Annotated in this window: 107 protein-coding genes and 1 pseudogene (2 of these 108 cut by a window edge); 40 read left to right on the forward strand and 68 right to left on the reverse strand. The window is 67.8% G+C overall.

The features are described 5' to 3' along the window. Both ACZ5M6_RS01665 and ACZ5M6_RS01670 read right to left on the reverse strand, forming a co-directional pair. Window positions 1-296: the 5' portion of a type IV secretory system conjugative DNA transfer family protein gene (locus ACZ5M6_RS01665; RefSeq protein ID WP_082382754.1), read on the reverse strand. 1,582 nt of this gene lie to the left of the window's left edge; 296 of the gene's 1,878 nt are visible here — the first part of the coding sequence; it begins with the start codon at window positions 294-296; the stop codon falls past the left edge of the window. Window positions 297-489: 193 nt separating this feature from the next. Continuing rightward, window positions 490-894, reverse strand: a complete 405-nt coding sequence (locus tag ACZ5M6_RS01670) for a thermonuclease family protein (protein ID WP_035306061.1) — start codon at window positions 892-894, stop codon at window positions 490-492. 101 nt (window positions 895-995) lie between these two features. On the opposite strand from ACZ5M6_RS01670, the gene radC reads away from it, so the two are divergent. Genes radC through ACZ5M6_RS01690 form a run of 4 tightly spaced genes read left to right on the forward strand, consistent with a single transcriptional unit; the run spans window position 996 to window position 9,110 of the window. Further along, window positions 996-1,676 (forward strand): RadC family protein, encoded by a 681-nt coding sequence (gene radC / locus ACZ5M6_RS01675; RefSeq protein WP_081836096.1) that lies wholly within the window; start codon window positions 996-998, stop codon window positions 1,674-1,676. Further along, on the forward strand, window positions 1,673-2,584 hold the full coding sequence (locus ACZ5M6_RS01680; RefSeq protein WP_054764208.1) for a toprim domain-containing protein: 912 nt from the start codon (window positions 1,673-1,675) through the stop codon (window positions 2,582-2,584). Before radC ends, ACZ5M6_RS01680 begins: the two co-directional genes overlap by 4 nt. Window positions 2,585-2,622: 38 nt before the next feature. Further along, entirely contained in the window at window positions 2,623-4,833 is a 2,211-nt protein-coding gene (locus tag ACZ5M6_RS01685; protein WP_464159423.1) for a ParB/RepB/Spo0J family partition protein, read from the forward strand. Continuing rightward, a complete protein-coding gene (locus ACZ5M6_RS01690) occupies window positions 4,830-9,110 on the forward strand; it encodes a strawberry notch-like NTP hydrolase domain-containing protein (protein WP_035307822.1) in 4,281 nt (1,426 codons plus the stop codon). Before ACZ5M6_RS01685 ends, ACZ5M6_RS01690 begins: the two co-directional genes overlap by 4 nt. A gap of 170 nt (window positions 9,111-9,280) precedes the next feature. On the opposite strand, the gene ACZ5M6_RS01695 is transcribed toward ACZ5M6_RS01690, so the two are convergent. From ACZ5M6_RS01695 to ACZ5M6_RS01745, 11 genes are all read right to left on the reverse strand, one after another. Beyond that, a complete protein-coding gene (locus ACZ5M6_RS01695) occupies window positions 9,281-9,586 on the reverse strand; it encodes a hypothetical protein (RefSeq protein WP_035307824.1) in 306 nt (101 codons plus the stop codon). A 115-nt stretch (window positions 9,587-9,701) separates the two neighbouring features. Continuing rightward, window positions 9,702-10,139, reverse strand: a complete 438-nt coding sequence (gene copM / locus ACZ5M6_RS01700) for a CopM family metallochaperone (protein ID WP_035307825.1) — start codon at window positions 10,137-10,139, stop codon at window positions 9,702-9,704. Between the two features lie 30 nt (window positions 10,140-10,169). After that, window positions 10,170-12,731 carry a heavy metal translocating P-type ATPase gene (locus ACZ5M6_RS01705; RefSeq protein ID WP_035307827.1) on the reverse strand — a complete coding sequence of 854 codons (2,562 nt, stop codon included), beginning with the start codon at window positions 12,729-12,731 and terminating at the stop codon, window positions 10,170-10,172. A gap of 11 nt (window positions 12,732-12,742) precedes the next feature. Then, the gene (locus ACZ5M6_RS01710) at window positions 12,743-12,874 is read right to left on the reverse strand and encodes a hypothetical protein (protein ID WP_255347087.1); all 132 of its coding nucleotides are present in this window, start codon (window positions 12,872-12,874) and stop codon (window positions 12,743-12,745) included. Between the two features lie 7 nt (window positions 12,875-12,881). Next, window positions 12,882-13,481: a methyltransferase family protein gene (locus ACZ5M6_RS01715; protein ID WP_224764254.1), complete on the reverse strand. Its 600-nt coding sequence runs from the start codon at window positions 13,479-13,481 to the stop codon at window positions 12,882-12,884. Window positions 13,482-13,489: 8 nt separating this feature from the next. After that, entirely contained in the window at window positions 13,490-14,095 is a 606-nt protein-coding gene (locus tag ACZ5M6_RS01720) for a cation efflux transmembrane domain-containing protein (RefSeq protein ID WP_035307831.1), read from the reverse strand. Next, a complete protein-coding gene (locus ACZ5M6_RS01725; protein ID WP_464159428.1) occupies window positions 14,092-17,316 on the reverse strand; it encodes an efflux RND transporter permease subunit in 3,225 nt (1,074 codons plus the stop codon). Before ACZ5M6_RS01725 ends, ACZ5M6_RS01720 begins: the two co-directional genes overlap by 4 nt. Before the next feature lie 8 nt (window positions 17,317-17,324). Further along, window positions 17,325-18,527: an efflux RND transporter periplasmic adaptor subunit gene (locus ACZ5M6_RS01730; RefSeq protein ID WP_035307835.1), complete on the reverse strand. Its 1,203-nt coding sequence runs from the start codon at window positions 18,525-18,527 to the stop codon at window positions 17,325-17,327. Next, complete coding sequence (locus ACZ5M6_RS01735) at window positions 18,527-19,780, reverse strand: TolC family protein (RefSeq protein ID WP_035307836.1); 1,254 nt, start codon at window positions 19,778-19,780, stop codon at window positions 18,527-18,529. Before ACZ5M6_RS01735 ends, ACZ5M6_RS01730 begins: the two co-directional genes overlap by 1 nt. A 56-nt stretch (window positions 19,781-19,836) precedes the next feature. Next, on the reverse strand, window positions 19,837-20,193 hold the full coding sequence (locus tag ACZ5M6_RS01740) for a hypothetical protein (RefSeq protein ID WP_197019742.1): 357 nt from the start codon (window positions 20,191-20,193) through the stop codon (window positions 19,837-19,839). A gap of 28 nt (window positions 20,194-20,221) precedes the next feature. Further along, window positions 20,222-20,890 carry a cation efflux transmembrane domain-containing protein gene (locus ACZ5M6_RS01745; RefSeq protein ID WP_054764212.1) on the reverse strand — a complete coding sequence of 223 codons (669 nt, stop codon included), beginning with the start codon at window positions 20,888-20,890 and terminating at the stop codon, window positions 20,222-20,224. A 53-nt stretch (window positions 20,891-20,943) separates the two neighbouring features. On the opposite strand from ACZ5M6_RS01745, the gene ACZ5M6_RS01750 reads away from it, so the two are divergent. Continuing rightward, on the forward strand, window positions 20,944-21,390 hold the full coding sequence (locus tag ACZ5M6_RS01750) for a MerR family transcriptional regulator (protein ID WP_035307839.1): 447 nt from the start codon (window positions 20,944-20,946) through the stop codon (window positions 21,388-21,390). Here the strand turns inward: ACZ5M6_RS01750 and ACZ5M6_RS01755 are convergent. Next, entirely contained in the window at window positions 21,287-21,706 is a 420-nt protein-coding gene (locus tag ACZ5M6_RS01755) for an NRDE family protein (RefSeq protein WP_368664386.1), read from the reverse strand. The genes ACZ5M6_RS01750 and ACZ5M6_RS01755 overlap by 104 nt on opposite strands. A gap of 15 nt (window positions 21,707-21,721) precedes the next feature. Here ACZ5M6_RS01755 and ACZ5M6_RS01760 point away from each other — a divergent pair, with 15 nt between their 5' ends. From ACZ5M6_RS01760 to ACZ5M6_RS01780, 5 genes are all read left to right on the forward strand, one after another. Further along, the gene (locus tag ACZ5M6_RS01760) at window positions 21,722-22,087 is read left to right on the forward strand and encodes a single-stranded DNA-binding protein (protein WP_035307841.1); all 366 of its coding nucleotides are present in this window, start codon (window positions 21,722-21,724) and stop codon (window positions 22,085-22,087) included. Between the two features lie 37 nt (window positions 22,088-22,124). Then, window positions 22,125-22,550: a single-stranded DNA-binding protein gene (locus ACZ5M6_RS01765; RefSeq protein WP_035307844.1), complete on the forward strand. Its 426-nt coding sequence runs from the start codon at window positions 22,125-22,127 to the stop codon at window positions 22,548-22,550. A gap of 125 nt (window positions 22,551-22,675) precedes the next feature. Then, on the forward strand, window positions 22,676-23,083 hold the full coding sequence (locus ACZ5M6_RS01770; RefSeq protein WP_066555132.1) for a GcrA family cell cycle regulator: 408 nt from the start codon (window positions 22,676-22,678) through the stop codon (window positions 23,081-23,083). Window positions 23,084-23,395: 312 nt separating this feature from the next. Continuing rightward, window positions 23,396-24,334 (forward strand): DUF2493 domain-containing protein, encoded by a 939-nt coding sequence (locus ACZ5M6_RS01775; protein ID WP_035307847.1) that lies wholly within the window; start codon window positions 23,396-23,398, stop codon window positions 24,332-24,334. 379 nt (window positions 24,335-24,713) lie between these two features. Then, entirely contained in the window at window positions 24,714-25,892 is a 1,179-nt protein-coding gene (locus tag ACZ5M6_RS01780) for a DUF3363 domain-containing protein (protein ID WP_224764257.1), read from the forward strand. Window positions 25,893-25,905: 13 nt separating this feature from the next. Here ACZ5M6_RS01780 and ACZ5M6_RS01785 read toward each other — a convergent pair whose 3' ends face one another. After that, window positions 25,906-26,484, reverse strand: coding sequence for an SOS response-associated peptidase family protein (locus ACZ5M6_RS01785; RefSeq protein WP_035307852.1), 579 nt, complete (start codon window positions 26,482-26,484; stop codon window positions 25,906-25,908). A gap of 198 nt (window positions 26,485-26,682) precedes the next feature. Here ACZ5M6_RS01785 and ACZ5M6_RS01790 point away from each other — a divergent pair, with 198 nt between their 5' ends. Together ACZ5M6_RS01790 and ACZ5M6_RS01795 are read left to right on the forward strand one after the other, a co-directional pair. Next, on the forward strand, window positions 26,683-27,441 hold the full coding sequence (locus tag ACZ5M6_RS01790; RefSeq protein WP_035307855.1) for an ImuA family protein: 759 nt from the start codon (window positions 26,683-26,685) through the stop codon (window positions 27,439-27,441). Further along, window positions 27,356-28,876, forward strand: coding sequence for a Y-family DNA polymerase (locus ACZ5M6_RS01795; RefSeq protein WP_054764214.1), 1,521 nt, complete (start codon window positions 27,356-27,358; stop codon window positions 28,874-28,876). Before ACZ5M6_RS01790 ends, ACZ5M6_RS01795 begins: the two co-directional genes overlap by 86 nt. Window positions 28,877-28,888: 12 nt before the next feature. Here ACZ5M6_RS01795 and ACZ5M6_RS01800 read toward each other — a convergent pair whose 3' ends face one another. Genes ACZ5M6_RS01800 through ACZ5M6_RS01810 form a run of 3 tightly spaced genes read right to left on the reverse strand, consistent with a single transcriptional unit; the run spans window position 28,889 to window position 32,615 of the window. After that, window positions 28,889-30,946, reverse strand: coding sequence for a DUF3732 domain-containing protein (locus ACZ5M6_RS01800; protein ID WP_035307860.1), 2,058 nt, complete (start codon window positions 30,944-30,946; stop codon window positions 28,889-28,891). Between the two features lie 3 nt (window positions 30,947-30,949). Then, complete coding sequence (locus tag ACZ5M6_RS01805) at window positions 30,950-31,444, reverse strand: three component ABC system middle component (RefSeq protein WP_035307862.1); 495 nt, start codon at window positions 31,442-31,444, stop codon at window positions 30,950-30,952. Further along, complete coding sequence (locus ACZ5M6_RS01810) at window positions 31,434-32,615, reverse strand: ABC-three component system protein (RefSeq protein WP_035307863.1); 1,182 nt, start codon at window positions 32,613-32,615, stop codon at window positions 31,434-31,436. The genes ACZ5M6_RS01805 and ACZ5M6_RS01810 overlap by 11 nt, the downstream gene beginning before the upstream one ends. Before the next feature lie 185 nt (window positions 32,616-32,800). Here ACZ5M6_RS01810 and ACZ5M6_RS01815 point away from each other — a divergent pair, with 185 nt between their 5' ends. The 3 genes from ACZ5M6_RS01815 (at window position 32,801) to ACZ5M6_RS01825 (ending at window position 37,724) form a co-directional block, all read left to right on the forward strand. Then, window positions 32,801-33,430: a hypothetical protein gene (locus ACZ5M6_RS01815; protein ID WP_035307865.1), complete on the forward strand. Its 630-nt coding sequence runs from the start codon at window positions 32,801-32,803 to the stop codon at window positions 33,428-33,430. Window positions 33,431-33,498: 68 nt separating this feature from the next. Continuing rightward, entirely contained in the window at window positions 33,499-36,735 is a 3,237-nt protein-coding gene (locus tag ACZ5M6_RS01820) for an error-prone DNA polymerase (RefSeq protein ID WP_054764215.1), read from the forward strand. Window positions 36,736-36,818: 83 nt separating this feature from the next. Beyond that, window positions 36,819-37,724 carry a PD-(D/E)XK nuclease domain-containing protein gene (locus ACZ5M6_RS01825; protein WP_052005029.1) on the forward strand — a complete coding sequence of 302 codons (906 nt, stop codon included), beginning with the start codon at window positions 36,819-36,821 and terminating at the stop codon, window positions 37,722-37,724. Between the two features lie 18 nt (window positions 37,725-37,742). On the opposite strand, the gene ACZ5M6_RS01830 is transcribed toward ACZ5M6_RS01825, so the two are convergent. The 6 genes from ACZ5M6_RS01830 to ACZ5M6_RS01855 all read right to left on the reverse strand — a co-directional run bounded on the left by ACZ5M6_RS01830 (window position 37,743) and on the right by ACZ5M6_RS01855 (window position 42,557). Further along, window positions 37,743-37,964, reverse strand: coding sequence for a hypothetical protein (locus ACZ5M6_RS01830; RefSeq protein ID WP_035308709.1), 222 nt, complete (start codon window positions 37,962-37,964; stop codon window positions 37,743-37,745). A 98-nt stretch (window positions 37,965-38,062) separates the two neighbouring features. Continuing rightward, complete coding sequence (locus ACZ5M6_RS01835; RefSeq protein WP_054764216.1) at window positions 38,063-38,449, reverse strand: hypothetical protein; 387 nt, start codon at window positions 38,447-38,449, stop codon at window positions 38,063-38,065. Between the two features lie 701 nt (window positions 38,450-39,150). Continuing rightward, the gene (locus ACZ5M6_RS01840; protein ID WP_035308713.1) at window positions 39,151-40,386 is read right to left on the reverse strand and encodes a tyrosine-type recombinase/integrase; all 1,236 of its coding nucleotides are present in this window, start codon (window positions 40,384-40,386) and stop codon (window positions 39,151-39,153) included. A 175-nt stretch (window positions 40,387-40,561) separates the two neighbouring features. After that, on the reverse strand, window positions 40,562-41,122 hold the full coding sequence (locus ACZ5M6_RS01845) for an HNH endonuclease (protein ID WP_054764217.1): 561 nt from the start codon (window positions 41,120-41,122) through the stop codon (window positions 40,562-40,564). Between the two features lie 131 nt (window positions 41,123-41,253). Then, window positions 41,254-41,904, reverse strand: a complete 651-nt coding sequence (locus ACZ5M6_RS01850; RefSeq protein ID WP_054764218.1) for a trimeric intracellular cation channel family protein — start codon at window positions 41,902-41,904, stop codon at window positions 41,254-41,256. Beyond that, window positions 41,901-42,557, reverse strand: coding sequence for a DNA-3-methyladenine glycosylase family protein (locus ACZ5M6_RS01855; protein WP_464159439.1), 657 nt, complete (start codon window positions 42,555-42,557; stop codon window positions 41,901-41,903). The genes ACZ5M6_RS01850 and ACZ5M6_RS01855 overlap by 4 nt, the downstream gene beginning before the upstream one ends. Before the next feature lie 141 nt (window positions 42,558-42,698). On the opposite strand from ACZ5M6_RS01855, the gene gluQRS reads away from it, so the two are divergent. Then, a complete protein-coding gene (gene gluQRS, locus ACZ5M6_RS01860; RefSeq protein WP_464159441.1) occupies window positions 42,699-43,559 on the forward strand; it encodes a tRNA glutamyl-Q(34) synthetase GluQRS in 861 nt (286 codons plus the stop codon). On the opposite strand, the gene ACZ5M6_RS01865 is transcribed toward gluQRS, so the two are convergent. From ACZ5M6_RS01865 to ACZ5M6_RS01875, 3 genes are all read right to left on the reverse strand, one after another. Continuing rightward, window positions 43,543-44,364, reverse strand: a complete 822-nt coding sequence (locus ACZ5M6_RS01865) for a TIGR02186 family protein (RefSeq protein WP_464159443.1) — start codon at window positions 44,362-44,364, stop codon at window positions 43,543-43,545. The genes gluQRS and ACZ5M6_RS01865 overlap by 17 nt on opposite strands. Then, entirely contained in the window at window positions 44,364-45,287 is a 924-nt protein-coding gene (locus ACZ5M6_RS01870; protein WP_054764221.1) for a sulfite exporter TauE/SafE family protein, read from the reverse strand. The genes ACZ5M6_RS01865 and ACZ5M6_RS01870 overlap by 1 nt, the downstream gene beginning before the upstream one ends. Window positions 45,288-45,402: 115 nt before the next feature. Beyond that, window positions 45,403-48,300, reverse strand: a complete 2,898-nt coding sequence (locus tag ACZ5M6_RS01875; RefSeq protein ID WP_464159445.1) for an SEL1-like repeat protein — start codon at window positions 48,298-48,300, stop codon at window positions 45,403-45,405. A gap of 214 nt (window positions 48,301-48,514) precedes the next feature. On the opposite strand from ACZ5M6_RS01875, the gene ACZ5M6_RS01880 reads away from it, so the two are divergent. Then, window positions 48,515-48,727, forward strand: coding sequence for a hypothetical protein (locus ACZ5M6_RS01880; protein WP_152949135.1), 213 nt, complete (start codon window positions 48,515-48,517; stop codon window positions 48,725-48,727). A 70-nt stretch (window positions 48,728-48,797) separates the two neighbouring features. Continuing rightward, window positions 48,798-49,298 (forward strand): pyridoxamine 5'-phosphate oxidase family protein, encoded by a 501-nt coding sequence (locus ACZ5M6_RS01885; protein ID WP_182714623.1) that lies wholly within the window; start codon window positions 48,798-48,800, stop codon window positions 49,296-49,298. A 43-nt stretch (window positions 49,299-49,341) separates the two neighbouring features. Here ACZ5M6_RS01885 and argF read toward each other — a convergent pair whose 3' ends face one another. From argF to ACZ5M6_RS01910, 5 genes are all read right to left on the reverse strand, one after another. Beyond that, a complete protein-coding gene (gene argF / locus ACZ5M6_RS01890; protein ID WP_464159448.1) occupies window positions 49,342-50,256 on the reverse strand; it encodes an ornithine carbamoyltransferase in 915 nt (304 codons plus the stop codon). 85 nt (window positions 50,257-50,341) lie between these two features. Further along, entirely contained in the window at window positions 50,342-50,749 is a 408-nt protein-coding gene (locus ACZ5M6_RS01895; protein WP_182714625.1) for a GxxExxY protein, read from the reverse strand. A gap of 27 nt (window positions 50,750-50,776) precedes the next feature. Next, complete coding sequence (locus tag ACZ5M6_RS01900) at window positions 50,777-51,970, reverse strand: acetylornithine transaminase (protein WP_464159450.1); 1,194 nt, start codon at window positions 51,968-51,970, stop codon at window positions 50,777-50,779. Between the two features lie 121 nt (window positions 51,971-52,091). Then, a complete protein-coding gene (locus ACZ5M6_RS01905) occupies window positions 52,092-52,985 on the reverse strand; it encodes a M28 family metallopeptidase (RefSeq protein WP_464159452.1) in 894 nt (297 codons plus the stop codon). Between the two features lie 38 nt (window positions 52,986-53,023). Then, window positions 53,024-53,857, reverse strand: coding sequence for an ABC transporter permease (locus ACZ5M6_RS01910; RefSeq protein WP_183216655.1), 834 nt, complete (start codon window positions 53,855-53,857; stop codon window positions 53,024-53,026). Between the two features lie 310 nt (window positions 53,858-54,167). Between ACZ5M6_RS01910 and gcrA the strand changes: the two genes are divergently transcribed. Beyond that, the gene (gene gcrA / locus ACZ5M6_RS01915) at window positions 54,168-54,704 is read left to right on the forward strand and encodes a cell cycle sigma 70 cofactor GcrA (protein WP_054764228.1); all 537 of its coding nucleotides are present in this window, start codon (window positions 54,168-54,170) and stop codon (window positions 54,702-54,704) included. Window positions 54,705-54,889: 185 nt separating this feature from the next. Here gcrA and ACZ5M6_RS01920 read toward each other — a convergent pair whose 3' ends face one another. Both ACZ5M6_RS01920 and apaG read right to left on the reverse strand, forming a co-directional pair. After that, window positions 54,890-55,270 (reverse strand): hypothetical protein, encoded by a 381-nt coding sequence (locus tag ACZ5M6_RS01920; RefSeq protein ID WP_464159455.1) that lies wholly within the window; start codon window positions 55,268-55,270, stop codon window positions 54,890-54,892. Between the two features lie 84 nt (window positions 55,271-55,354). Next, entirely contained in the window at window positions 55,355-55,762 is a 408-nt protein-coding gene (gene apaG, locus ACZ5M6_RS01925; protein ID WP_464159457.1) for a Co2+/Mg2+ efflux protein ApaG, read from the reverse strand. An 81-nt stretch (window positions 55,763-55,843) separates the two neighbouring features. Here apaG and ACZ5M6_RS01930 point away from each other — a divergent pair, with 81 nt between their 5' ends. Further along, the gene (locus ACZ5M6_RS01930; protein WP_464159460.1) at window positions 55,844-56,869 is read left to right on the forward strand and encodes a 2'-deoxycytidine 5'-triphosphate deaminase; all 1,026 of its coding nucleotides are present in this window, start codon (window positions 55,844-55,846) and stop codon (window positions 56,867-56,869) included. An 80-nt stretch (window positions 56,870-56,949) separates the two neighbouring features. Here the strand turns inward: ACZ5M6_RS01930 and ACZ5M6_RS01935 are convergent, their stop codons facing one another. Both ACZ5M6_RS01935 and ACZ5M6_RS01940 read right to left on the reverse strand, forming a co-directional pair. Beyond that, window positions 56,950-58,242: an MFS transporter gene (locus ACZ5M6_RS01935; RefSeq protein ID WP_442320090.1), complete on the reverse strand. Its 1,293-nt coding sequence runs from the start codon at window positions 58,240-58,242 to the stop codon at window positions 56,950-56,952. Continuing rightward, window positions 58,239-58,715, reverse strand: coding sequence for a cupin domain-containing protein (locus ACZ5M6_RS01940; protein ID WP_348684691.1), 477 nt, complete (start codon window positions 58,713-58,715; stop codon window positions 58,239-58,241). Before ACZ5M6_RS01940 ends, ACZ5M6_RS01935 begins: the two co-directional genes overlap by 4 nt. A 42-nt stretch (window positions 58,716-58,757) precedes the next feature. Between ACZ5M6_RS01940 and dapE the strand changes: the two genes are divergently transcribed. The 3 genes from dapE (at window position 58,758) to ACZ5M6_RS01955 (ending at window position 60,968) form a co-directional block, all read left to right on the forward strand. Continuing rightward, window positions 58,758-59,945, forward strand: a complete 1,188-nt coding sequence (dapE, locus tag ACZ5M6_RS01945) for a succinyl-diaminopimelate desuccinylase (RefSeq protein WP_464159463.1) — start codon at window positions 58,758-58,760, stop codon at window positions 59,943-59,945. Between the two features lie 196 nt (window positions 59,946-60,141). Next, window positions 60,142-60,495 carry a hypothetical protein gene (locus tag ACZ5M6_RS01950; RefSeq protein ID WP_152949145.1) on the forward strand — a complete coding sequence of 118 codons (354 nt, stop codon included), beginning with the start codon at window positions 60,142-60,144 and terminating at the stop codon, window positions 60,493-60,495. Window positions 60,496-60,536: 41 nt separating this feature from the next. After that, entirely contained in the window at window positions 60,537-60,968 is a 432-nt protein-coding gene (locus ACZ5M6_RS01955; protein WP_464159465.1) for an SRPBCC domain-containing protein, read from the forward strand. A 4-nt stretch (window positions 60,969-60,972) separates the two neighbouring features. On the opposite strand, the gene ACZ5M6_RS01960 is transcribed toward ACZ5M6_RS01955, so the two are convergent. The 9 genes from ACZ5M6_RS01960 to ACZ5M6_RS02000 form a co-directional block, all read right to left on the reverse strand. After that, the gene (locus ACZ5M6_RS01960) at window positions 60,973-61,953 is read right to left on the reverse strand and encodes a type II secretion system F family protein (RefSeq protein WP_054764235.1); all 981 of its coding nucleotides are present in this window, start codon (window positions 61,951-61,953) and stop codon (window positions 60,973-60,975) included. A gap of 9 nt (window positions 61,954-61,962) precedes the next feature. Then, window positions 61,963-62,943, reverse strand: coding sequence for a type II secretion system F family protein (locus ACZ5M6_RS01965; RefSeq protein ID WP_054764236.1), 981 nt, complete (start codon window positions 62,941-62,943; stop codon window positions 61,963-61,965). A 4-nt stretch (window positions 62,944-62,947) separates the two neighbouring features. Further along, on the reverse strand, window positions 62,948-64,405 hold the full coding sequence (locus ACZ5M6_RS01970; RefSeq protein ID WP_464160090.1) for a CpaF family protein: 1,458 nt from the start codon (window positions 64,403-64,405) through the stop codon (window positions 62,948-62,950). Between the two features lie 192 nt (window positions 64,406-64,597). Next, entirely contained in the window at window positions 64,598-66,160 is a 1,563-nt protein-coding gene (locus ACZ5M6_RS01975; RefSeq protein WP_464159468.1) for an AAA family ATPase, read from the reverse strand. 5 nt (window positions 66,161-66,165) lie between these two features. Next, window positions 66,166-66,849: a CpaD family pilus assembly protein gene (locus tag ACZ5M6_RS01980; protein ID WP_201463367.1), complete on the reverse strand. Its 684-nt coding sequence runs from the start codon at window positions 66,847-66,849 to the stop codon at window positions 66,166-66,168. A gap of 4 nt (window positions 66,850-66,853) precedes the next feature. Next, on the reverse strand, window positions 66,854-68,512 hold the full coding sequence (locus ACZ5M6_RS01985; RefSeq protein WP_464159471.1) for a type II and III secretion system protein family protein: 1,659 nt from the start codon (window positions 68,510-68,512) through the stop codon (window positions 66,854-66,856). Further along, window positions 68,509-69,486: a Flp pilus assembly protein CpaB gene (cpaB, locus tag ACZ5M6_RS01990; protein ID WP_224762254.1), complete on the reverse strand. Its 978-nt coding sequence runs from the start codon at window positions 69,484-69,486 to the stop codon at window positions 68,509-68,511. Before cpaB ends, ACZ5M6_RS01985 begins: the two co-directional genes overlap by 4 nt. 76 nt (window positions 69,487-69,562) lie before the next feature. Next, window positions 69,563-70,084, reverse strand: a complete 522-nt coding sequence (locus ACZ5M6_RS01995) for an A24 family peptidase (protein WP_054764240.1) — start codon at window positions 70,082-70,084, stop codon at window positions 69,563-69,565. A 106-nt stretch (window positions 70,085-70,190) separates the two neighbouring features. Then, entirely contained in the window at window positions 70,191-70,367 is a 177-nt protein-coding gene (locus ACZ5M6_RS02000) for a Flp family type IVb pilin (protein WP_054764241.1), read from the reverse strand. Window positions 70,368-70,607: 240 nt separating this feature from the next. Between ACZ5M6_RS02000 and ACZ5M6_RS02005 the strand changes: the two genes are divergently transcribed. Genes ACZ5M6_RS02005 through ACZ5M6_RS02015 form a run of 3 tightly spaced genes read left to right on the forward strand, consistent with a single transcriptional unit; the run spans window position 70,608 to window position 72,109 of the window. Next, on the forward strand, window positions 70,608-71,021 hold the full coding sequence (locus ACZ5M6_RS02005; protein WP_054766768.1) for a pilus assembly protein N-terminal domain-containing protein: 414 nt from the start codon (window positions 70,608-70,610) through the stop codon (window positions 71,019-71,021). 3 nt (window positions 71,022-71,024) lie between these two features. Then, window positions 71,025-71,555 (forward strand): TadE/TadG family type IV pilus assembly protein, encoded by a 531-nt coding sequence (locus ACZ5M6_RS02010; protein WP_336968104.1) that lies wholly within the window; start codon window positions 71,025-71,027, stop codon window positions 71,553-71,555. After that, window positions 71,555-72,109 (forward strand): TadE/TadG family type IV pilus assembly protein, encoded by a 555-nt coding sequence (locus ACZ5M6_RS02015; RefSeq protein ID WP_054764243.1) that lies wholly within the window; start codon window positions 71,555-71,557, stop codon window positions 72,107-72,109. The genes ACZ5M6_RS02010 and ACZ5M6_RS02015 overlap by 1 nt, the downstream gene beginning before the upstream one ends. Here the strand turns inward: ACZ5M6_RS02015 and ACZ5M6_RS02020 are convergent. The 5 genes from ACZ5M6_RS02020 to ACZ5M6_RS02040 all read right to left on the reverse strand — a co-directional run bounded on the left by ACZ5M6_RS02020 (window position 72,061) and on the right by ACZ5M6_RS02040 (window position 76,965). Further along, window positions 72,061-73,407 carry an anthranilate synthase component I family protein gene (locus ACZ5M6_RS02020; protein WP_182713895.1) on the reverse strand — a complete coding sequence of 449 codons (1,347 nt, stop codon included), beginning with the start codon at window positions 73,405-73,407 and terminating at the stop codon, window positions 72,061-72,063. The genes ACZ5M6_RS02015 and ACZ5M6_RS02020 overlap by 49 nt on opposite strands. Continuing rightward, window positions 73,404-74,195: a tyrosine-protein phosphatase gene (locus ACZ5M6_RS02025; RefSeq protein ID WP_464159476.1), complete on the reverse strand. Its 792-nt coding sequence runs from the start codon at window positions 74,193-74,195 to the stop codon at window positions 73,404-73,406. Before ACZ5M6_RS02025 ends, ACZ5M6_RS02020 begins: the two co-directional genes overlap by 4 nt. A gap of 144 nt (window positions 74,196-74,339) precedes the next feature. Further along, a complete protein-coding gene (locus ACZ5M6_RS02030; RefSeq protein ID WP_054764246.1) occupies window positions 74,340-74,642 on the reverse strand; it encodes a winged helix-turn-helix domain-containing protein in 303 nt (100 codons plus the stop codon). Further along, window positions 74,642-75,265 carry a hypothetical protein gene (locus ACZ5M6_RS02035; protein ID WP_191554684.1) on the reverse strand — a complete coding sequence of 208 codons (624 nt, stop codon included), beginning with the start codon at window positions 75,263-75,265 and terminating at the stop codon, window positions 74,642-74,644. Before ACZ5M6_RS02035 ends, ACZ5M6_RS02030 begins: the two co-directional genes overlap by 1 nt. 254 nt (window positions 75,266-75,519) lie before the next feature. Further along, a complete protein-coding gene (locus tag ACZ5M6_RS02040; RefSeq protein WP_183216631.1) occupies window positions 75,520-76,965 on the reverse strand; it encodes an AMP nucleosidase in 1,446 nt (481 codons plus the stop codon). A gap of 128 nt (window positions 76,966-77,093) precedes the next feature. Here ACZ5M6_RS02040 and ACZ5M6_RS02045 point away from each other — a divergent pair, with 128 nt between their 5' ends. Continuing rightward, a complete protein-coding gene (locus ACZ5M6_RS02045) occupies window positions 77,094-78,338 on the forward strand; it encodes a multidrug effflux MFS transporter (RefSeq protein WP_191554686.1) in 1,245 nt (414 codons plus the stop codon). A gap of 84 nt (window positions 78,339-78,422) precedes the next feature. Continuing rightward, entirely contained in the window at window positions 78,423-80,375 is a 1,953-nt protein-coding gene (locus ACZ5M6_RS02050) for a M1 family metallopeptidase (RefSeq protein ID WP_464159479.1), read from the forward strand. Window positions 80,376-80,554: 179 nt separating this feature from the next. Here the strand turns inward: ACZ5M6_RS02050 and ACZ5M6_RS02055 are convergent, their stop codons facing one another. Continuing rightward, complete coding sequence (locus ACZ5M6_RS02055; RefSeq protein WP_464159481.1) at window positions 80,555-80,986, reverse strand: DUF488 domain-containing protein; 432 nt, start codon at window positions 80,984-80,986, stop codon at window positions 80,555-80,557. 449 nt (window positions 80,987-81,435) lie between these two features. Between ACZ5M6_RS02055 and ACZ5M6_RS02060 the strand changes: the two genes are divergently transcribed. The 3 genes and pseudogenes from ACZ5M6_RS02060 (at window position 81,436) to ACZ5M6_RS02070 (ending at window position 84,736) form a co-directional block, all read left to right on the forward strand. Then, window positions 81,436-82,413 carry a complex I NDUFA9 subunit family protein gene (locus ACZ5M6_RS02060; protein WP_054764251.1) on the forward strand — a complete coding sequence of 326 codons (978 nt, stop codon included), beginning with the start codon at window positions 81,436-81,438 and terminating at the stop codon, window positions 82,411-82,413. Window positions 82,414-82,498: 85 nt separating this feature from the next. Beyond that, window positions 82,499-84,370: pseudogene (recQ, locus tag ACZ5M6_RS02065) on the forward strand (DNA helicase RecQ); the annotation flags it as partial. A 69-nt stretch (window positions 84,371-84,439) separates the two neighbouring features. Continuing rightward, window positions 84,440-84,736 (forward strand): endonuclease domain-containing protein, encoded by a 297-nt coding sequence (locus ACZ5M6_RS02070; RefSeq protein WP_197273363.1) that lies wholly within the window; start codon window positions 84,440-84,442, stop codon window positions 84,734-84,736. A 164-nt stretch (window positions 84,737-84,900) separates the two neighbouring features. On the opposite strand, the gene ACZ5M6_RS02075 is transcribed toward ACZ5M6_RS02070, so the two are convergent. The 3 genes from ACZ5M6_RS02075 to mutM form a co-directional block, all read right to left on the reverse strand. Then, window positions 84,901-85,821, reverse strand: a complete 921-nt coding sequence (locus ACZ5M6_RS02075; RefSeq protein ID WP_464159484.1) for an alpha/beta fold hydrolase — start codon at window positions 85,819-85,821, stop codon at window positions 84,901-84,903. A 53-nt stretch (window positions 85,822-85,874) separates the two neighbouring features. After that, window positions 85,875-86,660, reverse strand: coding sequence for an enoyl-CoA hydratase (locus ACZ5M6_RS02080; protein ID WP_054764253.1), 786 nt, complete (start codon window positions 86,658-86,660; stop codon window positions 85,875-85,877). Window positions 86,661-86,727: 67 nt separating this feature from the next. Continuing rightward, window positions 86,728-87,591 carry a bifunctional DNA-formamidopyrimidine glycosylase/DNA-(apurinic or apyrimidinic site) lyase gene (mutM, locus tag ACZ5M6_RS02085; protein ID WP_054764254.1) on the reverse strand — a complete coding sequence of 288 codons (864 nt, stop codon included), beginning with the start codon at window positions 87,589-87,591 and terminating at the stop codon, window positions 86,728-86,730. Between the two features lie 198 nt (window positions 87,592-87,789). Here mutM and ACZ5M6_RS02090 point away from each other — a divergent pair, with 198 nt between their 5' ends. Both ACZ5M6_RS02090 and ACZ5M6_RS02095 read left to right on the forward strand, forming a co-directional pair. Then, the gene (locus ACZ5M6_RS02090; protein WP_231681376.1) at window positions 87,790-88,524 is read left to right on the forward strand and encodes a phosphatase PAP2 family protein; all 735 of its coding nucleotides are present in this window, start codon (window positions 87,790-87,792) and stop codon (window positions 88,522-88,524) included. A 78-nt stretch (window positions 88,525-88,602) separates the two neighbouring features. Continuing rightward, window positions 88,603-90,663: an OPT family oligopeptide transporter gene (locus ACZ5M6_RS02095; RefSeq protein WP_464159487.1), complete on the forward strand. Its 2,061-nt coding sequence runs from the start codon at window positions 88,603-88,605 to the stop codon at window positions 90,661-90,663. Window positions 90,664-90,670: 7 nt separating this feature from the next. Here ACZ5M6_RS02095 and ACZ5M6_RS02100 read toward each other — a convergent pair whose 3' ends face one another. After that, complete coding sequence (locus ACZ5M6_RS02100; protein ID WP_464159489.1) at window positions 90,671-91,207, reverse strand: AAA family ATPase; 537 nt, start codon at window positions 91,205-91,207, stop codon at window positions 90,671-90,673. Next, complete coding sequence (gene ubiG / locus ACZ5M6_RS02105) at window positions 91,204-92,022, reverse strand: bifunctional 2-polyprenyl-6-hydroxyphenol methylase/3-demethylubiquinol 3-O-methyltransferase UbiG (RefSeq protein WP_464159491.1); 819 nt, start codon at window positions 92,020-92,022, stop codon at window positions 91,204-91,206. Before ubiG ends, ACZ5M6_RS02100 begins: the two co-directional genes overlap by 4 nt. 56 nt (window positions 92,023-92,078) lie before the next feature. Between ubiG and ACZ5M6_RS02110 the strand changes: the two genes are divergently transcribed. The 6 genes from ACZ5M6_RS02110 (at window position 92,079) to ACZ5M6_RS02135 (ending at window position 99,275) form a co-directional block, all read left to right on the forward strand. Then, complete coding sequence (locus ACZ5M6_RS02110) at window positions 92,079-93,353, forward strand: aspartate kinase (protein WP_464159493.1); 1,275 nt, start codon at window positions 92,079-92,081, stop codon at window positions 93,351-93,353. 61 nt (window positions 93,354-93,414) lie between these two features. Beyond that, window positions 93,415-95,673, forward strand: a complete 2,259-nt coding sequence (ptsP, locus tag ACZ5M6_RS02115) for a phosphoenolpyruvate--protein phosphotransferase (RefSeq protein WP_464159495.1) — start codon at window positions 93,415-93,417, stop codon at window positions 95,671-95,673. A gap of 184 nt (window positions 95,674-95,857) precedes the next feature. Further along, window positions 95,858-96,973 (forward strand): helix-turn-helix domain-containing protein, encoded by a 1,116-nt coding sequence (locus tag ACZ5M6_RS02120; RefSeq protein ID WP_409612842.1) that lies wholly within the window; start codon window positions 95,858-95,860, stop codon window positions 96,971-96,973. A gap of 49 nt (window positions 96,974-97,022) precedes the next feature. Next, the gene (gene ispG, locus ACZ5M6_RS02125; RefSeq protein ID WP_464159498.1) at window positions 97,023-98,168 is read left to right on the forward strand and encodes a flavodoxin-dependent (E)-4-hydroxy-3-methylbut-2-enyl-diphosphate synthase; all 1,146 of its coding nucleotides are present in this window, start codon (window positions 97,023-97,025) and stop codon (window positions 98,166-98,168) included. A 118-nt stretch (window positions 98,169-98,286) separates the two neighbouring features. Further along, on the forward strand, window positions 98,287-98,745 hold the full coding sequence (locus tag ACZ5M6_RS02130) for a PEGA domain-containing protein (RefSeq protein ID WP_287394887.1): 459 nt from the start codon (window positions 98,287-98,289) through the stop codon (window positions 98,743-98,745). After that, window positions 98,742-99,275, forward strand: coding sequence for a hypothetical protein (locus ACZ5M6_RS02135; protein WP_152949162.1), 534 nt, complete (start codon window positions 98,742-98,744; stop codon window positions 99,273-99,275). Before ACZ5M6_RS02130 ends, ACZ5M6_RS02135 begins: the two co-directional genes overlap by 4 nt. A gap of 43 nt (window positions 99,276-99,318) precedes the next feature. On the opposite strand, the gene ACZ5M6_RS02140 is transcribed toward ACZ5M6_RS02135, so the two are convergent. From ACZ5M6_RS02140 to ACZ5M6_RS02150, 3 genes are read right to left on the reverse strand one after another with little or no spacing between them, the layout of a single operon-like run. Then, window positions 99,319-100,095 (reverse strand): sulfite exporter TauE/SafE family protein, encoded by a 777-nt coding sequence (locus ACZ5M6_RS02140; RefSeq protein ID WP_054764261.1) that lies wholly within the window; start codon window positions 100,093-100,095, stop codon window positions 99,319-99,321. Window positions 100,096-100,110: 15 nt separating this feature from the next. Continuing rightward, complete coding sequence (locus ACZ5M6_RS02145) at window positions 100,111-100,566, reverse strand: RrF2 family transcriptional regulator (protein ID WP_054764262.1); 456 nt, start codon at window positions 100,564-100,566, stop codon at window positions 100,111-100,113. A gap of 45 nt (window positions 100,567-100,611) precedes the next feature. Further along, a complete protein-coding gene (locus ACZ5M6_RS02150) occupies window positions 100,612-101,289 on the reverse strand; it encodes a response regulator (RefSeq protein ID WP_191554698.1) in 678 nt (225 codons plus the stop codon). Between the two features lie 187 nt (window positions 101,290-101,476). On the opposite strand from ACZ5M6_RS02150, the gene prfA reads away from it, so the two are divergent. Then, a complete protein-coding gene (prfA, locus tag ACZ5M6_RS02155; protein WP_054764264.1) occupies window positions 101,477-102,544 on the forward strand; it encodes a peptide chain release factor 1 in 1,068 nt (355 codons plus the stop codon). 148 nt (window positions 102,545-102,692) lie between these two features. Here prfA and ACZ5M6_RS02160 read toward each other — a convergent pair whose 3' ends face one another. The 9 genes from ACZ5M6_RS02160 to ACZ5M6_RS02200 all read right to left on the reverse strand — a co-directional run. Further along, a complete protein-coding gene (locus ACZ5M6_RS02160; RefSeq protein ID WP_464159501.1) occupies window positions 102,693-103,061 on the reverse strand; it encodes a hypothetical protein in 369 nt (122 codons plus the stop codon). Window positions 103,062-103,262: 201 nt separating this feature from the next. Then, the gene (gene odhB, locus ACZ5M6_RS02165) at window positions 103,263-104,771 is read right to left on the reverse strand and encodes a 2-oxoglutarate dehydrogenase complex dihydrolipoyllysine-residue succinyltransferase (RefSeq protein ID WP_464159502.1); all 1,509 of its coding nucleotides are present in this window, start codon (window positions 104,769-104,771) and stop codon (window positions 103,263-103,265) included. 39 nt (window positions 104,772-104,810) lie between these two features. Further along, window positions 104,811-107,822 carry a 2-oxoglutarate dehydrogenase E1 component gene (locus ACZ5M6_RS02170; RefSeq protein ID WP_464159504.1) on the reverse strand — a complete coding sequence of 1,004 codons (3,012 nt, stop codon included), beginning with the start codon at window positions 107,820-107,822 and terminating at the stop codon, window positions 104,811-104,813. Between the two features lie 222 nt (window positions 107,823-108,044). Next, the gene (gene sucD / locus ACZ5M6_RS02175; protein ID WP_054764268.1) at window positions 108,045-108,947 is read right to left on the reverse strand and encodes a succinate--CoA ligase subunit alpha; all 903 of its coding nucleotides are present in this window, start codon (window positions 108,945-108,947) and stop codon (window positions 108,045-108,047) included. 18 nt (window positions 108,948-108,965) lie between these two features. Further along, window positions 108,966-109,388 carry a PIN domain-containing protein gene (locus tag ACZ5M6_RS02180; RefSeq protein WP_182713871.1) on the reverse strand — a complete coding sequence of 141 codons (423 nt, stop codon included), beginning with the start codon at window positions 109,386-109,388 and terminating at the stop codon, window positions 108,966-108,968. Beyond that, window positions 109,372-109,629 (reverse strand): ribbon-helix-helix protein, CopG family, encoded by a 258-nt coding sequence (locus ACZ5M6_RS02185; RefSeq protein WP_054764270.1) that lies wholly within the window; start codon window positions 109,627-109,629, stop codon window positions 109,372-109,374. The genes ACZ5M6_RS02180 and ACZ5M6_RS02185 overlap by 17 nt, the downstream gene beginning before the upstream one ends. 72 nt (window positions 109,630-109,701) lie before the next feature. Next, window positions 109,702-110,586, reverse strand: a complete 885-nt coding sequence (locus ACZ5M6_RS02190; RefSeq protein ID WP_182713870.1) for a hypothetical protein — start codon at window positions 110,584-110,586, stop codon at window positions 109,702-109,704. Window positions 110,587-110,703: 117 nt separating this feature from the next. Beyond that, window positions 110,704-111,894, reverse strand: coding sequence for an ADP-forming succinate--CoA ligase subunit beta (sucC, locus tag ACZ5M6_RS02195; RefSeq protein ID WP_054764271.1), 1,191 nt, complete (start codon window positions 111,892-111,894; stop codon window positions 110,704-110,706). An 87-nt stretch (window positions 111,895-111,981) separates the two neighbouring features. Beyond that, window positions 111,982-111,992: the 3' end of a spinster family MFS transporter gene (locus tag ACZ5M6_RS02200; protein ID WP_183216587.1), read on the reverse strand. The gene runs 1,504 nt beyond the window's last position; 11 of the gene's 1,515 nt are visible here — the last part of the coding sequence; the start codon falls outside the window, past its right edge; its stop codon occupies window positions 111,982-111,984.

Raw genomic sequence — 111,992 nt, forward strand, 5'->3', positions numbered from 1 at the left:
CCCCACCCGCGCGTTCGCTTCACGGCGCCGCCGTCGAACAGAAGCAGGCCCCCGGCGCCCGCGGCCATCACGAGCATGAAGACCGAGAGCGGCAGGGCGAAGGCGTCCCCCTCCGCCGCCCCGAACCTCTGGCGCCAGACGAGGATCATCCAGGGCCAGTAGACGCCTGTCTCGTCCAGCCGGAGCGCCGGCCCCAGCGTCACATGATAGCGATAAAGCCAGGCGAAGGTCTGGGTGGACGCCTGAAGCGCGACTAGTAGTGCGGCGACAAGACCGGCGAGGCGTGCTGGCGGCATGACGACCATCCGTTCGAAGACCATCGAGACTTCGAGGGAGAGGGCCGTTTGAGGCGACTTTCTGGCCGCAAATCCGGTCCTCGGGCGCCGTCGACGCCGATATAGAGGCGTGTCACGCGGGTGAGCCGTTTTGCCCGATCCGGCCGGACCGCAATATATTCTCGCTGTCGGCTCGTCTCCGAGCCGTGACGGGTCAGTTGCCGCCTTCGCGCACCCCGGCGGCCCTCAGGAGGTCGCCGACACGACGACCGTCGAGCCGGCAGGTCGCGATCACCCGATCATAGACGATCACCCGGCCGCTACGTCCTCGCGTCGCCACGCATTCGAGGCGTCGGCCCATCACCAGACGGCGCAACTGGTCCCGGGCGGCGCGTCCGCCCGGTGCGTTGAGCTCCGGGGCATTGAAGTCCGCGAGCCTCACCTCGATCCAGGTGGAGGGGTTCGTGCTGTCGCCGACGCAGAGCCCGTCGCCATCGCCGACATAGCGGGTTTGCCCCGAGAAAACCTGTCCGGCGCGATCTGGCAGTCGCCCCTCGCACGGATCGGCATGGGCGATCGCGGGCGCGGCGAGGAGCGGGAGGATGAGCCACCATTTCATCGGATCAACCTGGGCCGATCCGGTCGGATCGAAAAGCGCGATCGGGAAGAAAGGAAGGGCGGCCGGGAATGCTCCGCTTGGGAGCCTTGCTGGAGACCGCCATGCGCCCGCTTCCTGACCTCGAACCCGCGATCGCCGCGGCTGGGCGTTCGCCCGACACGAGTTCCCTCGCCAACCTCGACGACCGCGCCCTCCTCGCGCTTCTGCTGGGCCGCAGCATGCGACAGACATCAATGCCCGCCGTGGACGCCCTGTTCGACCGGTTCGGCGACATCGCCGCCATTGCTTCCGCCGATGTGCCGGAACTGGCGCGCGCCAGCGGACTGGGACCAGCGGCTCTCACCGACCTGAAACTGCTTCGTGTGCTCAGCGAACGGCTGGTCCGCGCCGAGGCTTCGAGACGGCCCGTCATCACCAGCTGGACGGCCTTGCTCGCCTATGTTCGGGTCGCATTGGCCGAGGAACCCCGCGAGCAGTTCCGGGCCCTGTTCCTCGACAAGCGCAACCGGCTCCTGAGCGACGAACTGGTCGCCCAGGGCACGATCGACCATGCCCCCGTCTATCCGCGCGAGGTCGTGCGGCGGGCGCTGGAGGGGTCGGCCGCGTCCATCATCCTCGTGCACAATCACCCTTCGGGCGATCCCGAGCCGTCCCGCGCCGACATCGAGATGACGCGGAAGATCGTCGACGCCGCCAAGGTCTTCGACATCCAGGTTCACGATCATCTGGTCGTCGGGAGGGACGGTACGGCCAGCCTGCGCACCCTCGGGCACTTCCGGTGAGCCTGCGCCAGATCGTGGCGATCCTCGGCGGAGACCTCTACCAGAACGGCTTGCGCGCCAATGTGCCGGCGCCCGGCCATGGGAAGGCGGACCGTTCCGTCTCGCTCCTGCTCGATGGCGGCCGTGTCGTCATCCACACCTTCGGCGCGGCCGATTGGCGGGAGGTGCGCGACGACCTGCGGCGTCGCGGACTGGTCGATCACGGCGGTCGGCTCATGGGTGTCGCGGACACGCCGGACAGGCCCGTGATCGACCACCCCCGACGGCGGGCGGTCGCGGGTGCGCTCTGGCAGGATGGGGTAAGGCCCGCCCGGACCGGCGTGGTCGCACGTCACCTCGCCGTGCGCGGCGTCGCTTGGCGGGAAGACCTCGACGACCTGCTCGAACATCCCCGCGCGCCCCTCTCGGTCTACCGGCCGGGGCGGCGCGTCGGACGCGCGATGATGACCGGGATCCGGTCGCCCTCGGGGGATCTCACGGCCGTCGAGCTCACCTATCTCGCGACCAACGGGCAGGTCGCATCGGGTCTGAGCGTTCCCCGCAAGACCGTGGGCCAAGTCCCGCCGGGATCGGCCGTACGGCTGCGTCCCGCGGCGGCGCGGATGCTGGTGGCCGAAGGCGTCGTCACCACCCTGTCCGCCATGGTCCGCTTCGACCTGCCGGGCTGGGCGCTCATGTCAGCCGGAAACCTCTCGCGGTGGCATGCACCCCACCATGTTTCGACGGTTCTAATCGCCGGAGACCGGGGCGAAGCCGGGGAGATCGCCGCGATGCGGCTGGCCAGGCGGCTCGAGCGCGATGGCGTGGAAGCGATCGTCGCCTTTCCCCCAGCCCCGTTCGGCGACTGGAACGAGGCCGCTCGAGACCATCAGAAAGCGGGAAAGGAAGAGCGCGGACGGGCGCCGTAAAGGCGGGGATGGACCTCGCCTACGGCAGGAGAGCCCTCATGTCCCGTTCCACCGCCGTCGCCGTCGTCGCCACCCCCTTCCAGGTCGCGTCGACCCGTAACCGCCCGCTGGTCCATCTCCGTGATCTCGACATCGCCCCGGAGAACCTTCGCTTCGGCGAGCCCTCCGACGATGACATTCCGCTGCTTGCCGAGACTCTGTTCGCCGCCGGTCAGCTGCAGCCCCTGACCGTCCGGCCCGGTCGAAAGAAGGAAGCCGCCAACATGGCGCTCGACGGCAGGCGGCGCTTGCTGGCGCTTCGTCTTCTGGTCGAACAGGGACGTATCGACGACAGCTTCCTCGTCGATGTCTTCGTCGAGACGGATCCCGCCCGCCAGGCCGCGGCCGTCCTGCTCACCAACACGGCCGTGCCGGTCCATGTCGCCGACATCATCGCGGCGATCGGCCGGATGCTGAAACGCAAGCTCGGCGTGCCCACGATCGCCAAGGCGCTGGGATACGCGGAAATCGACATCAAACGTCTCGCGGCCCTTGCCGCCCTGCCGGATGTCGCGCTGCAGGCGCTGCGGCTCGGCCGGCTGAACCTGCGCCAGGCGCGCCTGCTCGCCAGGCTCTCCGACCCCGACGAGCAGGCGGAGCTGGCCCGGATGACCCTCGACGGTCACGGTTTCCAGGATTGGCGCGTGACCGAAAAGCTCGACGAGGCTCGCGTCACCGCGCGCGACCCTCGCTGCGCCCTCATCGGCCCGGAGCGATACGCCGAGGCCGGCGGCCGCTCCGAGACCGATCTGTTCGGCGAGCTGCCGCCGGTGCTGCTGGACCCGGCCATTCTCACGGAGGCCTGGACCCGACGTGCACGGGAGATCGCCCTGATCTACGAGGCCGAGGGCCTGGCGGTCCACGTCACGGCGGGCCCCGAACCGGACCTGCCGGACGATCTGGAAGCCGCCGGTTACGTCTACGGCGGCATGCTTCCGGCCACGGAGATGGCGGCCTACCGCGACAAGCGAGACGCCTTCAACGCCGCCGTCGAAGGGGTCGAGGCGGTCCTGACGGAGACGACCGACGCCGAGGCGGTGGACGCCGCGCTCGACGTCATGATCCGCGACCGCCTGGCCATGGATCAGGCGGGATGGAGCGGCCGGGCAGCCACGACCCTGGTCCTGCGTCCTGCACTACGCACCGGGATCGAAGTCCGGTGCTTCACGCCCGTGGAACCGGAAGTCGAGGACGAGACCGACGATGAGGCGCCCGCCTCCGCGGGGGGCATCGCTGCCGCTCCCGTCTACCGGCCGCCCGAGGTCGATACGCCGGAACCCGAGACCGAGGGCGTCAACCACGCCCTTCACGCCGTGCGCACCGACGTGGCCACCCGCGGTCTGATCCGCGCCCTCGCCGACGATCCCGGCGTCGCCTTCACGGCGCTGATCGCCCGCCTGTTCAATCAGCTGGCCGTCAGGACCTCCGGCCAGAGGTCCGAGTCCGCCCTCGCCCTGACCGCGTCCGCCTTCAAGCCGACCGGCGGTCGCGTCATCGAGGCGTTGGACGGCGAGGTCCGCCAGAGGCTCGACGATCGACGCGCCGCGTGGGAGGCGTCGGGCCAGACGGTGATCGCCTGGGTGCATGGTCTCGCCCATGGCGACAAGATGGGTTTGCTGGCCGAGCTCACCGCCCTCTCCCTGGATGTTCGGGAGGAGCGGACCACACTGATCCGCAAGTCGGCCCGGGCCGAAGCCGCTGAACTCGCCGAGCTTTGCGGCGCGGACATCAGTCTGCACTGGACCCCGGACGCCGAGTTCCTGAAGCCGCATTCCAAAACCCTGCTGCTGAAGATGCTGGAAGAGATGGACCGGGCCGATGTGAGAGCGGCCCTGCTGAAGAAGGCCGATCTGATCCCCTGGGTCGAGGAGAATGCGGCCGAGAAGGGATGGGCGCCGGCCAGCCTGTCCTGGACCACACCGCCCGACGTCGACGAGGTCGCGGCGTCGGACGCTGACGGTCCGGAGAGCGATACGGCGGAAGAGAGCGAAGGCGAGCTGACGACGGCGTCGGCGCCTTCGAGGTCACCGCTGAAGGCGAGGCGGCGCTCGACGACGCCGCCTGATCCAGGCGTGAAGACGACGAGGCCCGTCGCGACATCGTCGCGGCGGGCCTTCGTCATGGAAGGCGGGAGGAAGGGCGGCTGGGCGCGAGCCTGGAGGACCGGAGGGATGAGCCCGCCGCTCCAGGCGACGGAGCCCTTCCCATGACCGCCGCGCAGACACCGCCTCAGACCGCCAGCCTCTCGCTCTTCAGCGCACCACGCCCGTGCGACCGCGCCGCCAACCTCATGGCCGCAGCCCGGGTGCTCGCCACCCACCTGGCCCGGTCCCGCCCGCTGCACCGCAAACTGGTCTCCAGCGTCATGACCACCGGCTTCGGCGGGTCGGACGCCGAGGGCTTGTGGAACTGGCGGGACGCCTATGAGGCCATCGAGGCGGCGACCGTTTTGCAGATCCGCCGGCTGGCGCCCCAGGTGTCGCGGCTCGAGGACGCGCCGGCCGCCATCGCCGTCCTTCTGGCGACGGTCGGCGCCCTGGGTCTGACCCACAGCCGACGCAGCGAAGATCAGATCGCGCTGGACCAGTTCTCCACGCCGCCGGAACTGGCGGCGCTCGTGGTGCTGGCCGGTCAGGTTCGCCCGGGTGACCAAGTGCTGGAGCCTTCGGCGGGCACCGGGCTGATCGCTATCGTGGCCGAGGCCTGCGGCGGAGTTCTGACGCTGAACGAACTGGCCGAGGGTCGCGCCGTCCTGCTCGACGGCCTCTTCGTTTCGGCGACGCGGTCACGTCTTGATGGACGACGCGTCCAGAACCTGTTGCCGGGCGCGGGCGGGTTCGACGTCGCGGTCTGCAATCCGCCCTTCACCGATCTGGAGGCGCATCTGACCGGGGCCTTCTCGGCCCTGGCCGATGGCGGGCGCCTGGCCGCCGTCGTGCCGATCACCGCCCTCATCGACGAGGGTCTGATGCGTCGGTTGAGCGCCAGGGGGCGTGTCGTCGCCCGGATCGGCTTTCCGCCACGCGCCTTCTCCAGGCACGGCACCAGCGTGGAGACCGGGTTGCTGGTTCTGGACCGGCTCGAGGGCGGCGCCGCGGTCGCTGCGCTCGCGAACGGTGAAGATCTCGCCGCCTGTGCCGCCCTGGCCTCGGCTGTGCCCGAGCGCGTCAAGGCGAGGCCGAGGGTTCGCCTCGAACTCGGGGCGCAGACCTTGCTGGCGCCCCGGGACCGGTCACTCGCCCTGCCGTCCGGGCGTCTCGGCTTCCTCGCGGGAGCGTCCCCCATCACCTATCAGACCCTCGCCTGGACGGGCGAGGGCCGCGATGTCGGCCTCTACCAGGCGCACCGGCTGGCGCGGATCGCCCTGACGGCGCAGACGCCCCACCCGTCAGCCCTGGTCGAGTCCGGTCCGATGGCCTCGGTCGCCCCGCCCGCCCCGTCATACCGGCCGGTCCTTCCGGCGGCGGTGCGTCTCGACGGCCGGATCTCCGACGCCCAGCTGGAGACGGTCATCTACGCCGGCGAGGCTCACGCCGGCATGCTGCCCGCCTGGTGGACGCCGGGAGAGTCGGCTCGTCAGCTCAGGTTGTCGCGGGAGGAGGATGAGGGTTCCGTCCAGCTCCGGCGCGGCTTCTTCCTTGGCGACGGCACCGGCTGCGGCAAGGGCCGGGAGATCGCCGCCGTCATCGCCGACAACATGGCCCAGGGGCGGACCAAGGCCCTGTGGTTGTCGAAGAACGACTCCCTGCTGGACGACGCCCGGCGCGATTGGGCCGCCATCGGCGGCGGGGCCCACGACATCGTGCCGCTCAACAGCTGGAAGTTGGGAGATGGCGTGCGGCTGGATCGCGGGATTGTCTTCACCACCTACGCCACCCTGCGTCAGCCTGCGCGCGGCCAGAAGATGTCGCGGCTCGACCAGATCGTCGCCTGGCTGGGCGAGGATTTCGACGGGGTCATCGCCTTCGACGAGGCCCACGCCATGGCCAACGCCGCGGGGGGCGGCAAGGGGGCGCGGGGAACGAAGAAGGCCTCCCTGCAGGGGATGGCCGGCCTGGCGCTTCAGAACCGGCTGCCGAACGCCCGGGTGCTCTATGTCTCGGCGACCGGCGCCACCACCGCGGAGAATCTGGCTTACGCGGCCCGTCTGGGTCTTTGGGGCGGGCCGGAGGCGCCCTTCGTCACCCGCGACGACTTCCTCGACGCCATGGACAAGGGCGGGGTCGCCGCCATGGAGCTCGTCGCGCGCGAGCTCAAGGCGCTCGGCCTCTATGTGGCGCGGTCGTTGTCGTTCGAGGGCGTCGAGTACGAGCCGCTCTTCCACGCCCTGACCGAGGACGACATCAGCATCTGGGACGCCTGGGCCGACGCCTTCCAGCTGATCCACGCCAATCTGGGCGAGGCGCTGAAAGCGACCGGCTTCAATGATGAGGAAGGCAAGGCCAAGAGCGGCCTGGCCGCCTCAGCCGTCCATTCCGCGTTTGAAGGCGCCAAGCTGCGCTTCTTCGGCCACCTCCTCGCGGGATTGAAGGCGCCGACGCTTGCGGCGTCGATCCGGGCGGACCTGACCGAAGGGCGTTCCGCCGTGATCCAGATCGTTTCGACGAACGAGGCGGTGATGGAGCGAAGACTGGCGTCCATCCCGCCGGAGGAATGGAACAACCTCTCCATTGACCTGACGCCGCGCGAATATGTCCTCGACTATCTGCGCGAGGCTTTCCCGGTGAATCTCATGGAGGCGATCGAGGGTGACGACGGCTCGGTGACGCTGGTCCCGGTCATGGTCGACGGCCGGCCCGCCGTGAGCCAGGAGGCGTTGCGCCGGCGCGAAGACCTGATCGAGAAGATGGCGCTCCTGCCCGCCGTGCCCGGCGTTCTGGACGCCCTTCTGGACACCTTCGGAACAGAGGCGGTCGCAGAGATCACGGGACGGTCGCGTCGCGTCGTCGCGCGCGACGGACGCCGGCTCGTCGAGCGCCGCGGCGCCTCGGCCGCGCGGTCGGAGACCGACGCCTTCATGTCCGGCCGCAAGCGTATCCTGGTCTTCTCGGACGCAGGCGGCACAGGACGCAGCTACCACTCCGACCTCTCGGCGCCGAACCAGCAGCGCCGCTCGCACTACCTGGTCGAACCGGGCTGGCGGGCGGATGCCGCCATCCAGGGTCTGGGGCGCAGTCATCGCACCCATCAGGCCTGTCCGCCGCTGTTCCGCCCGGTCACCACCGACATCCACGGCGAGAAGCGGTTCACCTCGACCATCGCTCGACGGCTGGATTCGCTGGGAGCCCTGACGCGCGGCGAACGCCGAACGGCCGGGGCCGGTCTGTTCCGGGCCGAGGACAATCTGGAAAGCCCGTGGGCGCGACGCGCCTTGCTCGTCTTCTATGGCGCGCTCGGCTTTGGCGAGCTGTCGTCCATGACGCTGGAGGACTTCGAGACCAGGACCGGCCTGAAGCTGCGCGACGCCGACGGGGGGCTCAAGCTCTCCGACGACCTGCCGCCGATCCACACCTTCCTGAACCGGCTGCTGGCGTTGCGCATCGCCGACCAGAACGCCCTGTTCGCCGACTTCGACGGCATCCTTTCAGGCATTCTCGAAAGGGCCGCCGCCTCGGCCGACCTGGACCGCGGGCTGGAGGACATCGAGGCTGAGGAGTTGGCCGTGGTGGAGGAGGAGACCATCCGGACCGACGTCTCGACCGGGGCGGAAACCGCACTCGTCACCTTCGAACTCAAGGTGCGGCGTGAACTCGTCAGCTCGGACGCGGCGTTGGCAGGCGCTGAAGGCTCGGCCTTCCGCCTGGTCGTCAACGACCGTTCCGGCCGCGCCGCCCTGGCCGAGTTCGGGTTGACCACCACGACCGATGACGACCGGCTTGTTCCGGCGGTGCGCCTCTTGCGGCCTGACCAGCATCAGGTCACGCCGGAGAAGACGTTCGAGGAGTCGGCCTGGGCCCAGACCGATGAGGCGGCGTGGCGGGCGGTCTGGGACGCCGAAGTCGCCGCGACCGATCCGTGGCGGACGCGCCGCCTGACCCTGGCGACCGGCCTTCTGTTGCCAATCTGGGGAAGGCTGCCGTCCAAGGGCTGTTCGGTTCGCCGCGTACGCGCGCCGGACGGTCGGCGTTGGCTGGGCCGCGTGCTGGACGAGGTTCAGGCCGCCAGCCTGAAGACGGCGCTGGGCCTGACCGAGGTCGGCGACGCCTGGGCCGATGGCGGGCGCACCGCTGCGGCCGTACTCGACCGCAATGTCCAGCTCGCCCTTTCGGGCGGCCTGTGGCTCAAGCGATCGCGGGTCATGGACCGCTGGCGGCTGGAAGTGGTCGGGGGCCGCACCGACCGTGACGCCCTGGTCTCGCTCGGCTGCTTCGTCGAGATCATCGCCTATGCCCCACGGGTCTTCGTTCCGGTGGACCGGCCCGATGTCGTGGAGGGGGTGCTGCGCCGCCATCCGGTCCAGTCGATCCTGGAGGGTGCCGCAGCCTAGCGAAACAGCGACTTACGCTTGCCGGCTCACTGCGGGTCGCCGGGCGCGATACCGACAAGTCCGGCGACTGGAATCAACAGCGGCAGCGCGCCGACGATTACCAAATGGGAAGAGCGACACCGTCCCGCGAAACCCAGACCGGCTGCGGCCTGGCGGTCTGCGCTGCAGTCTCAAGGCCGTGCCGCTTCGGCCACTCCGGGGTGATCGTGATGACGCGGACCGAACTGCAACTGATCTCGCGTCAGAACAAGAAGGCCGAACCCCAAGAGACATACAGTCGCCATGGCGGCGGTCATGACCCGTCCAGCCTGCCCCTTCCGCCCGAGACGATAGGTCATGATCGCCAGGAGCGACATGAGAACGCCGAAGGACACGAACACCGGGATGCGGTAGGTCGCCGCCAGCGGTACGGCGAGACAGACGACGATCGCGCCGGCGACGAGGCTCGCGCCAATCGCGATCAGTGTGTCCTGCACCGGCCGGAACGGCTCTGGCCTCCCGTATAGCTTGGACCGGCCGCGCCCCTTGTAGCGCCCTGGACGCCATCGAGGAGCCTTGCTCCGGATCGGGGATCGCTTGCCCCCCATGGCTTCAGCCCTGCGCGTCCGCCGGGCGAGCCGCGCGGTTGGCCAGCCACACCCGCATACGGACAATTTCAGCTTCCTGAGTCCGAATGATCTCCTCCGCGAGGCCCTTGACCTCGGGATCCGAACCTTGGTCGAGCGCAATCCTTGCCATGGCGACCGCCCCCTCGTGGTGGGCGATCATCCCGCGCATGAAGTCGACATCGGCGTCGCCGCTGTAGTCGATGTTCATAGCGGCGTGCATCCGCTCGTTCGCCTCCTTGTAGGAACGGGTGGCGGGATTATCCGAGGCGGCATCGCCGTGCCCGGCATGCTGGTCGATCGGGCGTGCATCGACTGCCGTCGGCTCCGGCGCCGGGCGACCCTGCCGCGAGAGCATCCCGAAGCCGAAGACCGAGATCAGGAGAAAGGCGGCGATGACGCCAACCCAGCCGAGACGTTTCATTGGACTATCCTTTGCTTTCCTGAAGGCGGGTCATTCGACGCCGCGCGGACCGCGCCACGCCAGAAGGCGAAGCGCGTTGAAGACGACCAGCAGGGTGGAACCCTCGTGGAGGGCGACGGCAGGGCCGATGCCGAGACCGAGGATCGTCGCCGGGACGAGGAACGCCACGACCCCGAGGCTGACGAACAGGTTCTGGCGGATGATGCGGCGGGTTTGACGGCTGAGACCCACGGTGAAGGGCAACTTCGACAAATCATCCGCCATCAAGGCTACGTCGGCGGTCTCCAGGGCGACGTCCGATCCCGCCGCACCCATGGCGACGCCGACCGTCGCGGTGGCCATCGCCGGAGCATCGTTGACGCCATCGCCGACCATGGCGACCTTGGTCTCCGCCCGGAGTTTCTTGATGGCGTCGACCTTGTCCTCCGGCATCAGGTCGCCCCACGCCTCGGTCAGCCCGACCTGACCGGCCACCGCCTGGGCCGCCTTCTGGTGGTCGCCCGAGATCATGATCATGCGGCGAATGCCGAGCGCGCGGAGCGCGGTAAGGGTCTCGCGCGCCTTGGCCCGAGGCGTGTCGAGAAGGCCGATGACCCCGAGATCCTTTGTCCCGCGGCGAACCACCATGAGCGTCCGTCCCTGGTTTCGAAGGCCCGCGACGGCGATCTCGGTGTCCGGTGCGAGCGGAGCGATGGCGTCCGAACCGAACATCTCCGGTTTGCCGATCCAAACATCCTGGTCGTCCAGGCGTGCCGTGACGCCCTTGCCAGTCAGGCTACGCAAATCCGTTGCGGTTCGAACGGGGGCGGCGACCAACCGCTGGCTTCCGTCGCGGACGATCGCTTCCGCCAAGGGGTGATCGCTGAGCCGTTCGACCGCGACAGCAATCTCCAGGAGCTCGCTCTCTGTCGTCTGGCCGAACGGAACGACATCGGTGATCCGCGGCCGCCCCTCGGTCAGCGTCCCGGTCTTGTCAAACGCGATGGCGTCGAGCGCTCCCAGGTTTTCGAGCGGCGCGCCACCCTTGACGAGAACCCCGGCGCGGGCCGCCCGGGCGACCCCGGACAACACCGCGCTCGGCGTGGCGATCGCGAGAGCGCACGGACTGGCGGCCACCAGCACGGCCATCGCCCGATAGAAGCTGTCGCGGAACGGCTCGTCGACGACAACCCATGCAAACAGGAGGACGAAGGCCAGACCGAGCACGAGGGGCACGAAGACGCGCTCGAAGCGATCGGTGAAGCGCTGGGTCGGCGACTTTTGGGTCTCGGCCTCACTCACCATCCGGACGACCTTGGCCAAGGTGGTGTCGTTGGATCGACGCGTCGTTTCGATCTCGATGGCGCCGCCGCCGTTAATGGTGCCGGCGAAGACCACCGACGCCGCCGAGACATTCGCCGGCTTGGCGCGGGCCTCCTCGGGGTTCAGGACAGGCTGCTTGTCCACCGGAATGCTCTCCCCTGTCACGGGAGCCTGGTTCACGCTGGATGTTCCCTTCACGACGAAGCCGTCGGCCGGGAGACGCTCGTTCGGCCGGACGACGACGAGGTCGCCGACTTCCAGCTCTTCGACCGGAAGTTCGACGACGGCCTCTCCTCGCCGCACATGAGCGGTGCGCGGGGCCAAGGCGGCCAGAGCCTCGATCGCCTTCTTGGCGCGACCCATCGCGAAGTGTTCGAGGGCGTGCCCGAGGCTGAACAGGAACAGTAGCAGCGCCCCTTCCGCCCAGGCTCCGAGCGCCGCGGCGCCGGCTGCGGCCACCAGCATCAGGGTGTCGATCTCGAAACGCTTGCGCCGCAGATTCCCGACAGCCTCGCCGACCGTGAACCAGCCGCCCAAGGCATAGGCGATCAGGAAAAGGCCGAAGGGCAGCCATCCCGGCACGCCCGGAATGAATTTCTCGATCAGCCAACCAATCGTGAGCGCGACACCGCTGCCGACCGCGAAAATGAGCTCCGTGTTGGGTCCGAGGAAGCCGCCATGACCATGGTCGTGCCCGTCGCCTTCGGAATGTCCGTGGTCATGGCCATCGCCATCGAAGTGGCCATGGCCGTGACCGTCATCGGGCGTATGACTGGCCTCGTCATCGGATGGCGCAGTCGGCTGCGCATCAGGGCGCTTTGCAGTGGCTGAAGCAGCGTCCTCCGTCGCTCCGACCAGTGCGAGGCCGTGGCTCGCAAGGCGATCGACAAGCGTCTCACGGTTCGTGATCTGCCGGTCGAACTCCAGGCGCAGAGCGCCAGCCGGATCCAGCACCGCCTCGATCACGCCGGCTTCTTCGCCGAGCGCGGCCGCGAGCGTGCGGGCGTGCCGGGCGTGGCGGACACCCTCCACTCGCCCGACGAGATGCCCGAAACGCTCACTGACCTCGGCTCCGGCCTGACGCGCACGGCGACGGACCTGAGCCAGCGACAGCTGGTCGGGGTCGTAATGGATGCAAAGCTCTGGGCCTCCCTCGCCTTCGGCGACATGCGCCTCAGAGACGCCGGGTTCGGCCCGCAACAGCGCGATCAGCCGTCCAACGCAGCCGTCCTGCACATCGGGCGCATGAGGCAGGAGGACGGGAATGTTGAGGCGGAGGGTCTTGGGCATGATCGGGCTCCTCAGGAGACATCACGGGTAGGGATCGAGCGGTCAGGCACGAACATCCCGGCGCGCTGGGCGACGGCTCCAGCGACGAAGGCGGCGATCGCCAAAGCCGCACTCAGGAGGATGACCAGTCGCTTGCGGTTCATCTCGACCTCACGGTAGGGCGATGAGAGCGTCGAGCCAGCCGAGGTTCTGGAGGTGCTCCAGTCCCTCGAACACGGGCAACGCCAGAAGGAAGACAAGGCCGTCGCGGACAGTCCGGAGGAAGAAGGCCGGCCGGACGGACAGTTCCGCCTCATCACGCCAGAGGCGCAGGTTCGGAACGAAGCGGGGGGTGCGCACGACGTAGCTGCGGTAGGTGTCGCCGAAGGCCGACGTCAGGAAGCTTTCCTCTCGGCTCGCGACGATGCGGAACACGATCCAGCAGGCGACGGCGAAGGTGGCGCCGACGGTCAGGCTGCCCGTCTGTGCGCCGATCCCGAATGCGCCGATGAAGCTGAAAACATAAAGCGGGTTTCGACACAGCGAATAAGGCCCGCTGGTGACGATCTCCTGCTTCTTTCGGCCGCCGATGTAGAGCGAGCACCAGGCGCGCCCCAAGACGCAAACCATGATGGCGATCAGCCCGAGATGTTCGACGGGATGCTCGAGCTGTGGCTGGGCCTTCACGAGAGCGGTCCAGGCCAGCAGGGCGAACAACCCGGCGGCGATGAAGAGTTTGCGCCAGCGCTGGACGGAGGCGATGTCGATCAACGGCGGGCTCATGTCACCGAGCTCTCCGCGTCGCGTCGCGCAAGGCGCGCATCGCGTAGAATGTCGAAGCCGCCCTTGGCGGCTATGGCGGCGACCAGCACCCCCACCAGCAGGTCGGGCCACGACTGGTCCAACCACATCACCAGGCCGCCTGCGACGAGGATGCCGCCGTTCGAGGCGAAATCGTTCAGGCTGAATGTCTCGGCCGCCTTCATGTTGACGTCGCTGCTCTGCTGACGACGGATCAACAGCAGGCAGATCAGATTGATAACCGCCGCTACGACAGCGAGCACCATCATGGTCGGTCCGACCGGCTCGGTTCCCGTCAGCGTCCGGCGCAGGGCGTCGAGCAGGACGAGGACCGAGAAGATCAGCAGCATCACGCCGGAGACCTGAGCCGCCCGCGTCTTCCAGATCAGCGCGCGCCCGACGGCGAGGAAGCTGATCAGATAGACGGCCGCGTCGGAGCCGTTGTCGACGGCGTTCGCGAGCAGAGCGCTGGAGTCGGCGGCGAGGCCGCCGACTCCCAGGCCCACGAACAGCAGAGCGTTCAGGAACAGCACCACCAGGAGGGTGCGGCGCTGGACCTGCTCTGTTTCGTGGGCCCCGCTCATTCCTCGATCCCTTCCGCCTTCCGGTGTTTCACGGCCTTGGCCGCGAAGGTCGGAAGGACAAGGAGCGTCAGCGCGGTGGCCGTGAGCAGGCCTCCGATGACCACGGTGGCCAGCGGCTTCTGCACTTCGGCGCCGGCGCCGTGAGCGAATGCCATCGGGATAAACCCGAGGATGGCGACGAGAGCCGTCGTCAGGACGGCGCGAAGCCGGCTTGTCGCGCCTTCGATGGCGGCAAGACGCGGCGCCGCTCCGCCCGTGAGACGCTCCCGAATGGCCTGCATCAGCACGAGACCGTTCAAGGTCGCGACGCCGGACACGGCGATGAAGCCGACCGCTGCGGAAACCGAGAACGGCATCCCCCTGAGGACAAGCGCCAGGGCGCCGCCGACCAGAGCCAACGGAACGCACGCGAACACCAGGCCCGCCTCGGCGAAGGATCCCAGAGCCATGAAAAGCAAGACCCCGATCAGGATGAAGACGATCGGAATGACCAGCCCCAGACGCTGTTCGGCCCGCTTCAGGTTCTCGAACTGGCCACCCCAGGTCAGGGAGTAGCCGGTCGGAAGATCGACGTCGGCCTCCACCTTGGCCTGGGCCTCGGTGACGAAGCCGCCCAGGTCGCGCCCGCGAACGTTGGCCTGCACCACCATCCGCCGGCTGCCGTCATTGCGGCTGATCTGGTTCTGTCCTTCCGCGACCTGAATCCGGGCGACGGAGGAGAGCGGCACGGTCACGCCTGTGGCGGTCGTTACCGGCAGAGCCGCAAGGGCCGCCGGATCATTCCGTGCATCATCCGCGAGACGGACGACGACGCTGAAGCGACGATCGCCTTCGAAGATTTGCCCGGCCTCGGCGCCGCCGACCGCGGCCGAAACCGCCTCGGAGACATCGGCGGCCGACAAGCCGTAGTTGGCGGCCGCGAAACGATCCACGCTGACGGTCAGGGTGGGCAGCCCGGACGCCTGTTCGACGCGAACGTCGGCAGATCCGGGCGTTGCGCGCAGGGCGGCGGCGACCCGGTCCGCAGTGGCCTGCAGCTGGGTGAAGTCGTCGCCATAGACCATCACGGCGAGGTCGGTCCGAACCCCCGAGATCAGCTCGTTGAAGCGCAGCTCGATGGGCTGGCTGAACTCGAAGCTGTTGCCGAGTTGTCCGGCGGCGAGCTCTTCGAACCGTTCGATCAGCTCCTCTTTCGGAAGGTTCGGATCGGGCCACTCCTTGCGGTCTTTCAGGACGATGACCGCGTCCGAAATGTTCGGCGGCATCGGGTCCACCGCCGCCTCCGCCGTCCCGGTCCGGGCGAAGACAGTCTTCACCTCGGGCTGGGCCTTGATGACGCGTTCGAGGGCCATCTGCATCGCCAGCGATTGTTCCAGCGAGGCGGACGGCACGCGCAACGCCTGCATGGCGATATCGCCTTCATCCAGGGTCGGAATGAACTCCCGCCCCAAAGAACTGAAGGCGATGCCGCCAATGACGAGGGCGCCGAGCGCGGACGCCAGGACGACTTTGGGCCGGTCGACGGCGGCGCGGATCGCCGGTTCGATCCAGCGCCGCGCGTATCGGAGGATGAAGGTCTCGTGCTCGTGGGCGTGGCCGTGCTCATCGACCTCGACCTTCTTCGGATCCCGGACCAGCAGGGCCGTCATCGCCGGCACGAAGGTGAAGGAGAAGATGAAGGCGCCGACGAGGGCCAGCATCACCGTTGCGCCCATGGGGATGAAGGTCTTGCCCTCCACGCCCTCAAGCATCAGCAGCGGCGTGAAGACCAGGAGGATGATCAGCTGGCCAAAAGCAGCCGGTTTGACCATCTGACGCGCCGCGGCTCCAGCAACCTCGAGCCGCTCCCGGCGTGTCAGCATTCGACCGGCTTCGGCCCGCCGCTGGCTGAGCATCAGCAGGGTATTCTCGACCACCACGACCGCGCCGTCGACCAGAAGGCCGAAGTCCAGCGCGCCGAGGCTCATCAGGTTTCCGCTGATGCCAAAGCGGTTCATGCCGATGACCGCGAACAGGAAGCTGATCGGGATCATCAGGGCGGTGATCGAGGCCGCACGGATGTTGCCGAGCAGCAGGAACAGCACCACGATCACCAGCAGAGCGCCTTCGATCAGGTTCTTGGCGACGGTTGAGATGGTCTTGTTGACCAGCGAGCTGCGGTTCAGGACCGGTTCGGCGACAACGCTCGGCGGCAGGCTCGCGGAAACCTCCTCGAGACGTTCGGCTGCGGCTTGGGCCACCGTCCGGCTGTTGCCGCCGGCCAGCATCAGCGCCGTACCAACCACGGCCTCGTGGCCGTCGCGGCTGGCGCCGCCGAGACGCGGCGCCTGGCCAATCTCGACGGTGGCGACGTCGGCGACCCGGACGACCAGTCCGTTGCGGTTGACGACGGGGGCCTGGGCGAGATCCGGGATGGTCTGCGCCAAGGCGTCGGTCCGCACGGTCAAGGCTTCGCCGGACCGCTGGACATAGCCAGCGCCAGCCTGGGTGTTAGCCCGTTCCAGCGCGACGACGAGATCGTTCAGGCTCAGACCGTAACCCGCCAGACGCGCGGCGTCGGGTCGGACCGCATACTCCTTCACATAGCCGCCGTTCACATCAACGCCGGCCAGTCCCTTCGCGGTCCGCATGCGCGGGGCGATGATCCAGTCCTGAACCGTGCGGAGATAGGTTGCGCGGGCCTGGGGCGTGGTCAGGAGTTCGCCTTCGGGCGTCAGATAGGCGCCGCCCGCCTGCCAGCCGGGCTCACCCGGTTTGGCGAGGTTGGCGCTGTTGAACGGCTTGAAGTCGACCGTCCACATCAGCACCTCGCCCAGTCCCGTGGTGATGGGCGCAAGCGCCGGCTCCACGCCTTCGGGCAACCGTTCGCGCGCCTGGGCCATCCGTTCGGCCACCTGCTGGCGGGCGAAGTAGATGTCCGTGTTGTCGGAGAAGATGACCGTGACCTGGCTGAAGCCGTTTCGGCTCAGCGACCGCGTGGTCTGGATGCCAGGAATACCCGCCATCGCGGTTTCGAGCGGATAGGTGACCTGACGTTCCATCTGCTCGGGCGCGAGCGCTGGCGCGATGGTGTTGATCTGAACCTGCCGGTTGGTGATGTCCGGCACGGCGTCGATGGGTAGCTGCGTCAGGTTGTAGAGGCCGAAGGCGGCGACGATCGCCGTCGCCAGGACCACGAACCATCGGAAGCGGACCGAGGCTTCGATAAGTGCTTTGAACATGACGCCCCCTAGTGCCCGTGCTCGGCTTCGCCCTTGGCCATTTCGGCCTTGAGCAGGAAGGCGTTGGCGGACGCCACGCGTTCAGATCCGGTGAGCCCGCGCAGGATCTCGGTGCGGCCCGCGGCCTGGCGGCCTGCGAGCACTTGCACGGCTTGGAAGCCGCCCTCGACCTGCACGAAGACCACGGTGTTTCCATCGACGGTCTGGACCGCCTCGGTGGGCACGGTCATCCCGCCAGTCGCCTCGCCGGTCACGATGGCGCCAGTGACGGCCGAACCGGCTGGCGGCAGAGACGCGCCAGAGGGTCGGGCCCGGATCACGGTCGCGCCGCTTTCGCTGAGACCGGCGTCGGCGGCGACGCCGGTGACGACGGCGTCGAACTCGCCGTTCGGCCCGGTCACGCGCATTGGCGCACCGGCACGCACATTGGCCGCAAGGGCAGGCGGTGCGTTGAAGACCATCTCGACACGAGCAGGATTGCTGACTTCCGCCACCACGCCGCCCTGGGCGACGAACCCGCCCGGACCGACCTGGACGCTGCTGACCACGCCCGAGATCGGACTGGTCACGCTGAGCCTGCCCGAAGCGTTCGGAGAGCCAGCGGCCGCCGAGCGGGCGCGAGCGGCGCGGGTCGCCGCCTCGGCGCTCAGGAACTGGGCGCGTGACGCTTCGACCTCCTGCCGCGCGACGATGCCCTGATCCGCCAGACTGCGATTTCGCTCATAGGCCTGGCGCGCCGCTTCAGCGGATGCCCCGGCCGCGTCGGCGTCCGCGCGGAAGGTCGCCGCCTCGCCGCTGACAAGGCTCACAAGCGGCTGACCGGCGCGGACCGACTGACCCGGCGCGACGAGAACGCGCTCGACGCGACCTCCGACGGCAGCGCCCACGGCAGCGCGAGAATCGACCATCGGCTCTACGCGGCCGGCGAGCCGGGTCTCCCCTCCTCCTCCGCCGCCGACGCCGACGACCGTGATGCCCGCTGCCTGGATCTCTGCTGTGGTGAGTTCAATCCGACCTTCGGTCTCTGCCCCGGCGGCCTCCCCCTCGGCGTGTCCCCCCTCTTCCTCGGCATGGCCGGCTTCGCCTTCGGCGGCAGCCGGCGCGGCGGGTTCGGAGGACCGGGTGGCCAACCAGAGGCCGCCGCCTCCGAGAATGACCAGGGCGGCGACGCCGCCGATCAGCAGGGTCTTGTTCGATGTGCGCTTGCGCATCACTGGGCTCCTTCGAAGGGGGCGCGGCCATCAAGGCGCGCGAGATCGATCTCGGCTCGGACGCGCGCGAGACGCGCGTCGACCGCTGCAGACCGGGCGTTGACGAGGGCGGTGCGGGTCACCCGCAGTTCGACCTGGGAAATGCGGCCGGACTCAAAGCCGATGCGGGACAGGCGATAGGCTTCCTCTGCGGCGGTGACGCCGCCGTCAGCAGCGTTGACGCGACTGACCGAGGCCGAAAGGCGAGCGACCGCGGCAGCGCGGTCCGCCTGGGCTTCCTGCCGCGCACTCATCAGCCGGGCGTCGGCAGCGCGAAACTCGGCTTGCGCCGCTTCGATGTTTCCCCGGTTCCGGTCGAACAACGGCAGCGGCATGCTGACGCCGAAAGTCAGCGCCGTCGCATCTTCCGCCTCGAAGCGGCGGATGCCGATACTGGCGTTGATGTCGGGGCGGGCCTGAACCCGTTGAACATCGATGCGTCGTTCGGCGGCGGACCGTTGGGCTTCGGCGACGCGGACCGTCGGCGCATCCTCGATCACGGATCCGATCGTCGTCGGCGCCTCGTCGAGAAGGCTGTCTTCGATCTGCGTGACCGGAACCGGGATCATGGCGACAGCCGTGAGACGGGCATAGGCCGCGTCGCGTTCCGCGACAGCTTCATCCCGCGTCGCGCGCGCCGAGGCAGCCTCGGCCTCCCCCTGAATGCCGCGGAGGAGAGGTTCGCGACCTTCCTCCACGAGGGTCAGGGCCGCGCGGGCATCCGCGACGGTCAGCGTGAGGGTTTCTTCCGCGAGCGTGGCTCGCCTCTGCGCGGCCTCCGCTTCGGCATAGATCAGGGCCAGGCGGCCTGCGGCGTCGATGACCGCAAGGTCTCGTTGAAGGCCCACTGCGCCGGCCTCGGCGCGAGCGGCGGCGATGCGCGTCGAACGACGTCCCCACAGCTCGAGATCCTGACTGATCGCCAGGGTCATGTCCGCGTTGTTCAGACCCGAATAGGGGCCTGAGCCATAGGCGTTCTCGACATCGAAGCCGAGGACAGGGTTGGGACGCACCCGTGCCTGACGGACACGGGCTTCCGCTGCGTCGTAGTTGGCGCCCGCCTCAAGGGTCGCAGGCGCATTCCCGAGTTGAGCGAGGAGTTGGGCATAGGTCGGAGCTGGGTCAGCCCATACGGGACTGGCCAGGGTCGCCGCGATCGCAGCGAGGGCGCAGCCGACCGCGTAACGCGGCCGCCTGCGAGATGTGGGAGACATGATTCATTTCCAGAGTTTCTGAGGACGAAGAGGCGCGCTAAGGCGCAGGTCTTCGGTCAGACTCTGGGAGGACGCTTCAGGCCGTCAGGCGTGATGGACGCCCGGAAGTCATCCTGTCGGCCGCTTTGCAGAGGAGGCTCGCCGAACGACGGAGCAAAGGCGTCCACGGCAGGACCGCGCGCCGTTGAGGTGTGGTGGCAGTGGCCGTGCGAGCAGATCCCGTGACCGCCGCTCTTGCCGCTGTGGTCGCCCTCGCTTTGATCATGATCGACGACCGCGTGAGCCGCAGGCGGTTCCGGCAGACAGGTCGCGGCGTCGACGGCGGGCGCAAAGAAGAAGGCGGCGAAGACAAGAGTCATCGCCACGATCAGCTTCGCCCATGTCGTCATCGACCAGGTCATCGCGCGCTGCATACTTTCGTTCTCGAAGTTAGGCAATGCGTTACAAAGTCCGAACAGCGGCGTGGGCTGCGCGGCTCTCCGCCCTAGCCTGCACCAAGATCGAAATGGCGGACTGGAGGAAGACGCCGCCCAGCAGAAGGCCCGCCAGCAAGTCCGGCCACCGGGATCCAGTCAGCCAGACCAGCCCGCCGGCCGCGGCGACGCCCAGGCTGTGGATCAGATCGTTCCGTGTGCAAAGCCAGACGGAGCGCACGTTGGCGTCACCGTCACGGAAACGCACGAGCAGCAGGGCGGCGATTAGATTCGCGGCGAAGCCGACCAGTCCCAGACCGGTGATGACGACGCCTTCGGGCGGCTGCCCCGTGACCGCTCTCCAGACGGCGTAGCCGAGAATGCTCACGGCCATGACGAGGAGGCTTGCGCTTTTGAAGACTGCGGCACCGGACCGCACCCGCACGGACTTGCCGATGGCCCAGAGGCTGACGGCGTAGGTGGCGCTGTCGGCCAGGAAGTCCATCGCATTGGCGGCGAGAGCCGCCGATCCCTGCATGAGACCGCCCGCGGCGACCGCGAAGAACCCACCCAGATTAAGGGCGATGACGGCCATCAGCACGCGCCGATAGGCGGGCGAGGCCCCGTCGAACCGGACCTGATGGCCGCAGCAGCCTCGGGCCGGGGCGCAGGATTCTGTCGGAGCGGGCGTCGTCATGCACCCTTCATGCATCCTCTAGCCACTAGAGGATCAAGCCCTATATTTCGAGCATGGCCAGAGACCCATCCCCTCCCCCGCTCCGGACGATCGGGCGCCTTTCGGCCGAGACCGGCGTGAAGGTTCCGACGATCCGGTTCTACGAGAAGATCGGACTGCTGGAGGAGCCGCCCCGCACCGCGAGCGACCGACGCCTTTACGACGGCGCTGCGACGCGGCGGCTCGCCTTCATTCGCCACGCGCGGCAGCTGGGGTTCGAGATCGACGACATCCGCGCCCTGCTGGCGCTGTCCGACGAACCCGACCAGCCCTGCACGGAGGTCAACCGGATCGCCGAACGCCAGCTTGCGGCGGTTGAGACTCGCATCGCCGGGCTTCAGGCGCTGCACGCCGAACTCACCCGTATTCAGGCGGCGAGTTGCTCAGGTGGGCGGATTTCCGACTGCCGAGTGATTGAGGCGCTTGGAAACCATGCGCACTGTGACGGTCTCCACGCATGACGACGGCCCTTCGCGTTCCGTCACTCCAAACAACCTTGGCCGTATCGGTCAGGTGAACGACCCGGCGGAGCACCAGTGGTTCCGAAAGTCGAGCGTACTCTTCGTCGCGGTTGCCGGCCGCCACGAGCGGCCAGTCCGGGTGGATATCCCAGGCGAGGGTGAGAACGCACATGCCCCAGCATCGCGCGAAAGCGGATCGATAGCGACAGTCCAGGCGGTCACGCCCGGGGCGAAAGCGCCCGGCCGGGAGCTGAGGAGGAAGGGAGGTCTCGGGCGAAGCGGGATTGGGGAGATCGGCTCCCCGGCGGCTTCGCATCAACAGGAGACTGATATGCAGACCATGGTGTTCACGGGCCGCCTCGCGGCCGACCCCCAGATCAGCGACGACTTCGGCAAGGCGGTCTTCCGCCTGCTCGAACAGCGCGGGACCGACAATGCCGGCAAGGCCCGGCTGGTCGGCGTCAACTGCGTCAGCTGGTCGAAGGGCCTCAACGAGAAGGTCATCGCGCGCGGGCTGGCGCAAGGGTGCGAGGCCGTCGTGATCGGCGCCTTCATCGACACCGCCTACACCGCCCGCGACGGGTCGGAGCGGACGGCCAAGGAGCTGGTGATCAATCGGCTCACCGTCCTCGACTGGGCGGAAGACCGCCAGGCCGATGCGAGCGCAGACGCGGCGGACGACCGCGCCGCCGCCTGATCCTCAACCGCTCATCCTGATTTCAAGGAGACTGACCATGCAAACCCTGACCCTCGAAGGCTACCTGGCCGCAGACCCTTCCATCCTGTCGGCGCAAGGCTCCGGCAAGAAGCGCGCGAGCTTCCGCGTGGTGGAAACCACCCGCTTCCGGCGCGCCAACGGTGAACCCGGCGAGCGGACCACCGGCTTCAACTGTATCTGCTTCAACGAGGCGACGGCTGAAAACTACATCCAGCCCTATGCCCGAAAGGGCAGCCGCGTCGTGATCCAGGGCCATGTCGAAAACGACACCTGGACCGGCAAGGACGGGGTGGAGCACTACGACCTTCGCCTCGTCGTCAGCGACATCCGGTTGAAGAACCGGCGCGTCGTCGGCGAACCGTCCGAAGACCGCTCCGGCGTCGCCGATCGCGGCGTCGAGGCGGGCGGCGGCTACGATCTCAACGACGACATCCCGTTCTGATCCGAAGGGGAGATTTGAAGGGCCCGGGCGCGCTGCGCCTCGGGCCCTTCTTCGTGCTGGCGACGGAAAGGCCGGAGGAAGGGCGCGGTCGGACGAGCCATCGGGGCTCGCCGAAGGAGACCGCCATGTCCGCATGGACCCAAGCCCGTATCAATCTGCTGAAGCGCCTGTGGCCCGAAGGGCGGAGCGCCGAGACCATCGCCCTGGAACTCGGCGGCGGCCTCACCCGCAACGCCGTCCTCGGCAAGGTCGCTCGCCTCGGCCTCTCGGAGGGGCGCACAGGCGCCCGGACTCGTCGCGAGGCGGCGCATCACGTGGCGCCCGAGCCGCCGCCCGATGGCGTTGCGACCATTCTGTCGGTGAGGCGGATGGATTGCCGTTGGCCGTATGGCGAACCGGGCGACGCCGCCTTCAGCCTCTGCGGTCGTCCGTCTGAACGCGGCGCCTTCTGCGCCGCCCATGCAGCGATCGCCTATCGGCCCACACCGCTGTCGGTGGAGGGCCTTATGCGCCTCGCGGGCGTGGCGCCTTGAGGACGGCTCGCTCGCCTGGGGATGCGCCGCCGGCCCGCCGGCGTCGAGGGACGAGAAGATCGACGCCTTCTCGTCCGTATCGGCGCGACGGCGCCGAATGGAGTCGTCGTCGCGAAGGGCGACGACGACTTGCCCCCACACAACGCCCTCCGACTTTGTCACGGCACCCCGGAAGTCAACGGCTGCGCCGTTCCCCTCCACGGAGGGCAAGCGGCCCTCCGCTCCGGTGACTGCCGAGGACCCCGCCGTGGCCAAAGCCGGGGTCGTTGCGCATGGGGCGCTTCGACAGTCTCTTTTCAAAGGAATGGTTCGATGACCCACTTCAACACCGCCTTCTCCGCCTCTTCGAAGACCGACTCCGCCTTCGACGACCTGACCGCGTCCTTGGGGGATGCGCGTCCGCACCCCACCGAGGACGCCCTGATCCAGCTGGGGCGCGCGCTCATGACCGAGCTCGTGGACGTGATCTCCGACACCGCTCTGGAGGACTATCAGACGATCCTCGGCGAAGCGCTTATCGGCGCCTTCCACTCGGCCGCGGGACGGATTGAACGGGACGCCGACCGCGCCCGTGACGCGATGCGCGCCCTGGATCGGGATTTCGACGGATCGGAAGCGGCCGATGTCGAACTTCAGGACGCAACGGCGAAAGCGAGATCCGGAGATGCGGCGACGCAGGCCTGCGAACTGATCCGGGATGCGGCCTCCGAAACCTGGACGATCGCGACCGGGGAGGTCTGGACCGCCTGGCGGGGATCACGGCGCGGCACCCATCTGACGGCGGCGCAGCTGGAGGCGAAACAGGCGATCCGGGCGATCCGGAATCGTCGGTCCGGAGAGGCCGATCCGGGCGGTCCGGTCGTCGCCTTCCGGGGCGCGCCGATGGCGGACACGGCCGAGGACGCCGGGCGGATCTTCGACGCCCTCAACTGGGCTAAGGGGGAGTGGCCGGACATGGCTCTGGCGACGACCGGGGCGAAAGGCTCCGAGAAGCTGGCGATCAAATGGGCCCAGCAGAAGGGGGTGAAGCTGATCCTCGCCCGGGCGGATTTCGACAGGAACGGAAAGGCGGCTCCCTTCCGGGCGAACGACGAGTTGATCGCGCTGGAGCCGGAGGTCTGCCTGACCCTGGTCCATTCGCTGGCCGGGGTGCGGGAGGATCAGCGGCCGTTCGGACCGGCGCTCAACCTCGGCCAGAAGGCGATGGAGAACGGGCTGCGGCACGTGCCCATCAAGGCCCGGGCCGCCTGAGACATCACGATCTGGATCAATGACCCGCTCGGCTTCGGCCGGGCGGGATTTTTCTTGTCATCCGGCGGACCCGAAGCGGTCTGAACGCCGGGGTCGCCTGGGTCTTGCCGAGGTTTGATCGGCTGTGTTCACTGTTGGAGAGGCTGGTTGGAAATCGTCAGATTGAGGGCTTAGGGCAAGATAAAAGAGGGGTTTTGGCCTTCTGTTTTCCTGAGCCCGGGCAGACACTTGCGAGGATTGCGGAGACCGACGTCGACTTGCGCTGAGTTGACGCCTGATTCCGCGACGACGACAGGCCGGAGCCCCGATCATGCAGGTCCGAACCGCCATTGAGGTACGCCTCGCCCAAGCGTCAAAGGATGACGTCTCGACCTTGAAAGTGCGCCTTCCGCAGAGGTTGAAGTCGGACAAGACCAGCGTCCGGATCGCCATGTTCCAGAGGCTCGCGGCCTCGCGCCTGTTCGCCTACGGGGACCGCGCCGGGTGTCTGCGCGCGGCCCAGAACCGCTCGGGTCGTCCCTTCCGTCTCGACGTCCGGCAGCGCGTCACGGTCAAGGCGCTGGTGTCCCGGCACATGGGCAAGGGGTTCGCCCGGGGCGCGGCGCTCGCCGCCCATATCGCCTATCTCGGCCGCATGGGCGCGGGCGAGGACGGCGAGCGCGCGGCCTTTTTCGGACCGGTGCGTGAGAGGGTCGATCCGACCGGCGCCACGGAGTGCTGGGCGAAGGACAGGCACCATTTTCGCTTCATCATTTCACCCGAGCACGGCGATCGGATTTCGGACCTCCAGGGCTTCGCCAGGGAGGTCATGTCGAGGGTCGCCGACGACCTTGGAGAACCGGGTCTGAACTGGATCGCCGTCTGCCATTTCGACACCGACCAGCCGCACGCCCATGTGCTTGTGCGCGGCCGGAGAAGCGACGGCCGGGACCTCGTGATTCCGCGCGACTACATCGGCTACGGCTTTCGCGCCCGGGCCCAGGAAGTGGCCCAGGAGCGGCTCGGCGACCTCAGCCGTCAGGACGCCGAACGGCGGGTCTGGCGTGAGACCGAGGCCGACCGGTTCACCGCCTTCGACCGCCGTCTCCTGGCAGCTGCGGACAACAACGGCTGTGTCGATGACGGGATCGGGGGCACTGACGCCTGGACGGCGCTGACCCGGGGACGGTTGCGCCATCTGGAGACCCTGGGCCTCGCCGAACGAACAGGGCGGCGCTTCCGGCTGGCCCCGGATATGGAAGCCCGACTTCGGAGGCTGCAGCTCTCGAAGGACGTCATTCGCACCCTCAACCAACGGCGTCTTGACGGCGCGCGGTCGGCGGAACAGCTGGGCAAGGCGCCGGTCCAGGGCAAGGTCGTGAAGACCGGCTTCCACGACGAACTGGGCGGCTCCGCCTATGTGGTGGTGCGCGCCGCTGACGGCTCCGAACACTATGGGCGGCTGGGTGTCGGCGAGACCCCGCCAACCGTGGGAAAAGCGGTCACGCTTTCGCTCGATGCGCGCGGCTTCGCCCAGGTCCTCAGCGGCAAGCATCTGGGTCAGGATCTGGGTCGGTGACGATTTGCCGAACTCATGCCGCTTCCGGGAAGACCTTCTCGACAGACAGGCTGCCTTCCGGCAGGGGGCGCAGCAGCTCGGCCTCGGGTTTGCGCAGGTCCAGCCAATCGAGGGCCGCATCGGGTCTCAGCAGGACGATCTGGCGGTCGTGGTAGGGGGCGATGTCCGGTCCCGGCTCGGTGGTCAGCATGGCGAAGGCGCCGTCTCGAACCAGGCCGGCGACCCAGAAGATCGGCGCGTCGGCCATGGTGAACCGCCACTTGGTCTTGCGCTTCTGACCCGGCTCGGCATCGGTGAACTCGAAGAAGCCGTCGGTGGGGATCAGGCAGCGGGTGACGCCGTCGAAGGATCGACCGTCGGATCGGAAGTTGAACACGGGTCTTCCCTGTGGCGACTTCCAGGCCCAGGGCGACACGATCAGCTGCGAGCCATCGGGGCCTCGCGTGATGATGGGCGCCCGGTCGCCGATACGGATCGAGGCCATGGGTCCGAAGTTGGGCATGCCGCCGGGAAAGACGAGACGGTCGCCGGTTCGGTTGAAGGTCTCGATCACCTCGTCGAACGGCAGGATGAGCTGATACTCGTTGCACATGCGGACCTCCGTCTACCGCCCCATTGATCGCCGACTTCGCTGAAAAAGCCAGCGGCGACCGTCCCTGGCCGTCCTGGCGCGCGGTCCACAGGTCGTCCGGCGAAGGGGATAAGAGATGAGCGAAGGTTGACTCTTCGCATCATACAGAACCAGAACATTACAGGAACATTCATCAGCCTTGGGAACAGGAGGCTTCTCATGCGCGCCCGCCTGCCTGCCGGGCTCGACATCCTGCGCGATCGGATCCGCGCCCTTGAACAGGGCGGCCGGAACACCACCGGGGTGTTGCCCTTCGGCGTGAAAGATCTCGATCGCCATCTCCCCAGCGGCGGTCTTTCACTGGGCGCCGTTCATGAGATCGCAGGCGGCGGCGAGGAGGCCGTGGACGGCGCCGCAGCCGCCCTGTTCGCCGCAGGCATCGCCGCCCGGCGGCCCGGCCAGGTGTTGTGGTGCGTAACCCGCCCCGACCTCTTCGCACCGGCCCTGCGTCAGGCCGGTCTGGGGCCGGACCGGGTGATCTATGTCGAGGCCGGGGACGAGCCTTCCCTTCTCGCCTGTTTCGAGGAAGGCCTTCGTCATCCCGGTCTGGCCGCCGTCGTGGCCGAGACCGCCCGCCTCAGTCTCGTCGCGTCCCGACGGCTGCAACTGGCCGCCGAAGACTCGGGCGGCCTGGGTCTGGCGGTGCGCCGATGGCGACGGGCTTCGGAAGCCGCCGACTTCGGTCAGCACACCGCCTCCGCCACGCGCTGGCGCATCAGCCCGGCCCCCTCCTCGCCCTTGCCCGTGCCCGGCGTGGGGCGGGCGCGCTGGTTCGTCGAACTCATCCGTTGTCGCGGCGCCGAGGCCGCGGATTTCACCTTGGAAGCCTGTGATGAGACGGGTCGTCTCGCTCTACCTGCCGAACTGGTCCGTCGATCGTCTGCGACGCGGACTGGCGGACGTCGCGCCGCCGCCTGAGCTTCCCCTGATCCTCGCGGGTCGGTCCGGGCGCCGTCGGATCGTGCTCGCCGCCAACACGGCGGCGCTGGCCCAGGGCGCACGCGTCGGCATGGCGGCGACCCAGGCTCAGGCCCTCATCCCCGGCCTCGACGTTCGGGTGGCGGATCCGGCGGGCGACGAGGCCGCGCTCGGTCGTCTCGCCGTCTGGGCCATGCGCCGGTACGCCCCCGTCTGCCAGCCCGATCCGCCGGATGGCCTCGCCATCGACGCCACCGGGGCCGCCCACCTTCAGGGCGGGGAGGCCGCCATGCTGGCGGACATGATCCTACGCCTGAAGGAGGAAGGCATTGAAGCCGACGCCGCGATCGGTCCGACCTATGGCTCCGCCCATGCCGTGGTCCGCTTCCGACGCGCGCACCGTATGATCGCGCCCGACGCCGTCGACGCCGCCATCGCAGGATTGCCGCTGGCGGCGCTGCGGCTTCCGGAGGCGTTGATCGCGCATCTGCACCGGATGGGCTTCGACCGGATCGCCGACGTCGCACATCGGCCTCGCGCGCCTCTCACGCTCCGGTTCGGTCATGACCTCGGCCGTCGCATCGACCAGGCCTACGGGCGTGTGGACGAGCCGCTCGTCCCGGTCGAGGCGCCGGAGATCCCGACGGTGTCGCGGGTGTTCGGGGAGCCGATCGGCGCGCCGGAGACCCTCGAGCGCCATGTCACGGCGCTCGCCTCGGAACTGTGCGCGGCGTTGGAGATCCTGAGCCTGGGAGCCAGACGGCTGGACTGGTTGTGCGTCCGTGTCGACAACCGGGTCGAGGCGCAGAGGGTGGGCCTGGCCCGACCGACCCGGGATGCGGCCCGGCTGTCGCGCCTGCTGACCGACCGGATCGAAAAGATCGATCCGGGGTTCGGCATCGAGCGCATGACCCTGTCCGCAGTCCAGGCCGAACCCCTCGATTGGCGGTGGGGCAAGAGCGCCTTGGGCGAGACCGAGGGGCCAGACCTGTCGGATCTCGTCGATATGCTGTCCAACCGCATCGGCGCCCAGCGCCTGTATCGACTGGTCCCGGTCGAGAGCGACGTGCCCGAGCGCTCCGTCGGCAAGGCGCCGCCCCTTTCTGTCGCTCCGGTTCTGGACTGGACGCCGGATTGGCCGCGTCCCGCACGCCTGTTGAAGCGGCCCGAGCCCGTCGAGACCATGGCCCTGCTGCCCGACAATCCCCCGACCCACTTCACATGGCGAGGCGTACGGCGTCGGGTAGTCCGCGCGGACGGCCCTGAAAGGATATTCGGAGAATGGCGACGGCGGGACGCCGAGGTCTGGGCCGTTCGTGACTACTTCCAGGTTGAGGATGAGGTGGGGCGGCGGTTCTGGTTGTTCCGGGCTGGCGACGGCGAAGATGGTCGGACGGGGTCGCAAGCCTGGTTTATCCATGGACTGTTCGGGTGATCGATTGTCGCGTCAATCCGGGGTCACCTCGTTGGGCGCGTCGGGAGCGGCCTCGTCGGCCAACCAGTGCGAGGGGATGAGGAAATCGGCCTCGCCGCGCCAGTTGGCCACCTCTTTGACGCCCTCGATGTCGCCCCATGCATGATGGTCCGCATGATCCAGCACGATGATCTGCAGGCGGGAGTTGAACGACCCGTGCGCGCGAGCGAGGCTCGCGAAAATCTTGCGCGTACTCTCCAGATCGCCGAGCCGACCTTTGCGCCCACGAGCGGCGCCAATCGACTCTCCAGGCTCGTCAAGATCGGCTTCGCCGGTGACGATCTGTTCGAAGGTGTCGCTCGGGAAATAGACCTGGCTCGGCTGATCTATGACGAGGAAGGTCGGCACCGGATTGTTCTGGAGACGATTGAGGAAGACCCCGTGAAGCGCGAGCAGGGCGGCGAGATGGTAGGCCATCCAGTTCTCGCCGCTGCCGATTTCCCAGAGAAAATCCGCGCCCTTGGCGCCCTCGCGTTCGAACCGGAGATTCAGCTCGCGCTCATCGAGCATGGGCCGGCCTTCGGCGCCTTCGATCCCGAGATGCTCGATGAAGCGGACGATGTAGCTTGAGATACGGGCATGGACGTCCGAAGCGCGGCGGCGGCGTTCTTCGTCGTTGCCTTGCCGCTCGATATCCCGGATGTCGCCGCGAAGTTTGGCGACCTGGGCCTCCAGACCCTCGTCACCCTGGATATCCCCGAGCATGCGCAAGGCCTGTTCGGTCGATCCGATAAATCTGAAGATGTTCTCCAGGCTCTGCGACTGGCCGCGTTCCTTATCGACCTGCGCCTCGAACTCGCGTCGGGTGCGTTGCAGGGCCTGAAGATCGTTTTCCGCCTGAAGCAGGGAGCCCTGAACAGCGATAAGGTCACGATCAACCATAGGCCGAGCGGTCGTCGCGCCAGTCGAGAGGCTCTGCAGCTCAGCGATCGGGTCGTTCAGTTCCTCCAGGGCGTCTTTCGCCGCTTCGGTGTCCGATCCACACAGAACGCAGGACTCTCCCGCGACATGAGCCTTGAACCAGCCGACACCTTTCACGCTCGCCGACTGCTCAGCCAGCACATCGGCATAGTCGACCACCGCTCGGGAAAGGCTGCGCAGCTTGCGTAGGCGACGCCGTTCGGCGCCGATCTTCTGGTCGAGCGCCTGCTCCTGACGACGAATGTCGTCCAGCCGGGTCACCGCAGCCGTGACCCGGCCAGGAGCGGCGACAGATTGACCGCCGGCGGCGACCACCTCGGCGAGCACCGAGAGCAGCCCGCGCAGGTCTCCGGGCGGCTCTCCGGGCGGCACGAGACTGAGCTCCTGGGCGCGGAAGAAGGCGCCGCGTGCGTTTGCGCTCCAGTTGTCGATGGCGTTGCGCCGGGTCCGCAGCTCTGTCTCGACCTTGCGTAATTCGTCACGCAGCAGCCGAAGGCGATGGAGTCTCACCAAGTCTTCGTTGGTCACGATCCCCAAAGCGAGAGGCAGCACGTGGCGCAAGGTCTCGCGATGCTCCGAAGAGTCCGCCTTGAAGAAGAGCGTGTAGGGATTGGCCACGACATGTTGTGGCAGAAGGTTGAAGGCCGCCAGATCGCGGAAACTCGCCCGCCCGCCGAAGCCTTTGTCCTTCTCCGGATCGAGCGCCAGATTGGACAGGCCGGAATAGATGTCGAGCAGCGCTTTAAGACGCGCGACGTTGGAGTTCGCCGCCGGGCGCATGGGCAGGGGCTGCTCCACCTCAGGCCCCTGTTGCAGCCATATCTCCTCGGACACCTGACGCGCCGCCGGCTTAGGGCGGGCGATCCTCATAAGGCCGGCGTCGGTTTCGATGGTTAGTCCGAACCAAGAAACCGCGTTGCGGATCACACCGACAGCGATCGAGCAGGAGCCCGACCCGAGCACATAGTCGATGATGTTGACGATCGAGGATTTGCCAGTGCCGCTCCATCCGGTCACCACCGACACCGCGCCCGGGTCGAAGGTCAGCGTCCGGGGTTCGAAGCGAACGTCTTCCGGCCAGATGATGATTTCGCGGATGAAGAGCTTCATGGGTCAGAACTCGATGTTCAGCTGTCGCTGGGCGGCTTCAAAGCCGTCCATGGCGAACCAGGTCCCGAGCCGCTTGGCGGCGCTCAGGACGTGAGAGACCGGGGGGTCGAGATCCCGGATAGCTTGCGGAAGATCGGCGCCGCTCATCGCCCTGAAGCGAGGAAAGCCTTCTCCGCCTTCGCGGATCAGAAGGCCCGAGGCGACACCCACCTGCAGCGCCTTGAGCGCGGTGTCGGCATGCGCCTCCACACGGCGTTGCAGGCCGGCGAGCAAGTCGGGCCGCTCCACGACGGCTTTGAGGAACCCGCTGTCGAAATTCATGCCGTGGACCTTGTCCACCGTCGCGCGGTGAAGAAGCAGGGCGGCGCTGACCACAAAGATGGGCAGGATCGGCGGCGCGCCATGGGCTTTGCCGGCGTGGCGCTGGGCGACATGCCAGAAGGCGCTGGCCATCAGAGCCGGGTTTCTGGCCAGCAGTTCCTCGTGATCAATCTTCACCGGAGGGCTCCGGGGAATAGTTAGGGTCCCACCAGACCTGATTCTCGTCTGCCAGGCGGTGGTAGTGGCCGGACGTCATGTAGAGCTCGCCGCAGGGCTGACCATCCAGCGGTTCCTGGTGATCATAAGTGGCGTCGGCGAGCACGGCTTGTCCGATCTCCGTCGGCGGCTTGGGCTTCATCTCCCGGGTTCGGCGCCGCATCAAATTCTGCCATCGGGTGCGCAGGCGGTCACCCCGATCGCGCCATTCCCCGTCGGCGACCTCGCCCTCGATGACGAGCCGGTGCTTTTCGGCATTGAACTTCAGGAAATGATCGACGGCGTCGACAACATCCTCATCCTGGGCTTCGATCCGGCCGAGGTGCTCGACAAACGTCCGCGACAAGGCGCCGGCACGATCGGCGTCGGACACCCGTACATCCGAGGCCGCCCTCGGAAGAAGGCGGCTCCGCGCCTGGCGAGCCTGGAGGGCATCCTTCTGGAGTAGAATCGCGGCACGCGACACCATTCCGGGACGCCCGGCATTCCATTCCTCACGCACCAGCCGCGTCAGCCATCCGAGCAGGCCGTCCAGAATGTCCTCCGCATTCGCCCTGGGGCTCAAACCGAGGCCGTTCGCCATGGCGGCGCGATCCTCTGCCGGGTCGCCGGCCTCGACGATCTCGATGCGTCCGATCAGGTCGAGCAGTTCGTCGTCGGAGCGTTGTAGCACCCGGTCGATCAAGGCCTGCGCCTGTGTGACCTTGGTCGTTTTCTTGGACGGCGCCGTGCCTTCGGCTCGCAGGGCGACCAACACCTGCGCCGCGCTCGCCTCGCCAAGCTTGCGCTTCTTCAAGAGGGTGGAAATGGCCGTCTCCACAGGCCGATTGACGAAGAAGAGATATCGCTCGCAGGCGATCGCCTCAGGCGTCTCCTGCTGGAGCAACCAGATTTCCAGCGTGCGCCAGATCGCCTTGCTGCGGTCAGAGAGCAATCGGGCGCTGGGCGTCGCCGTGCTCTTGTCCTGTTCCTGAACGACGGCCTTACCATCCTTGAGGACGACCACGTCGTCCAGATGTTCCACGGCGATCACGGCCCCCACACCGGCATGGGCCAGATGGTGAAGCGCCCTTTCGAGTTGAAGGATGTAGCCGGCCGCCTGCGGCGCCGCCGTGTTGTTTATCGCCGCCAACCCCGACCCTAACTTCAACGGCGTTCCGCTTCGCCGGACAGCGGTTAGTTGTACGGATTCCTGCAAGAACGCCAATAGCTGGCTGGAACGAAGACTTTTTAATCCCGGCAGCCTCGACAGTTGGGATAGCGTCGGTCTGCGTTGCACGTCTAGATTATCGATCGGGCCGGAAGGGAGCGAGGGACGTGGAGCATTACACCAGCCGGGTGCGCGACAGCATCCTGCCCCTGTCCATCGCCAAAACCCTGCCTGCGGCGTTCCGCGAATGGCGGTTCACCGAGCGGACCGAGGACCACGGCGCGCCGGTCGAGACCTGTCGCCTCTGCGGTCAGGAAGGGCTCCGCTACCACTTCGAGATCGGCAACGAGCGGACCGACGAGACCCTTTGGGTCGGGTCACACTGCATTCTGAAGTTCGACGTCGCCATCGTCCAGGAAGGACGCCGACTGACGCCACAGGAGGCCAAGCGGCGACTGACCGAACTGACCAATGAGATGCAGCTCAAGGCCTGCATCGCCGCGCTCGAGAAGCTGGCTGCTGCGGAGAACAACGCGATCCTTGAAGGCGCGTTGGAATACTACAAGCGGCACGGGACATTGACGCCGAAATACGCAAACGTGGTCTTCTGGCGTCTGAAGACCAATGGGATCGACCACCAGCCCAGCTTCTTCAAGGTCGAGCTCAAACGTCAGCAGCACATCGACGATTTACAGTCGATGCCCACTGGACGCGTGCACAGGTTCTGGGCAGCGCTTAGTCCTGCCCAGCGAAAGAAGGCCATCGCCCTCGGTCACACGCCACCGCCCCCTGAATAAGAAAGTGATCTCGCTTTCCTGGCGTCGAAGAATGTGAACATAACGGGAACAAACCTCCCGTTGGGCCCATGTCGTACGTCGAACTCCAATGCGCGTCCCACTTCTCGTTCCTGAGAGGGGCGAGTTCTTGCGAGGAGCTGTTTGCCCAGGCGGCCGCCTGTGGGCTCGACGCGCTGGCGGTGACGGACCGGAACAGTCTGGCGGGCATCGTCCGGGCGCACGAGGCAGCGCGGGCGACCGGGGTTCGGCTGATCGTGGGCTGCCGTCTCGTGCTGGAGGATGGGGCGGAGATTCTCGTCTATCCCCGGGACCGGGCGGGCTACGCCCGGCTCTGTCGCCTGCTGACGGTGGGCAAGCGGCGGGCGGGCAAGGGCGGATGCCGGCTCGGGTGGGACGACCTGGAGACTTGGGGCGAAGGATGGATCGCCGTGCTGGTCCCCGACGGCCTGACGGCGGCGCGTCGGAACCTGGTGCATCTGGTCGAAGTCTTCGGCGACGACGCCCATCTGGCCCTGACCCTGCATCGGCGGCCGCGCGACCAGATGAGACTGCATCAGCTCTGCGAAGCCGCGAGGGCCGCGGCGGTGCGGACGGTGGTGACCAACGACGTTCTGTTCCACCATCCCGACCGCAGGATCCTGCAGGATGTCGTCACCTGTATCCGGGAAGGCTGCACCATCGACGACGTGGGCTTTCGCCGGAGCCGGACGGCCGACCGGCACCTGAAGCCGGTGGGCGAGATGCACCGACTGTTCGCGCGCTATCCGGAGGCCCTAGCGCGCACGGTCGAGATCGCCGATCTCTGCCGCTTCAGCCTGGACGAGCTGGCCTACCAGTATCCGCGCGAGGCGGCGGCGGGACAGACCCCGCAGGAGGCGCTGGAGGCCCTGACCTGGGCGGGGGCGGCGGACCGGTATCCGGAAGGCTTGCCTGACAAGGTGCGGGCGGCGCTGAAACACGAGCTCGGACTGATCGAGACCCTGGGCTATGCGCCCTACTTCCTGACCGTTCACTCCATCGTCCGCTTCGCCCGCAGCCGGGACATCCTGTGTCAGGGGCGAGGGTCGGCCGCCAACTCGGCGGTCTGCTTCGTGCTGGGCGTCACCTCCATCGATCCGGGGCGCAACGACCTCCTGTTCGAACGCTTCGTCAGTCAGGAGCGCAAGGAGCCGCCGGACATCGACGTCGACTTCGAGCACGAGCGCCGCGAGGAGGTGATCCAGTGGATCTATGACACCTATGGGCGGGACCGGTCCGCCCTGTGCGCCACCGTCATCCGCTACCGCTCGCGCGGCGCCCTGCGCGATGTCGGCAAGGCGCTGGGCCTGACCGAAGACCTGATCAAGACCCTCTCGTCCCAGGTCTGGAGCTATTCGTCGGAGGGGGTCGAGGATCGGCACGCCGAGGAGCTGAACCTCAATCTGGAGGACCGGCGTCTGAGGTTGGCGCTGGACCTGTCACGACAGCTGATCGGGTTTCCGCGCCACCTGTCCCAGCATCCCGGCGGGTTCGTCCTGACCGACGACCGGCTGGACGATCTCGTGCCCATCGAGCCGGCGGCGATGAAGGATCGTCAGGTGATCGAATGGGACAAGGACGACATCGACGCCTTGAAGTTCATGAAGGTCGATGTCCTGGCGCTGGGCATGCTCAGCTGCATGCGGCGCGGTCTCGACCTGTTGCGCGATCACAAGGGCATGGATCTGGACCTGGCCTCCATCCCGGCCGAGGATCCCAAGACCTACGCCATGATCCGCAAGGCCGACACGCTCGGGGTCTTCCAGATCGAAAGCCGCGCGCAGATGGCCATGCTGCCGCGCATCAAGCCGCGCACCTTCTATGACCTGGTGATCGAGGTCGCCATCGTGCGACCGGGCCCCATTCAGGGCGACATGGTCCATCCTTACCTGCGGCGCCGCGAGGGGAAGGAGCCGGTCGTCTTTCCCAAGCCGGAACTGGAGGAGGTTCTGGGCAAGACGCTCGGCGTGCCCCTGTTCCAGGAGCAGGCGATGCGGGTGGCGATCGAATGCGCCGGATTCACCGCGTCGGAAGCCGATCAGCTGCGCCGCGCCATGGCGACCTTCAAATTCACCGGCGGGGTCAGCCACTTCAAGGACAAGCTGGTCGGAGGGATGGTCGAGCGGGGCTATACGGCCGAGTTCGCGGAGAAGACCTTCAGCCAGCTGGAAGGCTTCGGATCCTACGGCTTCCCGGAAAGCCATGCGGCGTCGTTCGCCCTGATCGCCTACGCCTCCTCCTGGCTCAAGTGCTGGCATCCCGATGTCTTCTGCGCCGCCCTGCTCAACGCCCAGCCGATGGGGTTCTACGCGCCGGCCCAGATCGTGCGGGACGCCCGCGAGCACGGGGTCGAGGTGCGGCCGGTCTGCGTCAATGCCAGTCGCTGGGACTGCACCCTGGAGCCCACGGAGCGGGAGGACCGGTTCGCGGTGCGGCTGGGACTGCGCATGGTGCGGGGCCTGGCCAACGGGGACGCGGCCCGGCTGGTGACGAACCGCGGGGATCGGCCCTTCGCCGGCATCGACGATCTGTGGCGACGGGCCATGACGCCCGTCGGGGCCCTGACGCGACTGGCCGAGGCCGACGCCTTTCTGGAGGGGCTCCGCCTGTCCCGCCGCGACGCCCTGTGGTCGATCAAGGCGCTCCGCGACGATCCCCTGCCGCTGTTCGCGGCGGCCTCGGCGGAGGCCGGCGAACTCGTGCCGGAGGTGGATGAGCCTGATGCTGCCCTGCCGGCCATGCCCGCCGGTCAGGAGGTGGTGGAGGACTACACCCATGTGGGCGTGACGCTGCGGGACCACCCGCTGGCCTTCCTGCGCGACGAACTCCAGGTCCGGCATGTGATGACCTGCGCCGACGGGACGGCCATGCGCGACCGCCGCCTGACCCGGGTCGCCGGCCTCGTTCTGGTCCGTCAGAAGCCGGGATCGGCCAAGGGGGTGATGTTCATCACCATCGAGGACGAGACCGGTGTGGCCAATCTAGTGATCTGGCCGAGCCTCTACGAGCAGCAGCGGCGGGTGGTGCTGGGCGCCAGCCTGCTGGTGGTCGACGGCAGGGTGCAGCGCGAAGGCGAGGTGGTGCACATCGTCGCCGAGCGGCTGCACGACGGCTCGGACCTCTTGGCGTCGCTGGGCCGGAGGGGCGAGTTCCGGTTGCCGCATGGGCGGGGCGACGAGGTCTATCGGGGCAGTAAGCCGGACGCCCGGACACCCAAGGCCCGGGACATCTACATTCCGGACCTGTCGCTCGAGGGCATTCGAGTCAGGACGCGGGACTTTCGGTAGGCATGAGATCGCACCACTTTCCCAGCCGCCTACGGCATCCTAAAGCTCCGCATTAAGGACGAGACCAACCCCGGGGCTATTTGATGGACAAGATGGAGTGGGCAGTCGAGAGCCTGGAGTATCTTCGTAAAGCCCGCATCGCGATCGACGATGAGTTTCGCGGCGCCATGCAAGATGCGAAGGGCTACCCAGGGTCCTGGAAGGATCCATGGCATGGCACATCGCGCGATATCATTTCCAATCTCTACCACTACTCCGAGGAGTTTGTGGCGGACGTCCGGATCCCAAATGAGATGTTCGCCTCACCTGAGCGATTTGAGCAGGGGCTCGTAGCGTACCGGGCTTTCGTGCAGGCAATGGTCGACGACCTCGACGAGGAGCAGGCCGCCTACGAACTCAAGCACAAGATCGTCGGCGCACCACACATCGTCGACGTCGCCCGCCGGCAGGTTTTCCACGTTCTCGGAGCCATTGATTACACCTTGGCACGCAAACCCTCGCCACCCGCTGCCACAGTCAGTTCCGAAACCGCGGATCTGGACCTGATCGTCACACTTGCCCGCCGTTTCCACGAGAGTGTCCTTGCTTTGAAGACCCACCCGCACGGTGGAGCGGTTTATGCCATCAAGGACGAGTGGGACTGCCAATACCTGTTCCGCTCGATCCTCGCCGCCTACTTCCCGGATGTGCGTGAAGAGGAATGGAGCCCATCCGTCGCCGGCAGCGCGTCGAGGTGCGAGTTCTTTCTCAAACCGCTGCGGGCGATGGTGGAACTCAAATACGTCCGCAAGTCCGACACGACCAAGATCAAGAAAGAACTCGCCAACGACTTTGTCGATTACGGCGGTAACAGCGAAGTCGACCGGCTCATCTGCCTCGTTTACGATCCCGACAACCACCTGAAAAACCCTGCAGGCTTCCAGTCCGATCTGTCTAAACCACGGACCGGCCTGATTGACGTGAAGGTCATCGTCTCTCCACCGCGATGAGGGGTGATGCCGCAGGCGTCAGTGCATTTCGGACCGATGCATGGGCGGTGGCGGCTCGGTCATATCCAGGCTGTCGATCATGATGTCGATTTCCGCCTGCACAACATCGAGGTCACGCCCTTCGAACATCTGTTCGGCGGCCTCACGCCAAGCCGCTCGGAGCAACTCTCGGGCATCGTCGGGTAACATATCCTCGAGATAGTGGAGGCCGCGCTCCGCGAGCAGGCGCTGGGCGACCACGCCGGCGCGCGTCGCAATATCTCCTGCGGGGGCCGCGTCGCCGGCCGCACCTCGCTTCAGTGACTTTGTGCGCCTTGGCATGACGAAGGATGTCCCGGCTAGGCGTGTCCGCGCACAGCCGCGTCGGCCAGCACGCGCGCGCGGAAAGACTCGAGATCGAATCCGACTGTGTGATCATCGATCGCCAGAAGCGGCTCAACTGCCGCGGCAGCCACTACGTCGGCATGTATGTAGTCAGCGCCTTCGGCGTCCCCCGGAAGCGTCCAGGCTCGCAGACCACGATCATCATGCAACCGCGCGAGCGCCTCCAGCCGAAGCTGAATGGCAAAGGCATTAAGCGCTGCCTCATCCGCTTCGTCACGCTCCTCGAGTAGTCTGAACAGGCGGAAGGCGCGACCTTCGAACGAACCACGTTGATCCGCAGGCAGTTCGCCGATGGCTTCCAACGACGCCGCAAAAAGCTCGGGCGATACCTCGGCGCTCATGGCTCGATCCGTGAAGCTAGACATGCAGTTCCCCTGAACGGCTGTGGTTCACCAGTATGGGCGTAAAAGCCCGCTCGACTATGTCCGCACTCGAGGGCAACGCCAAGGCCACCTTCATTCACCACCGCTTGATGTCTTGCTTCTCCGCGGGATCCAAGAAAAACCGAAGTTCATAAGCGACCCATCTCACAAGGCTGTGATCGATTTCCTTACTCAGAACCAGATCGGAACAGGCCGAAACAGATCGAACAGGTCACCTATTCATTCCGTCCATCAGTTCTCTACGTCCGCCGGTTGCGGTTTATTTCCGTCGATGCTTGCTTGGTTGCAGTTCTGGTTCAGACGGAAAGGAGCGCCACATGGCCGGTCTACATCTTCACGGAACTGAGGAAATGCTGCTGACCCGCAAGGAAGCGTCCACCGAGCTTCTACGTATGGGCATCCGCCGGTCACCGTCGACACTGGCGAAGGTGTTCTGCACCCGGTCTGACGGACCGCCCTGCACCCACCTCGGGCGGACCCCCTACTACCCCAAGAGCCTGCTGCACGAGTGGGCGCGCAGCCAGCTCTCGGGCCTCCGGTCTTCGTCGAGCCAGCCTCGCCAGGCCGGACATTGGGGCGAGGCCGCTCACGAGGGCGCCTAGCTCCCCAGTCCATCGCGACAACTTCGGCCGCCCGGCGACCCGCCGGGCGGCCGTCTTTCAATGGGCCGTCTGTCCGTCTTCAACCGACCAGCCCGCGAGAGAGGCGGCGACGCTCTCGCTGATCCTGTCGGCGGCGGCACGGACCGGGTCGTCCGCCAGGTGGGCGTATCGACTTGTGGTGCTGACGTGACTGTGGCCGAGCAGCTTGCCGATGAGCTGAAGCCCTTCGCCGCCGGCCAGCCCGGCGCTCGCGAAGCTGTGCCGAAGGTCATGGATCCGCAGGTCTTCCATCCCGGCGCGTTTGCGGATGCCGACCCAGGCCCAGTCGAGATTGGCGATCGGACGCTTGGGATCCTTCCGATCCGGGAACACGTAGATGCTCCCGTTCGAGAGCAGGCCCTCGATCAGCTTCAGCGCCGCGCTCCCGAGACGGATCACCTTCGCCCCGGTCTTGGAATCCTCCAGCCGGAGCATCCCCATGGTGCGGTCGATCTCCGACCACTTGAGCCTGGCGATCTCGTTCTTGCGGGCGCCGGTCAGCGCCAGCAGGCGGATGATGTTGATGTGGCGCGGATCGCCCCCATGCTTCTCGAGCTCCGCCAGGACATCGCCGAGCCGGGCCAGTTCGGCCGGGGAAAGGAAGCGGTCCCGACGGTTGTCCTTGTAGCGTTTCACCCCTCGCGTGGGGTTGGTCTTCACGAACTCCCGCTCAACGGCGAACGTGAAGATACCGCCCAGCAGTCCGACCGTGCGCGAGGCCGCATGAATACCGCCGCGAGTGTGCGGCGTCGCCTCTCCACGAATGCGTCCCGACCCGACATCGACCATCAGCCGCTCGATGTCCGCTCGGCCGATATCGGTGACCTTCATCTTGCCCAGGCGGGGTTTGATGTGGCGGGCGATGCGGATGCGATCGATCCGAAGGGTCGTCGCTTTCTTCATCGTCACGCCCTCCTTCATGTAGAGGTCGCAGAGCTCCGACATGGTCAGTTCTTCGCGTCGTTCGACTTTGGTCCCCTGAGGGTCACCACCTGACGCGACTTCGGCCAGTACAGCGGCCGCTCGTTCGCGGGCTTCCTCGGCGGTCACGACGCCATGGCGAGCGATGTGAAGGAGGCGGTCAGCGCCGCCGATCGTCCTGTATCGAACGACGTAGGTTTTGGTATCGCTGACGGCGACGCGCACCCCGAAACCCTTGAGCTGCGTGTCCCAGAGGGTGAAGCGCACCCCTTCAGACGTCAGGGCGTCGACCAGGCGTTTGGTGATCTTTCCGGACCTCGGGTTCTGAACCATTCGATCTCTCCTCGGGCCCACGAGGGGTCCCGTTTCTGGTCCCGGTTTTGGTCACCACATGGTCACCAGCCGGGAGGATTTCGGAGGATAATCGAGAAATCAGCGGTAAAAGAACGAACCCTGAACCTGCCCACCACAAGGGTGTTTGAGCCATTTCGAGCAACTGAAAAGAACCCTAAGGTTCGAGCTCTATGTCCCAGTACAGGTAATCGAGCCAGCTCTGGTGCAGATAATGGGGCGGGAAACGCCGTCCCGCCTCCTGAAGCTGCCAGGCGTTGGGGCGGTAGGGTTCGCGCCGGATCGGCATCAGGGCCTGGCGCGGCGTCCGCCCGCCCTTGGTCAGGTTGCAGGGGCCGCAGGCAGCGACGATGTTCTCCCAGGTCGTGCGTCCGCCCTGGGACCGAGGGATCACATGGTCGAACGTCAGTTCGGTGGAGGCGCCGCAATACTGACAGGCGAAGCCGTCGCGCAGGAAGACGTTGAACCGGGTGAAGGCCGGGCTGCGATCCTGGTCGACATAGGTCTTGAGCGCGATGACGCTGGGCAGTTGCATCTCCATCGACGGAGAGCGCACCACCTTCTCGTACAGGGACACCACGTCCACCCGGTCCTGATAGACCGCCTTGACCGCCTCCTCCCACGGCCACAGCGACAGCGGATAGTAGGACAGGGGCCGAAAATCCGCATTCAGCACCAGGGCCGGAAAGCCCGACGGCGGTCGATGGAGAACCTGCATCAGGCCCTCCCGCTCACAGCGGAGGATATGGAGGCGACAGGATTGAAGACGGATCTCCTTCCCTAGTCAGAGGTCGATAGCCTAACGCCGATTCGAAGACGTCGCCATGACGAACAGACGACGAAACCGGGTCAATTTCGCGCCGGGAACCCCGGCAGGGTCCATCCCCAGCGCAGGGCGCCCGCGCGCAGCATGAAGCCGGCGATCGCTGCGACGATGGCGGCGGGCCAGATCGGCGTCTCGGGCATCCTCAGGACGATGTAGAGGGTCGCGGCCAGGATGGCGGCGGTGACGTTGATCTCGCGCCGCAACAGGATCGACGGCTGGCCGGCCAGGGTGTCGCGCACCACCCCGCCGAAACAGGCGGTCAAGGTGCCCATGACGATGCAGATCAGCGGGTGGGCCCCGGCCGCCTCGGCCTTGGCCGCCCCCATGACCCCATAGGCGCCCAGGCCGACGGCGTCGAGCCACAGAAGGGCGCGGAACCGCCAGTCCCTCTGGCCGATCAGCCACAGCACCACCGCCGCCGACAGGCAGACGGCCATATAGCGCCAGTCCTGGACCCAGAAGACCGGCAGGCCCAGCAGCAGGTCGCGCAGGGTCCCGCCCCCGACGCCGGTGATGGCGGCGAAGAAGGCGAAGGTGACGACGTCGTGCTTTTCCCGCGCCGCCGCCAGGGCGCCCGTGGCGGCGAAGACCGCCACCCCGGCGAAGTCCAGGGCCGCCAGCATGGTCTGGGGGTTGCGCAGCGGCTCGGTCAGGGCGGGGTCCAGCGGGGTCATGGCGTGTGATCCTCCAGCGCGATCTCGCCGCGCCGCACCCCGCCATACCATCCCCACAGCAGATGCGCCGCCACCCCGCGGTGCGGCCGCCAGATTTCGGCGCGCGCATAGGCCTGTTTCTCGTTCGGCCGGACCTCGGCCCGGTCGGCCCAGCGCATGGCCTCCTGCAGGGCCACGTCCCCGCCCGGAAACACGTTCAGCCGCCCCTCGCAGAACATCAGATAGGTCTCGGCCGTCCATTTGCCGACGCCCCGGATGGCCGTCAGGGCGGCGATCGCCGCCTCGTCCGACAGGGTCTGCATATGATCCAGGTCGATCCGCCCCTCCACCTGAGCCAGGGCGATCTCGCGTCCGTAGCGGGCCTTCTGCCCCGACAGGCCGAAGGCGCGCAGCGCCTCGACGTCGTGGGCCAGCACCGCCTCCGGCGTCACGGCCCCGCCCAGCCCCTCGACCGTGCGCCCCCAGATGGAGGCGGCGGCGGCGACCGAGACCTGCTGTTCCACGATCATGCGGAACAGACCCTCATAGCCGCCAGGCCGCAGCCGCCATTCGAAGGCGGGCGTCTGGGCATGGGCCCGCGCCAGGGCGGGATCGGCCTGGGCCAGAGCGTCTCGAGCGGCGGCGATGTCCTGGGCGGTCGGGGCGACGGGCATGGCCCACGCTTAGGGCCGATGACGGCTCTCGAAAAGGGCGGGGCGCCGTTCGGGTCCGGAAACCGCTAGAGCATGATCGTTTCGGACGGAACCGCTTCGCGGTTCCGCTGAAACGGTGAATCAGGCTCTAGGATCAGGGAGATGTTCGCCACCCGTTTCGCCCCCTCGCCCACCGGCCGCCTCCACAAGGGCCACGCCTTCTCCGCCCTGACCGCCTGGACGGCGGCCCGGCGGGCCGGGGGGCGGTTCGTCCTGCGGATCGAAGACATCGACCCGACCCGCTGCCGTCCGGAGTTCGAGGTCGGGATTCTGGAGGACCTGGCCTGGCTGGGGCTGGATTGGGAGACGCCGGTGCGGCGCCAGTCGGCGCATCTGGACGACTACGCCGCCGTTCTGGACCATCTGCGGCGTCAGGGGCTTCTGTACCGGTGCTTCCGAACACGCAAGGACATCCTGGACGGCCTGGGGGATGCGCCGCACGGGGCGATGGAGGCGGTGCGGCCGGGCCCCCATCCGGCGCAGGAGGAGGCGGCGTTTCTGGAGGAGGGTCGGCCCTTCGCCTGGCGGCTGTCGCTGAACCGGGCGCGGCAGGTCCTGGGGGAGGCGGCCTGGACGAGCCTGACCTTCGTCGAGGAAGGGGCGGGACCGGGCGGCGAGACCGGCGTGATCCCGGTGCGGGCCGAGGCGGGGGGCGATGTGGTGCTGGCCCGCAAGGACGCGGGCGTCGCCTATCATCTGGCGGTCGCCCATGACGACGCCCTGCAGGGGATCGACCATGTGATCCGAGGCCAGGACCTGTTCGAGGCTGCCCATGTGCAGCGACTGATCCAGACCCTGATGGGCTGGCCCGCCCCCGTCTATCGCCACCACCCCCTGCTGACCGGGCCGGACGGGCGGCGCTACGCCAAGCGGGACCGGTCCGTGACCCTGGCGGAACTGCGCGCCGGCGGCCTGACGGCCGAGACCCTGCGGGCCGAACTGGGCTTCAGTTCCGACGGCTGAAGATGCGCGAGGCGCCGTAGCCCGTCAGGGCCGCCAGCAGGACGCAGACCAGGCCGTAAAGCCACGGCCGACGATGGGCGAACTCATAGATGTCCCGCTCCAGCCCCACCTTCTCGACCGTCAGGGTCAGGTTCGAGACCGACTGAGGCTCCCCGTCCTGGAACAGCCAGACCTCGGCGTAATATTTGCCGGTCGGGGCGACGGTCGGCAGTTTCACCTCGGCGCGGAACAGGCCCCGGTCCACGAACTCGACCCCCTCGGGGTCGGTGTCGTAAAGGGCCGCCGCCTCCTTGAGCCGGATCACCGCGCGCCGCCAGTCCAGATAGTCGTCGCCCAGACGGCTGACCACCACGTCGCGCACGCCGTAGCGGGTGACGGTGCGGCTCTCCTCCGGCGCGTCGATCCTCAGGTGATCGACCCCCACCCCCAGCCGCCGCAGCTGGCCGAACTCGGCGATGTCGGACAGGGGTCGGGTCGAGGCGGTCATGTAGAAACCGGGCGCCCCCTCGAACAGGACCGGGCGGCTGTTCAGCCAGACGCCCATGTTGCGGGTCTTCTTGACCAGGCGCACGGGCGCGTCCGGCCCGCGCACCACCACCACCACATCGGCGGGTTCCGGCGTCGGATTGAAGACGGCGCCGAACAGTACGATCGAGGCGCCGCGGAAGCTGGAATCGACCCGGACCCTGGCGTCGGTCAGGGCGGCTGCGACGCGCAGCTCCCCGGTCGTGGCCTCGGACCGGTCGGGCGCCGGAAGCGGGAGAGGAGCCTCGATCGCGGGCGGAGGGGGTGGAAGCGCCTGCATCAGTCGGCGACCCCGGGCGCGATCAGGAAGATGTCGCTGGGCCGGACGAACAGCTCCAGCCCCATCTGGATCCCCACCAGAAGAACGATCAGCCCCAGGGCCGCCCGCAGTTCTTCCGCCCGGAACCGACCGGCGAAGCGGGCGCCGATCTGGGCCCCGACGACCCCGCCCAGAAGCAGGATGGTGGACAGGACGATGTCGACCGTCTGGTTCCGCCCGGCCTGAAGAATGGTGGTGATGGCGGTGGTGATGATGATCTGGAACAGGCTGGTGCCGACCACGGCGCCGGCCCGCATCCGCAGGACGTACAGCATGGCGGGCACCAGGATGAAGCCGCCCCCCACCCCCATGATCGCCGACAGCACCCCTGCGAAAACGCCCAGGCCGAACGGCGGGAGGGCGCTGATGTAGAGGCCCGACTTGGGGAATTTCATCTTCAGCGGCAGGCCGTACAGCCACAGGGGCCGGCGGCGCTCCTTGCGGGGCGCAGGCAGACCCCGGCGGCGGCGCAGGATTTCGGTCAGGCTCTCGTTCAGCATCAGCCCGCCGATGACGCCCAGGAAGACCAGATAGGACAGGGCCACCACCAGGTCCGCCTGACCCAGCAGCCGCAGATAGCGAAACAGTTCGACCCCGGCCAAGGCGCCGACGGCGCCGCCGCCCGCCATCACCAACCCCATGCGGAAATCGACCGCCCCCTGGCCGGCGTAGCGGATCACGCCCGAGGTCGAGGAGGCCACGACGTGGCTGGCCTGGCTGGCGACCGCCACGGTCGGGGGAATGCCGAGGAAGACCAGGATCGGGGCCATCAGGAAGCCGCCGCCGATGCCGAACAGGCCCGAGACGAAGCCGACCACCGCCCCCAGGATCACCAGGGTCGGCCAGTTCACCGAAACCTCGGCGATCGGCAGATAGATATCCAAAGGACGCGCCTTCGGCTGGAGCGAAACGGAAAGCGCCGAACGGCGACAGCTGGTCTTTAGCGACGGGGACGGCGCGCCGCCACCCTGGTCTGGGGCTTTGATCCGAAACCCGGCCTCAGCCCGTCACCTTGGCGGACTGCTGCGACACAAAGGCCTCGGCGGCGGTGCGGGCGGCGCGCTGGGCCGTGGCGCTGGCGGTCGGGCGCAGACGGTTCACCGCCGCCTGAGCCTCGCTGTCGCCGCCGCGCGCGGCGATCATGTACCACTTCAGCGCCTCGGTCAGATTCTTGGCCACCCCGTCGGCGCCCGTCTCATAGATGCGCGCGACATTATACTGGCTGTCCGGCAGGCCGTGTTCGGCCGCCTTCACCAGCCAGATCAGGCCTTCCGCCTGATTGGCGGCTCCGCCGTCGCCTTCATACAGCTGCATGCCGTACAGGTGCATGCCGCGCGGGTCGCCGTTCTCGGCCGCGCGACGGCCCCAACGGCGGCTCTCGACCGGATCGGCCGCGACTCCGTCCGCCCCGGCCAGATAAAGCTGCCCCAGATAGGTCTGGGCCGGGGCGTAGCCGAGGTTGGCCGCCTTCTTCAAGGCTTCGACGCCTTCCGGATCGCCGCTCTCGATCTGTTCCACGGCGCGGTCATAGGCCTCCGCCCCCGCCTCGGCGGTCGGGACGGCGTCGGCGGGCGTCACCGCCATGGCGAGAGGCGGGGCCGCCGGCTCGGCCGTCGCCGGCGCCGCCTCCCGCGCCGGCAGGCCGGGCAGGTTGATGTCAGGCAGGCCCGAACCGTCGGCCAGGCTGAGCGAAGCATAGGCGCCGCCCGTCAAAGCCACCGCCGTCACCGAGGCCAGAAAGGCCTTCTTGACGGTCGAACCGTCGCGGGCGGCCTGTTTGTCCAGACGTTCCTGCAGCTTGGACTTGCCGCCGCGTTTCGGCGCCAGGCCGAACCCCTGGCGCGGCGCCTCGACCGGGGTCGGGACGGTCATGGCGGCGCGGGCGGCGTTGATGGTCGAGCGGGTCGAGGAGGCCCGGCCCGCCGCCGCGGCGGCGCCCATGGAGGCGCGCAGACGCCGGGGATCGACGAACTCCGTCTCGCCGCCGAAATCATCTTCGCGTGCGGATACCTCCAGGTCGGGGGTCTCCGCCGAAGCCGGAGCCGCAAAGGCCGAGGTCGCAGCCGGGGCCGTGGCGTCCAGCGCATCCTCGACATCGGCCCCGCCGAAGCCGCCGAACGGCTGAATGACCGGCGCGGCCTCGACCACAGGCGCGGGCTCGGGCGCAGGCGTGACGGGTTCAGGCTCAGGTTCGGGCGTCGCCGGGGCAGCGGCGAAGGACGAGGGGAAGGGCGCCGCCTTGGGCGTCGCCGCCGCATCGCTGGACCAGTCGTCGCCGTCGTCGAAGGAATCGTCGGGGAAGACGGCCGCGCGCCAGTCCGGCTCCACCGGGGCGGAAACGGCGGCCTGGGCCGTCCGCGCCGCTACGGCGCGGGGCCTGGGCTCGGCCTCGGGAATGTCCCATCCCCCCGCCTCGACCGCGATGTCGGCGGTCGGCGCGGCCCGGTCTTCAAAGGCGGGACGGTCGGCGGAACCGGCTTGGCGAGCGTTGATGCTCTCGCGGGCTTCCGCCAGCAGGCGGGCCGTGCGCTCCTCGCTCAGCCGCATCCGCTCGGCCAGTTCGCCCGAGGCGCGGTCGTAACGCTGCTCGATCTTCTCGGAGCTTTCCGACAGACGCCGCGCGATGTCGTCCAGCGCCTGCTGCGAGCGGCGCTCGGACTGGACGATCCGGTCGCTGAGCTGATCGGAGATGCGGGTGATCTCCCCGCCCAGCTTCTCCAGCGCCAGGGCGTGACGGTCCTCTGTCGCGGTCAGCCTCTGTTCGACCCGATCGACGTGGCGGGCGAAGGTCTGGTCGACCTGGGCCGAATGGCGCGCCAGGTCCTCGTCCACCTTGCGACTGACGGCGCGGGTCACGGCCTCGGCCTGCTCGGCGCCCGCCCGTTCGGCGGCCTGCATCCGCGCATTCAGGTTCTGGGCGATCTTCAGGACTTCGCGGCCCATGGCCTCCAACCCCTGGGCGCCCTTGCGCTCGGACGCCTGGACCTGGTCGTTGACGGCCTGAACCGCCCGTTCGATCCGGTCGATCCGGGCGCCCGTCTCGGCGGCGTCGAGCCGCTGCATCATCTCGGCGCGGTTGCTGTCGATCTGACGCGACAGGGTCTCGGCCAGTTTTTCGAACCGGGCGGCGTCGCGGGCCCCTTCCGGCTCGACCCGGCCCTCGGCGGCGCGCAGCCTCTGATCCAGATCGGCGAAGGACCGTTCCAGCGCCTTCAGGGCCTCGGTAGTGCGGCTTTGCGCCTGGTCCAGACGCGCCCCGACCTGGGCCAGAAGATCCGAGCCGGCGCCGGGTCCGGCGGCCTTTTCGACCGCCTCCATCCGCTGACGCAGATCCGCCACGCCGGCGCGTTGACGCTCTTCGATGTCGTACAGCCGCCCCGCCAGGGCGCCGATGGACTGTTCGACCTTGCCGAAGCTCTCCTGAACCTGAGGACCGGTGTCCCGTTCGAAGGCGCGCAGACGGCGGTGCCCTTCGCGCAGCTCCTCGGCGATGTCGTCAATGCGCCGGGCCTGCCCCTTGGTCTGGGCGTCATGACCGTCCAGGCGACGCACCAAGCCGGCGACGGCCTGATCGACCCCCTGGATGGCGACGGTCGAACGGCGCTCGGCCGCCTCCAGCCGCGCGGCCAGGGCGTCGATCGAGGCGCTGACCCTCTGCCATTTCTCGTCCGACGGCTCATAGGCGTCGTCCAGACGGCGGGCGCGATGGCGGCGGTCATAGGTGTCGGCGACAGGACCGCGGCGCGGAAGCGTGGCGTAGCCCTCTTCCTCGTCGTCCATGATCATGGAGTTCAGCCACTCGCCCAGGGTCATGCCTGAACGGCGCGCAAGATCCTTGGCGACCTCGCGGGCTTTCGGGTCGATGCCCTTAACACTCCAAGGCGCGGCTGCGCTCACTGATTCGGCTCCCGACCCATGCGGCAAGGCTATAACGCCAATATCGAGGGTGTAAACGTGTGGTTAACCGCAAGATGTTGCGGCCTCTCTCCAGCCTGTGGAAATCTCGCCGCACCCTGTGTTTCTGGGCCGATCAGGGTTAACGTCGCCTTAAGATTAAGACTTCGGCAAGACTTCCCTTGCGCAACCGACCGGGCTTGGGCAGGTGCAGCCGATGGACCTGAACGCCACACTGATCCTGCTGGTCGCCGCCCTGGCGGTCATGGTCTTCGCCGGCTGGCGGGGCGCCCAGCCGCCCAATCCGTTCAAGGGGCCGCGAATGACGCCCTGGCGGTTCATCATGCTGGGCGCCGCGGCCCTGGCCCTGCTCTTGCTGATTCATCTGGCGACCCTGTTCGGCGCCGAACGCGCGCCCTGGATTCCCTGAGCCGTCCCCCGTCAGGAACCCGATCCGAGCCCGACCATTGTCTCCGCGACCCCAAAAGGAGACGCACGACATGGCCGACACCCTGACCCCTGCCCAGGCCGAGAAGGAATTCTGGGACAGTCTGAAGGACTCCAACACCGGCATGCTGGGCCTGGACCAGGCCGGCTACCACCATCAGCCGATGACCGGCTTCGGCGAGCCCGAGACCGGGACCATCTGGTTCTTCAGTCGCGACGACACCGACTTCGCCCGCGACGTGGCCGTGGGCGGTCAGGACGGCATGTTCTGCTACCAGGCCAAGGACCAGAAGGTTCAGGCCTGCATCCACGGCGCCCTGTCGATCGACCAGGACCGCGCGCGCATCGACAAATACTGGAATCCAGTCGTGGCCGCCTGGTACCCGGACGGCAAGGACGACCCGCACCTGACCCTGATCCGCTTTGACGCCGAGGACGGTCGGGTCTGGGTGTCGGACAAGGGCGGCCTGGGCTTCGGCTACCAGATCCTGAAGGCCAATCTGACCAAGACCCAGCCGGACGTCGGCGGCGTGTCGGACGTCAATCTGAGCTAGAGCATGAGGCGGCGCCGAGATTTTCGTCTCGGCGCCGTTTCCATCAGCCTGCGAAACACCAGGCCAGGACCGCCTTCTGGGCGTGGATGCGGTTCTCCGCCTCGTCCCAGACCAGAGAGCGGGGACCGTCGATGACGGCGTCAGTCACTTCTTCGCCCCGGTGCGCGGGCAGGCAGTGCAGGAAGACCGCATTCGGATCAGCCAGCTCCATCAGGGCCTCGTCCACCGTATAGGGCTCGAAGGCCGCCAGGCGCGCCTCATAGTCCTGATCGCCCATAGAGACCCAGGTGTCGGTGACCACGACGTCGGCGCCCTTGACCGCCTCGCGCGGATCGCTGGTCAGGGTCACGGCGGCCCCGCCCTTTTCGAGATCGCGCAGGTCGGGATGGTATTCCGCCGGACAGGCGACGTTCAGGTGGAAGCCGAACTTGGGCGCCGCATGCATGAAGCTGTGGCAGACATTGTTGCCGTCGCCGACCCAGGCGACGGTCTTGCCCGCGATCGGGCCGCAATGTTCCTCGATCGTCTGCAGATCGGCCAGGATCTGGCACGGATGCGACCGATCGGTCAGGCCGTTGATCACCGGCACGGTCGAAACCCGGGCGAAGCGTTCGACGTCCTCATGCCGATTGGCGCGGATCATCACCGCATCGACCATGCGCGACAGGACGCGGGCCGTGTCCTCGACCGGCTCCCCCCGGCCCAGCTGCATGTCGGACGCCGTGGCGATGATGGAGGCGCCGCCCAGCTGGCGTATGGCCGCGTCGAAGCTGAAGCGGGTGCGGGTCGAGTTCTTCTCGAAGATCATGGCCAGGACCCGGTCCTTGGCCGGGGCGTCGGCGTCGGGACGCCCCTGGGGCCAGCCCTTGCGGGCGGCCTTTCGGGCGTGGGCGTCGTCCAGAATGGCGCGCAGGTCGGCGGCGTCCAACTGATGGATGTCGAGGAAGTGGCGGGTCATGGGTGATCCGGTCGAGGCGAAAAAAGTTTCATCACAAAGAGCACAACGGCGTCACGACGAACACGACGGAAGGCGGCCGGTGAGATCATAAAACCAGACGGCGAAAGCCGTCCTTTAGTCTGGGCGTATTGAAGTTGATCAGATAGCCCAATCTGATCTGACTAAACCTCAGATAGGTGAGTATCTGAGCAGTATGGATCGACGCCAGGGCGTCGATCGCTTTCACCTCGACGATCACCTGACTCTCCACCAGTAGATCGAGCCGGAAACCGACATCCAATCGGTCTTCGCGGTAGTGGACGGGGATGGCGACCTGCCGTTCAACGGCAAGACCCGCACGCATCAGATCGCTGGCGAGGCAATGCTCGTAAACCGACTCCAGCAAGCCCGGCCCAAGTTCCCGATGCACGGCGAAGGCCGCGTCCATAACGGCGCGACCGACCTCGTTCACTTTCGGGGAAACAGGCTCCCTCCCGTCGTGGCCGTGGTGCATTCGCCGTGCCCGTTGTGATGAAACCGATCAGGCGGCCCACCTCTCGCGGGCGGCCTCGCAGGCGGCTTCGAACCGGGTGATCAGTTCGCGGGCCTCGTCGAGCGTCAGGTTCAGCGGCGGCAGCAGGCGCACGCAGTTGTCGCCGCCGCCGGCGATCAGCAGCTGTTGCGTGTCGCGCGCCAGGGCCATGAACTCGCGATTGTTCGGAACCAGCTTGACCCCGATCAGCAGCCCCTTGCCGCGGACGTCGACGATCACCTCGGGGAAGCGCGACTGCAGACCCGCCAGCTGCTGCTTCAGATAGCCCGCGACCTCATTGACGTTGTTCAACAGCTCGGGCGTGTTGATCAGCGACAGGGCCTTGCCGCCCACGGCCATGGCCAGGGGATTGCCGCCGAAGGTCGAGCCGTGCACCCCGACCGTCATGCCCGAGGCGGCCTCGGCCGTGGCCAGGCAGGCGCCGATGGGGAAGCCGCCGCCCAGGGCCTTTGCCACCGCCATGATGTCGGGCGACATGCCGGCCCATTCGTGGGCCCACAGCTTGCCGGTCCGGCCCATGCCGCACTGGACCTCGTCGAAGATGATCAGGACGCCGTGCTGGTCGCACAGCTCACGCAGTCCGCGCAGGCACTGTTCCGGCATGGCGCGGCAGCCGCCCTCGCCCTGGACGGGCTCGACGATGACGGCCGCCGTGGTCGGATTGGCGATGGCCGCCTTGATGGCCTCGTGGTCGCCCCACTTCAGCTGGTGGAAGCCCTGCATGGCGGGGCCGAAGCCCTCGGTGTAGCTGGGGTTGGCGGCGGCGTTGATGGCGCCGAAGGTGCGGCCGTGGAAGGAGCCGTCGAAGCCGTAGATGTCGATCCGCTCGGGCGCGCCCTTGGCCGAATGATATTTGCGCGCCGTCTTCAGGGCGCACTCGACCGCTTCCGTGCCCGAGTTGGTGAAGAAGACCACGTCGGCGAAGCTCGATTCGCACAGGGCGTCGGCCAGGGCCTCCTGGCCCGGAATGCGGAAGATGTTGGACACGTGCCACAGCTTCTCGGCCTGGTCCTTGACCGCCTGGACCAGTTCGGGATGGGCGTGGCCCAGGCCGTTGGTCGAGATGCCGGCGACGCAGTCGAGATATTCGGTCCCGTCGGTCGACCACAGGCGAGCGCCTCGGCCGCGTTCCACTTCCAGCGGCGCGCGATTGTAGACACCCATCAGATGGTTCGTGGACACGGGACTAAGACCTCCAAAAGCGATACGGCCCCGACGCGAGGCGCGACGGAGCCGGTTTCATAGGGACAAGGGTTGTCGGATGAGTGACGGTGTTAGTCAACACCGGCGCCATGGGCTTTCGTCAGGGCGCCGCCCGATCCAGCCGCAGCGTCAGGTCGGCGATAAAGCGACCGAAGCGGGCCACGTCCTCGCCGTTCAGATAGGACAGCTTGTCCTCGGTCGAATGGATGCGCTGGAAGACCGGCGGGACGAAGCCCTCCTTCAGGCCATTGTCCTCGCCCCCGTTGAAGGCCAGCCACATCTGGTGGGCGCCGATCGCGTCCTGGGTTCCCAGCGAGACCACGGGCACGCCGGCGGCCGAGAAGACCCGGTCGTCGCTGGGCGGATAGACGGGGAAGGCGATGCAGTTGACCGCCTGTTCGGCGCACTGGGTGCGCAGGGCGGTGAGCACAAAGCCCGACTGGGCGCCGTTGTTCTCGCCGTACATGACGGTGCGGCCATAGGCGGCGACGTCGGCGTTGATCACGGCGTGAATGCGGCTCTTGTCGTGGCTCTCCAGCCAGGCCTTGGCGCCGATCAGGCCCAGCTCCTCCTGGTCGGTCAGGACGAAGATCAGCCGGTGGCCGGTCGTTTGGCCCTTCAGCGCCTTCATCGCCTCGATCATGGCCAGGACCGAGCCGGCGTTGTCGACGATCCCCTGCGACATCGAGCCGTCGCGCAGTTTCACCGCGTCATAGTGGGCGGTCAGCACGATGTCCTTGGGGCCGTCGCCCAGGGTGACGACGACGTTGGACCCGGCCATCGGGCCGGTGCGGGGATTGCCGCCCTCGAAGGTCTGGAGCTGGTGCGGCAGGCCGGCGGCGGTCAGCTGATCGACGATGACAGCCATGCGCTCGGCGTTCGTCGGCTTGACGAAGGCGGCGGCGGCCGTCTGGATCGCGGCGCCGGACTCCTGGGCGGCGGCCGGAAGGGCGACAAGAAGCGCCGCAGCGGCGACGAGCGAACGGAACAGCATGGCGGACCTCCCCAGGGTGATCCGCCAGAGTTAGCGGGCTAGCTCTTCAGGCGCCAGCCCGAACGGAACACCAGCCAGCAGATCGTCCCCATGATAACCATCAGGACGGCCGATCCGATCACGCCGACCGTCAGATTGCTCTCAGCATGGCCGATGAAGCCGTAACGGAAACCGTCGATCAGATAGAAGAAGGGGTTGTAGCGGCTGATCGTGCGGAAGGGTTCGGGCAGGTTCTCGACCAGATAGAAGGTGCCCGACAGGAAGGTCATCGGCATGACGATGAAGTTCTGGACCGCCGCCAGGTGATCGAACTTCTCGCTCCACAGACCCGCCAGCACCCCGGTCATCCCCATGATGAAGCTGGCCGCGAGCGCGAACCAGACGATGGCCAGCACATTGGCGACGCCGAGCGGCGCGAACGGCAGGACGCACAGGGCCGTGACCAGACCGACCACCGCGCCCCTCGTCGCCGCCCCCAGCGTAAAGCCCATGGTCAGCTCCAGCGGGCTGAGCGGCGGGGTCAGGAAGTCGGTGGCCGTGCCCATGATCTTGGCCTGGATCAGGCTGGACGAGGCGTTGGCGAAGGCGTTGTTCAGCACCGCCATCATGATCAGGCCGGGCGCCACGAACAGGGCGAAGGGCGTGCCGTGCAGCGGCGGCCGGGCGTCCTGAAGCGCGACCACGAAGACCAGCATATAGAGCAGGGTCGTCACCACCGGCGCAGCCACCGTCTGGGCCCCCACCTTCCAGAACCGCCGCACCTCGCGCAGATACAGGGTCTGAACCCCGATCCAGTTGATCCCCGGATAGCGCCGCGGCTGCGGCAGTCCGGACGGGCGGGTGGCGATCAGGTCGGGCGTGGTCTCGGTCATGAGCCGCCAGATGCGCTTTGCGGCTTGGCTTCGCAAGGGAGTGGTTAGTGGCGAGTGGCGAGTGGCGAGAAGGCGCGGGCGTTCAGAGCGCGAACCACAGCGACCGGAAGGGCTGAACGACGGCGTATGCAGCGCGTCCCACTCGCCACTCGCCACTCGCCACTAAGGCGATTCAACATCTGGTTTCTGTGGACAGTGCGATTCGCACATATTGCGTCTCTTAACGGCTGGTTTACGATTAGTGGTAGGTCAAGACCCCGGAGGGGGAGCCTGAACCTAGATATTGAATCCAAACTCGCTGGAGGGTGGCATGACCGCAGGCTGGACCGACGACCGCGTAGGCGCGCTGAAGAAGCTCTGGCTGGAAGGCCAATCCGCGAGCCAGATCGCCAAACAACTGGGCGGCGGGGTCACCCGCAACGCCGTGATCGGCAAGGTTCACCGTCTGGGCCTGTCGGGCCGGGCCGCCCCGTCCCAGCCGGCCCGCACCGCCGCGACCTTCCGCACCGCCCGCCCGCGCCCTGCGGCCCCGGCCGCGACGGCGGCCGCCCAGCCGGCCGCGCCGCGCCGCCTGGAAGTGGTCCAGCCCAAGGCGGTTCAACCGGCCGCTCCGGCGCCCGCCCCGATCCCGGACCTGCCGGGCACGGCTACGGTCATGACCCTGGGCGCCCATATGTGCAAATGGCCGATCGGGGATCCGTCGTCGCGCGAGTTCAGCTTCTGCGGCCGTCGCGCCTCGGAAGGCGTCTATTGCGTCGAACACGCCCGCGTCGCCTACCAACCCCAGGTCAAGCGCGGCAAGGACGGCTCGTCCGACCTGGCCCGCAGCCTGCGCAGATACATTTAAGGGCGCTACGCTCGCGACGCGGTCGCTCGCTGCTTGAGCGCCGTTTCGCACCGCGGGTCATGCCCGCGTCACAGATGCTCCTTATGGAGCCGAACTCCCCCTCGCCGGTCCGCGCAAGCGACCGGCGAGACTCTAGGGGGCGGGGCTGCGGTTCATCCGGGTTGACGCAGCCCCATCCGCCTTCGTCAGCCCGGCCCCGGCGAAGTCGCGCATCCAACTTCGATCAGCTCCGCGTCGGTGGCGCGAAACCCTCCTGCGCCGTCGGGCACGACCAACAGCGCCTTTTGGGTGTTGTAGGACCCGCCGTTCAGAGCCCGATCCGTGAAACAGACGACCAAACCGTCCGGATCCTTTCGCAGGACCCGCAGACTGATCGCCCAGTCGCCTTGCCGTTCCAGCCGCGCGACACCCTCCTCGACGCTCAGATCCGTGAACGTCCAGTCGCGCGGGTATCTCAATCCGGGAGACCGGGCAGGTCCTGTCGAGTTTTGGAAACTGGTCAGATCCAGCTTCTGAAGAACGGACTCAGCGGACGGGGTCGCTTGCAGCCAAGCGCCGATCACCATCAAGCCTATCACAAGCACGTCAATCTCCAGCCGATCCGGGCAAGGGCGGGATGAGATAACGCTGAGCGAGAGCGAAAAACAACCCTAGTTCAACACCCGCCTTGCACCGGGCGTATCCAACGAAAAGGCTGGGATCTCGACCTCGAAACTGCGGCCATCGGCGTCGGTCATGTAGTAGGCGCCGACCATCGACCCGCTGTCGGTCGGCAGGGGGCACCCGGAGGCGTAGGCATAGCTGCCGCCCGGCTCGATGACCGGCTGTTCGCCCACCACGCCCGGCCCGCGCACCTCTTCGACATGGCCGTGGCCGTCGGTGATGGTCCAGCGGCGCGCCATCAGCTGCACCGTCGTCCCGCTCAGGTTCACGATCTCGACCTGATAGGCCCAGACCCAGCGGCCCTCGTCGGGGTCCGACTGGCCCGCCAAATAGCTGGGCCGCACCCGGATCAGTATGCCGTTCGTTTCGGCGGTATAGGCAGGACCATCGTGCATGGGCTATATGCTCGCCCCGCCGCGCGCGGGCCGCAAGCGCGACTTGGCGACAGGTCGCGAAAACCGTGTGAGACTGACGCCATGAACGCCTTCCAAGCGCCCCGTCCCGGCATCCTGCCCGCCCAGTCCATCGAGACCCTGATCGCCGCCGGCGCCATCACATCCGACACCCCATTCGATCATGACCAGGTCCAGCCGGCCAGTCTGGACCTGCGGCTGTCGGATCAGGCCTGGCGCGTGCGCGCCTCCTTCCTGCCCGGCCGCCGCAAGGTCGAGGACCGGATCGCCGACGTGGCCATGCACCGGATCGAGATCACCGAGGCCGGGGTCGTGCTGGAAAAGGGCTGCGTCTATATCGTGCGCCTTCAGGAGCGGCTGAACCTGCCCAAGGGGCTGATCGCGCGGGCCAATCCCAAGTCCTCGACCGGCCGGGTGGACGTCTTCGTGCGCCTGCTGACCGACCAGGGCGCCAGTTTCGACGATGTGGCCGAGGGCTATGACGGCCCCCTCTATATGGAGGTCGCGCCCCAGACCTTCTCCATCCTGGTGCGGCCCGGCACCCGGCTGAACCAACTCAGGCTGAAGGCCGGCGATCCGCCCAAGCTGGAGACCCGCTCGGTCGGCGTCGATCTGCAGGGCGGCGACGTCGTCGGCTTCCGTGGGCGGCGCCACGCGGGCGTTGTGGATCTGGACCATATCGACGGCCACGACCCGCGCGATTTCTGGGAGCCGCTGACGCTGCGGCGCGGCGAACTGCTGCTGGATCCGGGCGAGTTCTACATCCTGGCCTCGTCAGACGACGTCGAAATTCCGGTCGATCAGGCCGCCGAAATGACCCCCATCGACCCGTCGGTAGGCGAGTTCCGCGTCCACTACGCCGGCTTCTTCGACCCTGGCTTCGGCACGGATGAGGCGCACGGCGCCGGCTCCAAGGGGGTGCTGGAGGTCCGCACCCACGACACCCCCTTCCTCCTGGAACACGGCCAGATCGTCGCCCGCCTGGTCTATGAGCCCCTGACGGAGCGCCCCGTGCGCCTATATGGCGAGAGCGGCAGCCACTATCAGAACCAGGGCCTGAAGCTGTCGAAGCATTTCAGGGGGTGGTGATTAAGGGAGTGGTTAGTGGCGAGTGGCGAGTGGCGAGCCAGCCCCGCCTCTCTGGCCACTCGTCACTCGCCACTAACCCCTCACGTCAGCCGATCCGCCTTCCTCAGTCCCGGGAACATCGCCGACCAGGCGCCGGTCGCAGCCAGCGCTCCGAAGCCGCCGAACACCGCCGCCCCGACCGCGCCCAACATGCGGACCATGACGCCGGAATAGGCCTCGCCCAGTTCGTTCGAGGCGCCGATGAACAGCATGGAGACCGACGAGACCCGCCCGCGCATATGGTCGGGCGTGGCCAGCTGGATCAGGGTCTGGCGCACATTGACGCTGATCATGTCCGCCGCCCCGCCGATCAGCAGGGCCAGGCCGGACAGCCAGACGATCTTGGACAGGCCGAAGGTCAGGGTGCACAGGCCGAACACCGCCACGGCCGAGAACATCCAGCGCCCGCCGTTCCGTCGGATCGGGAAGCGGCTCAGATAGATGGCCATGCCCATGGCCCCGACGCCGAAGGCCGCGCGCAGCAGGCCGAAGCCCTGCGGTCCGACATGAAGGATGTCGCGGGCGAAGATCGGCGTCAGAAGCGCCACCCCCGCCAGCAGGACCACGACCAGGTCCAGCGAAATGGCGCCGAGCACGATCTTGGTCTTCCACACATAGGCCAGCCCCTCCTTGACCGCGTCGATCGGCGACAGGGGATTGGCCTGGGGCGCCGGCTTGCCGCTGGTGCGGATCAGGATGAAGGCGGCGACGGCCAAGAGGAACATCCCCAGCGACACCGCATAGGCCAGGGGCACATTGACGCCCACGATCACCCCGCCCAGGGCCGGACCGGCGATGGCCCCGGTCTGGAAGGCGATGGACTGGGCGGCGATGGCGGGCGGCAGGGCCTTGCGGCCCACCACCATCGGCAGGAAGGCCTGGCTGGCCGGCGCCAGGAAGGCGCGCGCGGCGCCGAACAGGGCCGCGACCGCCAGCAGCCCCCACAGGGGCGGGTTTCCGTGCAGGGCCATGGCCAGGAAGGAGCCGGCGCAGGCCGCCTCGACCAGGATGGAGATCCACACGGTGCGCTTGCGGTCCCGCCGGTCGGCCATGGCCCCGGCCGGCAGGGTGAAGGCCAGAAGCGGCAGGAACTGACACAGGCCGACCAGGCCCAGATAGAGACTGGCCTGTTCGATCGGATGATCGCGCCGGGCGATCTCATAGACCTGCCACAGCAGGGCCGAGGACTGGATCTGGATCGCCAGAACCGCGACCACGCGCCCGAACCACAGGAGGCGGAAATCGCGGATGCCCCAGGGACTGTCGGGGCCCTCGGGCGGAGGCGGCGGAACCGGCGGGGCGGCGGGGGCGGTGTCGAGGGTTTCGGTGCTCACGTGCGTCTGGGGAACTTCGGATAGGGCGAACCGTCGCGGTGGAAATAGCGGTCCGCGCCCGCAGGCAGGACCATGTCGATGTCGGGGTAGTCGCAAGGGGTGACGGTCGGGCTGCGCGTGCCGACCTCCAGCAGAACCGCCTCGCGGCCGGATCGGTTCTCGAGCCTGTGTCCGTTGGCGACGCCGGCCTTGAAGCCGGCGCAGTCGCCGGGGCGCAGAACCGTCTCGCCGTCCTCCTCGACCAGGACGACCTCGCCCTCGACCACCATGACGAACTCGTCTTCGGCCTCGTGCCAGTGGCGCTGGCTGGACCAGGCGCCGTCGGGCAGGCGCAGCAGGTTGACGCCGAACTGGGTCAGGCCCGCCGCATCACCCAGCTTCCAGCGGCGGCGCGACAGACAGGGGCCGGCGAACGCGTCCGGATAGGTCGTGCCGTCGCCTCTGGGCGCGCTGTCGATGTCGATCTTGGGCATGGGCCTTCTCCCCGTTGCGCGATGTCCCTAAAGCATAGGCGCATGAGCCGCGCATCAACTCCTGTGATCGATCCTGTCGAACTGACCCGCGACCTGATCCGTATTCCATCCGTCACCCCCGCCGACGAGGGGGCCATGGACGTGCTGGAACGCCATCTGACGGCCCTGGGCTTCCACTGCCGGCGCCTGGCCTTCGAGGGACCGGGGGGCGAAGGGGTCCATGCGCGGATCGAGAACCTGTACGCCCGGCGCGGAACCGCCTCGCCCAACCTGTGCTTCGCCGGCCATACGGACGTGGTGCCGACCGGGCCGTCCGATCAGTGGTCGGCCCAGCCCTTCAACGCCGAGGTCAGGGACGGCCTGCTGTACGGCCGGGGTGCGGTGGACATGAAGGGCGGGATCGCCGCCTGGGTCGCCGCCGTGTCCCAGGTGCTGGCGGAAGGTGAGCCGAAGGGCTCCCTCTCCTTCCTGATCACCGGGGACGAGGAAGGCCCGGCGCTGCACGGCACCAAACGGGTGGTCGAGACCCTGGCGGCCGAGGGCGAGGTGATCGACGCCTGTATCGTGGGCGAACCCTCGTCGTCGCAGCACCTGGGCGACATGATCAAGGTCGGGCGGCGCGGCTCGCTGAACACCTGGATCACGGTGACGGGCAAACAGGGCCACGTCGCCTATCCCGAACGGGCGGCCAATCCGGCGCCGGTGATCGCCCGGCTGATGAGCCGGCTGAACGACCATGTCCTGGACGACGGCTATGAGAGCTTCCCGCCGTCGAACCTGGAGATCACCAGCATCGACATCGGCAATCCGGCGACCAACATCATTCCGGCCGAGGCCAGGGCGCGGCTGAACATCCGCTTCAACCCCAGCCATACGGGCGATGCCTTGATCGACTGGCTGAACCGCGAGGCCGGGGCCATGCAGGCCGAGACCGGGCTGCAGATCACCCTGGACCACCTGTGCTCCGGTGAGGCCTTCCTGACCGAGCCCGGCGCCTTCGTCAGCGCCGTGCAGGACGCCGTCGAGGCCGAACTGGGCCGCCGCCCCGAAGCCTCGACCACCGGCGGCACCTCGGACGCCCGCTTCATCCGCGCCCTGTGCCCGGTGCTGGAGCTGGGCCTGGTCGGCCAGACCATGCACCAGATCGACGAACGGGTGCCGACGGCGGAGCTGGAGGCGCTGACGGCCGTCTATCGCCGGGTGATCGAGACGGTGTTCGAGCGGTTGTAGTCATATCCGTCTCCTCCCCGCTCTGCGGGGAGGGATCGCGAAGCGGTGGAGGGGCCTGTCCGCCGCACCGAGTCCGGGTCAGCAGCCCCTCCGTCACGGCGCTGAAGAAGCGCCGCGCCACCTCCCCGCTAGGCGGGGAGGAGACGACGAACCCATTCCGCTTGTGCAACGACCATCGCTCGGCGACACTCGAATCATGGCCGTCGAAGAGTTCAAGAGCGCAAAGACCGAGTGGAAGGATGTGGTCCTGGTCTGCCGCAAATGCTCAAAGAAGCTGGACGGCGGTTTCGGGCCGGACGGGGACCTGACCCTGAAGAAGGCCCTGCGGAAATATCTGCACCTGAAGAAGGGCAAGAAGGGGCGCAAGGGGGCGCTGACCGTCACCAGCGCCGACTGTTTCGACATCTGTCCCAAGGGCGCCGTGGTCGCGGTCAATACGGCCCAGCCCAAGAAGCTGCTGATTATTCCGGCCGGCGCCGACCTGTTCGAGGTCAAGACGCGGTTGGGGCTGGACGACGGGCGGCGGCTGAAGATGGTCGTTCCCGACTGAGACGTCTTCCTTCCGCCGGCCAGCCGTGTCAGATCGGCGCCATGGAAGACGCCAAGATCGAACGACGCGCCGGGGTGCAGGCGACCTCTGACCGGCTCTGGGAGCTGGTCTCGGACCTGCCCGGCTGGAACCGCTGGAATCCGCACGAGACCGATGTGGAGGGCGCCATCGCCTTCGGCGGCCAGCTGACGATCACCGAGGCCTTTCCCGGCCAGGGCGAGCGGCGGGCGGCGGCCCGGGTTGCGGAATGGCGGCCCTATGTGCGGCTGGTCTGGACCGAGAACCGGGGCTATCTGTTCCGCACCCTGCGCTACATCGACATCGAGGAGCTGGAGAAGGGGCGCTGCATCGTCTCGTCTGGCCACAAGTTCGCGGGCCTGCGCGGCGAACTGTTTCACGACAAGCACAGAAACGCCCTGCGCGAGGCGCACCAGGCCATCGTCGACGGATTGAAGGCCGCCGCAGAAGGCTGACGCTTCAGCCCTTGGCCATGGTGTCCATGATGTTCAGGATCGCCGGGCCCAGGATGACGATGAACAGGACCGGCAGGAAGAACAGGATCATCGGCACCGTCAGCTGGGCCGGCAGGGCCGCAGCCTTCTTCTCCGCCGCCGACAGGCGCAGTTCGCGGTTCTCCTTGGCCATGACGCGCAGGGCCGAGGACAGGGGCGTGCCGTAGGTCTCGGCCTGGGTCATGGCGACCGCCACCGACTTGACGCCTGGATGGTTGGTGCGCCGGCCCAGGTTCTCATAGGCCATGCGGCGGTCCGGCAGATAGCTGAGCTCGGCCGACAGCAGGGACAGTTCCTCGGCCAGTTCGATCGAGGAGGAGCCGATCTCCTGGCTGACCTTGTTGACGGCCGCCTCAATCGACATGCCCGCCTCGACGCAGATCAGCAGCAGGTCCAGGGCGTCGGGAAAGGCCAGCATGATCGAGGCCCGGCGTTTGGCGATGCGGTTCTTCACATAGAGGTTCGGCGCATAGAAGCCGGCGACCACGGCGCCCATACAGGCGCTGATCTTGTTCATCGTCGGCCAGTCGACGATCTTGAGCACGAACAGATAGAAGACCGCCACCGCCAGGAACAGGAAGGGCGAGGCGAAGCGGAAGAAGTAGAAGGTGGTCAAGGGACGCGGACCGCGATAGCCGGCTTGGGCCATCTGGTCGGCGACCTTCGGGTCTTCCAGCAGCTTGGTCAGGTTCAGCCGGTCGACGAGCAGCTTCTTGAAGCCCTCGTCATCGCTGTGGCGCAGCGCGCCCTGGCCCGACTGGATCGCAGCGCGTGAGCGACGCTTCAGGTCGTCGCGGCGCTCCGAAACCGCCTTCATCCGCTTGTCCAGCTGAACGCCCCGGGTCATGGAAGACAGCAGGGTCAGGACGGTGGCGAAGACCAGCACCCCCACCCCGATGCTGAGCAGGTTTTGCGGGTCGGTGATGAAGCGAATGAAACCGTCCATGTCCCCGCCTCAGATCTTGAACGAGATCATGCGCTTCATGACGAAGACGCCCAGTCCCATCAGAACCCCCGCCAGCAGCAACAGGGCGTTGCCGCGGATGTCGGTGAACAGGGACATCATGTAGCCGGGACTGGTGAACATCACCATGGCCATGACGGCCGGCGGCAGGGAGCCGATGATCCCGGCCGAAGCCAGGGCTTCGGACGACATGGCCTTGACCTTTTCGGCCATCATCCGGCGGGCGCGCAGAACCGCCGACAGATTGCCCAGGGCCTCGGCCAGATTGCCGCCGGTCTTCTGCTGGATGGCGATGACGATGGTGAAGAAGCGCAGCTCCGGCGACGGCATGCGCTCGTACATCCGCTCCAGCCCCTGTTCCAGCGTCATGCCGACCCCCAGGCCCTCGACCAGCAGCTTGAACTCGGGCCCCAGGGGCGCCGGGCTTTCGCGGGCGATGATCTTGAAACACTCGTGGACCGGCAGGCCGGACTTGATGCCCCGCACGATGACGTCGACGGCGTTGGGGAACTCCAGGGAGAATTTCTTCATCCGGCCCTTGGCCAGGAAGCTGACGATCCAGCGCGGCAGGCCCAGCGCCACCCCCACGCCCAGACCGAGCGCCAGAATGACGTGCAGCCCGAACACCAGGCCCAGCAGGGCCGCGATCCCGCCGGCGACGGCGCTGACGATGTAGAAGGTCCGCACGCCTATGCTCAGGCCCGCCTGTTTCAGCCGCACTGACATGGTGGCGCGGGCCTTGCGCTCGCGGCGATCGGCCTCTTTCAACTGTTCGGCGATCTGTTTGCGGCGGGCCTCGGGCGTGCTGGCCGCGGCCGCCGCCCTGCGCGCCGTGGCGGCGTTTCGCTTGGTCTCGCCCAGCTTGTTGGCCCGCTTCAGGGCCTGGCTCGAGGAATCGTCTCCACCGACGAAGACCCAGCCCAGGCCGCCGATGGTGATGAAGGCCAGAACAGCGGCGAGAATCGGCAGCATGCCCCTACTCCGCCGCGTCGAGGGCGTCGGCCAGCTCGCGCTCCAGCCCATAGTAGCGGGCGCGGTCCCAGAAGCGGGGACGCGCGATGCCGGTGGAGCGGTGGCGGCCGACGATCTTGCCGTGCTCGTCCTCGCCGGTGATGTCGTAGACGAACAGGTCCTGGGTCACGATCACATCGCCTTCCAGGCCCACGACCTCGGTGATGTGGGTGATGCGGCGCGAGCCGTCGCGCAGGCGGGCGGCCTGGATGATGACGTCGACCGAGCCGACGATCATCTCTCGGATGGTCCTGGACGGCAGGCCGTAGCCGCCCATGGTGATCATCGACTCCATCCGGCTGATGGCTTCGCGCGGGGAGTTGGCGTGCAGCGTGCCCATCGAGCCGTCGTGGCCGGTGTTCATGGCCTGGAGCAGGTCGAAGGCCTCGGGCCCGCGCACCTCGCCGACGATGATCCGTTCGGGGCGCATCCGCAGACAGTTCTTGACCAGGTCCCGCATGGTGATCTGGCCCTGGCCCTCCAGATTGGGCGGCCGGGTCTCCAGGCGCACGACGTGCGGCTGCTGGAGTTGCAGTTCGGCGGCGTCTTCGCAGGTGATGACCCGCTCGGTCGGGTCGATGAAGGCGGTCAGGGTGTTCAGCAGGGTCGTCTTGCCCGAGCCGGTGCCGCCCGAGATGACCAGATTGCAGCGTGAAGCGCCGATGACGCCGAGGACGCGCGCCCCCTCGGGACTGATGGAGGCGTACTCCACCAGATTCTTCATCGTCAGCTTGTCCTTCTTGAACTTCCGGATCGTCAGGGTCGGTCCGTCGATCGCCAGGGGCGGAGCGATGACGTTGACGCGCGAGCCGTCGGGCAGGCGAGCGTCGCAGATGGGGCTGGATTCATCGACGCGGCGACCGACCTGAGAGACGATCCGCTGGCAGATGTTCATCAGCTGGGCGTTGTCGCGGAAGCGGACATTGGTCAGCTGGACCTTGCCCCCCACTTCGATGAAGACCCGGCCGGCGCCGTTGACCATGATGTCGGCGATGTCGTCGCGCGCCAGCAGCGGCTCCAGCGGGCCATAGCCCAGGACGTCATTGACGATGTCCTGGACCAGGTGCTCCTGCTCGGCCACCGACATGGAGACGTTCTTGATCGCCACCAGTTCGGCGACGATGTCGCGGATCTCTTCCGACGCCGTCTTGTTGTCGAGCTGAGCCAGATTGGCCAGGTCGATGGTGTTCATCAACGCATTGAAGATGGTGGTCTTCGTGGCGTGATAATAGTCGCTCTGCTCCCGGACGATCTCAGCGACCGCCTGGGCCTTCTTCAACTGTTCGAAACCGGCGGTCGGCCGGGGGCCCGCAGCCTTGGCCGCCGAAGGGGGCGGGGGCGCCGCCTCGGGGGCCGAGGGGGGTCGGGCGGCCAGGGCGTCCAGGCGGTCCGGCTTGGGCGGAGCGGCCGCGGCCTGGTCCATCCCGCCGAAACCGCGCCCGGCCCCGGCCTGCTCGTCAGCCCCGCCGAAGGCAAAGGCCTCGGTCTGGACGCCGGGCGTCGGCTGACGCAGGGGCGCGTCGAAACCCGTGGCGGCGGGCGGCGCGGCAGAGGGCGCCTCGCGCAGGGGCGCCGCGCCGACGCCGGGTTGACCTGTGCGTTTGCCGAACATCCGTCAGCGTTTCTTGAACAGAGAGCCGAACAGGGATTTGGACGCCCTGTCCTCCTCGGCGGGCCGCGCCGCCTTGACGGGCTTGCCTGCGGCCGCAGCCGGCAGCTCTCGGCGCGAGACGATCTGGGCCAGGGTCTGGAAGGCTTCGGCCGCCTTGGTCTTGGCGCCGGCGTCCAGGATCATCTGGCCGTTGTTGGCCGCCGCCCCGAAAGTCTTGGCGTCGAACGGAATGATCAGACTGGGATGGACGCCCAGGGCGGCGCCGAAATCCTTGGCCGGAATTTCCGGTCGGCCCGGCACCCCGACCTGATTCAGCACCAGACGCGGCGGAGCGTCGTTGGGCCGGCCCTGATGGATCAGGTCGATCATATTCTTGGCGTTGCGCAGGGCCGCCAGATCGGGGGTCGCCACCACCACCACCTCGTCGGCGCTGATCAGGGTGCGGCGCATCCACGGCGACCACAGATGGGGCAGGTCCAGGATGACGAAGGGGGCGGTGGCGCGGATGCGGGTCGTGACCTCTTCGAACGCCTCGGTGGAGATGTCCCAGTCGGTGTCCAGGGTCGCCGGCGCGGCGAACAGGCTCAGCTTGTCGGTGCAGCGGACCATCATCCGGTCCAGAAGGGTCGCATCCAGCCGGTCCGGCTGGCCCAGGGCGTCGACCACCCCGTTCAGCGGATCCTGGTTGAAGTCCAGTCCGGCCGTGCCGAACGGCAGATCGTAATCGACGATGACCGTATTGGCGCCGATCCGCTCGGAAATGGCGTAGGCGGTATTGTGCGCCACGGCCGAGGCCCCCGCCCCGCCCCGCGCGCCGACGAAGGCGATGGAGCGGCCGACGAAGGGCTGGGCCGGATCGTTGAACAGGCCGCCGATCGCCGCGATCAGCTGCAGGGGCTGAAGGGGGGCGACCAGATATTCGCTGACGCCGCGCCGCATCAGTTCGCGGAACAGAAGGATGTCGTTGGTCGCCCCGATCACCACCACCTTGGTGCCGGTGTCGCAGACCTCGGCCAGCTGATCCACCTCCCACAGCAGGGTCTGGGGGTCCTTCAGGCATTCGACGATGATCAGGGGCGGGGTCGGCTCATGGCGATAGGTCTCGACTGCCCCCATGACCCCGCCGATGCGGATCTGGGTGGTGGCGCGCGACAGGCGCCGGTCCTGGGCCGCGCGCTCGGCTGCGGCCAGGGTGTCCTGACGTTCGGCGAAAACATGGATGGCGATGCGGGGCACCGACACCTCGCCGATGGCGCCGACGGGCGCCAGGCTGGTCTCGGCCGATATCATGGGCGCCAGAGCGGGCGCCGAATGGGGCGTCGCCGCAGGCGCGGGCGCAAGCGTCGACTGCGCCCTGGCCACCATCTCGCCGACAGGATTGAAGCTGGAGGGCGCCTGGGGCGAACCCCCACCGGAGGGCGCCGGCTGGCCCGGATGGGCGCCGGCGCTCAGGAAGGCGGCCGATCGGGCGTCCGAGGTCGGGAAGGCGGACGGCTCGGAAAAGTCCATGTCGACGTCGAAACCGTCGTCCAGGGCGTCGAAGGGGCGAGGCGCGGCGGGGTTCATCAGGCTCAGTCCACCGCCGTCGAAATGCGCGCGCTCTCCACCAGCGTCTCCTGGGGTGCGGCGGTCTGCTCGCCGGCGGCGTATTTGTCGAACACCACCGTGCGCCGCCCGGCCGAGGCGGGGGTCATGGCGCGCGGCCCTGCAATGTCGCGCGGGTCGGCGATCTGGGCCGCCAGATTGGCGTTGACCGCGCAGCCGAAGTTGGACGAGGACCTGTTGTCCCCGGTCCGGCTCAGATTGCCCCAGGCCGTTCCGCAGCGGGGCACGGCCGCCTGGACGGTTTCGAAACCGACCAGGACCGGCGCGCGCGGATTGGGTCCGTCATAGCCGACGATGCGAAGCCGGTCTCCACCCACACCGAGGCGCGTCAGGGCGTCGCGCACGGCGTAGGCGGTCTGGGCGGCGACCGGATCGTCCCCGGCCGGCGCCTCGATCGTGATAGAACCGGCGCCGACGGCGGCGAACCGTTCGACCAGGGCGGCTAGGGCGGCGTTCTGATTGGCCGAAAGGCCGTCGTCGTGAACGGCGAGGGCGATCCGGTCCAGGCCGGTCTCCACCTGGAGCGCATAGCGGGAGGTCGGCGTCAGGGGCGGTTCACCGCCCAGGCTGCCTGGGCCGCCGACGCAGGCGGAGAGACCGAGCGCCGCGCCGGCCAACAGGGCGAGAGGCAAGAACGAGAGACGGGTCATGAGCTCACTCGATCACATAGCCGACGGCGCCCTGCCAAGCGGCGCCTGAACCGGCCGGTCCGGGAGCGGGCGCGCCATAGACCTGGTTCAGCTGTCCGAACAGGATGGTCTGGGAATCCGTGGCGATCCGCAGGCCGTCGGCAGGGGTCTGCATCCGATCCGGCGAGGTGGGACTGACGATATAGGGCTCGACGATGACGACCAGCTCGGTCTCGCCGTTCAGATAGTCGCGCGAGCGGAACAGGGAGCCCAGCACCGGCAGATTGGTCATGCCGGGCAGGGAATCGACCGCCTGCCTCGTGCTTTCCTGCAACAGGCCGGCGATCATCATCGCGCCGCCTGACGGCAGTTCAACCGTGTTTTCGCTGCGTCGGACGGTCAGGCCCGGCAGGGTGATGGACGAGGCCGTGCCGGCGCCGATGGTGAACCCGCCCTGTTCGGTCAGTTCGGACACCTCGACCTTGACCTGAAGCGAGATGCGGCCGCCCGACAGGACGATGGGCCGGAAGGCCAGGCCCACGCCGTAGGGCTTATAGGTCACGGTGATGTTGCCGTCCCGATCCCGCCCGGTCGGCAGGGGAAACTCGCCCCCGGCCAGGAAGTTTGCGGATTCGCCGTTCACCGACGTCAGATTGGGCTCGGCCAGGGTCCGGGCCAGACCGACCCGCTCGAACGCCTCCAGACAGCCGGTGGCGTTCGTGCCCGTCATGGTGCGGAAGGCGGTGGAGGCGATATCCTGGATGGCGTTCGAGACCGAGGCCGCGCTCGAGGAGCCGGTCGACGCCTGGGCCAGGGCCGTTCCAGGGACCTGAACCAGATTGCCGTTGACGTCGGTGACCGTAACCGTTGTCGGGAAGGGGGCGCCCGTCCAGGTCTGGGAGGCGCTGGCGTTCGAGCCGGCGCTCGTCTGACTGCCGCTGGAGACCGTGCTGGTCCCGTTCGTCGTCCGACCGCCGGTCTGATTGTAACACAACCCCCCGCCTCCGACCGCCGCCCCGTTCACCCCATAGGTGTTGGGGCGACTGAAGCCGTAGGAGTGGATGCCCGAGCCCTTCAGAATGTCGGCGTTGAAACCCAGTTGCTTCAGGCTGCTGCGCTGCACCTCGACCACGCGCACCTTCAGCGTCACCTGGTCCGAGCCGGCGACGCTGATCATGTTGATCACCTTCTCCGGCGCCGAAACGAAGGCGCGGGCGACCTGGGCCGCCTGGGCCGCCTGGGCCGGGCTGTCCGCCGTTCCGGTCAGTATGACGCTGTCGTTGACGGCCTCGGCGTGGATGCCGCCGCCGGGGGCCACGCGGCTGAGGGTGTCCTGCAGGGCGCTGACGCCCGCATCGACCCGGACGCGCAGGCTCAGAATGGTGCGGCCGGCGGCGTCCAGGAAGACGGCGTCGGTCTCACCCGGCGCGATCCCGATCACGGTGATCCGGCGCGGCGAATGCAGCATGGCCTCGGCCACCTGCGGATTGGAGACGATCACGTCACGGGCGTCGGCCGGCAGATCCACGGCGAAGGAGGTGCCGCGCGGCAGGTTGATCAGCCGCGGCGCCGTCCCCATCGACACGGCGGCGCGCGTCTGGGCCGTTCCGGCGGCCGGCGCCAGGACCAGGCCGGCGGCGGCGACCGTGATCAGGACGGCCTTGGACAGGATCGAGGCTCTCACGGCGTCACCACGGTTTCAGGCGTCCCGCCGCGATAGACCCGCACGTTGCGCGTCAGGGCCGCCGCCTGGGGCGCGCGGGTCGCGCCGGACGGCCCCGCCGTATCGGCGTAGGAGCGCAGCGACAGGGACAGTTCGCCCTCGGACTTGGCCTGGGCCAGAAGCACGGCGTCTTGGGGGCGGACCTCCAGGGTGGCGGTCGCCCCGACCACGGCCTGGGCGTCGTCGCCGACCCGGGTGGACTGGTCGATGGCCAGGACCTTGACGTTCTGCATCACTGTGGCCGACGAATATTTGGAGCCCGAGCCGCCGCCTTCCACCGCCCCGGAAGGAGTCTCCTTCTGGGCGGTCAGGACGACGTCGACCCGGTCGCCGGGCAGGATGAAGCCGCCGGCGGCCGATTCCACCGTGACCGCAATGGCCATGGCGCGCATGCCGGGCTCCAGATAGGCCGCCAGATAGCCGCTGTCGCCCGCGCGCACGATCTTGCGCGCCACGATCGGCTCTCCGGCGAGAATGGGTTCGCGCACGACCGAGCCGACATAGTCGGACTTGACTCCGGTCCCGACCAGGCGGCCGGCGGCCTCGCCGACCCGCTGAACCGCGCCGGCGGTCTTGTCGGCGACGGCCTTTTCATCAGCGGGCTTGGCCTCGGCCGGCTTGTCGGCGGCGGCGGGAAGCGGGACGGAGCCGTCGCTGATGAAGGCGGGGTTCAACTGATCGACCGGCCAGTCCTTCCAGGACAGGTCGCCGTCGGTCAGGCGTTTGCCGGGCTCCAGATCGCGGGCAGCGACCAAAATCTTGGCCATGGGGCGCGCCTCGACAGGCGCGGCGGCGGCCGGCGCGGCGGGCTCGCCCTGCCCCATGGCGCGCACGACCAGAGCCAGGCCCAGTGCGGACACGGCGGCGATGCAAAGGACGACGATGCGGGCGGGCTTCATCCAGACGATCTCCGGCAGGCGCGGCGAGCCGGACATGATCCTCGCCCCCTACCGTTAACGATCATGAGGCCCGAGAGTTAACGCTTCCTAAGCGACGCCCGCTTGCGCAACCTCAAGAAACCGCCAAGGCGCGAACGACCATGTCGCCCTCGGGAAAGGTCAGCAGGGCGCCGATGGCGATGGCGACGCCATAGGGAATATCGCCCTTGGGCTCCAGCAGGCGGGCGACCCACGGAAGGCGCGGCGGGAGCGGAGACAGCAGAGGATAGTATTGGCGGGCGAGGATCAGCAGGAGGCAGAAGCCGCCGCCGGCCAGGGCGATCCACAGCAGCAGCGGCCCCAGATCGCCGAACCCCAACCACAGGCAGGCCGCAGCCAGGGCCTTGGCGTCCCCGCCCCCGATCCAGTTCAGGGCGAACAGGCCCATGCCGAGGATCAGGGCGGCGAAGCCGACGCCCAGATGGACGGCGATCTCAGGCAGGGTCAGGCCGACGAGCAGGGCCGCCGGAAAGAAGGCGGCCAGCAGGGCCAGGGAGATCCAGTTCGGAATCCGCATCGTGGTCAGGTCGTGCAGACCCGTGGCCACCATCAGGATCGGAAAGACGGCCAGGAAGGGAAGGCTCAGAAGGTCCATGACCCCATGCTGGCACGGGCGGATTAAGGCCGGGTTGCCGCGCCGCAAAGAAGAAGGGCCGGAGCGTGCGCTCCGGCCCTTCCCAGGCTTCAAGACGTCGGGCGTCTTATTCGCCCTTCTTCTCCAGACCCGTGGCGACTTCCTCCAGACGGGCGTTCAGGTTGGTGCCGACGGTGCCGAGCACGGTGATGATCACGACGGCGATCAGAGCGGCGATCAGGCCGTATTCGATGGCGGTGGCGCCGGATTCGTCCTTAGCGAAACGCGAGATGAACTTAGTCATGGTGAGTTCCCTTGTGTAAATGTCTAGCGAGCAACTTGGCGGGGGGAGCCGGTAGCCCGCTTGACCCCCAAAACGCACGGTTAGAATGACCAAGAGGCGTTAAGGGCAGGTCACGGTTTTTAGTTACCTGCGGATTCACCACAGAAAATCCCGGATCGACGAACTTCAGCCTTTGTTGAGGAAGCCTGGGCCATCATGCGCGCGTCCGCGCTGATGCGCGCCCTTGTTTCAGAGCCGCCGATGCCCCGCTTTTCCATCGCCGTCATCACCGCCGTCCTCGCCCTGGCCGGCCTGCCCGCCCAGGCCCAGAGCCCGAACGGCGCGCTCAATGTCGAGATCGACCGCTCCGCGCGCGTCCAGCTGCGGGGCGCCGCCGCCTCGGTCATCGTCGCCAATCCTCAGATCGCCGACGTCACCGTGGTGGACGCCAACACCCTGTTCATCGTCGGAAAGGGCTATGGGGTGACCGAGGTGGTGGCGGTCGACGGCGTGGGCCGCACCCTGTTCCAGCGCGAGATCGTGGTTACCGGCGGATCGACCGGATCGGTTCGGGTCTGGCGCGGGGCCCAGGCCACGGAAATGACCTGCGGCGCCTCCTGCGCCCCCAGCCTGCGCGCCGGCGCCGCCGCGACCGGCCCGGCCTCGGCGCCCTGATCCATGGCGGCGCTGGATCGTTCTCCCCGTCGCGGCTCCGCCGGTCACCGTGAAGGCGCGGCGGCGGTGGAGTTCGCCCTGGTCGCCACCCCCTTCTTTCTTCTGCTGTTCTCGATCTTCCAGCTGGGTCTGGTCTTCATCACCGACGCCGTCGCCGAAAACGCCCTGTTGACCGTCAGCCGCGAAATCCGAACCGGCGAGGCCCAGGCCAAGGGTCTGGATCAGGCCGGGTTCACACAGGCCTTCTGCGATCAGATGAGCGTGTTCAAGAGCGACTGCGCCGCCCGCGCCACCGTCGATGTCCGGGTCGTCGCCAAATTCTCCGACAATATCGACCCGCCCAAGGACGAGAACGGCGTCCTGGACCTGTCCAAGACCGGCTACGACCCCGGCGCGGCCCAGAATCTGGTCGTCGCGCGTGTCTGGTACAAACAGCCGATGATCGTGCCCGCCCTGACCCAGTCCGTGAGCGCCGCGGGGCCCGGACAGATCATGATCTCCGCCACCACCGCCTTCCGCAACGAGCCCTTCTGATGCGCCGGTCGCTGATGCGCAGGCTGGCGCGCGACGAGACCGGGGTCTCTGCGGTCGAATTCGCCCTGATCGCCCCGGTCATGATCCTGTTCTATGCAGGCATGGTCGATCTGTGTCAGGGCTATATGGCTGTGCGTCGCACCAGCCATGTGGCCGCTTCGGTCGCGGATTTGACCGCCCAGTCCCGCGACATCACCAAGGCCGACATCGACAACGTCTTTTTGGTGGGCCCCTCCATCATGGCGCCCTTCGCCCCGGCCTCGCTGGAACAGAGGGTCAGCAGCGTCAGCCGGGACACGACGACCAAATATACGGTGAACTGGAGCCGCAGCTGGGCGGCCTCGGGCGGGAGTGGGGCCCTCAGCGGCCGACTCACCGTCGCGGACGCCGACATTCCCGCTGATCTCCTGCCGGTCGGGTCGTCGATCATCATCGCCGAGGCCCGCTACACCTACGCCTCGCCGTTCCAGCGCTTCCTGCCGTCCGCCAGCTTCACCCGCCGCGCCTATCTGAATCCGCGCGAGGTGACGCAGATCGCCTGTACGGACTGCTGACCCGTCAGAGCCTGTCTCAGGGCGGCGATCTTTGTTTCGGTCTCGGCAAGTTCGGACTGAGGGTCGCTGTCGGCGACGATTCCGGCGCCGGCCAGGGTGCGGAAGGTCCAACACTCGTCCCGGCGCTCGAACGCGGCGGTGCGGATCAGGACCGAGGCGGTCAGCCCCCCGCCGTCTTCCAGAATGAACAGCGACCCGCACCAGGCGCCGCGCGGCGGCTCATATTCGGCGATGACCTTCATGGCCTGGTGTTTGGGCGCCCCGGTGATCGAGCCGGGCGGGAAGGTCGCCTCCAGCAGGTCGGCCGGCGTCACCCCCGGCTCGGCCCGGCCGACCACGGTCGAGACCAGATGGTGGACGGTCGGATGGCTCTCGATCGCGAACAGCCGTTCGACCGCGACCGAGCCGACGCGCGAGGCGCGGGCCAGGTCGTTGCGCATCAGATCGACGATCATCAGGTTTTCGGCCCGGTCCTTGGCGCTGGCCTGAAGCGCGGCGGCCAGGGCCGCGTCCTCGAGGGGGTCGGCCGACCGGGCGCGCGTGCCCTTGATCGGCCGCGCCTCGATGCGCCGGGCCTCGCCGTCCAAGGCCAGGAAGAGCTCAGGCGAATTGGACACCAGGGCCCGGTCCCCGATCCGCCAGAAGGCGCCGTAGGGCGAGGCCCGCCCCTGTTGCAGCCGCAGGAAGACGTCGAACGGATCGGCCTTTGGCTTCAGCGCGCCGCCCCAGGCGCGGGCGATATTGGCCTGAAACAGTTCACCGGCCGCGATCCGGGCGACCACCTCGGCCACGCAGTCGCGATAGGCCTGGTCCGGCGCCTCGGCCGCAAAGGTCTCGGCCGGAGCGTCGGGAGTCGCAGGCGTGACCGCCGCCGCCCGCCATTTCGACGCCTGAACGGCCGCCGCCTCGGCCTGCGCCGCCGTCGCCCCCCGGCCGACGGCGCGAACACGCCGCTGATGATGGTCGAAGCTCAGCATGGCCGGATAGCGGGCCAGGATCAGGTCGGGCCACACCAGGGGCCGCTCGCCGGTCGCCGGTCGCGCGCCCGCGTCATAGGCGGCCAGTCCCACCGTCCCTGCGCTCCAGGCCGGATCGCGCAGGGGGTCGAACAGATCGGCTTCGACCCCGCCCACATGAACCCGATCCGGCGCCGTCGCCACATGGGACCAGCGGCCGCCGGGACCGCCGTCCGACAGCAGGGCCAGGGCGCCGTCCGTCCCACCGATCCCGGCCGCGACAGCCAAGGGGTCCGTCCACGGATGATCGCGGACGACCACATGGGTCAGGGCGCCGTTCACGCCGACAGCCGCGCCTCGATTCGGGCGCGCAGGGCGGCGTCGACGCCCAGGGCCTGTTCCAGATAGGCGTCCAGGGATCCGTATCGCGCCTCGACCTCGGCGAAGGCGGCGTCCAGATAGGCGGCCTCCACCCCGAGGAAGGCCACCACCGCGTCGTCGGAGGCGACACGGCCGGTCATCTCGTGCAGACGCCGCGCAATGGCGGGGGCGCGACCGACCAGATCGACGGCCGTATTGGTCAGCAGATAGTCCTCGATCAGGTCGTCGTGGTGGACGCCCAGCAGATGATGCGTCAAGGCGGCGAGAAAGCCGGTCCGGTCCTTGCCCGCCGCGCAGTGGATCAGCACGGGTCGGTCCTGATCGCCCCCCATCTGTCCCAGGGCTTGGAAATAGCGGCCGAAAACGTCGATGTGGGCGGCGTCGAACGGCAGGCTGCGATAGGTCTGGGTCATGAAACGCCGACCCGAATCCGGCGTCAGGTCCGCCGTTTTCAGGAAGGTGATGTGGGGCGCCTCGGCCCCGTCGTCGATCCCGCCCTCGATCACCAGGGCGTCGAAACCGTCATGCCGTCGCGAGGGCTGGTCGCGCCTTTCGCCCGGTCGGCGCAGATCGACCACCGCTCCCAGGCCGAACCCCTTCAGCCGCTCCAGATCGGCGTCGCTGGCCCGGGCGTGATGGCCCGAGCGCAGCAGGCGGCCGGGGCGGATGCGTCGCCCGGCCGCCGTGGCGTAGTCGCCATAGTCGCGGAAGTTGTCGATGGCCTCGAAGGCATGGAGACGGTGGCTCATGCCCCGCTTCTAGAGCCTGATCCGTTGAAGAGGAACCGCTTCGCGGTTCCGCTGAAACGGTGAATCAGGCTCCAGATTAAAGCGAGAGCATGATTCACGCTTCTGTCGGAACCGCAAAGCGGTTCCGTCCGAAACGATCATGCTCTAGCGCGCCGGCAGCAGGCCCGCCATGGCGTCCAGATAGGCGACGAAGGCGGCGCGGCCCTCTTCGGTCAGACTGGCCTGGGTCAGGGGCTTGCGGCCGATGAAGCTCTTGGTCACGGCGACGAAGCCCGCCTCCTCCAGCTTCCTCAGATGGACCGACAGATTGCCGTCGGTCGTCTGGAGCCGGGTCTTCAAGGTGTTGAAGTCGGCTGTGTCCGCGCCGGACAGATAGGCCATGATCCCCAGCCGGATCCGCCCGTGGATGACCTCGTCGATCCGGCTGATGTCGAAGTCATCGGCCATCAGACGATCTCCGACGGTTCCTGCCGCATCAGGATCAGACCGGGGACCAGGGCGACGGCGGCCAGGACCAGGGCATAGACCAGATAGATGGCCGGACTGTCCGCAAACCAGGCGACGGCGACGGCGCCGGCGTAGGACATCAGGGCCGTGACGCTCATCCACCGCACGCGCGTCATGGCCGCCGCGACCATCCAGGCCGATCCATAGGCCGTCAGAACCACCGTCGGCATGACCGCCATCCAGGCCCAGCTTCCACTCTTCACCGACAGGGCGGTGAGGGCCAACCAGGTGACGAAGATGCCGAAGCCCACGCCGGACCAGGCCGCGCCCACCGCCCGATTGCCCGACGAATTATAGCCGGGGCGTCCCTTCATCCGCCCGATCAGCACGACCAGGGCGGCCGCGAAGACCAGGGCCGAACCGATCCAAAGCCAGAGCGCCGCCCAGGGATTCAGCGCGATCAAGTCGGTCTTGAGCGCCCACTGCCCCAGGCTGGCGCCTCCGAAGATGATGGCCGCAGCCACCAGTATGGGGCCCGCCAGCAGGGGCGCGTGCCGACCTTCGTGAGCCAAAGCCCGCATATAGGCGATGTCGTCTTGGATCGTCTGCGTGTCGCGCGTCATGGCGAACTCCTCCTGAAATCCGATGATCACAGGATGCACAATGCGCTTTGCATTGTAAAGCGCTTTCTTGATCTGCGACAGCGAACAGACCTTCCCCCGCTTGCGGGGGAAGTGTCAGCTCGTCGAGCGCAGCGAGACGGCTGACGATGGGGGAAGTCTTCTTTTCAAGTGAAACCTCCCCCTCCGACCCTGATTCGCAGCGCGAACGCCGGGCCACCTCCCCCGCAAGCGGGAGAGGGTCTATCGCGCCCCTCTTAACGGAACGGCGGCTCGTCGAAGGCGCGGAGCTTGCGGGAGTGGAGTTTGGGTCCCTCGTCCCGCATCAGGCCGACCGCCTGGATGCCGATCTGCAAATGCTCCGAGATCGAGCCTTCGTAGAAGCGGTTGGCCTGGCCCGGCAGTTTGATCTCGCCGTGCAGCGGCTTGTCCGAGACGCACAGCAGGGTGCCGTAGGGCACCCGGAACCGGTAGCCTTGCGCGGCGATGGTGGCGCTTTCCATGTCGATGGCGACGGCGCGGCTCTGGTTGAAACGAAGCGCCGACTTGGAATAGCGTAGCTCCCAGTTCCGGTCGTCGGTGGTGACCACCGTGCCGGTGCGCAGGCGCAGCTTGACCTCGTCGCCCGGCATGCCGCTGACCGACTTGGTGGCGTCGTACAGGGCGCGCTGGACCTCGGCGATCGAGGGGATCGGAATGTCCGGCGGCAGGACCGCGTCAAGCACATGGTCGTCGCGCAGATAGGCGTGGGCCAGGACATAGTCGCCGATCGACTGGCTGGCGCGCAGGCCCCCGCAGTGGCCGATCATCAGCCAGACGTGCGGGCGGGTGACGGCGAGGTGGTCGGTGATCGTCTTGGCGTTGGACGGGCCGACGCCGATATTGACCAGGGTCACTCCTTGGTGGCCCGGCGCCGTCAGGTGATAGGCCGGCATCTGGTGCTTCTTCCAGGCCGTATCGCTGATCGCCGTCTCGGGATTGGGGGTGTCGCGCGTGATCACCACCCCGCCGGCGCAGGACAGGGTCTGATAGGGGGTGCCCGGCGTCTGCAGCTGTTCGATGGCCCAGCGCACGAACTCGTCGACATAGCGGTTGTAGTTGGTGAACAGGACATAGGACTGGACGTCGTCCACCGGGGTTCCGGTGTAGTGTTTCAGCCGGGCCAGGGAGAAGTCGGTTCTCAGCCCGTCGAAATGCGACAGGGGGAAGTCGCCGCCCATGTCGAACAAACCATCGGCGATCTCGTCGCCGATATGGGCCAGGTCCGTGGTCGGGAACCAGCGCGCCAGGGCCGCCGTCATCGACCGGTCCAGCGCCACCTCAAGCCCGTCGGTCACATAGGGGAAGGGGATTTCCTGGTTCGAAATCCCGACCTCGAAGGTCGCGCCGTATTCCTTTTCCAGCAGACCCAGCTGTTCGGTCAGATAGGGGCGGAACAGGTCCGGCCGGGTGACGGTGGTCGAATAGACCCCCTGTTTGGCCAGCCGGGCATAGGCGCGCGGCTCCAGGTCCTGGGGGCGATCCCCGTCCCAGCGGATGCGAAGTTCGGGATAGGCGAACACCCCTTCGGCGCGTTTGACCGGATCGGGCCGGGCGCCGGTGTTGACGAAATCCCGCACGGCGTCGCGCAGGTTGGTCACGGATTGGGTGTAGAGGGTTTCGAGGCGGTCCAGCGCCGCCTGTGCTGTCATCTGTTCTGTCATGACTTCCTCTAGCGAAGCTTCATGACATTGGCGAGGCGCCCGGCGTTCAACCTCGATTTCGCTGCATTGCAGCAATTTATAGCCGGCGACTGGTTGCGGTTCGCGGCGCGGCGGGGCATCTGGCCCGGATGTCCGTTTCCGCCGCGTCAGCCCCCGCCAGAAGAGAACCCGGATTCGTCGAGTTCGTCTGTCTGATCGCCCTGATGATGGCGCTGAACGCCCTGGCGATCGATTCCATGCTGCCCGCCCTGCCCGCCATAGGCGCCGACCTGGGCGTGGCGAACGAAAACAGCCGTCAGTGGGTGGTGACCGCCTATCTTCTGGGCTTCGGCGCGGCGCAGCTGATCTATGGTCCGGTCGCAGACCGGTTCGGACGCAAGTCGGTGCTGCTGTTCGGCGTCGGCGTCTATGTGATGTTCAGCCTGCTGGCGACCCTGGCCCCGACCTTCGAGACCCTGATCCTGGCGCGGATCGGCCAGGGGCTGGGCAGCGCCTGCACCCGCGTGCTGGCCGTCTCCATCGTGCGCGACCGCTATGAGGGGCGCACCATGGCGCGTGTCATGTCGTTCAGCTTCCTGGTCTTCCTGGGCGTGCCGATCCTGGCGCCGTCCCTGGGGCAACTGATCATGCTGGTCGGGCCGTGGCGCTGGATCTTCGCCGGCCTGGGTCTGATCGGCGTCGGTCTGATCGTCTGGGCATCCTTACGCCTGCCCGAGACCCTGAAGCCGGAGGATCGTCTGCCGATCCAGGTCAAACGCCTGACCTCGGCCTATCGCACCGCCCTGACCGACCGCACCGCCATGGGCTACACCCTGGCCATGACGGCCATCACCGGCGCCCTGTTCGGCTTCATCAACTCCTCGCAGCAGATCTTCGCCGACGTCTTCGACGCCGAGGCCGCCTTCCCCGCCGTCTTCGCCCTGATCGCGGGCGGCATAGCGGTCGCCTCCCTGGTCAACGCCCGACTGGTGGTGCGGCTGGGCTCGCGCAAGATCTCCCATACCGCCCTGATCGGCTTCACCACGGTTTCGGCGGTCCATGCGGCGGTGGCCCTCAGCGGCCATGAAACCCTGATCACCTTCGCCGTCCTCCAGACCCTGACCATGTTCTGTTTCGGCCTGATCGCCGGGAACTTCGGCGCCATGGCCATGGAGACCATGGGCCATATCGCCGGCACGGCCGCCTCGATCCAGGGCTTCATCTCCACCGTCTTCGGCTCCCTGCTGGGCTTTGCGGTGGGTCAGCAGTTCAACGGCACCACCGTGCCCATGTCCCTGGGCTTCACCGTCTTCGGCCTGACGGCCCTGGCCCTGGTCCTGTTCGCCGAGCGGGGCCGGCTGTTCCGCGCCCATCACGCGCCACCGACCGCATAGGCTGCGGCCGCGTCGAGGCTTGATCTTTTTCGCGTTTCCGCGCGTTCTCCGGGCCAAGCTCATGATCTGATCCGGAAAGCCTCGATGACGCGCAAAGCCTTCGGCCTCGTCTCCGCCCTCGCACTCGCCTCGGCCCTGGGCCTTTCGGCCTGTTCGACCACGACCGGAAGCGCGGCCCTGGCGCCGCCGGCCGTCGCGCCCGCCCCCGGCCCGGACGCCGTCGACAGCCACACCTACGCCCGTCCCGAGATCGCCCGCGTCGTCGATGTGGCCCTGGACCTGACCGCGAACTTCGAGGCCAAGACCCTGTCGGGCACGGCGACCCTGGACATCCTGGCCGTCCCCGGCGCCAACGAGATCATTCTCGACATCCGCAATCTGGACATTCAGGACGTGCGCGACGCCTCGGGTCAGCCGCTGCGTTACGTCGTCGGCGACAATGACGCCATCAAGGGCCAGCCCCTGACCGTCTATTTCCCGGCCTTCGCGCCCGACGAACGGCGCAAGATCACCGTCCGCTATTCGACCCGGCCCGACGCAGCGGCCCTGCAATGGCTGTCGCCCAGCCAGACGGCGGGCGGTCAAAAGCCCTATCTGTTCAGCCAGGGCCAGGCCATCCTGACCCGCACCTGGGTCCCGACCCAGGACAGCCCCGGCATTCGCCAGACCTATTCGGCCCGGATCACCGCGCCCGAAGACCTGACCGTGGTCATGAGCGCCGACCATCTGACGCCGAACGGCGAGCCCGCCGCCGACGGCATGAAGACCTGGCGCTTCCGGATGGACAATCCGATCCCGCCCTATCTGATCGCCATCGGCGTCGGCGACATCGCCTTCGCCCCCTTCGACGAACGCACCGGGGTCTGGACCGAGCCCAGCCGCCTGCGCGCCGCCGCCCATGAGCTGGAGCCGACCGCCGAGATGGTGGACGCGGCCGAAAAGCTCTACGGCCCCTATCGCTGGGGCCGCTACGACCTCCTGGTCCTGCCGCCCTCCTTCCCGTTCGGCGGGATGGAGAACCCCAAATTGACCTTCGCCACCCCGACGATCATCGCCGGGGACCGGTCGCTGGTCTCGCTGGTGGCGCACGAACTGGCCCACTCCTGGTCCGGCAATCTGGTGACCAACGCCACCTGGAACGACTTCTGGCTGAACGAGGGCTTCACCGTCTATTTCGAGAACCGGATCATGGAGTCGGTCTATGGCCATGACCGCGCCATGCAGGAACAGGTTCTGGGCTGGGGCAGCCTGCAGGACACGCTGAAGTCCCTGCCCGCGCCCGACACCCGCCTGCATCTGGACCTGAAGGGCCGCGACCCCGACGACGGCATGAACGACATCGCCTATGAGAAGGGCGCCCTGTTCCTGCGCACCGTCGAACGCACCGTCGGGCGGGATCGGTTCGACGCCTGGCTGCGCGGCTATTTCGACCGCAACGCCTATCGCCCCATGACCACGGCCATGTTCCTGGACGACATCCGCACCCATCTGGTGAAGGGCGACGCTGCCCTGGAATCCCAGCTTCAGCTGGACGCCTGGGTCTATCAGCCCGGCCTGCCGTCCAACGCCGTGGCGCCCGTTTCGAACGCCTTCAAGCCGGTCGATGACGCGGCATGGGCCTTCTTTGTCGGCAAGGGCCCCGCCTCGGCCGTCCCCTGGAAGGACTGGAACACTCAGCAGCGCCAGCGCTTCCTCGGCTGGCGCCCCCCGGTTGGAAACGGCAGCGGCGACTGGCTCACCGACGCCCAGCTGGCGGACATGGAGCGCACCCTGAACCTGGCGAACGAGGGCAACAGCGAACTGACCTTCGCCTGGCTCCAGATCGCCCTGGCCCACCGCTATCAGCCGTCGGTCGCCACGGCGGAGCGGTTCCTGACCAGCCAGGGCCGGCGCAAATTCGTCCTGCCCCTGTTCCAGACCCTGTGGAACGAGGGCGACTGGGGCCGTTCCATCGCCCGCCGCATCTACGCCGAGGCCCGGCCCCTGTACCATCCGGTCACCAGCGGTTCGGTCGATGACCTGGTGGGCCGGCCGTAAAGCAAAAGACCCTCTCCCGCTTGCGGGAGAGGTGACCCGGCGTTCGCGAAGCGAACCAGGGTCGGAGAGGGGAGTCTTATTTCAGAAGAAAAACGCCCCCCAATCGTCAGGCGTGGCGCTTCGCGCCACGACCTGCTGATTCCCCCGCAAGCGGGGGAAGGTGGGCCTCGCCCTCACCCCTACAGATTGACCACCGTCGCCCCGTCCTCCTCGGCCAGCCGCTCGGCCAACACCGCGCGGTGGCATCCCGCGTGATCGGCCTCGAAACACAGCAGGGCCACACGCTTCTCCCCCGCCAGATCCTTCAGCCGGGCGTACTCCATCTGGGCCTGGGGTTCGGCCAGATGGTCGGCGAAAATCGCGCGCATCTCGGCGACATGGCCCTTGCGGGCCGCGTCGCGACCGGCCTTGGGCGTGCCCAGCCCCCGCAGATGCAGATAGTCGATCCCCTCGGCCTTCAGGCTTTCGCCCAGGACCGTCTTGGAAAAGCCGGCGCGGCGCGAGGCGGCGACCGCCCGGACGTCGATCAGCAGATCAACCCCGGCGGCCTTCAGCCGCTCGATCACCTCCGCCTGGGTCGCCCCCTCATATCCGATGGTGAAAATCTGCATGGGCCTTAAATGGGCGAGCGCCGCTCGATCGCCAAGCCGCCCTCAGCCTTTCCAACCGGTTAGGACTCCAAACCCGCCTTCTACGCCCCTGGGCCGCCCGCCGTGCGACAGTCGCGGATCGACGGGGACGAGCGGAGGCGGCGGACGGGCGAAGAGATCGGATCGGACACATCGGACACTTCGGACACCTTTTTTGGGAGCGCACGACCGCGCGAACCGGACACATCGGACACATCGGACACTCTTTTTCAGGAGCGGACGACCGCGCGAACCGGACACATCGGACACATCGGACACTCTTTTTCAGGAGCGGACGACGGCGCGGATCGGACAAATCGGACAAATCGGACTCTGTTTTTCGTTTCATCCGCCCGGACCGGGTCGCCCGCGTTGCGATGCGGCGCCCCATCGGCTATCCCGCCGACACGGAATTCACTGGAGCTTCTCCCATGGCTGACCTCGCCCCCGGCGTCGTGACCCTCTTCGGAGGTTCGGGCTTCATCGGAGCCCAGGCGGTGCGCGCCCTGGCCCGTCGCGGCTGGCGCATCCGCGTGGCGGTGCGCAACCCGGTTCTGGCCATCGAGGTCCAGACGGCCGGCGATCCGGGCCAGATCCAGTTCATGCGCTGCGACGTCACCAGCGCCGAGGACGTGGCGGCGGCCGTGCGCGGCTCGAACGCCGTGGTCAATCTGGTCGGCGTCCTGCACGACGGCGGCGGCAAGCGCGGCTTCAAGAGCGCCCACGTCGAGGCCGCCAGGAACATCGCCCAGGCGGCCCAGGCCGCCGGCGTCGAACGTGTCGTCCAGATCTCGGCCATCGGCGCCGATGCGAACAGCCCCTCCGCCTACGCCCGCACCAAGGGCGAGGCCGAAAACGAGATCCGCGCCGTCTATCCCGACGCCGTCATCCTGCGTCCTTCGCTGGTGTTCGGCGCCGACGACGGCTTCCTGAACCGGTTCGCCGCCATGGCGACCCTGGCGCCCGCCTTGCCGCTGATCGGCGGCGGCAAGACCCGGTTCCAGCCGGTCTATGTCGGCGATGTGGCCGAGGCCGTGGCCCGGGCCGTGACCCGAGGCGACGCGGCCGGCCGCACCTATGAACTGGGCGGACCGGACATCTATACGTTCCGCGAGGTGCTGGAGCTGGTGAAGCGCGAGACCCACCGCGACCGTCTGCTGGCCCCCATTCCCTTCCCGGTCGCCCGACTGCTGGGCTCGCTGCTCCAGACCGTCAGCCTGATCGGTCTGACCCCGCCCCTGACCCGCGACCAGGTCGTCATGCTGCAGAAGGACAATGTGGTCTCGCCGGGCGCCGAGGGTCTGGCCGCGTTGGGCGTCGTCCATCCGGCCAGCATGGAGTCGATCGCGCCCTCCTATCTGTACCGTTATCGGGTCGGCGGCCAGTTCGCCCCCTCGCTCGCGCACTGATCCGTCCCCAGCCGCGTCAGCCGCTCGGCCGTGAAAGCGGTCGAAGGGGCTTCGCAGGTCGGAACAAAGAGTGCACAACCTTCGGATGCCGGCTACGCAGACCCAGCCCCGCCCCGCCACGACGCCCGGTCTGGCCGACGCCCGCTCCCTGCTGTCGCGGGTCTGGGGCCATGGCGACTTCCGCGGCCTGCAAAGCCAGGTGGTGGCCGAGGTCCTGGCCGGGCGCGACGTCCTGGCCGTCCTGCCGACCGGCGGCGGCAAGAGCGTCTGCTATCAGATCCCGGCCATCCTTCGCCCCGGCCTGGGCCTGGTGGTCTCGCCCCTGATCGCCCTGATGACCGACCAGGTCGAGGCCCTGAAACAGCAGGGGGTGGCGGCCGCCCGGCTGGATTCCGGCGTCTCGCTGGACGAACGGTCGGCCATCTGGGCCGCCGCCCGCTCCGGCGCTCTGGACCTGCTGTACGTCTCGCCCGAAGGCCTGGCGGCGGGCGCCATGATGGACCGGCTGGCCGAGCTGCCGCTCAGCCTGATCGCCATCGACGAGGCCCACTGCGTCAGCCAGTGGGGCCACGACTTCCGCCCCGACTATCGCAACCTGGGCCTGCTGGCCGAGCGGTTCCCCCACGTCCCGCGCATCGCCGTGACCGCCACGGCCGACGCCCGCACCCGCGACGACATCCTGCGCTCGCTGCGGCTGGAGGGAGCCCGGGTCTTCGTTGACAGTTTCGCCCGCCCGAACCTGCAGCTGTCGGCCGAGCGCAAGGAGAGCGCCTCGCGCGCCAGGACCGACGCCCGGGTCATCGAACTGGTGCGCGAACGGCGGGGCAAGTCGGGCGTGGTCTATTGCGGCAGCCGCGACGGCTGCGAACGCGTGGCCCAGGCCCTGCGCGACGCCGGGACCAACGCCATAGCCTATCACGCCGGCATGGATACGAAGGAGCGCGACCGCCGTCTGGAGCGGTTCCTAGCCGAGGACGGGGCCGTCATGGTGGCCACCATCGCCTTCGGCATGGGGGTGGACAAGGCCGACGTCCGCTTCGTCATCCACGCCGATCCGCCCGGCAGCCTGGAGGCCTATTGGCAGGAGATCGGCCGGGGCGGCCGGGACGGCGAACCGGCCGAGGGCATCACCCTGTACGGCCCCTCCGACATCGCCTGGACCCTGCGCCGGCTGGACGGCCGCCCGATGGCCGAGGAGGTCAAACAGGTTCAGGTGCGCAAGGCCCGCCAGCTGTTCGCCATGCTGGACGGCGCCGTCTGCCGCGCCCAGGCCGTGCGCCGCTATTTCGGCGAGACCGATGCGGCCCCTTGCGGCGTCTGCGACATCTGCGGCGACCCGCCCCAGACCTATGACGCCACCGTCCCCGCCCAGAAGGCCCTGGCGGCGGTCCAGCGCCTGGGCGGCCGGTTCGGCCGGGGCCGGGTGATCGACCACCTGACCGGCCGCACCAAGGACGTCCAGCCGTGGGAGCAGCAGCTGTCCACCTGGGGCATAGGCGCCGACGTCTCGCCCAACGGCTGGCGCGACATCGTCGACCACCTGCTGTTCGAGGGCCTGCTGGTCGAGGACCCGAACGACGGCAAGCCCCTGGTCGGCCTGGGCGACCCCGAGGCGGTGCGCGCCGTGTACAAGGCCGAGCGCAGGATCGAAGTCCGCCGCGCACCGGTGCGCGCCTCCAGTTCCAGCTCGGGCCGCCGCGACCGGACCGGCGAAGGCCGCAACGCCGCGCTCGAGACCATGGACGCCGACGTCCGCGCCCGCTTCGAGCGCTTACGCGCCTGGCGCCGCGACCGTGCTTCGGAACAGCACGTCCCGCCCTATGTCATCTTCCAGGACAAGACCCTGCTGGAGATCGCCCAGGCCCAACCGCGCGACCTGACCGCCCTGGCCGCCCTGCCCGGCGTCGGCCAGTCGAAACTGGACCGCTACGGCAAAGGGGTGCTGGAGACGTTGGCGCAGGGTCTGGAGCCCGAAGAAGGTCGTTCGTCCGACATCATCGACAAGGCGCGCGATCGGCGGCGGGACATGAGCCTGCCCGAGGTCCAGCTATGGCAGGCGCTGCGGGGCGAGAAATTGGGCGGGCTGAAGTTCCGACGCCAGCACCCGATACCGCCCTATGTGCTCGACTTCTACTGCGCCGGCGTTCGACTGGCGGTCGAGATCGACGGCGACAGTCACGACGGCCGTGCGGCGCAGGACGCGCGCCGCGACGCCTTCCTGCTCGAGCAGGGCATACGCACCCTGCGGATTCCGGCCCGCGACGTGCTGAACGATCTTCCCGCCGTGACCGATCACATTTATCGCGAGGCCAAAGGCCAATAGGACCCTCTCCCGCTTGCGGGGGAGGTGGCCCGGCGTTCGCGCAGCGAACCAGGGTCGGAGGGGGAAGTCTTCTTTCTTCCAGAAGCGGAACTTCCCCCATCGTCAGCCGTCTCGCTTCGCTCGACGAGCTGACACTTCCCCCGCAAGCGGGGGAAGATCTTTGCCTATCCCAGAAACTGCTCCACGGCCGCCTGGAACCGGGCCGGTTGGTCGATCATCACCTGGTGGTCGGCGCCCTCGATGCGCACGAACTGGGCCGGGCGCGGCAGGGTGGAGAAGCCGTAGCGGTAAAGCCCCTCCAGCCGGTTGCGCGGATTGTTCGTATCCCGCGTCCAGCCATAGACCACCGTCACCGGGGCCGAGACGTCGCGCAGCCGGGGCCGCAGGTCTACGGTCAGGGCCTCGTACAGCCCCTGGGCCAGAACGCGCCGGTCGCCGCCCTGAAGGCCCAGGCCGTCGAACACCATGTCGCCGGCCAGGCCCAGGTCCCCGCCCAGGGCCGAGACCTGGCCCTTCAGCGCCTGGTCGCCGAACAGCATCAGGGCCTGATAGCCCAGGCGCGCCAGGGGCTCGACCTCGCGCGTCGTGACGCGGGAATCGACCAGGGCCGGAAAGAAGGGGGCGGAATCGACCACCATCACCCGCCCGACTCGGCCACGCATGTCCGCCGCCACGCGCAGCGCGATCTGACCGCCCAGCGAATGGCCGATCAGAGCGGGCCGGGACAGCCTGTGCTCGCGGATGTAGCGTTCGATCTCCAGCGCAGCCGGGGCGGCCAGGGCGCCGCGGGCGTTGGCGCCGATGTCCGTCTGACCAAAGCCGCGGATCGTCACCAGATGAACCCGATAGCGGCCCTCCAGCCTGTCCGCCGTCGACCGCCAGGCCGCCCCGGTCGATCCCAGGCCGGGGATGAAGATCACGTCCGGCCCCGCGCCTCGCGTCTCCACGATGATCCGATCAGAGCGGAAGGCGGGGGCCAGAGACGCTGGGGCTGGGGCTGGGGCTGGGGCTGGGGCTTGAGCCAAGGCGAGGCCCGGCAGGACGAGGGTCAGGATCGCAAGGAGCGAGAGCAGAAGGCGGCGCATGACGCCCTCCTAACGCCGGATCACGGCGATCGGTTGACGGTCGCGGCCTTGGATCACCGCCCCTTGAAGTCGGCTTTGCGCTTTTCGACGAAGGCGGCCATGCCCTCCTTCTGGTCGTCGAAGGCGAACAGGGAGTGGAACAGGCGACGTTCGAAACGGACGCCCTCGGTCAAGGTCGTCTCCAGGGCGACATTGACCATCTCCTTGTTCATCATCACCGCCAGGGGACTTTGCGAGGCGATCTTGGCGGCCGCCGCGCGGGCCTCGTCCAGCAGGGCCTCGGGGGCGACGACGCGGCTGACCAGGCCGGCGCGCTCGGCTTCCGCCGCATCCATCATCCGCGCGGTCAGGATCATGTCCATGGCCTTGGACTTGCCGACCAGGCGCGTCAGCCGCTGGGAGCCGCCGATGCCGGGCGCCACGCCCAGATTGATCTCGGGCTGGCCGAACTTGGCGGTCTCGGAGGCGATGATGAAGTCGCACAGCATGGCCAGTTCGCAGCCGCCGCCCAGGGCATAGCCCGACACCGCCGCGATGATCGGCTTTCTGAACCGGGTGATCCGGTCATGGCCCAGGGCGAAGAAATTGCCCTTGAACATGTCGGCGTAGGACTGGTCCGCCATCTCCTTGATGTCGGCCCCGGCGGCGAAGGCCTTGGCCGAGCCGGTCAGGATCAGGCAGCGCACGCTGTCGTCGGTCTCGACCGCGTCCAGGAAGGCCGCCAATTCGCCGAACAGGGTCGAGTTCAGGGCGTTCAGCGCCTCGGGCCGGTTCAGGGTCACGACCGCATAGCCGTCGGCGCAGCGTTCGATCAGAAGGGTGGAATAGGCGTCGGCCATGTGCGGTCTCCTCTGTTGACGCCGGTCATAGAGGATCGACGGCCGTTCGTCATGACGGCCGGTCGCCTCAGCGCTTCTGGCAGGACGGGCAGTAGAAGGTGGAGCGTCCGCCCTGGACGATCCGGGCGACCGTCCCCGTGCAGCCCTCGCCCCGGCACGGTTCGCCCTCGCGGCCGTAGACGTCGAACCGGTGCTGGAAATAGCCTTGGCCGCCCTCGGCGTTGGCGAAGTCCTTCAGGGTCGATCCCCCGGCGGCGATGGCGTCGTTCAGCACGTCGCGGACCACCGAGGCCAGGGTCTCCAGCCGCGCCTTCGACAGCGATCCGGCCGCCACCAGGGGCGAGATCCGGGCCCGGTACAGGGCCTCGCAGACATAGATGTTGCCCAGGCCGGCGACGATCCTCTGATCCAGCAGGGAGACCTTGATGTTCTGGCTCTTGCCCGCGAAGGCCTCGGCCAGATGGGCGCCGGAAAAGCCATTGCCCAGCGGCTCGGGCCCCAGGCCGGCGAACCAGGGGTGGGCCTCGACCTGGGCGGTGGGGATCAGGCCCATGAAGCCGAACCGGCGCGCGTCGGCGTAGCCGATCCGGGTCGCAAGGCCGTCGCGCTCGGCGCAGCCGCTGAAATGCTCGTGCTTGCCCGCGATGGGCGCCGCCTCCTCGAACTCGCCCAGCTGGGCGCCGTCCAGGGTGAAACGGCCGGTCATGCCCAGATGGGTGATCCAGGTCTCGCCGGTGGACAGGGGCAGAAGCAGATATTTGGCTCGCCGGTCCACGCGTTCGACCGTCGCCCCCTCCAGCCGCTCAACGAAGCCTTCCGGGAACGGAAAGCGCAGGTCGGGCCGGTTGATCCGCACCCGCGACAGACGCGCGCCCGCCAGCACCGGCGTCAGGCCGCGCCGGACGGTTTCGACCTCGGGAAGTTCAGGCATGGGGCGCTCCTAGCCGGTCTTGGAACCTAGGCCAAGTCGATCGTCCGTGCTCGCCCCGATGTTTGGAAAACATTGTTCGTAATGACGCGGGAACGACACCGCACTCTGGCATTGGCGTCTCCAGACCAATCCGGGGGGAATGTGTCTCAGTCCGTCATCACGCCCGCGCCGCGTCTGCGCCTCTCGTCCTGGACGGACTTGAGCGCTCGCCTTCGTCTCACGCGCGACGACGCAGCCGTTCTGGCTGCGGCGGCCGTCCTGGCGATCAGCGCCTATTTTCTGGTCTTTCCGGGCGTGGACATCGCCGTGAGCCGCCTCTTCTACCGACCTGAGGCCGGCTTCTTCCTGGCCGGCGATCCCGTGCTCAAGGCCTTGCGCAAGAGTTCCACCCTGGTCCTGGCCCTTCTGCTGCTGGGGGTGATCGGCCGCCTGATCTGGCGGGCCCTGCGCGGGCGTTCCGTCGGCGCCGCAGCGCGGCGGGCGATGTTCGCCGTCGCGGCCCTGGCCCTCGGACCGGGGCTGGTCGTCAATCTGCTGTTCAAGAGCCTTTGGGGGCGCGCCCGCCCGGTCCAGATCGACCAGTTCGGCGGCGACGCGGTCTTCACCCCGGCCTGGGTGATCAGCGACGCCTGCCAGTCCAACTGCTCCTTCGTCTCCGGCGAGGGCTCCAGCGCCGCCTGGATGGTGGGCGTCCTGCTGGTCGTCACTCCGGCGCGGTGGCGACCGGCCGTCCTGCCGCTGGGGCTCGTCTACGCCTTGGCCCTGTCGATGAACCGGCTGGCCTTCGGTGGGCATTTCCTGTCCGATATCCTGCTGTCCTGGGCCCTCACGGCCCTGGTCATGGCGGGGGTCTATCGGGTGACGGTGGCCGCCCCGGGCCTGATCCGACGGGCGCGGCGCCGCCTTCGCTGGAGCCAGCCCCTCCCCGCCTGAGGAGTCCGCTGAGCGTGACCAGTTGCCGCAGCGGCCGTTATGGGCTTACGTCCCGGTCGAACGTGGGAACCGATCTTCATGACTGACGCCGTCGCTGCGCCCCAAACCCGAAAGGGCCGGCTTGAACTGACCCTTCGCGCCCTTGTGCTGGGCTGCCTGCTGGCGGTGATCTTCACCGCCGCCAACACCTATCTGGGCCTGCTGGTCGGCCTGACCTTCGCCTCGGCCATTCCGGCGGCGGTCATCTCCATGGCCGTGCTGCGGGCCTTCAAGACCTCGACCATCTGGGAGAATATGACGGTCCAGACCGTGGCCTCGGTCGGCGGGGCCATGAGCTCGATCATCTTCGTCCTGCCGGGCCTGGTGATGATCGGCTGGTGGCTGGAGTTTCCCTTCTGGCAGTCGGTGGCCATCTGCATCCTGGGCGGCGTCCTGGGGGTGACCTTCTCCATCCCGCTGCGCCGCGCCCTGGTGACGGGCGGCGGCCTGCCCTATCCCGAAGGCGTCGCCGCCGCCGAGGTGCTGAAGGTCGGCTCGCGCGGGTCCGAACAGACCGAGAGCGCGGTGCGCGAGAACAAGTCCGGCCTGTGGGTCGTGGTCGGCGGGGCGGTCGTCTCGGCCGGCTACGCCCTGCTGGTCGCGGGTCGCGTCTTCGCCGGCGAGGCGGCGAAGTTCTTCAAGCTTCCGGCCGCTCTGGGGGGCGGGGCCACCGGCATGGGCTTCGGCATGCAGTTCGCCCTTCTGGGCGCGGGCCATCTGATCGGCCTGACCGTCGGCCTGGCCCAGCTGTTCGGTCTGATCCTGGCCTGGGCGATCGCCGTGCCGATCCTGACCAGCCCCGACACCGTCGCCTGGCTGACGGCGCACGGCATTCCTTCCATCGCCTCCACCCTGCCCGCCGGAACGGGCGCCGAGGAGCTGGCCGGACGTGTCTGGAGCCGCGAGGTCCGCTTCATGGGCGCCGGCGTCATCGGCGTGGCCGCCATCTGGACCCTGATCAAGCTGGCCGGCCCCCTGGTCGGCGGCCTGACCTCGGCCCTGGCCGCCAACGCCCGCCGCAATCACGGCGAGGCGCTGGAGCTGACCGAACAGGATCTGCCGATCAAGCTGGTCGGCGGGATCTCGGTCGTCTGCCTGATCGGCATCGCCGGCCTTCTGGCCTGGTTCGCCCAGACCGCCCCGGCCCTGGCCGGATCGACGCCCCTGCTGGTGATCGGCGGCCTGGTCTATGTCGTCCTGATCGGTTTCGCCGTGGCCGCCATCTGCGGATACATGGCCGGCCTGATCGGCTCGTCGAACAGCCCGGTCTCGGGCGTCGGCATCCTCGCCGTCGTGATCGCCTCCCTGCTGATGCTGGGCGTGATGGCGATCGCAGGCGTGCCCGCAGACCCGTCCATCATCGCCTTCGCCCTGATCGTGACCGCCGTGGTCTTCGCCGTCGCCGTCATCGCCAATGACAATCTCCAGGATCTGAAGACCGGCCAGCTGGTCGAGGCCACGCCCTGGCGCCAGCAGGTCGCCCTGATCGTCGGCGTCGGCGCCGGCGCCCTGGTCATTCCGTTGATCCTGAACCTTCTGAACCAGGCCTTCGGCTTCGAGGGCGGCCCGCCCGCCATCGTCGAGGGCGCCAAGACCCTGGCGGCGCCTCAGGCGACCTTGATCTCGGCCCTGGCGCGCGGCGTCATCGGCGGCGACCTGCGCTGGGACCTGATCGGCCTGGGCGCAGTGATCGGCGTGGTCATCATCCTCCTGGACGCCGTGCTGGAGAAGGCGACCGGCAAGAAGATCAAGCTGCCGCCCCTGGCCGTCGGCATCGGCTTCTATCTGCCGGCCGCCGTCACCACCATGCTGGTCATCGGCGCCGTCTGCGGCTGGCTCTACGACAAGGCCGTGTCCAGCACCCGTTACGCCGATGTGGCGCGGCGGATGGGCGTGCTGCTGGCCTCGGGCCTGATCGTGGGCGAAAGCCTGTTCGGCGTCTTCACCGCCGGGGTCATCGTCGCCACCCGCGACGACGCGCCGTTCGCCATGCTGCCCGAGGGTTCGACCTGGCCGGCCATGCTGGCGGGGATCGTCGGCTTCGCCGTCGCCGTGGTCGGCCTGTACGCCTGGACGCGGAGCCGCGCCGCCAAGGTGTGACGGCGGCTCAGACGATCTGATCGAGAACGAAGGCGACCCGCTCAGCGACGGTCGCCTTCGGCATTTCTACGAGGCGATATCCATAGCGGGGATAAACCATGGCCATGGCCATGGCCTCGTAGGTGCGTTTCGCCTCGTCGAAATCCTGACGTCGTTCGGCGTCCTGTCCAAAGATCTCGGGCCAGGGCGGAGCGATAAACACGGTCGGATGGTAGCGCAGGGTGCGCGCCGCCTCAGACATATGATCAGGGACCTGCAGACCGCAAAGGGTCAGATAGCCGATGACGTCGGGCAGACCGCGATCGTGAAAGACTACACCGTCGGCCGATCGACTGCGGTCATGCGCTTCGATGTCATGCTCGAACATGCGCTGCGCGAACAGGGCGCGGTCTCGCCAAGGCAGGGCGGGACCGTTCACCGATTGTTGCCGGCGTATAATCGCCCGACCGGCCTCGGGTTCGACGCCGTAACCCAGGTTAGCCAGCGCCTCGATCAGGCTGGTCTTGCCCGAACCGGGTCCGCCCGTGATGACGACGCCGGTCATGCGTTCCGCGTCGCCACCATCATATAATTGATCCCCGCGTCGTCGCTCTGGCTCCAGCGGTCGGTCAGCGGATCGTAATTCAGGCCATAGGGTCCCTCGACGGTCACAGCCTCCTGAGACAGCATCGCCCGGATCTCGTCGGGCTTCAGGAACTGGCGCCAGTCGTGCGTCCCCGCCGGCACCCAGCGCAGCACATATTCCGCCGCCACCTTGCCGAGCGCCAGGGACTTCAGGGTGCGGTTCAGGGTGGCGACCATCATCACCCCGCCCGGCCGGACCAGGCGCGAACAGGCGCGCACGAAGCCTTCCGGATCGGCGACATGTTCGATCACCTCCATGGTCAGGACCACGTCGAACGGCCCCGCCCCTTCCGCCTCCATCTGTTCGACGGTCGCCGGGCGATAGGCGATGTCCAGCCCGACCATCTGGGCATGGGCCCGCGCCGTGCCGATGTTCTCGGTCGAGGCGTCGATGGCGGTGACGGTGAAGCCCATCCGCCGCATCGGCTCGGCGATCAGCCCGCCGCCGCAGCCGACGTCCAGCAGGGTCAGACCCTCGAACGGGCGGCGCGCCTGCGAATCACGGCCCAACCGGGCGCACAGCTGCTCGCGGATCAGCTTCAACCGCGCCGGATTGAACCGATGCAGAGGTGCGAACGGCCCGTGCGCATCCCACCATTCGGCCGCCTGGGCCGAGAAGCGGGCGACGTCGGCCGGGTCAATCGATGCGCCGAATGCGCCTTCAGGCGAATTTTGCGAAAAACCATGCCCTTCGCGGGGTAGGCGAGACGGTGCGGCGTCGCTAGAAGCGGTCATGACGCGAGGGATGGACCTTCGCGCCCTTTCACGCAAGCAGGGGGCGGAACGCCACGATGACGCGGCCCGAAACCACACGACTGGTGATGAAGTTCGGCGGCACCTCCATGGGGGACCTCGAACGCATTCGTCGCGCGGCGCGGATCGTCGCCGCAGAGGCCGCGACCGGAAAGAAGGTGGCCGTCGTCGTCTCGGCCATGGCCGGCAAGACGAACGAGTTGGTCGCCTGGACCGACGGCGCCGGCCCGGCCGCCGCCGGCCTGCCGCTCAGCGACGACGAATATGATGTGGTGGTGGCCTCGGGCGAACAGGTGACGTCCGGCCTCCTGGCCATGACGCTGCGCAACATGGGTCTGAACGCCCGGTCCTGGATGGGCTGGCAGGTGCCGATCGTCACCGACGACGCCCACGGCCGCGCCCGCATCGTCGACATCCCCGGCGAAAAACTGGGCGCCGCAGTCGACAGCGGCGAAATCGCCGTCGTGCCCGGCTTCCAGGGCGTGACCCCCGACGGCAAGATCACCACCCTGGGCCGGGGCGGATCCGACACCTCGGCCGTCGCCGTGGCGGCCGCCCTGTCCTGCCCCTGCGACATCTATACCGACGTGGACGGGGTCTATACGACCGACCCCCGCATCGAGAGCCGCGCACGGCGCCTGAACAAGGTCTCCTTCGAGGAGATGCTGGAGATGGCCTCCCTGGGGGCCAAGGTGCTGCAAACCCGATCGGTCGAACTCGCCATGGCCAAACAGGTGCCGGTGCGGGTTCTGTCCAGCTTCATCGAACCGGACGAGTCCGGCCAAATGCCCGACAAGGGCGGAACCCTGATCTGCGACGAGGAGGAGATCGTGGAAAAACGCATCGTGTCCGGCGTGACCATGAGCCGTGACGAGGCCCGCATCACCCTTTTGGGCCTGTCCGACCGGGTGGACGCCCCCGCGGACGTCTTCACCCGTCTGGCCGAGGCCAACGTCAATGTGGACATGATCGTCCAGAGCCAGGCCCGCACCGCCAATACGGTGAACCTGACCTTCACGACCGGCCGCCGCGACGCCGTGCGCGCCGCCGACATCATGAAGGCGGCCCAGGCCGACCTGGCCTTCGAGGAGATCCGCGTCGACGAGGACGTGGCCAAGGTCTCCGTCGTCGGGGTCGGCATGCGCAGCCACGCCGGCGTGGCCCAGACCATGTTCAAGGCCCTGGCCGACAAGGGGGTCAAGTTCCAGGCGATTTCGACCTCGGAGATCAAGATCAGCGTGCTGATCGACGCCGCCTATGCCGAACTGGCCGTGCGCGCCCTCCATTCGGCTTACGGCCTGGACGCTGTATAGGTGATTTGAACGGGCGCTGCGGCGCCGAGGCGCGGGAGCCATGATGCCGGCAGGCGGCGCGATGACCAGGGGACCACGCAACCTCCTGCGCCAGATCCGCGAGGCTCTGGGCGGGGCGGGCGCGGGCGCGACCCCGGCTCAGGACCGCCTGAACATGGTGGTGCAGATCATCGCCCGGTCGATGGTCGCCGAGGTCTGCTCCATCTATCTGCGCCGGGCCTCGGGCGAGCTGGAGCTTTTCGCGACCGAAGGTCTGAACCCCGGCGCCGTCCACAACACCCGTCTGCGCCCAGGCGAGGGTCTGGTCGGCGAAGTGGCGCGGACCGCCCAGCCGATCAGTCTGTCGGACGCCCCGTCGCATCCGGCCTTCTCCTATCGTCCGGAAACGGGCGAAGACCCCTATCACGCCTTCCTCGGCGCCCCGCTGCTGCGCGGCGGCCGCGCCATTGGCGTGCTGGTGGTGCAGAACCGCACTGAGCGGCGCTATGACGAAGACGAGGTCGAGGACATCCAGACCATCGCCATGGTCCTGGCCGAAACCGTCTCCTCGGGCGAACTGCTGGACCAGGAGGAGCTGCGCGACGTCGAACTGGCGCCGCACCGGCCGGAGCGTCTGAAGGGACAGAAGTTCGGCGACGGCCTGGCCTTCGGCCATGTGGTGCTGCACGAGGCGCCCCTGCCGCCGGAAAAACTGCTGGCCGAGGACCCCGGCCTGGAGGAGGCCCGCCTGAAGCTGGCCCTGGCCTCGCTGAAGACCGGCCTGGACGCCATGCTGGACAAGGGCCAGGGCCTGGCCGGTCCCTCGTTCGAGGTGCTGGAGACCTATCGGATGTTCGCCGACGACCGGGGCTGGAACCGGTCGCTGGAAGAGGCGGTGAGAAACGGCCTGACCGCAGAGGCGGCGGTGGACCGGGTCAGGAACGAACACCGCGCCCGCTTCGCCCAGGCGCGCGACCCCTATATTCGCGAGCGGCTGCACGACTTCGAAGACCTGGCCAACCGGCTGCTGCGGGTGCTGGCGGGCGACAAGCCGGGCGAGCGCGAACTGCCCGACGACGCCATAGTGGTGGCGCGCAACCTGGGTCCGGCCGATCTGCTGGAATATCCGCGCGACAAGCTGAAGGGCCTGCTGCTCGAAGAGGGGTCGGCGGCCAGCCACGCCGCCATCGTGGCCCGCGCGCTTCAGATTCCCTGCGTCGGTCGTCTGATGGGGCTGCGCGACCGGCTGTCGGAAGGCGATGTGGTCATCGCCGACGGGGAGACCGGCGAGGCCTATCTGCGCCCGCGCCCCGACATGATCGAGGCCGTCCAGTCGCGAATGGCCGTGCGTGACCAGCGCCGGGCCCAGTTCGCCCAGCTGCGCGACACCCCCGCCGTGACCCTGGACGGCCAGCGGATCAGCCTTTTGACCAACGCCGGCCTGGCGGTGGATCTGGAGAATCTGAACGAGACGGGGGCGGAAGGCATCGGCCTGTTCCGCACTGAATTCCAGTTCATGGTCTCGGACGAACTGCCCCGGCTGGACGCCCAGACCGCCCTTTACAAGCTGGTGCTGGACGCCGCCGGCGACCGGCCCGTCACCTTCCGCACCCTGGACATCGGCGGCGACAAGGTCCTGCCCTATCTGGAGGCGGAGCGGGAGGAAAACCCCGCCCTGGGCCGACGCGCCATCCGCCTGGGCCTGGACCGGCCGTCCCTGCTGCGGATGCAACTTCGGGCCCTGCTGACGGCGGCGGCGGGCCGCGAACTGCGCGTCATGTTCCCGATGATCGCGACGGTGGACGAGTTCCGGGCCGCGCGCGAACTGGTCGACGTCGAATGCGCCTGGGCTCGGCGGCGCGGCCGCGCCCTGCCCGCCCTGTTGCGCGTCGGCGCCATGGTCGAATGCCCGTCCCTGCTGTGGCATTTGGACGCGCTTCTGCCCCTGACCGACTTCGTCTCGATCGGCACCAACGACCTGTTCCAGTACATGTACGCCGCCGACCGGACCAATCCCCTGGTGTCGGACCGCTACGACCCTCTGTCGCCGCCCACCTTGCGTGCGCTCCAGACCATCCAGAAGGCGTGCGCCGACACCGGCACCCCGGTCTCGATCTGCGGCGAGCTGGCGGGCCGGCCGCTGGAGGCCTTCGCCCTGATCACCCTGGGCTTCACCCGCCTGTCGGCGCCTGCGGGCGGGGTCGGGCCGGTCAAACGGATGATCCTGTCGGCCGATCTGACGGCCGCACGGCGCGGCCTGAACAATCTGCTGAACCTCTCCACCGGTTCGATCCGCAACGAGATCGAATCCCTGGCCCGGAAGTTGAACGTCGCCGCCTGAGGATTGGCGCGCGCATCCCGATTCGGGAAACGCCGTTGATGGGGCTGACGATATGGTTTATCCACAGAACGCATGGGGTCCGCCGAAGGGGAGAGGCGCGTCCCGTCGCGAAGACATGCTACCGGACGGGTCCGTTGCGAGTACGGGGCGGCTCTCTGTCGTTCCGAGTGTGGGGTCAGGCGTCATGGCGCTGGATGCGGGGAACGCCCCCGAAGAGTTCAAGGCTCATCCGGACTGGAAGGACCTCGCGCCCTCCATCACCGAGGCCGCGACTCTGGGCGACGGCCTGCGCCGCGCCCGCGAACAGTCGGGAAAGTCCCTGGCCGATCTCTCCGCCGAAACCAAGGTCCATACCCGCTTCCTGATCGCTCTGGAGCAGAACGACTGGTCGTCCCTGCCCTCGCGCGTCTTCGCCATCGGCTATGTGCGGGGCTATGCGGCGGCCCTGGGGCTGGACGAACAGCTGGCCGTGGAGCGGTTCAAGCGCGAAAGCCCGGACACCTCCGCCCCGTTGAAGGCGCCGATCGGCATCGCCTTTGAGGACGTCAAACGCTATTCGCCGCGGATCATCGGTCTCGTCGCCATAGTGGCCGTCGCCCTGATCGGCTGGAACGTGTTTCAGCGCCTCAACATCCACCAGGAGGTCCGCCCGTCCGACATCGCCGCCGTGCCGGAAAGCTGGCGGCTGGGAGAGGTGCCCGGCCAGGCCGCCCCGATCGCGCTGGGCGCCCCCAGGGCTGCGCCGCCGGACCAGACGACGCCCGCCCTCTATGTCACGCCCGGCCTTGAGGCTCAGCTGACCGGGATCGATCCGAACGATCCGGCGGTGATCGCGGCGGCCCAGGCGGCGGACGCCGCTCCGGTGCAGAAGGCGTTCAATCCGCGCGGCGCCGTCTACGGCGCCCCGGCCACCGCCTCTCAGGTGGTCATTCAGGCCAAGAAGGCCGGCGCGCTGGTGGTTAGGCTGGGCGGGGGTCAGGCCCTGTTCGCCCGGCAGATGGCGCCGGGAGAGGCCTGGCGCGCCCCCATGGGCGTCAGCGCCACGATCGACGTGTCTGATCCAGCCGCCTTCGACGTCTATCTGAACGGCGAGCATAGCGGCGTCCTGCCCGCCCTTCTGACCCCTTTGACCCAGCTGAACAGCCGCGCCGAACAGGCGGCCCGGCAGGTGGCGGAGGAGCAGGCGCGCCGTCAGGCCCAGCTTCAGGCCGAGCGTTCGGCTCAGCTCCTGCGAACCCAGGACGCCGCACCGACGGGCGAGACGGTCGCCAATCCCGGCGCCGGCGTAACGACGAACTGACCGTTACGCCGGTGGTCGCGGAGCCGCAGAGCGCCTATATGGGCCGGAAATGAGCGACCACACTTCAGAACTCGGCCACGTCCGTCCCTGGCGCCATATCGAACGGCGCAAGAGCCGCCAGATTCGCGTCGGCTCAGTCCTGGTCGGCGGCGACGCCCCGATCAGCGTCCAGTCGATGACCAATACGCCGACGTCCGACGCGGGGGCGACGATCGATCAGATCCGTCAGCTGGAAGAGGCCGGCGCCGACATCGTTCGCGTCTCCTGCCCCGACGTTGAATCGACCCAAGCGTTTCGCACCATCGTCCGCGAGGCCAAGGTTCCCTTGGTCGCCGACATCCATTTCCACTACAAGCGCGGCATCGAGGCGGCCGAGGCGGGCGCCGCCTGCCTGCGCATCAATCCGGGCAATATCGGCAGCCCGGATCGGGTCCGCGACGTCATCCAGGCCGCCCGCGACAACGGCTGCTCCATGCGGATCGGCGTCAACGCCGGTTCTCTGGAGAAGGAGCTGCTCGAGAAGTACGGCGAGCCCTGCCCCGACGCCATGGTCGAGAGCGCCCTGAACCACGCCCGCATCCTGCAGGACAACGACTTCCACGAGTTCAAGATCTCGGTGAAGGCGTCGGACCCCTTCCTGACCGTCGCCGCCTATCAGCAGCTGGCGGACGCCATCGACTGCCCCCTGCACCTGGGCGTGACCGAGGCGGGCCCCTTGCGCACAGGGACGATCAAGTCGTCCATCGGCCTGGGCTCCATGCTGTGGGCGGGGATCGGCGACACCATCCGCGTCTCCCTGGCCGCCGATCCGGTCGAGGAGATCAAGGTCGGTTTCGACATTCTGAAGTCGCTGGGCCTGCGTCACCGGGGCGTCAACATCATCGCCTGCCCCTCCTGCGCGCGTCAGGGCTTCAAAGTCATCGAGACGGTCGGCCTGCTGGAGGAGAAGCTGGCCCATATCTCGACGCCGATGAGCCTGTCGGTCATCGGCTGCGTCGTGAACGGCCCGGGAGAGGCCCTCTATACCGACATCGGCTTCACCGGCGGCGGCAAGGGCGCGGGCATGGTCTATCTGAACGGCAAGATCGCCCACAAACAGGCCAATGACGGCATGATCGACCATATCGTCGAGCTGGTGGAACAGAAGGCGGCCGAGTTGGAGGCCGCCCGAACCGCACCTGCTGCGGCGGAATAATCCATTTACACACCCATAGATTGACGTTTTTCGCGTCAGGATTGACTACGCCGCCCCCAAGTGCAAGGTGAAGCCTATGGCCGCCTGGGGAGCGGGCCTGTCTTCTCTTGGGGGTTTCATGATTTCCGACTTCATAACGCGCGCCGGCGTGCGCGCCTTCCTGCTCGCCGGCGTGGCCTTTTCCTTGCCCGCCTGCGCCACCGTGACGCGCGGCTCCAGCCAGCAGTTCACGGTTCAGAGCACGCCGCCCGGCGCGCAGGTCAGCACCTCGAACGGCTTCGAATGCCAGGCCACGCCCTGCACCTTCCGCATGCCGCGCAAGGATGCATTCCGCATCACCGTGTCCAAGGACGGCTATGTTTCGCAGACCTATGACATCACCAGCAGCGTGTCAGGCGCCGGCGGCACGGCCATGGCGGGCAACATTCTGATCGGGGGCCTGATCGGCGGGGCGATCGACGCCACCTCGGGCGCCATGAATGATCTGAAGCCCAATCCGCTGATCGTCACCCTGCGCACCCCGGCCGAAGAAGCCGCCGCGCCCGCCGCAGGCGCCCAGGCGGCGACCCAACAATGATGTTGCGTCGTCTCGCCATGGCCGGCTGCGCGGCCGGGTTCTTAGGCGTAGCCGCCTGCGCCAGTCCGTCCAACCCCGCCATGATGACCCTGCCGGCCACCGCCGGTCTGACCGCCTCTTCAGGCGATCTGGGCTATCGCTCGGTGACGACCGTGACCGTTTCCGGCGGTCAGGCCACCAATCCGATGTGGACGTCCCAAGTTTCCAACGCCGACTTCAAGACGGCGCTGGAGAATTCCCTGGCCGCCGCCGGCTATATGGGAAGCGAAGGGCCGCCCATGACGGTCGCGGCCTCTCTGATCGACCTGAAGCAGCCCCTGGCGGGCTTCGACATGTCGGTGACGAGCCAAGTCCGCTACACGGTGTCCCAGGCAGACCGCACCGTCTTCGATGAAACGGTGGCCGCCACGGGGACGGCGACCATGGGCCAGGCCTTCATGGGGGTCGAACGTCTGCGGATGGCGAACGAGGCGTCCATTCGCGAAAACATCAAGGCCTTCCTGACCCGCTTCCGCGCCCGCGCGCGTTAAGCCGCCTTTCGGCGACGGCGGCCCGCCGCCGTCGCCCCTCGCTTCAGATGACCTTGAACAGCCTCAGCGCCTGATAGCCCGCCGACAGCAGAACCACGGCCCCGACCCCATAGGTCAGCACTCGGCGCGGCGCGATCCGCGCGATAATCCCGGCGAAGGGTGCGGCGATCAGCCCGCCCAGGATCAGGCCCAGCACCGCCATGGCGTGGGTGGCGACGCCCTCGGCCTGGTCCCAGTGGCCGGTCAGCAGGGCCGCCAGGAAGGTGGCGGAGATGGCGGAGGTGACGAAGAACTCGGCCGTATTGGTGGTGCCGATCGAGGCGCGCGGGTCCTGGCCGGATCCGACCAGGGTGGTGGTGACCGTCGGGCCCCAGCCGCCGCCGCCGATGGCGTCGAAGAAGCCGCCGACAAGGCCCAGAGGCCCGGCGAACTTTCGCGGGAAGAGGCGCTCGCGGGTCTGGCGAGTTGCACGCCAGATGATGACGACGCCCATGACGGCCAAATAGGCGGTGATCCAGGGCTTGATCAGATCCCCGTCAATGCTGGTGAGGACGAAGGCGCCCAAGCCTCCCCCGACCACCCCGCCCAAGGCCAGGGGGGTGAAGAGTTTCCAGTTCACATTCCTGTTGACCGTATGGGAGCCCGCCGAAGCGGCCGTGGTGAAGACTTCGGCCGCGTGAACGCTGGCCGAGGCCGTCGCGGGCGGCACGCCGAATGAAAGCAGGACGGTGGAGGAGATCACCCCATAGGCCATGCCCAGGGCGCCGTCGACGACCTGGGCCAAGAACCCGACGCACAGAAACAGCAGGAAGTCTTGCATGGCCCCTCCAGAGGGTCACGAGGTTGGGGCTTTATCTCCTACTGGGTCAATAGGAGAAAACTTCGCAGCGGCTTGCAGAAGGGTTCGCGTCTCGAAAACGGCGGCGACGGCGTCGCGCCCGTCCTGCAGCACCGGGCGAAGCGGACAGGTGTCCAGGTCGGGACAGGTTTCACAAGGCCCGAAGGCGGTGCGGGATGCGCAGGGCGCGAGCGCCAGAGGGCCTTCCAGCGCTCGGATCACATCGGCGAAACTGATGCGGTCGGCCGGCGCGGCCAGGGCGTAGCCGCCGGTCCTCCCGCGTTTGGACACGAGCAGATGCCGCCGACGCAGGTCCAGCAATATGGCTTCCAGGAACTTTCGCGGCGCCGCGGCGGCCTCGGCGATCTCGCCGATGGTGGCGGGCCCCCCGCCCGGCAGGCCGGCGAGATGCACCATGGCGCGGAGGGCGTAGCGGGATCGGTTCGACAGCATGCCGTCTGATCGCCCGCCCACCGGCCGGACGCAAGCGCCTCGCTGTCAGTCCTCGCGTCGCCTACCGGCCAGGGCCGCCAGAATCTGCGCCCCCGTATAGGGTTTGAACACGACAGTCTCGGCCGGATCGGCGCGGCGGACCGCCTCGACGTCACCCGACGTCAGCACCACCCGCATGTCCCAGCGCCGTTTCAATCGCTCCGCCAGTCCCCTTCCCGTCGCCCCGTCCGACAGATTGACGTCCAACAGGGCGGCGTCGATGGCGTGCAGCGCCGCGGCCGCCTCAGCCGGCGCCGCGCTGTGGAACGGCCCGACCACCCTGTGCCCGGCCTCGGTCAGAAGCTCGGTCAAGGCGGCTGCGGCGTCTGGATCGTCTTCAACGACCAGCACCGTCAGTGGGCCTGTTTCGACGGGGGCTGGGGTCTGGGTCGGCGCAGGGGCCGGTTCGGCGACCGGTTGGTCCGACGCCCGCCCCACCGTCCGGCTGATGACGGCGCGCAGATCGCGCCAGACCATGGCGGCGGTACGGTCGACGGCCAGGCCGTATCGAACCGCCAGGGCATCCAGTTCGCGCCTGCGGCTCGGCGACAGATCGCCCCCTCGCTCCGCCAGGCGCCGGTCGTAGAGGCGGCAGAGTTCCTCCACGTCATGATCGACCGGCGGTTCCGCCGACCGGATGGGGTAGGGGGTTTCAGAAGCGCGATGGGGCAGGCGGTCGAACATGGCGTCCTTCTCACAGCGTCGGCGACTCCACGGCCAGCTAAACCCGGACCATGACGTTCGCCACCGCGGCTGACGCCATCGTTATCATAGTTCACGAACCCGGCGCCGGGCGGCGTTGCGATGATCGACATCGCCCCCCCAGGCGGGCTAAGGACGGCCCCTCTCATTGTCCCAGGATGGTTCCGCCTTGCGTCTGCCCCAGGCCCGTCTCGATCAGGTGCTCGACCGTTTCCACGAGGTGGAGGCCCGGATGGGCGCGGCGACCGACGGGGCCGAGATCGTCCGCCTGTCCAAGGAACACGCCGAGCTGAAGCCCGTCGCCGACGCGGTCCAGGGCCTGGCCCGGCTCCGCGCCGAAATGGCCGATCTGGAGGTGATGGCGTCCGACCCCGAAATGGCCGCCATGGCCCAGGAGGAGCTGCGCGACCTGACCGAGCGCCTGCCGCAGTTGGAGCGCGACGTGGCCCTGCTGCTGGCCCCGCGCGACGCCGATGAAAACGCCTCGGCCGTGCTGGAGGTCCGCGCCGGCACCGGCGGAGACGAGGCGGCCCTGTTCGCCGGCGACCTGTTCCGCATGTATTCGCGCTACGCCTCCACCCGGGGCTGGCGGGTGGAGATCGACAGCGTCTCCGAGGGCGACGCCGGCGGCTACAAGGAAATCGTCGCCACCGTCACCGGCGAGGGCGTGTTCGGCCGGCTGAAGTTCGAGAGCGGCGTCCACCGGGTCCAGCGCGTGCCGACCACCGAGGCCGGCGGCCGCATCCACACCTCGGCCGCCACCGTCGCCGTCCTGCCCGAGGTCGAGGACGTCGAGATCGAGATCCGCGACCAGGACATCCGCATCGACACCTTCCGCAGTTCGGGCGCGGGGGGCCAGCACGTCAACAAGACCGACTCGGCCGTGCGGATCACCCACCTGCCGACCGGCATCGTCGTCACCTCGTCCGAAAAGTCCCAGCACGTGAACCGGGACAAGGCGATGAAGAACCTGCGGGTCCGCCTGTACGACATGCAGCGCCAGGCCAAGGATCTGGCCCGCGCCGACTCGCGCAAGTCCCAGGTGGGGTCGGGCGACCGGTCCGAACGGATTCGCACCTACAACTTCCCGCAAGGCCGCGTGACCGACCACCGCATCGGCCTGACCCTGCACAGCCTGCCCCAAGTGCTGGAGGGCGACATCGACCCCCTGCTGGACGCCCTGATCGCCGAGGACCAGGCCGCCCGCCTGGCGGATCTGGAGGCCGAGTTCGGCTAGGCCTGGTTTTCGCCTGGGTCCGCGTCGTCCGCGTTCCCCTTGGCGTGGGATCGGGCTCGGTTTCTTTAACGATGGTCGTGTGCGGCCCTGCCGGGACCTTGCCGCCCGTCCCAAACTGTCGTCGCAGCCATGTCCAGGCCGCCCCTATTCAGCCCAGCACACCGACCGTCGGAAGCCACAGCACGATCCCGGTGGCGGCGGTGTAGCCGGTAAAGGCGTAGACCGACTGGCGGCGTCCGCTGACGGCCTCAGGCTCCCCGATACGAGAGACATGATCGGTCCAGAGCAGGTATAGCGCCTGGACCGTCCATCCCGCCATGAAGGCGACGACAGCCCAGCCGCTGAGGGCCGTCAGGGCCGCGCCCGAAAGCATGACCAGCACGCCGGCCAGAACAATGACCCCGTCCCCGACATGCTCGGCGATGGGGATGGAGACCAGGCCCGACAAGGCCCTTTGCAGACGCCAGTTGAGCCAAGCCTGATACAGAAGCATCAGCCCGCCCAAGACGTAGAACACCCCTATCGCGCGCGCCGCCCATTCCATGGCGGGAATAGGGCGCGCCTTTTGGGCGGTTTGTCAGTGCGGAAGAACCCGTAGTCACGCAATGACTCCACCTCTGACGTCGCCAAGACACAAACGTCGATATTCGACACTACGGGCTCGGCCCGACATCAGGCCCAACAAAAAAGGCGGCGAAATCGCCGCCTTTTCAGTTTCTTACAGGTCCAGCAGGGCCCGCTGCGGGTCTTCCAGCAGCTCCTTGATCCGGACCAGGAAGGTCACGGCCTCCTTGCCGTCGACGATGCGGTGGTCATAGCTGAGGGCCAGATACATCATCGGCCGGATCTTGACCTCGCCGTTGATGGCCATCGGACGCTGGACGATGTTGTGCATGCCCAGGATGCCGGACTGCGGCGCGTTCAGGATCGGGGTCGACATCAGCGACCCATAGGTGCCGCCGTTGGTGATGGTGAAGGTGCCGCCCTGCAGCTGGTCCATGGTCAGGGCGCCGTCGCGGGCGGCCTTGCCCAGGGCGCCGATGCCCTTTTCAATGCCGGCCAGGCTCAGGGTGTCGGCGTCGCGCAGCACCGGAACCACCAGACCCTTGTCGGTGCCGACGGCGACGCCGATGTCATAGTGGTTCTTGTAGATGATGTCCGTGCCGTCGATCTCGGCGTTGACGGCCGGGATTTCCTGAAGCGCGGCGACCACCGCCTTAGTGAAGAAGGACATGAAGCCCAGCTTCACCCCGTGGCGCTTTTCGAACACCTCTTTGTATTGGGCGCGCAGGGCCATGACGTTGGTCATGTCCACCTCGTTGAAGGTGGTCAGCTGGGCGGCCGTATTCTGGGATTCCTTCAGGCGACGGGCGATGGTCTGACGCAGGCGCGTCATCTTCACCCGCTCCTCGCGCGGGGCCAGAGCGCGCGGGGCCGAAGGTGCGGCGGCCGGCGCCGGAGCGGCCGCAGCGGCCCCGATCGCGGCGATGGCGTCGCCCTTGGTGATATTGCCCTTGGGTCCGGTGGCGGAAATCGCCTTGGGATCCAGGTTGTTTTCAGCGACCACGCGCTGGACGGCCGGCGACAGAGTCTCGTTCTTCGACACCTGGGCCGAACCGGTGTTGGCGGGAGCGGCCGCAGGCGCCGGGGCGGCGGCGGGCGCGGCCGCAGCGGCGCCGGAACCCGACACCGAACCGATCTTCTGGCCCGGCGTGACGGTCGCCCCTTCATCGGCGGCGATGGTCAGGACGCCGTCCGCCGGAGCCGAGACCTCGACGGCCACCTTGTCGGTCTCGATCTCGACCAGCAGTTCATCCTTCTTGACCGCCTCGCCGCTCTTCTTGAGCCACTTGCCCATCGAGCCCTCGGCGACGCTTTCGCCCATCACCGGCACAGTGATGTCGATGCTGGAAGCGGCGGCGGCGGGAGCCGCCTTGGCCTCGCCCTTGGCGGCCTTGGCGGGAGCAGCGACCGGGGCGGCGGCGGCCGCGCCGCCTTCGGTCACCGAACCCAGGACCGTGCCGGGCGCCACGGTGTCGCCCTCGGCGGCGTTGATGGCGCCCAGGACGCCGTCGGCCGGAGCCACGACTTCCAGAGAGACCTTGTCGGTCTCCAGTTCGACGAGCAGTTCGTCTTTCTTGACCGCGTCGCCGACCTTCTTGGTCCATTTCGCGATGGTGGCTTCGGTGACGGATTCACCGAGGGCGGGGGTCAGGATGTCGGCCATGTCGGGTCCAGCTGTCTCTAGGTCTGTCTTAAACGCTTATCAGGCGAAGGCTTCGTTGGTGAAGGCCTCGAGCTCCTTCAGGTGCCGGCTCATCAGGCCGGCGGCCGTGGAGGCCGAGCCGGGCCGTCCGACGTAGCGGGCGCGCTTGGCCGCGACGTCCAGCTTGTCCAGCGTCAGCTCCAGCCACGGATCGACGAAGGTCCAGCCGCCCATGTTCTTCGGCTCTTCCTGGCACCAGACCAGCTCGGCCTTCGGGAAGCGGGCCAGTTCCTTGCGCAGCGACTGGATCGGCCACGGATAGAACTGTTCCAGACGCAGGATGTAGACGTCGTCCACCGCCTGGCCTTCCTTCATCTTCTTCTCGCGCACGTCCAGCAGGTCGTAATAGACCTTGCCCGAGCACAGGATCACGCGGCGAATGTCCTTGTCCGCCTTGATCTTGATCCCGGCGACGTCCGGACGGGTCTGGGCGTCGTCGTGCAGCACGCGGTGGAAGGACGAACCCTCGGCCAGGTCGCGCAGCGGCGAGACCGCCTTCTTGTGACGCAGCAGCGACTTGGGCGTCATCAGGATCAGCGGCTTGCGGAACGGCCGGTGCATCTGGCGACGCAGGATGTGGAAATAGTTGGCCGGGGTCGTGCAGTTGGCGACCTGGATATTGTCCTCGGCGCAGGCCTGGAGGAAGCGTTCCAGGCGGGCGGAGGAGTGTTCCGGTCCCTGGCCTTCATAGCCGTGCGGCAGCAGCATGGTCAGGCCGCTCATACGCAGCCACTTGCGTTCCCCGGAGGTGATGAACTGGTCGATCACCACCTGGGCGCCGTTCACGAAGTCGCCGAACTGGCCTTCCCACAGCACCAGGGTGTTGGGGTCGGCCAGGGAATAGCCGTACTCGAAGCCCAGCACCGCCTCTTCCGACAGGGCCGAGTCGATGACCTCGAAATTGGCCTGGCCTTCGCGCAGATTGTTCAGCGGCATGTACCGCTCTTCGGTCGTCTGGTCGATGATGCCCGAGTGGCGCTGGGAGAAGGTGCCGCGCACCGAATCCTGGCCGGACAGGCGCACGGGGAAGCCCTCGTCCACCAGTGAGGCGAAGGCCAGGCTCTCGGCCGTGGCCCAGTCCAGGCCCTCGCCGGTCGAGACCGCCTCGCGGCGAGCCTCGATGACCCGCTTCAGCGTCTTGTGCATGTCGACGCTGTTGGGAATGGTGGTCAGGCGCGCGCCCAGGTCCTGGAGCTTGGCCAGGGGCACCGCCGTATCGCCGCGCAGCTCTTCCTTGGCGGCGCCCATGCCCTTCCACTGGCCGTCCAGCCAGTCGGCCTTGTCCGCCTTGAAGGTCTTGCCCGCCTCGAACTGTTCGTCGAGGAATTTCTCGAACCGCTCGATCTCGGCGTCGACCTCGGCCTGGGAGATCACGCCCTCGGCGATCAGGCGCTGGGAATAGAGTTCGCGCGTCGAGGGCTGGGCGCGGATCTTCGAATACATCAGCGGCTGGGTGAAGGTCGGATCGTCGCCTTCGTTGTGGCCGAACCGGCGATAGCAGAACATGTCCACCACCGCGTCCTTGTGGAACTTCTGACGATATTCCGTCGCCACCTTGGCGGCGAAGACGACCGCTTCCGGATCGTCGCCGTTCACGTGGAAGATCGGCGCCTGGACCATCAGGGCGACGTCCGACGGATAGGGCGACGAGCGCGAGTTCCGCGGGCTGGTGGTGAAGCCGATCTGGTTGTTGATGACGAAATGCAGGGTGCCGCCGGTGCGGTAACCCTTCAGCCCCATCAGGGCGAAACATTCGGCCACCACGCCCTGGCCGGCGAAGGCGGCGTCGCCGTGGATCAGCAGGGGCACGACCTTGGAACGGTCCAGCGCCCATTCGGCCTCGGGCTTGCCGGCGTTGGCCTCACGGATGTCGAAGGCCTGTTTGGCGCGCGCCTTGCCCAGGACGACAGGGTTGACGATTTCGAGGTGCGACGGGTTGGCGGTCAGCGACAGGTGGACGTGGTTGCCGTCGAACTCGCGGTTCGAAGAGGCGCCCATGTGATATTTGACGTCGCCCGAGCCTTCGATGTCGCTGGGCACGGCCGAGCCGCCCTGGAACTCGTGGAAGATGACCTTGTAGGGCTTGCCCATGACGGCGGCCAGCACGTTCAGGCGGCCGCGGTGGGCCATGCCCAGCACCACCTCGTCGACGCCCAGATTGCCGCCGCGCTTGATCACCTGCTCCAGGGCCGGGACCATGGCCTCGCCGCCGTCCAGGCCGAACCGCTTGGTGCCGGGGAAGCGTTTGTGCAGGAAGCGCTCGAAGCCCTCCGCCTCGATCAGCTTGTTCAGGATGGCCAGCTTGCCTTCCTTGGTGAAGGCGTTCTGCTCGAACTTGTCCGGCCCCTCGAACCGCTGCTGAAGCCAGGCCTTCTCCTCCGGCTCGGCGATATGCATGTACTGGATGCCGATATTGCCGCAGTAGGTGCGCTTCAGAATGTCCAGCACCTGGCGGATGGTGCCGGTCTGCAGGCCCAGGACGCCGTCCAGGAAGATCGGCCGATCCAGGTCGGCGCCGCTGAAGCCGTAGAATTCCGGCGTCAATTCAGGGTTTTCGACGGGCTGTTCGATGCCCAGCGGGTCCAGATTGGCCTGGAGGTGGCCGCGCACGCGATAGCTGCGGATCAGCATCAGGGCGCGGATGGAATCGTGGGCGGCGGCGCGGATCGCCTCGGGCGAGGCCTCGGCCGGCGCGGCCTTGGAGGCTGCGGGCGTAGGGGCGCCGGGCGTCTTGGGATCAGGCTTGGGCGCCGGCCAGCGGCCGTCGAACACGGCGGTCGCCTCGGTCGGCTCGGCGACGGCGGCGCGGCCCCAGCCGCCGGCCTCGGCCGAGGCCTTCACGGCGGCGGCGTTGTCGCGCAGCTGATCGAAGAAAGCCTTCCATTCCGCCGAGACCGAGCCGGGGTCATTGGCCCACTTCTCGTGCAGCTCCTCGATATAGGCCGCGTTGGACCCGTAGAGGAAGGAGGTCTCGGCAAAGACCTGGTTCAGCCGACCCGCATCGTCCGCCATTGTTCTCGTCTATTCCCTGGCCCCTGCGGACACATCTCCGTGAGGGGCGCGCCCGTCATATAGGCCCGCTTTCCTTATGGGTCATGACCGAAACGGGGCAATTCGGTGAGAAATTGGTCGCATCCCGAAAGAAAAACGCCCCCGGCCAAAACCGGGGGCGTCCAATCCTGCCGAGACCGGCGTTTTTGATGCGTGAGGCGGCGCCTACGCCGCTTTCGGGTTTCAGCCCTTCAGCACTTCCACCAAGGTCTTGCCCAGACGGGCCGGCGATTGCGACATGCGGATGCCGGCGGCTTCCATCGCCGCGATCTTGGATTCCGCATCGCCCTTGCCGCCCGAGACGACGGCGCCGGCGTGGCCCATGGTGCGGCCCTTGGGCGCCGTGCGACCCGCGATGAAGCCGGCCATCGGCTTCTTGCGGCCCTTCTTGGCCTCGTCGATCAGGAACTGGGCGGCGTCTTCTTCCGCGCCGCCGCCGATTTCACCGATCATGATGATCGAGGTGGTTTCGGGATCGGCCAGGAACATCTCCAGCACGTCGATGAATTCGGTGCCCTTGACCGGGTCGCCGCCGATGCCCACGGCCGTGGTCTGACCCAGGCCCTCATTGGTGGTCTGGAACACGGCCTCATAGGTCAGGGTGCCCGAACGCGACACGATGCCGACCGAGCCCTTCTTGAAGATATTGCCCGGCATGATGCCGATCTTGCACTCGTCCGGCGTCAGGACGCCCGGGCAGTTCGGGCCCAAGAGGCGGGAGTTGGAGCCTTCCAGCCGGCGCTTGACCTTGACCATGTCCATCACCGGAATGCCCTCGGTGATGCAGGTGATGAAGGGGATTTCGGCGTCGATGGCTTCGATGATGGCGGCGGCGGCGCCTGACGGCGGGACATAGATGACCGAGGCGTCGGCGCCCGTGGCGTCCTTGGCTTCGGCGACCGAGGCGTAGATCGGCAGGGTTTCGCCGTGTGAACCGGTCCAGTTCGTGCCGCCCTTGGTCGGGTGGACGCCGGCGACCATCTGGGTGCCGTGATAGGCCAGGGCCTGTTCGGTGTGGAAGCCGCCGGTCTTGCCGGTCAGGCCCTGGACGATGATCTTGGTGTCTTTGTTGACGAGGATGGACATGGAGTCTCGCTTATTGGGTTAGGCGGGAAGGAAGGGGTTTTCGACACGGACCGACCCATAGGTCTGACCGTGATTGAGGTCTTCGGAATAGAGCACCTTGGCGCCCAGCCGTTCGGCGGCGGCGATGATGGCGCCGTCCCAGTAGGAAATCATGTAACGCTGGGCGTTCTCGATACCGCTGCGGACCACCCTGTAGTCGATGGGCTGGAAGGGCTTCTTGGACAACCGAAACACCCACTCCTGCGCCTCCTCCGGAGTCAGAGGGCGCGCACCCTTGCGTTGGGCGGTGACATAGAATTCGGCCAGAACCTGACCCGAGGTGCCGAAGCGTCGGGTCAGAAGTTCAAGCGCACGATCGTACTTCGCCGGTTCATCGACAGAACCGAGCGCGGCGTAGATCAGGATGTTGGTGTCCAGGAAGACGTCAGCGCCAGCGATCAAAACGAGGCTCGCCGCTATATGCATCTTCTCTGGCGGGGCGCCAGTCGCCCATCCGGCCTTCGCTTTCGCGGGCCAGCTTCAGCAAGGCTTCGGTCGCCTCGTCGTGTTCCGTTTCTTCCTCGACCAGTCGAGCCAGGAAACCGCGCACCATCTCATTGACGCTGGTCCGCTTCATAGCGGCCAGAACACGCACCTTGTCGAGCAGGGCGTCATCTATGGCGAGGGTGATGTTGCGGGTCATGTTCGCGAGCGGGGCGGCTTACACGGGTTATGTGGAGCACATAGGCCGCGTGGACAGACCAGGCAAGCCCGGTCAGATATTCAGTAACAACCCGAGCCGTCGCAAGATCGCCTGCTGCCAGGGTTTCAGGGCGTAGAGGTCCGCGAACAGGGCGGCTTCCTCACCCGCTTCTCGCGCCTGAACATAGGCCGCCTGCTGGCGGCGGCGACGGCGCCCCATTTCGGCGGTGTCGCCCGCCGCGACGCGCCGGTCCCACTTGGCCCGCCAGGCGTCCAAGCCGATGGCGTCGTGATGCAGCAGCCAGGCCGTGCGCCCCGTCCCGGGATCGCGCGCCCGCGCCGCCTTCAACGGCCGGTCCCCGCGCTTGGACTCATGGATGCAGACCATGACGTCAGGCAGGCCACGCCGCACCGCGTGCTTGCCCATGTGATGCGCCAGAAGACCACGAACGAAGAAGCGCCCGCGTCCCGGATAGATCAGGTCTGCGAACTGGTCCGACAAAGGGCCGTGATAGGGTTTGCGCGCCAGCGTGGCTCCATACTCGCGCGTCAGGTCGTCGCCGGCCCGCCACACCGCCTCGAGCGAGGGGAAGATGACCGCCTCGCGTTCGGCCGCCACGGCGCCGAGCACAGCGGACACGTCGACATCGCCCAGGATCATCTCGTCGATGTCCACGACCAGCAGCCAATCGGAGGCCAGGGTGGAATAGGCCTCGGCATAGACGACCCTCTGGCGATCCTCGACCGCCTGGGGCCGACCACCGCGCGTCGCCCAGAAGGCCGCGTCGCAGACTATAAGATCCTTGGGATCGAGCCCGACCTGGACCGGGTCAGGTGCATCCTCGCCGTCGAAATAGATTCTGATCCGCGCCGGGTGCTTAGCCCGATAATGGTCGGTGAAGGCCGCGAGATGACGCGCGGGCGCCAAAGCCATCGCGACCACTTCGAAATCCGGCAAGGCTCCCTCCGTCCATAGGCGACGACTATGGCGGGGCGTCGCAGCCCTCCGCAACGAGAAACGGCGACGCTGCAAGCAGCGCCGCCGTCAGAGCCATCAAAGACGGTCTCTTGACGTTTAGCCGACCGCCGCGACGATCTTCTGGGCGGCGTCGTCCAGATCATCGGCGGCCTGGATGGTCAGGCCCGACTCGTTCAGGATTTTCTTGCCCAGTTCGGCGTTGGTGCCTTCCAGACGCACGACCAGCGGCACCTTCAGGCCCACTTCCTTCACGGCCGCGACCACGCCCTCGGCGATGACGTCGCACTTCATGATGCCGCCGAAGATGTTGACCAGGATGCCCTGGACGTTCGGGTCGGCGGTGATGATCTTGAAGGCCGCCGCGACCTTCTCCTTGCCCGCGCCGCCGCCGACGTCGCAGAAGTTGGCCGGCTCCTTGCCGTACAGTTTGATGATGTCCATCGTCGCCATGGCCAGGCCGGCGCCGTTGACCATGCAGCCGATGTTGCCGTCCAGCGAGACATAGGCCAGGTCCCACTTGGAGGCTTCGATTTCCTTGGCGTCTTCCTCGGTCTCGTCGCGCAGGGCCTTGATGTCGTCGTGGCGGAACAGGGCGTTGCCGTCGAAGCTGACCTTGGCGTCCAGGACGCGCAGATGGCCGTCCTTCATGACGATCAGCGGGTTCACCTCCAGCATGTCCATGTCCTTCTCGACGAAGGCCTTGTACAGGGCGGGGAACAGCGACTTGCCGTCTTCGGCTGCGGCGCCCGTCAGGCCGTAGGCGGCGTTGATGGCGGCGACGTCGGCGTCGGTCACGCCCGTGGCGGGGTCGATGACGATGTTCTGGATCTTCTCGGGCGTGTCGTGGGCGACGGTTTCGATGTCCATGCCGCCCTCGGTCGAGACGACGAAGGCGATGCGGCCATAGGCGCGATCAACCAGCAGCGAGCAATACAGTTCACGATCAATGTCGGCGCCGTCTTCGATATAGAGGCGGTTGACCTGTTTGCCGGCCTCGCCCGTCTGGGCGGTGACCAGGGTGTTGCCCAGCATCTCCTTGGCGTGGGCGACGACTTCCTCGATCGAGAAGGCGAGGCGCACGCCGCCCTTGGCGTCGGCCGGCAGTTCCTTGAACTTGCCCTTGCCGCGGCCCCCGGCGTGGATTTGCGACTTCACCACATAGAGCGGGCCAGGCAGTTGCTTGGCGGCGGCCTCGGCCTGATCGGCCGAGGTGATGGGCACGCCTGCGGCGACGGGGGCGCCGAAGCCCTTGAGAACCTGCTTGGCCTGATATTCGTGGATGTTCATGGAGACCGCCGCAATCTTTGCTGGGAAGAGTTTGCGGGGCTTATAGGCCCCGCGCCTTCGCAGGTGCAACCGTCTGATTATGACCCTTCAGTCCACCC

The sequence above is a fragment of the Brevundimonas sp. Br13 genome (genome assembly GCF_055391505.1).

Coding starts and splice junctions, on each gene's coding strand:
- ACZ5M6_RS01670 (WP_035306061.1), bottom strand. CDS start 894: ATGAAATGGTGGCTCATCCTCCCGCTCCTCGCCGCGCCCGCGATCGCC.
- radC (WP_081836096.1), top strand. CDS start 996: ATGCGCCCGCTTCCTGACCTCGAACCCGCGATCGCCGCGGCTGGGCGT.
- ACZ5M6_RS01685 (WP_464159423.1), top strand. CDS start 2,623: ATGTCCCGTTCCACCGCCGTCGCCGTCGTCGCCACCCCCTTCCAGGTC.
- ACZ5M6_RS01690 (WP_035307822.1), top strand. CDS start 4,830: ATGACCGCCGCGCAGACACCGCCTCAGACCGCCAGCCTCTCGCTCTTC.
- copM (WP_035307825.1), bottom strand. CDS start 10,139: ATGAAACGTCTCGGCTGGGTTGGCGTCATCGCCGCCTTTCTCCTGATC.
- ACZ5M6_RS01705 (WP_035307827.1), bottom strand. CDS start 12,731: ATGCCCAAGACCCTCCGCCTCAACATTCCCGTCCTCCTGCCTCATGCG.
- ACZ5M6_RS01710 (WP_255347087.1), bottom strand. CDS start 12,874: ATGAACCGCAAGCGACTGGTCATCCTCCTGAGTGCGGCTTTGGCGATC.
- ACZ5M6_RS01720 (WP_035307831.1), bottom strand. CDS start 14,095: ATGAGCGGGGCCCACGAAACAGAGCAGGTCCAGCGCCGCACCCTCCTG.
- ACZ5M6_RS01725 (WP_464159428.1), bottom strand. CDS start 17,316: ATGTTCAAAGCACTTATCGAAGCCTCGGTCCGCTTCCGATGGTTCGTG.
- ACZ5M6_RS01730 (WP_035307835.1), bottom strand. CDS start 18,527: ATGCGCAAGCGCACATCGAACAAGACCCTGCTGATCGGCGGCGTCGCC.
- ACZ5M6_RS01735 (WP_035307836.1), bottom strand. CDS start 19,780: ATGTCTCCCACATCTCGCAGGCGGCCGCGTTACGCGGTCGGCTGCGCC.
- ACZ5M6_RS01740 (WP_197019742.1), bottom strand. CDS start 20,193: ATGCAGCGCGCGATGACCTGGTCGATGACGACATGGGCGAAGCTGATC.
- ACZ5M6_RS01745 (WP_054764212.1), bottom strand. CDS start 20,890: ATGACGACGCCCGCTCCGACAGAATCCTGCGCCCCGGCCCGAGGCTGC.
- ACZ5M6_RS01750 (WP_035307839.1), top strand. CDS start 20,944: ATGGCCAGAGACCCATCCCCTCCCCCGCTCCGGACGATCGGGCGCCTT.
- ACZ5M6_RS01755 (WP_368664386.1), bottom strand. CDS start 21,706: ATGCGAAGCCGCCGGGGAGCCGATCTCCCCAATCCCGCTTCGCCCGAG.
- ACZ5M6_RS01760 (WP_035307841.1), top strand. CDS start 21,722: ATGCAGACCATGGTGTTCACGGGCCGCCTCGCGGCCGACCCCCAGATC.
- ACZ5M6_RS01765 (WP_035307844.1), top strand. CDS start 22,125: ATGCAAACCCTGACCCTCGAAGGCTACCTGGCCGCAGACCCTTCCATC.
- ACZ5M6_RS01770 (WP_066555132.1), top strand. CDS start 22,676: ATGTCCGCATGGACCCAAGCCCGTATCAATCTGCTGAAGCGCCTGTGG.
- ACZ5M6_RS01775 (WP_035307847.1), top strand. CDS start 23,396: ATGACCCACTTCAACACCGCCTTCTCCGCCTCTTCGAAGACCGACTCC.
- ACZ5M6_RS01785 (WP_035307852.1), bottom strand. CDS start 26,484: ATGTGCAACGAGTATCAGCTCATCCTGCCGTTCGACGAGGTGATCGAG.
- ACZ5M6_RS01790 (WP_035307855.1), top strand. CDS start 26,683: ATGCGCGCCCGCCTGCCTGCCGGGCTCGACATCCTGCGCGATCGGATC.
- ACZ5M6_RS01795 (WP_054764214.1), top strand. CDS start 27,356: ATGAGACGGGTCGTCTCGCTCTACCTGCCGAACTGGTCCGTCGATCGT.
- ACZ5M6_RS01800 (WP_035307860.1), bottom strand. CDS start 30,946: ATGAAGCTCTTCATCCGCGAAATCATCATCTGGCCGGAAGACGTTCGC.
- ACZ5M6_RS01820 (WP_054764215.1), top strand. CDS start 33,499: ATGTCGTACGTCGAACTCCAATGCGCGTCCCACTTCTCGTTCCTGAGA.
- ACZ5M6_RS01825 (WP_052005029.1), top strand. CDS start 36,819: ATGGACAAGATGGAGTGGGCAGTCGAGAGCCTGGAGTATCTTCGTAAA.
- ACZ5M6_RS01835 (WP_054764216.1), bottom strand. CDS start 38,449: ATGAGCGCCGAGGTATCGCCCGAGCTTTTTGCGGCGTCGTTGGAAGCC.
- ACZ5M6_RS01840 (WP_035308713.1), bottom strand. CDS start 40,386: ATGGTTCAGAACCCGAGGTCCGGAAAGATCACCAAACGCCTGGTCGAC.
- ACZ5M6_RS01845 (WP_054764217.1), bottom strand. CDS start 41,122: ATGCAGGTTCTCCATCGACCGCCGTCGGGCTTTCCGGCCCTGGTGCTG.
- ACZ5M6_RS01850 (WP_054764218.1), bottom strand. CDS start 41,904: ATGACCCCGCTGGACCCCGCCCTGACCGAGCCGCTGCGCAACCCCCAG.
- ACZ5M6_RS01855 (WP_464159439.1), bottom strand. CDS start 42,557: ATGCCCGTCGCCCCGACCGCCCAGGACATCGCCGCCGCTCGAGACGCT.
- gluQRS (WP_464159441.1), top strand. CDS start 42,699: ATGTTCGCCACCCGTTTCGCCCCCTCGCCCACCGGCCGCCTCCACAAG.
- ACZ5M6_RS01865 (WP_464159443.1), bottom strand. CDS start 44,364: ATGCAGGCGCTTCCACCCCCTCCGCCCGCGATCGAGGCTCCTCTCCCG.
- ACZ5M6_RS01880 (WP_152949135.1), top strand. CDS start 48,515: ATGGACCTGAACGCCACACTGATCCTGCTGGTCGCCGCCCTGGCGGTC.
- ACZ5M6_RS01885 (WP_182714623.1), top strand. CDS start 48,798: ATGGCCGACACCCTGACCCCTGCCCAGGCCGAGAAGGAATTCTGGGAC.
- argF (WP_464159448.1), bottom strand. CDS start 50,256: ATGACCCGCCACTTCCTCGACATCCATCAGTTGGACGCCGCCGACCTG.
- ACZ5M6_RS01895 (WP_182714625.1), bottom strand. CDS start 50,749: ATGCACCACGGCCACGACGGGAGGGAGCCTGTTTCCCCGAAAGTGAAC.
- ACZ5M6_RS01905 (WP_464159452.1), bottom strand. CDS start 52,985: ATGCTGTTCCGTTCGCTCGTCGCCGCTGCGGCGCTTCTTGTCGCCCTT.
- ACZ5M6_RS01910 (WP_183216655.1), bottom strand. CDS start 53,857: ATGACCGAGACCACGCCCGACCTGATCGCCACCCGCCCGTCCGGACTG.
- gcrA (WP_054764228.1), top strand. CDS start 54,168: ATGACCGCAGGCTGGACCGACGACCGCGTAGGCGCGCTGAAGAAGCTC.
- ACZ5M6_RS01920 (WP_464159455.1), bottom strand. CDS start 55,270: ATGGTGATCGGCGCTTGGCTGCAAGCGACCCCGTCCGCTGAGTCCGTT.
- apaG (WP_464159457.1), bottom strand. CDS start 55,762: ATGCACGATGGTCCTGCCTATACCGCCGAAACGAACGGCATACTGATC.
- ACZ5M6_RS01930 (WP_464159460.1), top strand. CDS start 55,844: ATGAACGCCTTCCAAGCGCCCCGTCCCGGCATCCTGCCCGCCCAGTCC.
- ACZ5M6_RS01940 (WP_348684691.1), bottom strand. CDS start 58,715: ATGCCCAAGATCGACATCGACAGCGCGCCCAGAGGCGACGGCACGACC.
- dapE (WP_464159463.1), top strand. CDS start 58,758: ATGAGCCGCGCATCAACTCCTGTGATCGATCCTGTCGAACTGACCCGC.
- ACZ5M6_RS01950 (WP_152949145.1), top strand. CDS start 60,142: ATGGCCGTCGAAGAGTTCAAGAGCGCAAAGACCGAGTGGAAGGATGTG.
- ACZ5M6_RS01955 (WP_464159465.1), top strand. CDS start 60,537: ATGGAAGACGCCAAGATCGAACGACGCGCCGGGGTGCAGGCGACCTCT.
- ACZ5M6_RS01960 (WP_054764235.1), bottom strand. CDS start 61,953: ATGGACGGTTTCATTCGCTTCATCACCGACCCGCAAAACCTGCTCAGC.
- ACZ5M6_RS01965 (WP_054764236.1), bottom strand. CDS start 62,943: ATGCTGCCGATTCTCGCCGCTGTTCTGGCCTTCATCACCATCGGCGGC.
- ACZ5M6_RS01970 (WP_464160090.1), bottom strand. CDS start 64,405: ATGGACCAGGCCGCGGCCGCTCCGCCCAAGCCGGACCGCCTGGACGCC.
- ACZ5M6_RS01975 (WP_464159468.1), bottom strand. CDS start 66,160: ATGAACCCCGCCGCGCCTCGCCCCTTCGACGCCCTGGACGACGGTTTC.
- ACZ5M6_RS01980 (WP_201463367.1), bottom strand. CDS start 66,849: ATGACCCGTCTCTCGTTCTTGCCTCTCGCCCTGTTGGCCGGCGCGGCG.
- cpaB (WP_224762254.1), bottom strand. CDS start 69,486: ATGTCCGGCTCGCCGCGCCTGCCGGAGATCGTCTGGATGAAGCCCGCC.
- ACZ5M6_RS01995 (WP_054764240.1), bottom strand. CDS start 70,084: ATGGACCTTCTGAGCCTTCCCTTCCTGGCCGTCTTTCCGATCCTGATG.
- ACZ5M6_RS02000 (WP_054764241.1), bottom strand. CDS start 70,367: ATGACTAAGTTCATCTCGCGTTTCGCTAAGGACGAATCCGGCGCCACC.
- ACZ5M6_RS02005 (WP_054766768.1), top strand. CDS start 70,608: ATGCCCCGCTTTTCCATCGCCGTCATCACCGCCGTCCTCGCCCTGGCC.
- ACZ5M6_RS02010 (WP_336968104.1), top strand. CDS start 71,025: ATGGCGGCGCTGGATCGTTCTCCCCGTCGCGGCTCCGCCGGTCACCGT.
- ACZ5M6_RS02015 (WP_054764243.1), top strand. CDS start 71,555: ATGCGCCGGTCGCTGATGCGCAGGCTGGCGCGCGACGAGACCGGGGTC.
- ACZ5M6_RS02025 (WP_464159476.1), bottom strand. CDS start 74,195: ATGAGCCACCGTCTCCATGCCTTCGAGGCCATCGACAACTTCCGCGAC.
- ACZ5M6_RS02030 (WP_054764246.1), bottom strand. CDS start 74,642: ATGGCCGATGACTTCGACATCAGCCGGATCGACGAGGTCATCCACGGG.
- ACZ5M6_RS02035 (WP_191554684.1), bottom strand. CDS start 75,265: ATGACGCGCGACACGCAGACGATCCAAGACGACATCGCCTATATGCGG.
- ACZ5M6_RS02040 (WP_183216631.1), bottom strand. CDS start 76,965: ATGACAGAACAGATGACAGCACAGGCGGCGCTGGACCGCCTCGAAACC.
- ACZ5M6_RS02045 (WP_191554686.1), top strand. CDS start 77,094: ATGTCCGTTTCCGCCGCGTCAGCCCCCGCCAGAAGAGAACCCGGATTC.
- ACZ5M6_RS02050 (WP_464159479.1), top strand. CDS start 78,423: ATGACGCGCAAAGCCTTCGGCCTCGTCTCCGCCCTCGCACTCGCCTCG.
- ACZ5M6_RS02055 (WP_464159481.1), bottom strand. CDS start 80,986: ATGCAGATTTTCACCATCGGATATGAGGGGGCGACCCAGGCGGAGGTG.
- ACZ5M6_RS02060 (WP_054764251.1), top strand. CDS start 81,436: ATGGCTGACCTCGCCCCCGGCGTCGTGACCCTCTTCGGAGGTTCGGGC.
- ACZ5M6_RS02070 (WP_197273363.1), top strand. CDS start 84,440: ATGAGCCTGCCCGAGGTCCAGCTATGGCAGGCGCTGCGGGGCGAGAAA.
- ACZ5M6_RS02075 (WP_464159484.1), bottom strand. CDS start 85,821: ATGCGCCGCCTTCTGCTCTCGCTCCTTGCGATCCTGACCCTCGTCCTG.
- ACZ5M6_RS02080 (WP_054764253.1), bottom strand. CDS start 86,660: ATGGCCGACGCCTATTCCACCCTTCTGATCGAACGCTGCGCCGACGGC.
- mutM (WP_054764254.1), bottom strand. CDS start 87,591: ATGCCTGAACTTCCCGAGGTCGAAACCGTCCGGCGCGGCCTGACGCCG.
- ACZ5M6_RS02095 (WP_464159487.1), top strand. CDS start 88,603: ATGACTGACGCCGTCGCTGCGCCCCAAACCCGAAAGGGCCGGCTTGAA.
- ACZ5M6_RS02100 (WP_464159489.1), bottom strand. CDS start 91,207: ATGACCGGCGTCGTCATCACGGGCGGACCCGGTTCGGGCAAGACCAGC.
- ubiG (WP_464159491.1), bottom strand. CDS start 92,022: ATGACCGCTTCTAGCGACGCCGCACCGTCTCGCCTACCCCGCGAAGGG.
- ACZ5M6_RS02110 (WP_464159493.1), top strand. CDS start 92,079: ATGACGCGGCCCGAAACCACACGACTGGTGATGAAGTTCGGCGGCACC.
- ptsP (WP_464159495.1), top strand. CDS start 93,415: ATGACCAGGGGACCACGCAACCTCCTGCGCCAGATCCGCGAGGCTCTG.
- ACZ5M6_RS02120 (WP_409612842.1), top strand. CDS start 95,858: ATGGCGCTGGATGCGGGGAACGCCCCCGAAGAGTTCAAGGCTCATCCG.
- ispG (WP_464159498.1), top strand. CDS start 97,023: ATGAGCGACCACACTTCAGAACTCGGCCACGTCCGTCCCTGGCGCCAT.
- ACZ5M6_RS02130 (WP_287394887.1), top strand. CDS start 98,287: ATGATTTCCGACTTCATAACGCGCGCCGGCGTGCGCGCCTTCCTGCTC.
- ACZ5M6_RS02135 (WP_152949162.1), top strand. CDS start 98,742: ATGATGTTGCGTCGTCTCGCCATGGCCGGCTGCGCGGCCGGGTTCTTA.
- ACZ5M6_RS02140 (WP_054764261.1), bottom strand. CDS start 100,095: ATGCAAGACTTCCTGCTGTTTCTGTGCGTCGGGTTCTTGGCCCAGGTC.
- ACZ5M6_RS02145 (WP_054764262.1), bottom strand. CDS start 100,566: ATGCTGTCGAACCGATCCCGCTACGCCCTCCGCGCCATGGTGCATCTC.
- ACZ5M6_RS02150 (WP_191554698.1), bottom strand. CDS start 101,289: ATGTTCGACCGCCTGCCCCATCGCGCTTCTGAAACCCCCTACCCCATC.
- odhB (WP_464159502.1), bottom strand. CDS start 104,771: ATGGCCGACATCCTGACCCCCGCCCTCGGTGAATCCGTCACCGAAGCC.
- ACZ5M6_RS02170 (WP_464159504.1), bottom strand. CDS start 107,822: ATGGCGGACGATGCGGGTCGGCTGAACCAGGTCTTTGCCGAGACCTCC.
- sucD (WP_054764268.1), bottom strand. CDS start 108,947: ATGTCCATCCTCGTCAACAAAGACACCAAGATCATCGTCCAGGGCCTG.
- ACZ5M6_RS02185 (WP_054764270.1), bottom strand. CDS start 109,629: ATGACCCGCAACATCACCCTCGCCATAGATGACGCCCTGCTCGACAAG.
- sucC (WP_054764271.1), bottom strand. CDS start 111,894: ATGAACATCCACGAATATCAGGCCAAGCAGGTTCTCAAGGGCTTCGGC.